Genomic DNA, 113,099 nt, shown 5'->3' with positions numbered 1-113,099 from the left:
GAAGTCGGCGACCGTGGCGAGCACACCGGAGGACAGCGGGCCCAGGGCCGAGGCGAGGGAGATGCTGAGCGCCCAGGTGGACACGGCCCTGGCCCGTTCCTTCTCACCGGGGGTGGCGGCCGCGATCACGGCGAGGGAGCTGGGGAAGAGCGCGGCGGCGCCGACGCCCGCCAGGGCCTGACCGATCCAGAGCATGCCGATGTTCTGCGCGGTGGCGTTGAGGAGTTCACCGAGCGCGAGAACCAGCCCGCCGAGCACCAGCAGGCGTTTGCGGCCGAAGAGGTCGCCCACCACCCCGAAATTCAGCTCGAGAATGGCGGTGGGGAGAATGAACGCCGAGGTGACCCAGGCGACCTGGGAACCCGAGGCGCCGAATGCGGCCTGGATTTCTCCGTTGATGGGCGAGGGAACCGTAATGCACAACTGTGCCGCGGCGACCGCCAGACAGCATGCTATGAGCGTTCCACGGTCGAGTCTTTTCACAGCGGACGTCAAGGACGTCGAATCCGTCATCGCGCGTTCCCTCACTCTGCGTTCTTCTCCATGAGTTCGATGAGATTTCCCTCGGGGTCACTGACCCAGGCCATACGGACGCCGGGTTCGGGCGACGGCCCGGGTTTTCTGACCTCGCCCGCTCCGCGCGCCACGAGGGCGTCGTAGACGGGGTCGAGTTCGGGGGTGGTGACCGCGAAGTGGCCGTATCCCTCGGTGAGGACGGCGGTCACCGGATCGGGGGCCCTGAGGCCCGGGGCGGATCCGGGGCGGGCGAGGAGTTCGAGGCGCCAGCCGTGCGGATGTTCCAGGACGACCCCGGCCAGGCCGGTGCCGTCGAGGCGGAACTCGAAGACGCTCTCCAGCCCGAAGGCGTCCCGGTACCAGGAGGTCTGGGCGGCGAGGTCGCGGACGTTGACGCCGACGTGGTCGAGCCGGGCGCGCATGCCGGGTCAGCCCGCCATCGCGCTGTCGCCGCCGTCCACCATGAGGTCGGCGCCGTTGACGAAGGCGGCCTCGTCGCTGCAGAGGAAGGCCGCGACGCGGGCGATGTCCTCCGGCTCGGCGATCCGGCCGACGGGGATCCTCGCCTCCAGCTGGGCCTTCGGCCCCTCGGGGTCGTCGAGGAAGGGCGCGGTGGCCGAGGTGCGGGTCATGCCGGGGGCGATGGTGTTGACCCGGATGCGGTGCGGGGCGCCGGCCGCGCAGAGGTGCTTGCTCATGGCCAGCACACCGCCCTTGGCGGCGCCGTGCGGCACCATCGGCAGGAACGGCGCGCCGCGTACGGCGGCCACCGAGGCGACGTTGAGGACGGCGCCGCCGCCCCGGGCGACCAGGTGCGGCCAGGCGGCGCGGGTGCACAGGTACGGGATGTCGAGTTCGTTGCGGAGGGTGAAGTACCAGTCCTCGACCGGCTGCGTGTCGAAGGGTCCGTTCCGCAGCGCGGAGGCGTTGTTGTAAAGAATGTCCATTCCGCCGTAGGCCGAGATTCCGGCCTCGATCCACTCTTTCGCACCCGCCTCGGTGGACAGGTCCACGGGGGCGTGGGAGCGCATGACTCCCCCGGCCTTCTCCACGAGCCGGACGGTTTCCGCCGCGCCGTCGGCGTCGATGTCGCAGCCGAATACGCTCGCTCCTTCCGCCGCGAACAGCAGCGCCGCCGCACGCCCTATTCCGGCTCCCGTGCCGCTGATGAAGGCGATTTTCCCCGCCAGTCGACCCATGATTGCCCAAGTCCCTTGTTCAGCCGCCCAAGTGCGGTGGTGGCAGCGTAGGGAGAGCCTTTCGCCGGAACAAGAAATGCGTCGGCCCGGGGGCATCGGGGGTTCGTATGGCTGGTATGCGGCGACGACGGACGCCAGGGTTCACCACCGGGTGCGCAGCACGTCCGCGGAGCCCTTCGGGTGGGTGAGGTTGCCGTTGCGCGGCCGCCGGGAAGTGGATCGGGCCGGCGCCGAGCCACTGCCCTGCTCTGCCGGGGCGCGGCGGGGCGGCGCGGGGCATGACGCGGTGAGGTGTGACGCGGTGCGGTCTGACGCGGTGCGGTGCGGGGAACAACCATCGCCATGGGCGCGTTGACCCCATCGGGACCGACCGGCGTGCTACAGTGCCGGTAGCACTTGTGTACGCCCCGTTTGCGGGCGCCGGTGCCATTTCCCTTCAGTTCACCGCGTCACCCGTCGTTTCCGACCGGTACAGCGGCTTTCCCGCACCACTTCGCCGACGGTTCTGTTCTGCCGTGGCCGAGGTGCTGTTCCCGCCACCCGAGGCGCGCCGTGCGCCCTCCCTTCGTGGCTGCTCCCCCCCATCTCCGCATGCCTCATGCCTTCCGTCCTCGAAAGGACCGACCACCATGACCACCACTCTCGAACACCCCCCTGTACAGCAGCAGCCTCCGGCCCGGGTCGCCGCCGGTGTCCTCGACATCGACGCGAGCGGGAAGGGGCAGTTGCGCCCCGCGGACTGCCTGCCCACGCCCGCCGACCTCCAGGTCCCGGCCGCGCTGATCCGCCGTCACGGCCTGCGCAAGGGAGACCTCGTGGAAGGGGTCCGCGGTACCCAGCGCGCCCTGACCGAGGTCGCCCGTGTCAACGGCCGTACGCCCGAGGAGCCGCGCGCTCGCCGGCACTTCCGCGACCTCACCCCCGTCCACCCCTACGAGCGGCTCCGCCTGGAACACCCGGCGGCCGGCCTCGCCGGACGGGTCACGGATCTCGTCGCGCCGATCGGCAAGGGCCAGCGCGGACTGATCGTCGCCCCGCCGAAGACGGGCAAGACCGTGCTGCTCCAGCAGATCGCCGCCGCCGTCGCCGGCAACCATCCCGGAGCGCGGCTGATGGTCGTCCTGCTCGACGAGCGGCCCGAGGAGGTCACCGACATGCGGCGCTCCGTGCGCGGCGAGGTGTACGCCTCGACGTTCGACCGGGCGCCCCGGCAGCACATCGCGCTGGCCGAACTCGTCATCGAGCGGGCCAAGCGACTTGTCGAGGCGGGTGAGGACGTCGTGATCCTCCTCGACTCACTGACCCGGCTGTGCCGGGCCCACAACAACGCGGCCGCCGCCGGGGGCCGCACCCTCAGCGGCGGTGTCGACGCGACCGCACTGATCGGCCCCAAGCGGTTCTTCGGCGCCGCACGGGCGGCCGAGGAGGGCGGCTCGCTCACCGTCCTCGCCACCGCCCTGGTCGAAACGGGCTCCCGCGCCGACGACTTCTACTTCGAGGAGCTGAAGAGCACCGGCAACATGGAACTCCGCCTCGACCGCGAACCGGCCTCCCGGCGGGTCTTCCCGGCCGTCGACATCAACGGCTCCGGCACCCGGCGCGAGGAACTCCTCTACTCCCCCGGCGAGTTGACCGCCGTGCGCGGTCTGCGCCGGGCCCTGCAGACCCGGGACGGCCAGGCCAACCTGGAGACGCTCCTGGAGCGGATGCGCGAGACCCCGGACAACACGTCCTTTCTGCGCCGCATCCAGCCGACGCTGCCCGCCGCGTAGGGCGGAGCGTGCGGCATCCGGGTGCACGCACACCCGTGTCCGGCACGGGCAGCGCGGGGAACGCCGGGTTCGTTCCTACGTTGTTCGTATGACGATCGGATTCTCTTCCCGGGCCGCTGCGACGGCCTGCGCGTTCTGTGTGGCGGGCGTCCTCGCCCTCGGCCCCGCCGCGGCCGCCGCCCCGGCCGGCGCGGACCCCGGAACGCCCGGTGGACCGGGTGGACCGGGTGGACCGGGTGGCCCCCGGGTGACCGCGCCGCGGCCGTCCGTGCTCTACCGCTCCGGGACGCAGGTCAGACCCCACCGTGGCGCCCCCGAGGTCCCCGACGTCTCGGCGCTGTCCTGGCTGGTCTCCGACGCGCGGACGGGTGAGGTGCTCGCCGCGTCGAACGCCCACCGCAGACTGCCGCCGGCCAGCACCCTCAAGACCCTGTTCGCCCTCACGGTCCTGCCTGCCCTGCCCGCCGAGATCCGGCACCGGGTGAGCGAGGAGGAACTCATGGGCATCGGACCGGGCAGCAGCCTCGTCGGGGTCGCCGAGGGGCACACGTACCGGGTCGCCGACCTGTGGCGCGGAGTGTTCCTCAACTCCGGCAACGACGCCGTGCACGTACTGGCGGCCCTCAACGGCGGCTGGCACGCCACGGCCACCGGGATGCAGGCCAAGGCGCGCTCCCTGGGCGCCCTGGACACCCACGTGGTGTCGCCCGACGGATACGACGCTCCGGGTCAGGTGTCCTCGGCGTACGACCTGGCGGTGTTCGGGCGGGCGGGGCTGCGCAACGCGGACTTCGCGCGGTACTGCGCCACGGTGGAGGCGAGCTTCCCCGGGGACGGGGACTGGTCGTACGGGATCGCCAACACCAACCGGCTGCTGACCGGGGCGGACGGTGTCGAGCCGTACCCGGGGCTGATCGGGATCAAGAACGGCTACACCAGCAACGCGGGCAACACCCTGGTCGTCGCCGCCCGCCAGGGCGGACGCACCCTCGTCGTGACGGTGATGAACCCTCAGGCGGGCGGCGGGTTCGAGGTCTACGAAGAGGCGCGCGAGCTGCTGGACTGGGGGTTCGCGGCCGCCGGGCGGGTCGATCCGGTGGGCTCGCTGGACGCGCTGCGGGCCCGCCCCCGTCCGCGGCCGGGCCCCGGGCCGGATGCGGAGTCCGAGCCGGTGCCGACCGGGACGCCGGCCCCGGCCGGAGCCGATGCCGATGCCGGAGCCGGAGCCGCGGCCGGAGGGACGGTCACCGTCGCCTTCGCCAGAGCTCCCGGCTGGTCGGAGGCGGCGCTGATCGCGGGAGCCGGCGCGCTGGGCGGGGCCGCCGTGGCGCTCGTGCTGCGACTCATCGGCCGCCGTCCTGCGGGGAGATGACCGACGGGCAGCCACACCAGCAGGCCGAGCGTGATCCAGGTGTAGATGTTGCTGCCGAGGAAGCCGTCGACGCCTGACGCGTCGTCGAACCACAGCCACACCACGCTGGTGCACAGCACCGCGTACAGGGCGCCGGCGACGCGTGGGCGCCCCGCGCGGATCAGCACCGCGAAGGACGGCAGCAGCCACACCAGGTGGTGCACCCACGTCACGGGGCTGACCAGACAGGCGGTGAGGCCGGTGAGGGCGAAGGCCGCCTGCCAGTCCCCCGCGGCGACCGCCCGCCGGGCCCGCCACGCCCACCAGCCCAGCGCCGCCAGGACCAGCACCGCCCAGACCGCCCGGCTCTCCACACCCAGCCGTGCCAGGACACCCTGGAGCGACTGGTTGGAGACGTAGTCGAGCCTGCCCACCCGGGTCGTGTCCCACAGGGCCCGCGTCCAGTAGAAGCGCGAGGCGTCCGGGGCGACCAGGGCCGCGAGGGCGGTGGCGGCCGCCGCCACGGCCGTGGCCACCGCGGCCGCCCGCCACCGGCGGGCGACCAGCAGCAGGCCGATGAACAGCGCGGGCGTGAGCTTGACGGCCGCCGCCAGGCCGATGCCCACCCCGGCCCACCGGGTCCGCCCGGACGCCAGCAGCCCGGCGTCGACGAGCACCAGGGCCAGCAGCAGCAGGTTGACCTGGCCGAAGCTGAAGGTGTCGCGCAGCGGTTCGAACAGCGCGAGAACGCACACGGCGAGACCGGCTCCGTACCAGCCGTACCGCCGCCACCGGGGTCCGACGCACATCCGCACGGCGAACGCCAGCGCCGCCAGGTTGAGCAGCAGGGCGGCCACGATCGCGGCGCGCAGCCCGACCAGTGCCATCGGCAGCATGACGACGGCCGCGAACGGCGGGTAGGTGAAGCCGTACGGAGTGCCCGGCACCCGATAGTCGTAGACCCGGCCGCCGCCGTGGATCCAGTGGTCGACGGTGCCGTAATAGACGCGCAGGTCGAACCAGTCGCGCAGCAGCGGCACCGTCGCGGTGAAGACGGTGACGGCGGTGGCGAGCGCGACGAGCAGCAGCAGACGGCCACGGTCCGTGCGGGGCGCTATCGCCCCTCGGATCTCACCGGGTCTCACGCCGTGCGCCCCAGGGCGGTCGGTGTCCGGTCCGCGAGGCGGGCCTGCCACAGGACGACCACGGCGAGCGCGCCGCCGGAGACGGCCAGGACCAGGCGGCCCGTGTCGGCGGGGTTCCCGTCGGGCAGGACGGCGAGGGCGAGAACGACCGCCACGGCGGCCGTCCGGTGGCGGGTCAGGGTGTCGGGGGCCGCCGCGGCGATGAGGAACAGACCCCACAGCGCGTACCAGGGGCGGATCGCCGGGCCGAACGCGGCCACGGTGGCGAGGCTCAGGCCGAGCGCGTACACCGGGCGCAGGCGCAGGCGCCACCAGATGGCGACGAGGGCGACGGCGGTGACCACGAGGCCCAGGGCGTGCCAGACGGGCACCGCCAGGGGCGCGAGGTCGCTGCCCAGGCCCTCCAGGAGCGCGCGGGTGGCACGGCCCAGCAGGCTGGTGAGCGCCCAGTTGTGCGCGGAGACGGGCGTGTCCAGGGCGGCTATCCAGCCGTAGCCGGTACCCGCGACGGCGGTCGCCGCGACCGTGGTGGCGGCCGTCGCGGCCCCCGTGCCCAGCAGGACCGGGACGGGGCGCCGGCCCGCGCGCAGGGACAGCACCACGATGGCGACGAGTCCCAGCGCGGCGGGCGCCTTGACCAGGGCGGCCAGCGTGACCAGGACGGCCCCGAGCACCGGGCGCCGGCCGAGCGCGGCCACCAGTCCGACACCGAGCAGGCCCAGCATGATCGCGTCGTTGTGGGCGCCGGCCACCAGATGCAGCAGCACCAGGGGGTTCAGCGCGCCGAGCCAGAGCGCGGCGGCCGGGTCGGCTCCGCTGTGCCGGGCGAGGCGGGGCAGGGCGGCCGTCATCAGCGCCACCCCCGCCAGCGCGACGCACCGCATGCCGAGCAGCCCGGCGGAGAGGGCGCCCCGGGTCAGTGCGGACAGGGCGGCTGCGACGGCGAGGAAGACCGGGCCGTACGGGGCTCCGGTGTTCCGCCACAACGGGGCTACCTCGTCGGCGAGCGGACCGCCGAGCCGGGCCGGACCGTGCGCGTACACGTCGAGGTGGGCGTCCACCATGGCGCCCTGGGCCAGATAGCTGTACACGTCCCGGCTGAACAGCGGCGGCGCGATCAGCAGCGGCGCCGCCCAGACGACGAGGACCAGGACGAGGGCGCGGGGGCTCGGTGGATCCGCGCCGCGCACCAGAGTGCCCAGCAGGATCCAGGCCGCGGTCAGCAGCACGAGCCCGAAGTACACGCCGACCAGGCCGAGCACGGCGTGCGCCGAGGACGGCGCCAGGATTTCCCGGGCGGGCAGCGCGCCGGCCGTCTCGCCGCCGAGCGCGAGACAGGCCGTGCCGGCCAGGCCCAGAACCTGGCAGCGACGGAGATCGACGGGGAAAGCCTTGGCCAGCACTCCGTCATGGTGTCGGCCCCGGGTGACCGCAGAGCGACATCGGGTCTGCCTGGCGGCGGCCTGCGCGTGACCGACGTGTGGGACGAGGGAGACGAGGGCCGTGGCGCCGGGCTCCGCGCGCGGGCGGTCGCCCGGGCCGAGCCGCGGGCTCAGAACACCGACAGGCCGGTCAGGGTCGTGAAGCGGTCCAGGGCGGCGACTCCCGCCACCGAGTTGCCCCGTTCGTCCAGACCCGGGCTCCACACGCACAGCGTGCAGCGGCCGGGTACGACGGCGATGATGCCGCCGCCCACGCCGCTCTTGCCGGGCAGGCCGACCCGGTAGGCGAAGTCGCCGGCCGCGTCGTAGGTGCCGCAGGTCAGCATCACCGCGTTGACCTGCTTGGCCTGGCTGCCGGTGAGCAGCCGGGTGCCGTCGGCGCGGACGCCGTGCCGGGCGAGGAATCCGGTGGCCAGGGCGAGGTCGGCGCAGGAGGCGGTGAGGGAGCACTGCCGGAAGTACTGGTCGAGGAGGACCGGCACCGGGTTGTCGATGTTGCCGTAGGACGCCATGAAGTGGGCGAGGGCGGCGTTGCGGTCGCCGTGCGCGGCCTCCGAGGCGGCGATCTCCTCGTCGAAGCCGAGCGTGGCGTTGCCGCTCTCCGCACGCAGGAAGCCGAGGAGTTCGGTCGCCGCGTCCCCCGTACGGGTCTGGAGCCGGTCGGTGACGACCAGCGCGCCCGCGTTGATGAAGGGGTTGCGCGGGATGCCGTTCTCGTACTCCAGCTGGACCAGGGAGTTGAAGGGGTTGCCCGAGGGTTCGCGGCCCACGTGCTCCCAGAGTTCGTCGCCCTCGCGGGCCAGGTCCAGGGCGAGGGTGAAGACCTTGGTGAGGGACTGCGTGGAGAACGGCACCCGCCAGTCCCCCACGCCGTACACCGTGCCGTCCGGCTCCGCGACGGCCATGCCGAAGCGGCGCGGGTCGCAGACCGCGAGCGCCGGGATGTAGTCGGCGGGGCGGCCCCGGCCCGGGGTGCGTTCCATCTCCTCGGCGATGCGGTCCAGGACCGGCTGGAAGGCACGGGACGGCGTCGTTGTCATGATCACTATTGTGCCTCCGTACCGGTCCTGGCGCGTCGTCGCAGGTGACGGATGTCAGACGAGGGGTGCTCCGCTGCCCGCCAGGACCTCGGGGCGCAGCAGGGCGGCGAGCCGCTCGGCGGGCAGCAGGCCCTTCTCCAGGACGAGTTCGGCGACGCCGCGGCCGGTGACGAGTGCCTCCTTGGCGATGTCGGTGGCCGCCGTGTACCCGATGTGCGGGTTGAGGGCGGTGACCAGGCCGATGGAGTTCTCGACGCTCGCGCGCAGCACCTCGGTGTTGGCGGTGATGCCGTCCACGCAGCGCTCGGCGAGGGTGAGGCAGGCGGCGCGCAGATGGGTGATGGACTCGGACAGGGAGTGCAGGATGATCGGCTCGAAGGCGTTGAGCTGGAGCTGTCCGGCCTCGGCGGCCATCGTGATGGTGACGTCGTTGCCGATCACCTCGAAGGCGACCTGGTTGACGACCTCGGGGATCACCGGGTTGACCTTGCCCGGCATGATGGACGAACCGGCCTGCACGGGCGGCAGGTTGATCTCGCCGAGGCCGGCGCGCGGCCCGGAGGACAGCAGCCGCAGATCGTTGCAGCTCTTGGAGAGCTTGACGGCGACGCGCTTGAGCACGCCGGACATCTGGACGAACGCGCCGCAGTCCTGGGTGGCTTCGACCAGGTTGGCCGCGGTGACCAGCGGCAGCCCGGTGATCTCGGCGAGGTGGCGGCGGGCGGCCTCGGCGTATCCGGCGGGGGCGTTGAGGCCGGTCCCGATGGCCGTGGCCCCCAGGTTGATCTCATGGATCAACTGGACGGCCTCGTCAAGACGGTTGCGGTCCTCGTCGATCATGACGGCATAGGCCGAGAACTCTTGACCGAGCGTCATCGGCACCGCGTCCTGCAACTGTGTACGGCCCATCTTGAGCACGTCACGGAACTCGACGGCCTTACGGGCGAACGCGTCCTGCAGTACGGACATCGCCTTGAGCAGTCCACGTACCGCGAAGACCGTCGCTATCTTGACGGCCGTCGGGTAGACGTCGTTGGTCGACTGCCCGAGGTTGACGTCCTCGTTGGGGTGCAGGTACCGGTACTCCCCCTTCGCGTGCCCCAGCAGCTCCAGCGCGCGGTTGGCGACGACCTCGTTGGCGTTCATGTTGGTCGAGGTGCCCGCGCCGCCCTGGACGACGTCGACGACGAACTGGTCGTGCAGCTTCCCCGCGCGGATCTCACGGCAGGCGGCGACGATGGCGGCCGTCTTGTCCGGCGCGAGCAGGCCGAGCTCCTCGTTGGCGAGGGCGGCGGCCTCCTTGACGGCGGCGAGGGCGTCGATGAGATGCGGGTAGGCGGAGATCGGCGTCCCGGTGATGGGGAAGTTCTCCGTGGCGCGCAGGGTGTGGACGCCCCAGTACGCGTCGGCCGGGACGTCCCGGTCTCCGAGCAGGTCGTGTTCGCTGCGGGTGACGGCGGCGGTCATGAGGGTGCGGCCTCTTTCCGAGGGTGAGGGTGCGGGTGCGGGTGCGGGTGAGCGGCGGGCGGCGCGGAGGGGGTGGGGGCGCCGGCTCGGGCGGTACGGGGTGACGTCCGCCCGAGCCGGTCGGGCACCGGTCCGGTGGTGACCGGACCGGCGGTTTCGGGGGCCGGGCGCGGGGGCCCGGCCGCGACGCGGGACCGCGCGCGGGGATCCGGCGGTGCGCCGGCGACCACTGGGCGGGGATCCTGCGACGCGCCGGTGACCACCGCGCACACTCGGTGGTCACCGGAGTCCGTCAGGCGCAGGCGCGCACGGTGACCGGGTCCAGCGCGCGGACCGGGCGGACGCAGCCGACCGGTACGCCGCCGCCGAGGAGGGGCTCGCCCGCGAACGCGGTGAGGAGGGCGGGATCCACCCCGGCCCGGACGAGGGCGGCCGCGGTGACCGGGACGCGGGCGCGGTTCGCGCCGTCGGAGATCTTGACGGCGACGGCCCGGCCGTCCGGGAGCGCGGCGACCTCGACGCCCTCGAAGCCGTCCTTCGCCAGCAGGCCGGGGACGGCGCGCATCAGAGCGGCGACGTCCCGGCCGGAGCCGGACGCCATCTCGGCGTGCTCGCGCATCGCGTCGGCCACCCGCGCCTCGGGGGTGCCGGGCGCCGAGGTGGTGACCCGGGCGGCGGCCCGGGCGAGGCCGTGCAGGGAGACCGAGAACAGGGGGGCGCCGCAGCCGTCGACGGTGACCGCTGCGATCCGCTGTCCGGTGAGGTCCTCGACGATCTCGGCGATCGCCTGCTGGAGCGGGTGCCGCGGGTCGAGATAGTCGTCCAGGGACCAGCCGTTGAGCGTGCACGTGTACAGCATGGCCGCGTGCTTGCCGGAGCAGTTCTGGGCCAGTCGGGAGGGCTCTCGGCCCTCCCGTGTCCACGCGTCGCGGACCGCCGGGTCGTAGGGCAGGTCGGGGACGTTGCGCAGGCCGTCCTCCGGGACGCCCGCCAGTTCGAGGATCCGCCGGGTCCCGGCGAGGTGGCGTTCCTCGCCGGAGTGGCTGGCGGCGGCGAGTGAGAGCAGCTCGCCGTCGAGGGGCAGTCCGGCCCGGACCATGGCGACGGCCTGGACGGGCTTGAGCGCCGAGCGCGGGTAGAAGGCGGCCTCGATGTCACCGAGCTGGAGCTCGATCTCACCGCCCGCGCCGAGGACGACGACGGAGCCGTAGTGGATGCCCTCGGTCACCCCGCCGCGGACGAGGTGGGCGACGGGCGTGTGGAGGGGTTCGCGGATCGCGGGGGCGTCGGCTAGGGAACTGCTGTACATCACTGCCTGCATCACTGGTGGGTGGTAGGCGGCCGGCGACGGGGTCACGCGTCGGCCTTGGACGAGGTACGGGCGAGGTTGCGGCGGATGGCGTACCACCCGGCGACCAAAGCCGCGACGATCAGCGGCAGGCACAGCACGGTGGTGCGTCCTGCGCCGCCGTCGGCGTACATGAGGACCAGGACCGAGGCGAGGAAGAACAGCGTCACGAGTTCGGTCCAGGGAGAGCCCGGCAGCCGGTAGCTCGGCCGGGTCAGCTCGCCCTTCTGGGTCTTCTGCCAGAAGAGCAGGTGACAGATCATGATCATGCCCCAGGTGGAGAGGATGCCGATCGCCGCGAAGTTCAGCACGATCTCGAAGGCGTCCGCCGGGACCACGAAGTTGAGGCCGACGCCCAGCACACAGATACCGCTGGTGAGCAGGATGCCGCCGTACGGGACCTGACTGCGGCTCATCACGCCGGTGAACTTCGGCGCGGAGCCGGACATCGCCATGGAGCGCAGGATGCGGCCGGTGGAGTACAGGCCGGAGTTGAGCGAGGACATGGCCGCGGTGAGGACGACGAGGTTCATCACCCCGCCCGCCGCGGGGATGCCGATGTTGGCGAGGACCGTCACGAAGGGGCTCTCGCCGGACGTGTACTTGTTCCACGGCAACAGCATCGACAGCAGGACCACCGAGCCGACGTAGAACAGACCCACGCGCCACATGATCGAGTTGATCGCCTTCGGCATGATCTTCTCGGGGTTCTCGGTCTCACCGGCGGCCACGCCGACCAGCTCGACCGAGGCGTAGGCGAAGACGACGCCCTGGATGATCAGCAGCATGGGCAGCAGGCCGCTCGGGAACACACCGCCGTTGTCGGCGATGAGGGACGGGCCGGGGGTGGCGCCGTCCACCGGGTGCTGGGTGACCAGCAGGTAGATGCCGATGCACATGAAGATCACCAGCGCGCTGACCTTGACGATGGCGAACCAGAACTAGAGTTCGCCGAAGATCTTCACCGAGATCAGGTTCACGGTGAGGACCACGGCCAGGGCGATGAGCGCGATCACCCACTGGGGTATGTCGGAGAACATGCCCCAGTAGTGGGTGTAGGTGGCCACCGCGGTGATGTCGGCGATGCCGGTGGTGGCCCAGTTCAGGAAGTACATCCAGCCGGCCGTGTACGCGCCCTTCTCGCCCATGAACTCGCGGGCGTAGGACACGAAGGCGCCGGACGACGGCCGGTACAGGACGAGTTCACCGAGGGCGCGCACCACGAGGAAGGCGAAGACTCCGCAGACCGCGTAGGCGATGAAGAGGGACGGGCCGGCGTCGGCGAGGCGGCCGCCGGCGCCGAGGAAGAGCCCGGTGCCGATGGCTCCGCCGATGGCGATCATGTTGACGTGGCGGGACTTCAGCGACTTGCTGTAGCCCTCGTCTCCGGCGTCGACGTGACGGGTCGAGGGGCGCGTCTCGTCTTTGAGGTGCTGGTCGCTCACGCCGCGGGTCCGCCTTCCAGGGGAGTGTCCGTGCGCGGGGCGCGCACGATGTCGGTGAGGGTCGTCTCGACGCGGTCGAGGTGGTGACTCATCGCCTCCACCGCGTCGGGCTCGGAACCGTCGATCAGCGCCTCGACGATCGCCCGGTGCTCGCGGTTGGACTGCTCGCGCCGTCCGCCCAGCTCGTTGAGGAAGGCCGACTGACGCGCCAGTGCGTCCCGGATCTCCTCGATGACCCGGCGGAACACCGGGTTCTGGGCGGCCTCGGCGACGGCCAGGTGGAAGAGGGTGTCCATCGCGACCCACGCGGTGGTGTCCGTCTCCCGCTCCATGCGGTCGAGCAGATGGGCCAGGTGGTCCAGGTTCTCCGGGGTGCGGCGCAGCGCCGCGTACCCGGCGACCGGGACCTCGACGTGCCGGCGCACCTCGAGCAGGTCACTGGCCGCGTAGTCGCCGAAGGTGGGGTCCTCCACGGTGTTCGCGATCACAAATGTGCCTTTGCCCGTCTTGGCGACGGTCAGGCCCATCGTCTGGAGGGCGCGCAGGGCTTCCCGCAGGACGGGCCGCGACACCTCGAGGGTGCGGCAGAGCTCCGCCTCGGAAGGGAGCTTGTCACCGATGCCGTATCGGCCGCGCTCGATGGCGCCGCGGAGGTGGGTGAGTACCGCTTCCATCGCGCTGATGCGCCGCGGTCCCTCCCCACCTGTCTGGCTGTCTGACAGGTTCACGGGAGTGATACTCCGGGTGCGCTGCCGCCGCTGTCAAGACGCGTCCTGAAACAGAAAATTCAGGGGGCGGGGAGCCTGAAAGGCACCTTCCCGCCCCCTGAGGGGATTCCGAGGGGATTCTGCGACCGGCCGCCGACCGACTGCCGACCGCCCGCCGACCGGCCGCCGGGCCGGCTGTCGACCGGCGACAAGGGCCCGGTCAGCTGTCGAGGACTCCGCCCGCCAGCAGCCCGAACAGTGCCACGCCGACGACGAGCCGGTAGATGACGAACGCGTTGAAGGAGTGCTTGGCGACGAACTTCAGCAGCCAGGCGATCGACGCGTAGGCGACCACGAAGGACACCGCCGTGCCGACGGCCAGGGGCGCCGCGCCGGCGCCCGTGCCCAGCGCGTCCTTCAGCTCGTAGATACCGGCGCCGGTCAGGGCGGGGATGCCGAGGAAGAACGACAGCCGGGTGGCGGCCACCCGGTCCAGGTCCAGCATGAGCGCGGTGGACATGGTGGCGCCGGAGCGGGAGAAGCCGGGGAAGAGCAGGGCGAGGATCTGGGAGCTGCCGACCAGCATCGCGTCCTTGAACGAGGTGTCGTCCTCGCCGCGTTTGTGGCGGCCCATCTGGTCGGCCGCCCACATCACGCCGCTGCCGACGATCAGCGAGCCGGCGACCACCCACAGCGAGGCCAGCGGCCCCTCGATGAGCGGCTTGGCGGCGAGGCCCACGACGACGATGGGGATCGTCGCGTAGATCACCCACCAGGCGAACTTGTAGTCGTGCTGGTGACGCTCCTCACGGTTGCGGAGCCCGCGGAACCAGGCCGAGACGATCCGCACGATGTCCTTGCGGAAGTACACGAGCACGGCGGCGATCGCCCCGACCTGGATGACGGCCGAGAACCCGACGACGGCGTCGTCGTCGACCGGGATGCCCATCAGGCCCTCGGTGATCTTCAGATGGCCGGTGGAGGAGACGGGGAGGAACTCGGTCACTCCCTCGACGGCTCCGAGGACGACGGCTTGGCCGACGGAGATGGCGCTCATGGAATCCAGTTCTGAGGAGACGAATCGGTCGACAGCGTTGTAGACGCTCCGGTGTCGTACACAGTCCTACCAGGCGCGGTACCGGCCGGACCGCCTATGACCACGCCCACTGGCCGGCCGCGACGCCGGCGAACGCGGCCCCGAGACCCACCACCACGCTCGCGACGGCGTTGGCGGCGGCGTAGAGGCCCGCGCCGGTCTCGGTCAGCCGCAGTGTCTCGTACGAGAACGTCGAGTACGTCGTCAGCGCTCCGCAGAATCCCGTCCCCAGGAACAACCGCAGGTCGGAACCGACGGCGGCGGCGCCGGTCAGGGTGCCCAGGATCAGGCAGCCGCTGATGTTGACGACGAAGGTGCCCCAGGGGAACAGCGAGTCGCGCCGGGCCTGCACCGCGCGGTCGGTCAGGTAGCGGAGCGGGGCGCCGATCATGCCGCCGACGACGACCACCAGCCAGTTCACAACGACTTCTTACCCTTCATGTCCGGATCGTCCTGGTTCCCGACCCGGCTCCCGTCCTGGTTCCCGGCCCGGCTTCTGCCTCGGCCGACGTACCGGATGACCTCGCAGGGATCGAGGGTGACCATGCCCTCCGTGACCAGCTCGTCGAGCTCGGGCAGGAAGGCCCGCACCCGCTCCTCGGTGTCCACCACGACGATCGCGACCGGCAGGTCCTCGCTGAGCGAGAGCAGCCGGGAGGTGTGGATCAGCGAGGAGGCGCCGAAGCCCTCGATGCCGCGGAAGACGCTGGCGCCCGCGAGACCGGCCGCGTGGGCACGGTGCACGATCTCCGTGTACAGCGGCTTGCGGTGCCAGGTGTCGTTCTCGCCGACGAACACGGTGAGTCGCAGGGCACTGCCGGTCAGTCTCGTCATCGCTGCCTCCACCGGAGAACGTGGCGGGTCGCCGTGGCCGCCAGCCAGACCACGAGGAGCGCCGCGCACAGGGTCGCGGCGAGATAGGCCAGGGCCGTGCCGGGACGGTCCTCGCCGAACAGCTGCCGGATGTCGACGGCGTACGTCGAGAAGGTGGTGAACCCGCCCAGCACACCGGTGCCGAAGAACGGCCGCACCAGCCGGTGGGTGGTCACCGCCTCGGTGACCACCACCAGGAAGACGCCGATCACCGCGCAGCCGACGACGTTCACCCAGAAGGTCGTCCAGGGGAATCCGCCGGTCTGCGTGGGCCACAGGAGGGAAGCCGCGTAGCGGGCGGCGGCCCCGATGCCGCCGCCGACGGCCACCACGGCGACCACCGGGAGCTGATTCGTCCCGGTGGCCCCGCGCGCTGCGCCGGTACGGAGGCTCCCGGCCTCCGGAGCTGTCATGTCGTACGTCTCCTGCCCCGGCCGGAGCATCCCGTCTCGTCGGAGTGATCACGACCGGGCATCAGCGTAACGCCGTCTCACTTGGTCAGGGGCGCCTCGCAGACCGCGATGCCCCGCTCCCAGAGGCTGCCCAGGACCAGTCGGCCGCCGGTCTCGCAGACGCTGGTGACCATGCGGAAGCCGGAGCGGCGGTGGGTGAGGTGGTGCACGATCCGGCCGTCGTCGTCGACCGCCAGCACCCCCGCCGTGCCCGACGGACGGTACGGCGCCTTCAGGGCGAGGCGGGCGGCGCGGCGGCGTACGGCGGGGCCCGCGCGATGCAGGAGGTCGAGCGGGGGGACGCTCGGGCCGGCCAGCGCCACCCAGACCGGGCCGTCGGGCGCGCCGCGCCACAGGTTGTCCGGGAACCCCGGCAGCCGCTCGACGAGGGGCTCGGCCAGGCCGGCCCGGGGGCCGGTGAGCTGGTAGCGGGTGAGGCGGCGGGCGCCGGTCTCGGCGACGATCAGGAAGGAGTCGTCGGCGCCGCGCGCGAGACCGTTGGCGAACTGGAGTCCCTCCAGGGCCACTTCGGCCTCGCGGGCGCCGGGTTCCAGCCGCAGCAGGCGGCCGGTGCCGGTGTGTTCGACGAGGTCGCCCATCCAGTCCCGTAAGGGGTGGACCCGACTGGACACGGTGAAGTAGACGGTGCCGTCGGGCAGCGCGACGACGTTGCTGCAGAAGCGCAGCCGCTCCCCCGCCGCCGACTCGGTCAGGACGCGGACGTTTCCGGTGCGGCCCTCGGGGTCGACGCGCAGCAGCGCGCCGTCGGCGCAGCACACCAACAGGTCGCCGTCCGGGAGGACTTCGAGGCCGAGCGGCCGGCCGCCGATCTCGGCGATGTGCTCGACACGAGCCGCGGGCGGGTCGTCCAGACCGTCGACACGCAGGATCCGCCCGTCCGACACCCCGGTCAGCACCCGCCCTCTGGCGTCGGCGACGACGTCTTCGGGGCCGTGCCCGGGGAGAGTGATGTACCTGAGGGGGACGAGAGGCGTCCGACGGTCCATATGGGCCGCCCTTCCTTGAGGAGGCGGCCATCCTCGCAGGCGGGCACGGCGGGGACAGGTCGTGGCCGTGGTCTTTTGCCGGGCCTTTCCGGAGGGTGGACCCTCCGTCCTCTGCCGCCCCTTCCCGAAGTCCCCTACCACCCCTTCTCGAACATCCGCGCCACTTCGGCGATGCGCATCTCGTCACGCCGGTAGTAGGTGCGGCGCCTGATGCGCTTGGCGCGCAGCAGACCGATGCCGGCGAGCAGGCTGAGGTGGGTGCCGGCCACCTGCCGGCGCACACCCAGTTTCGCCGCGACGACGTCCGCCGTGACGCCGTCCTCGACGAGGTCGCCGTGCCGCTGCGGCGGGAAGTGCCGGGCCGGCTCCTTCAGCCACTCCAGGATTTCCAGTCGCCTCTCACCCACGGGAGTCCTCAGCATCGTCGTCCCCTCCGTCCCTGCGGTCGCGCTCCCTCGGTACCGCGTCTCCCCACTGTTCCGCAGCCGGGGCCGCCGTGTCCCGCACTCCGCAAGCCTTGGCCGGGATCGAACACCCTTGCCACACAAGGGTGTTCGGACGAGTCGCCGGGGAGACGGGCAGGGGCCCGGCCGCGCGGTGCGGCCGGGCCCCTGCTTACGGAGAGGGAGGGCGGATCAGCGGTGGCTGAACCACGACATGGAGGACAGGGCCTTGTCGTCGTAGCCGAACAGGGCCTGGTTCTCCCAGCCGTTGCCGGAGCCGGCGTCGGTCGGATCCCAGCCGTTGCCGGTGACGGCGGTCCAGGTGGACTCCCAGTAGAAGACGCCGAGTCCACGGCCGTTCGGAACGGCCTCCACGATGCTCGCCACGTCGTTCATCCACCGGGTCTGGCCGGCGACGGTCGCCGGGTAGCCGGACACCAGCTCGCTCGAGAGGTCGATGATGTTCTCGGTCGAGTCCTCGCTGTCCAGCCGGAAGGGGTACGCCGTCTCGGCGACGTACACCGGCTTGGCGTAGCGGGAGGCGGCGTCGTCGAGGGTGGTCTGGAAGTCGGCGAGCGTGCCGTGCCAGTACCCGTAGTACGACAGGCCGATGACGTCGAACTTCACCCCGTTGGAGACGGCGCTGTCGAACCACCAGCGGGTGCCGGCCAGGTCACCGCCCTTGGCGAGGTGCAGCGCCACGGTCGTCCCGGAGTTGACCGCCTTGACGGCGTCGTAGCCGGAGTTGAGCAGTCCGGCGAGCTGCGACCAGTTGGCGGTGGAGCCCGTGGACCACAGCATGCCGCCGTTGATCTCGTTGCCGACCTGCACCATGTCCGCGGTGGTGCCCTGCGCCTTGAGGGCGTTGAGGACGTCGTAGGTGTGGTTGTAGACGTCCGTCTTCAGCTGGCTGTAGGAGTGCCCGGCCCACGCGGCGGGCACGGTCTGCGCCCCCGGGTCGGCCCAGGTGTCCGAGTAGTGGAAGTCCACCAGGAGCTTCGTGCCCTGCGCCTTGATGCGCTTGGCCGCCGCCAGGACCCGCGCCTTGTTGTTGTAGCCGTCGGCGGGGTTCACCCAGACCTTCAGGCGCGCGTAGTTCTGTCCGGCGTTCTTCAGGACGGCGAGCGCGTCCTGGGTGGTGCCGGAACTGTTCTTGTAGACGCCGCCGAGTGCCTCGCTCTTGATGAGCGACGACACGTCCGATCCCTTGATGGACAGGCCGGTGGAGCCCGACGTGAAGGTCAGGTCGTCGACGTTGATCCAGTTTCCGGCGTTGGCGTCGGAGTTGACGCTGATGGTGCACTGGTTGTTCGTCACCGCGATGGAGGTGACGATGCGGATCCAGCCGCTGGAGGAGACCGGGATGGCGGTGCGCTGCTCGGCGCTGCCGCAGTTCTTCAGCGCGAGGTACGCGGAGTTCTGGCCGCCGCCGGAGCGCACCCAGGCGGTGAGCTTGTAGGTGCCGTTGGTGAGCCCGGACAGGTACTGGTACGTCTCGACCTTGTAGGCGGAGGCCGAGTAGTGCGAGAGGCGGTAACTGCCCGCGTGGCCACCGGACTCGGTGAAGGAGGCGGCGGTCTGCCCGGCCGCCGAGTACGTGGACCAGCCGGACGGCGTCGCGGTGCCGGCGCCGTCGGTCTCGAAGCCGCCGTTGGTGAGCGTGGTGGCCGCCTGCGCGGTCTGCGCGGGCAGGACGGTGAGAGCGAGTCCTGCGGCGAGTGGCAGCAGCAGGGTTCTGAGCGTGCGTCTGGGATGGAACATCGTCGTCCGTCGTCCCTTCGACGTGATGGATGGGGTTCCCTCGTGGGGTGAGGGGCCCCCTCCGCCCGCGGCTCGCGGCTCCACGGGCGGAGGGGGAGTCGGCTCAGCCGTCGAGTCGCACGACCCGCACGGCTCCCGCCGGGACCGCGAGGCGGCCCGCGGCGCGTTCGCCCGTCAGCAGTTCGGTGCCGGGGGTGTCCAGCGGCACCTTGGCGTCGGTGGCGGTGTGGTTGATCGCGAAGAGGTAACTGCCCGTCTCGCCGGAGCGGCGCACGACCTCCACGTCGTACGGCAGGTCGGCGCGCGGGGCGATCGCCGCGTCTTCGGCGGCCCGGGCGAGCAGCGCGTCCAGGCCCTCGCGGCCGAGGCGGGTGGAGACGTACCAGGCGGTGCCCTCGCCGTGCCGGTGCCGGGTGACGGCGGGGTGGCCCGCGGTGAGGCCGTCGGCGTAGCTCCAGACGGTCTCGGCGCCGCGCGGCACCACGAACTCCGTCCACACGTCGCCGGTGAGCTCACCGCCGTCGGGGCCGGTGACGCGCACGCTCCCGCCCTGGAGCAGCGGCGAGAACTCCTCGACCGTCAGGCCCAGTACGTCCCTCAGCGCGCCGGGGTAGGCGCCCTCGTGGACGGCGTCGTGCTCGTCGACGATGCCGGAGAAGTACGACACGACCACGGTGCCGCCGTTCGCGACGTACTCCGTGAGGTTGTTCCCGGCCGCTTCCGTCATCAGGTACAGGGCGGGCACCACGACCAGCGGGTAGGGCGAGAGGTCGGCCTCGGGGTGGGCGAAGTCGACGGTGAGGTGGCGGTCGAAGAGGGCCTCGTAGAAGGCGTCGGCGCGCTCTCGCGGGTCGGCGTCCTCGCTGGGCCGCCAGCCGAGGTTCTGCGCCCACCAGGAGTGCCAGTCCCACAGGACCGCCACGTCGGCCTCGGTGCGGGTGCCGCGGATCGTGCCCAGCGAGTCGAGGGAGGCGCCGAGTTCGACGACCTCGCGCCACACGCGGGTGTCGGTGCCGCCGTGCGGGACCATCGCCGAGTGGAACTTCTCGGCGCCGCGCCGGGACTGCCGCCACTGGAAGAACATGGCGCCCTCGGAGCCGCGGGCCACGTGGCCGAGGGAGTTGCGGGCCATCTGGCCGGGGGCCTTGGCGGGGTTGCGGGGCTGCCAGTTGACGCCCGAGGTGGAGTGCTCCAGGAGGATCCAGGGGGCGCCGCCGGCGACGGAGCGGGTGAGGTCCGCGGCCATAGCCAGGTTGACGTGGGTGCGGCGGCCGTCGGTGATCAGGTAGTGGTCGTTGGTGACGATGTCGACCTCGCGGCCCCAGGCCCAGTAGTCGACGGAGTCGCACTGGCTGAGGGCGGTCATGAAGTTGGTCGTCACCGGGACGCCGGGCGCGAGGCGGTGCAGGATGTCGCGCTCCGCGCGGAAGTTCTCGCGCATGGTGGCGTCGGCGAACCGCTTGTAGTCCAGCGCCTGCCCCGGGTTTCCGACGGTCGGGGTGGCGCGCGGCGGGTTGACGTCCTCGAAGCTCGCGTAGCGCTGGCCCCAGAAGGCGGTGCCCCAGGCCTCGTTGACCGCGTCGACCGTGCCGTACGTCGTCTCCAGCCAGCGGCGGAAGTGGGCGGCGCAGGAGTCGCAGTAGCAGGCGGAGACGGGCACGCCGTACTCGTTGTGCACGTGCCACATCGCCAGCGCGGGGTGGTCGCCGTAGCGCTCGGCGAGGCGCGTGGTGATGTTCGCCGCGGCGGCGCGGTAGTCCGCGTTGCTGTGACAGATCGCGGCGCGGGAGCCGAACTCGTAGCGCGTGCCCTCGGGGGTCACGGGCAGCGCCTCGGGGTGCTCACGGTAGAACCAGACCGGCGGCGCGACGGTGGGGGTGCCCAGGTCGACGCGGATGCCGTTGTCGTGCAGCAGGTCGATGACGCGGTCCAGCCAGCCGAAGTCGTACGCGCCGGGCGAGGGCTCCAGCAGGGCCCAGGAGAAGATCCCGACGCTCACCATGGTGACGCCGGCCTCGCGCATCAGCCGGACGTCGTCCTGCCAGACGCTTTCCGGCCACTGCTCGGGGTTGTAGTCCCCACCGAAGGCGAGCCTGGTGAGGCCCTTGGGGTTGGTCTCCGGCATGGATGTCTCCCGTTTAATCGATCATTTGGGAACGTGCACACACATCGGCGGCGTTCTGAGCCCAACATAACCGCACAGCAACAACCATTGACAAGTGTCCGGGATGTTTCTCTACTGTGAACGCTCACAGACAGCATGGGAGCTTCTCGCGACGGGCGAGGAGCCCGCCCATGCGGTCGCATGGCAGGTTTTCGCACCGGGCGAGAACCCAGGTCAGGGGAGAGATCCATGCCCAACACGAAGCGCCGGCGGCTCGTTGTCAGAAGTGCGGCTGCCGCCCTCGCCGTCGCCCTCGGCGCCACCGCACTCACCGCCTGCGGCTCGTCCGACGAGGACAGCGCCGAGTCCGGTCCGGTCTCGCTCACGTACTGGACGTGGACGCCCGGCATGGACAAGGTCGTGGACCTGTGGAACAAGGGACAGGGCAAGAAGGACCAGATCACCGTCACGGTGAAGAAGCAGGCGTCCGGCGACACGCTGGTCACCAAGATCCTCACCGCGCACAAGGCCGGCAAGGCCCCCGACCTGGTCCAGGCCGAGTACCAGGCGCTGCCGACGCTGGTCAGCAATGACGCGCTGGCGGACATAGCGAAGAACGTCGGCGACGCGAAAGCCAAGTTCGCCGACGGTGTCTGGCAGCAGACGACGCTGGGCACGGACGCCGTGTACGCGGTGCCGCAGGACATCGGCCCGATGATGTTCTACTACCGCGCGGACCTCTTCAAGAAGTACGGCCTGACGGTCCCGACGACCTGGGAGCAGTTCGCGGCGACCGCCCGCGCGCTGAAGGAGAAGGCGCCGGACACGGACCTCACCACCTTCTCCGCCAACGACTCCGGCCTCTTCGCGGGCCTCGCCCAGCAGGCCGGCGCCAAGTGGTGGACCACCTCAGGCGACAAGTGGAACGTCGGCATCGACGACGCGGCCACCGAGAAGGTCGCCGACTTCTGGGGCGGCCTCGTCAAGGAGGGCGCCATCGACAACCAGCCGATGTACACGCCGGCCTGGAACAAGGCGCTCAACACCGGCAAGCAGATCGCCTGGGTCTCCGCGGTCTGGGCTCCGGGCACCCTGACCACCGCCGCGCCCGACACCAAGGGCAAGTGGGCCATGGCCCCGCTCCCCCAGTGGTCGAACAGCGACAACGTCACCGGCAGCTGGGGCGGATCCTCCACGGCCGTGACGACGGACTCGAAGCACAAGGAGGCCGCCGCCAAGTTCGCCGCCTGGCTGAACACCGACGGCGACGCCCTCAACGCCCTGGCCAAGGAGAGCGGCATCTACCCGGCCTCCACCTCCGCCCAGCTCAGCGGCGCCTTCACCACCCCGCCGGACTACTTCTCGAACCAGGCGGACTTCTACACCACGGCCGCCAAGATCGCCAAGACCACGGCGCCGTCGGCCTGGGGCCCGAACGTGAACGTCGCCTACACGACCTTCAAGGACGCGTTCGGCGCCGCCGCGAAGGACAAGTCGGACTTCTCCGCCGCCCTGGCCAAGATGCAGGCGGACACGGTCGCCGACCTCAAGAAGCAGGGCTTCGAGGTCTCCGAGTGACCATCGCACGCCGGAGGTCGTACGGGGTCAAGGGGGCCCCGTACGCCTTCCTCCTCCCCGCGACGATCCTCTTCGCCCTGTTCTTCGCGCTGCCCATCGGGTACGCGGTGTGGCTCAGCTTCCGCAAGGTGCACGTCTCCGGCCTCGGCCTGGGATCGGGTGCGCGCAAGGAGATCTGGGCCGGCTTCGAGAACTACACCGCCGCCTTCACCGACAGCGAGCTGCTCGACGGCGCGCTGCGCGTCCTCGGCTACGGCTGCATCGTCGTCCCGGTGATGCTGGGCCTGGCGCTGCTGTTCGCGCTGATGCTCGACTCCGAGAAGGTGCGGCTCGCCCCGTTCACCCGGCTCGCGATCTTCCTGCCGTACGCCATCCCCGGCGTCGTGGCGGCGCTGCTGTGGGGCTTCCTCTATCTGCCGGACGTCAGCCCGTTCTACTTCGTGCTGGAGAAGCTGGGCATGCCGCAGCCGGACCTGCTGGACGGCGGTCCGCTGTACCTCGCCCTGTCGAACATCGCGGTCTGGGGCGGCACCGGCTTCAACATGATCGTCATCTACACCTCGTTGCAGGCCATCCCGGTCGAGGTGTACGAGGCGGCGAAGCTGGACGGCGCCACCCCGGCGCAGATCGCGCTGCGGATCAAGATCCCGATGGTGGCGCCCTCGCTGGTGCTGACCTTCTTCTTCTCGATCATCGCCACGCTCCAGGTCTTCAACGAGCCGACCACCCTCAAGCCGCTCACCAACTCCGTGTCGACGACCTGGAGTCCGCTGATGAAGGTGTACCGGGACGCGTTCGGCACGGGCGACATCTACCAGGCGGCCGCGGAGGCCGTGATCATCGCTTTCGCCACGCTGGTGCTGTCCTTCGGCTTCCTGCGGGCCGCGAACCGTCGTAACAAGCAGGACGCCCGTCAAGGAGCAGCACGATGAGTTCTCTTGCCGTCCACAAGGCCCCCTCCGCGGCCGGCACCACCGGTGCGTCCCGGGGCCGTCCGCCGCTGCGCGGCAGGATCGCGCTGGTGCCGACGCTCACGCTGCTGCTCGGTGCGGTCTACTGCCTGCTCCCGGTGGCCTGGGTGGTGATCGCGTCCACCAAGTCCGGCAGTGAGCTGTTCTCGACGTTCACGTTCCTGCCGGGCAGCGGCTTCACCGACAACGTGCACGACCTCAACGCCTACCGCGACGGCATCTACTGGCAGTGGATGGCCAACTCCGCTCTGTACGCCGTTCTCGGCGCGCTGCTGTCGACATGTGTGTCGGCGTTCAGCGGCTACGCGCTGGCGACGTACCGCTTCCGGGGCCGCGAGACGCTGTTCAACGTGCTGCTGGCGGGCGTGCTGATGCCGCCGATCATCCTCGCCATCCCCCAGTACCTGCTGATGGCGAAGGTGGACCTCACGGACTCCTACTGGTCCGTGCTGCTGCCGCAGATCCTCTCCCCCTACGGGGTCTACCTCGCGCGCATCTACGCGGCCGCGGCCGTGCCGAGCGACGTGGTGGAGGCGGGCCGGATGGACGGGGCCGGCGAGTGGCGGATCTTCACCAGGGTCGCGCTGCCGATGATGGTGCCCGGCATGGTGACGGTGTTCCTGTTCCAGTTCGTGGCCATCTGGAACAACTTCCTGCTGCCGTACATCATGCTCAGCGACGACGAGAGGTTCCCGATCACGCTCGGCCTGTTCACGCTCCTCGAACAGGGCGCCAACACCCCGGCGCTGTACACGCTGGTGATCACCGGAGCGTTCCTGGCGGTGATCCCGCTGGTGGCGCTGTTCCTGGTCATTCAGCGGTTCTGGAGCCTGGATCTGCTGTCCGGAGCCGTAAAGTCATGACCATGAACAATGGTGCGGGGGGCCGCCGCAGACCGCCGACCATCCACGACGTGGCACGGGAGGCGGGAGTCTCACGAGGCACCGTCTCGCGCGTGCTCAACGGTGGACACTACGTGAGCCCCACCGCGGCCGAGGCGGTCAACGCCGCCATCCGCAGAACGGGCTACGTCGTGAACCGGCACGCCCGCTCCCTGATCACCGGCCGCTCCGACTCGGTGGGCTTCCTGCTGACCGAGCCCCAGGAGCGGTTCTTCGAGGACCCCAACTTCAACGTCCTGCTGCGCGGCTGCACGCAGGCGCTGGCAGCGCACGACATCCCCCTCCTGCTGATGCTGGCCGGGACCGAGGACGAGCGGCGGCGCATCACGCGGTACATCACCGCCGGGCATGTCGACGGGGTGCTGCTGGTCTCCAGCCACTCCGGGGACCCGATCGCCACGGAGCTGCGCGAGGCGGGCGTCCCGCTGGTCGCGTGCGGCAAGCCGATCGGGATCGGGTCCAAGGTGAGTTACGTGGCCGCCGACGACCGCGACGGCGCCCGGGACATGGTGCGCCATCTGCTGGCGCAGGGCCGCCGGCGGGTCGGCGTGGTCACCGGCCCGCTGGACACCCCCGGCGGTGTGGAGCGGCTCGCCGGCTACCGGGAGGTGCTCGCCGAGGCGGGCGTCGAGTACGACGAGCGGATCGTGGTCTCCGGTGACTACAGCCGGGCCAGCGGTGAGGCGGGCGCCGAGCGGCTGCTGGCGCAGGCACCGGACCTCGACGCGGTGTTCGTCGCGTCGGACCTGATGGCACAGGGCGTGCTGACGACCCTGCACCGGGCGGGCCGGCGGGTGCCCGAGGACGTCTCGGTCGGCGGCTTCGACGACTCCCCGGCGGCGACCGCGGCCAGTCCCTCGCTCACCACCATCCGTCAGCCCTGGGACCGGATCAGCAACGAGATGGTCCGGGTGCTGCTCGCCCAGATAGGGGGCGAGGACCCGGCGGCGGTGATCCTGCCGACGGAGCTGGTGAAGCGGGAGTCGACGTAGCGGACCGGGGCGGTGCGCGCCGAACCGGTCAGGATCGGAGAAGCCGTCCGGCGCTCCCCGGCCTAGCGTGAGTGGTGCGGGAACACGGACCCGTTCCCGCGCACCGCACCTCACCGAGGAGAACGCCATGACCGCCGGCCTGCAGACGATCATCTACCCCGTCAAGGATCTCGCCCGGGCGAAGGCCCTGTTCAGCGTGCTGCTGGAGGTCGAGCCCTACGCCGACGAGCCCTACTACGTCGGCTACAAGGCCGCCGGACAGGACGTCGGTCTCGACCCGAACGGACACGCCAAGGGCATGACCGGACCGGTTCCGTACTGGCATGTCACGGACCTGCGCGAGCGGCTCACGGCGCTGGTGGCCGCGGGGGCGGAGCTGCTTCAGGACGCGCAGGACGTCGGCGGCGGCAGGCTCGTCGCCTTCGTGAAGGACGCGGACGGCAACCTGGTGGGGCTGCTCCAGGATCCGGCCGCCTGAGGCGTCGGCGGAACCGCTTGCACCCGCACTAGTTGCACACTCAATGAATCGCCGTTTTGGTGTTACCGTGCGGGTATGGCAGCAAAGACGGCCGGGGCGGGCCTCGAGGAGCGGTGGCGGGACATCCTGTCGGTGCACGCGCGCACGATGTGCGAGATCGATCGGGCGCTGCACCCGCACGGCCTCGGAGCGAGCGACTTCGAAGTGCTCGACATCCTCGCCGCCGAAGCGCCCCGGGAGGGCGACCAGTGCCGGGTGCAGAACCTCGTCGGACGGGTGCACCTCAGCCAGAGCGCGCTGTCCCGCCTCATCGGCCGCCTGGAGAAGGAAGGCCTGGTGGAGCGGTCCGTCTGCGTGGAGGACCGGCGCGGGGTGTGGGTCGCCCTCACCCGCAAGGGCCGCGACCTGCACACCGAGGTGCTGCCGCTCCAGCGGGCGGTGCTCGGCCGGATGCTGGCCGAGTCCTAGACCTGCCCGGCTCCCCCGGCCTGCGGGGGAGCCCCGATCCGGGAAAGCGTCCGTGCGTCAGCGGGCCAGCAGGGTGCGCACCCCTTCCGACGTGAGCGTCAGCGGATGGTCGCCGGCCGCGTCGATCGAGAGGGACAGGTCGGTGGTCGGCCACTGCGCGGCGAGCGCGCCGAGGGGCACGAGCCGGTAGCGGGCGACCTCCGGGAGCAGGTCCGCCATCTCCGGTTCGGAGGTGAACACGGGCACCACGGGCGCGCCACCGGGCTGCTCGAGGACGGGCAGCGCGACCGTGGTCGGGTTGGTGATGTCCTCGTCCATGGCGTCGTCGGGCACGGGCACGAGGACGTCGCATTGCGCGAGCGTGTCCAGTGCGGCGGTGTCCTCGGTGTCCCTGGCCAGCGCGTCCAGCGCCAGCGCGGCGGGGTTGTCGATGCGGTCGTGCGCGGGTGTCTCCATGACGGTCTCCCCTGGTAGCGGCCGGTAGCGGCGGTCCGGCCACGCGTACCCGACCGGCAGACGCTCAATCCCCCGCGGGCAACTGGGGCGCGACCGCCGCGCGCACCGAGCCGCACGAGTCGATCACGCGGGGGCGGCGCCCCGCGACGAGGGAATCGGTCTCCGCGTTCCGGGAGGTGCCGGCCGCCGACCTGCCCGTCGACCGGGAGGACGCCCGACGCCGGCCGCCGCCCAGGGGCGGACCGACCGACACCTGGAACCCCGCCCCTGACAGGCGTCTCGCCCCGGGGTGCACAGCTGAGCGCGGGCCCGCTTGAATGATCGAACGACCACAGGGTTAGCATATGAGCGCCACCTAGCTCGAAAGATAGGCCCGTGACGCTCAACGACGATTCGTTCACCAACTGGAAGAACCGCGAGGAGATCGCGGAGTCGATGATCCCGATGATCGGGAAGCTGCACCGCGAGCGGGACGTGACCGTCCTGCTGCACAGCCGCTCCCTGGTGAACAAGTCGGTGGTCAGCATCCTCAAGACCCACCGGTTCGCCCGCCAGATCGCCGGCGAGGAGCTCTCGGTCACCGAGACGCTGCCGTTCCTCGATGCGCTCACCGCGCTCGACCTCGGCCCTTCGCAGATCGACATCGGCATGCTCGCCGCGACCTACCGGACCGACGACCGCGGTCTGTCGGTGGCGGAGTTCACCGCCGAGGCCGTCGCCGGCGCCACCGGCGCGAACAAGATCGACCGACGTGAGCCGCGCGACGTCGTCCTGTACGGCTTCGGCCGCATCGGCCGGCTCGTCGCCCGGCTGCTCATCGAGAAGTCCGGCTCCGGCAACGGCCTGCGACTGCGCGCCATCGTGGTGCGCGGCGGCGGCGAGCAGGATCTCGTCAAGCGCGCGTCCCTGCTGCGCCGCGACTCGGTGCACGGCCAGTTCCAGGGCACGATCACGGTCGACGAGGCCAACAACAAGATCATCGCCAATGGCAACGAGATCACGGTGATCTACGCCGACGACCCGAGCCAGGTCGACTACACGCAGTACGGCGTACGCAACGCCATCCTGATCGACAACACCGGCAAGTGGCGCGACCGCGAGGGCCTCTCCGGACACCTGCGGCCGGGCATCGACAAGGTCGTGCTGACCGCGCCCGGCAAGGGCGACGTGCCGAACATCGTCCACGGCGTCAACCACGACACGATCAAGCCGGACGAGCAGATCCTGTCCTGCGCGTCCTGCACCACCAACGCGATCGTCCCGCCGCTGAAGGCGATGGCCGACGAGTACGGCGTGCTGCGCGGCCACGTGGAGACCGTCCACTCGTTCACCAACGACCAGAACCTGCTGGACAATTACCACAAGGCCGACCGTCGCGGCCGTTCGGCGCCGCTGAACATGGTCATCACCGAGACCGGCGCCGCCTCGGCCGTCGCCAAGGCGCTGCCCGACCTCAAGGCGCCGATCACCGGCAGCTCGATCCGCGTGCCGGTGCCGGACGTCTCGATCGCGATCCTCAGCCTGCGGCTCGGCCGGGAGACCACCCGCGAGGAGGTCCTCGATCACCTCCGCGAGGTGTCCCTGACCTCGCCGCTCAAGCGCCAGATCGACTTCACCACGGCGCCGGACGCGGTCTCGATGGACTTCATCGGCTCGCGCCACGCCTCGATCATCGACGCCGGCGCCACCAAGGTCGACGGCGACAACGCCATCCTCTACCTCTGGTACGACAACGAGTTCGGCTACTCCTGCCAGGTCGTCCGCGTCGTCCAGCACGTCTCCGGGGTGGAGTACCCGACGTACCCGGCGACGGGCGTCTGAGACCGACGACCGGCAGAAGGAGTGGGGCGCCCTGGGCCGAGGGCGCCCCACTCCCGTATGTCAGGCCGACGTCTCCGGACGGTCGGCCTCGGCCCAGTGGGTGTGGAAGGCGCCGGGACGGTCGGTGCGCTGGTAGGTGTGGGCGCCGAAGTAGTCCCGCTGGCCCTGGAGAAGGGCGGCCGGCAGCCGCTCCGCGCGCAGGGTGTCGTAGTGGGCGAGCGCGGCCGAGAAGGCGGGCACGGGGATCCCACGACGGGCGGCGGAGGCCACCGTCTCCCGCCAGGGCACCTGCGCGTCCGTGATCTCCATGGCGAACTCCATCTCGCCGAGCAGGCTGACCAGGTCCGGGTCGGCGGCGTACGCGGCGCGGATGCGGTCGAGGAACGTGGCGCGGATGATGCAGCCGCCGCGCCAGATCCGGGCGACCGCGCCCAGGTCGATCTTCCAGCCGAACTCGCCGGCCGCGTCCTGGATCATCTTCCAGCCCTGGTCGTAGGCGATGACCTTCGAGGCGTACAGGGCGTGCTCGACCTGGGAGGTGAAGCGGGTGGCCTCGGTGCGGCTGAGCGGGGGCGTGGTGCCGCCGGGGAGTCCGGCGTAGGCGGCGCGCAGCGCGCTCTGGCCGGAGGCGGCGCGCGCGAAGGTGGCCTGCGCGATGGCCGTGACCGGGGAGCCCAGGTCCAGGGCGGTCTGCACGGTCCAGCGGCCGGTGCCCTTCTGACCGGCGGCGTCGGCGACGATGTCGACGAACGCCAGGCCGGTGGTGGCGTCGGTGTGGGCGAGGACCTCGGCGGTGATCTCGATGAGGTAGGAGCCGAGCCGGCCCTCGTTCCAGGTGCGGAAGATGTCGGCGATCTCCGCCGGGGTGTAGCCGGCGACCTGGCGCAGCAGGTCGTACGCCTCGGCGATGAGCTGCATGTCGGCGTACTCGATGCCGTTGTGCACCATCTTGACGAAGTGCCCGGCGCCGTCGGTGCCGATGTGCGTGGCGCAGGGCTCGCCGCCGACCTTCGCGCTGATGGACTCGAACATGGGGCCGAGGACGTCGTACGACTCGGTCGAGCCGCCGACCATGACGGCCGGCCCGTTCAGCGCGCCCTCCTCGCCGCCGGAGACGCCGGCGCCGACGAAGTGGAGACCGCGCTCGCGCAGGGACTCCTCGCGGCGGCGGGTGTCGGCGTAGTGGGCGTTGCCACCGTCGATGATCATGTCGCCGGGCTCGAGCAGCGGGGCGAACTCGTCGATGACCGCGTCGGTGACCGCGCCCGCCTGCACCATGATCATCAGTCGGCGGGGACGTTCGAGCGCGGCCACGAAGTCCGCGGCCGACTCGGCGGGGACGAACGCGCCCTCGTGGCCGAACTCCTCGACGAGCGCGCGGGTGCGGCCGGCGGAACGGTTGTGGACGGCGACGGTGTAACCGTTGCGGGCGAAGTTGCGCGCGAGGTTGCGGCCCATCACGCCGAGGCCGGTGACGCCGATGGCGGCGGTTGCGTTCACGAGGTACGTCCCTAGGATCGTTGGCGTGGTCGGAGGGACGGGCGGCCCCCCGGTACCCCCAGGTACGGACCGTCGGCCGGTTCTTCTCGATCCGTCACCGATTCCTTGTGACGATCGGCGATTCCGTGAGCCGGTCAGGCCCCGTCGGGCCACCTCGGACCACCCGAATCACCCGGACCGGGTGGACCGGCCGGACAGCCGGACCGGGTGGACCAGCCGGTCCGGGCGAAGTCGCCCGCCTCGCTAGCGGCGTCGCCAGGGCAGCGCCGCGGGGTCGGCCTCGGTGCTCTCGGCCCGGACCAGTGCCTCGCCGATGGCCTCGCCGATGTCCGCGAACTGGCGCACCTGCTCGGGTGTGAGGACGTCGAACACCGCTCGCCGTACGGCCTCCACGTGCCCCGGGGCGGCCTCCTCCAGCAGGGACCTGCCCTGGTCGGTGAGGAAGGCGAGCTGGCCCCGGCCGTCGGCGGGGTCCTCCCTGCGGTCCACGAGAGAGTCCTCGCGCAGCCGGTTGATCGCGTGGGTGAGCCGACTACGGGTGATCTTCAGGCGCTGCGCGAGCTCGGACATACCGAGAGTGCCTTCCGGGGCCGCGGAGAGGTAGGCCAGCACGCTGTAGTCGGCGTGTGTCATACCCGCGTCGCGTCGCAGCTGCCGGTTGAGGTGGTCGGCGAGCAGGGTGGAGAAGTCGATGTAGGCCAGCCAGGCTCGTCGTTCGTCGGCGTTGAGCCAGCGGGGCGTCGTGGACATGGGCACACCCTACGGGGTGGGCCCATGTCCGCCCGGAGAGCCGGAACGGCCCCCGGACCCCTCACGCCGGTGACGCTCGCCGGCGCGACCTCCCGCGCCCGGGCGCGGACCGGGCCGCCGACCGCGCCCGTCCGCGACACGATTCCCGGGAGAGCGACCGGCGAAGGCACGGGCCTCCTCCGCCGGTCGGCGGGAGCGGCCGGTCAGGTGGTGGCGCAGGCGCCGCCGTTGAGCGTGAACGCGGTCGGTGAGGTGTTGGTCGCGCCCTTGCTGCCGATGAAGCCGACGGTGACCGAACCGCCGGCCGGGACGGTGGACGTGTACGAGGCGGGGACGACACTCACCGAACCGCCGCTCTGGGTGGCGGTCCCGCCCCACATGTTGGTGACGGTCTGGCCGTCGGCGAAGGCGAAGGCGAGCTTCCAGCCGCTGATGGCGGTGGTGCCGGTGTTGCGCAGGGTGATATCGCCCTGGAAGCCGCCGGGCCACTCCCCCACGACGCGGTAGCCGACGGAGCAGGCCACGGCGGGCGCGCTGCCGGTGGTGACGTTCACCGAGGCGGAGCGGGTGGAGCGGTTCCCGGCGGCGTCGCGGGCGTAGACGGCGAAGGTGTACGCCGTGCTCGCGGTGAGGCCGGTCACCGTGGCGGAGTTGGTGGTCGAGGCGGCGACACCGGTCTCGGTGGTGCCGCTGATCCGTACGACGTCATAGCCGGCGACGCCGACGTTGTCCGTGGCGGCCGTCCAGGTGAGCGTCGCGGAGGTGGCCGTCACGGTGGCGGCGGTCGGGGTGCCCGGAGCGGTGGGGGCCTGGGTGTCTCCCGGGGTGCCGCCGCCGAAGATCGTGGCCTCCTCGGCGGTCTGGGCGATGCCGTTGACGCCGTTGAAGATGCGCTGACCCCATGAACTGAGCTGCGCGGGATCGAAGTTGAGCGTCAGGTCGAGGATCGGGTCGGTGTTCCCGCTCCAGGACCAGGCGAGGTAGCCCAGGTCGAGCTGCTGGGCGGTGGCCATCATGGTGTCCTCGTCGGGATCGCCCCACTGGTCGGCGGGGCCGCCGAACTCGCCGATGAGGATCGGGAGTCGGGCGCTGACGAAGGCGTTCAGATAGTCGGTGATCTCCGCCGCGGTGTCGAAGACGCTGTACATGTGGATCGAGAAGATCAGGTTGCCGGTGGGGTCGGCGGCGTACACGGACTGGGCGTTGGCGCGCATGACGCCCTGCCAGTCCTGACCCCAGTTGGGGGCGTCCACCATGATCGTGTGCTGGAATCCGGCGTTGCGCAGCTTCTTGATCGCGGCGATGGTCGGATCGGTCCAGCCCGCCGGATCGGTGTTGCCCCAGGGCTCGTTGCCGATGTTGACGATGATGTAGTTCTCCTGGCCGGCCAGCACGTCCTTCAGGCCGATCCAGTAGTCGGCCGCCTGGTCGAGCGTGCCTGCGGCGGTGTCCTCGCCGTACCCGGTGGTGTCGTGCACCTCCAGTACGCAGATGAGCCGGTTGGCCTTGCACTGCGCGACGACGGTCGCCACGTCCGACGCGCTGTTCGCGCTCCAGCGGTGGCCGTCGGCGAGGACGACGCGCACCGCGTTGGCGCCCATCGCCTTGATGTCGGCGAGGGACTGCTGCGTCCTGCCCGGATACCAGGTGTGGGCGTGGTTCACACCACGCATGACGAAGTCGTTCCCGTTGCTCTCGACCAGGCGGCCGTTACTGATGTGCAGGCCGGTGGCGAGGGCGTCGGGCGACCGGGTCTCGGCCTGGGCGGCGGCCGGGCAGAGGGCACCCACGAGGACCAGGCCGAGGAGGACCGCGAGCCTGGTCAGCAGCGCGCCCAGGGGGTGCGCTCGCGACGGGCTCGGGCCCGGGCCCGTCGTCATGTCCGTACTCGTTGCCGTGTCTCTTCTCGTGCTTCTCTTCGTGCTCCTTGTCGTGCTCGTTGTCGTGCTCCTTGTTGTTCTCACTGCGACTCCAGGAGTGAGGCCAAGAAACTCAGGCGGCAGAGGGGTGGGGGGCGTGGGGGATGGCGTGTGGGAGCGCTCCCATGAAGCCACTACGTCAAGTACACGTCAAGACCTCGCGCAGGGTCCCGCCGGATGCGGCGAGGCTCCCGAGCCTTGTGGGGAGAGCCGCCGGCGCATATCGTTTGACATCAAATGAGACCCGTGAAGGGAAGACCTGGCATGCCGGACCTCACCCACGACGAGTGGCTGCGCCGCGCCAAGACCCTCGAGCCGTCCGGCGCCCACCACATCGGCGGCGCCGCCGAGAGCGGGGGCGGATCCTCCTTCGCCGCCGTCTCGCCCCGGGACGGCCAGGTGCTGGCGCGGGTCGCCGACGGAGGCGCCGCCGAGGTCGACGCCGCCGTGGCCGCCGCTCGCCGCGCCTTCGACACCGGCCCCTGGCCGCGCCTCGCACCCGTCGAACGCGGCCGGACGCTGCTGCGGATCGCCGACCTGCTCGAGGAACGGCGTACGGAACTCGCGCTCACCGTCACTCTGGAGATGGGCAAGCCCGTCTCCGACGCGTACGGGATCGAGCTGCGGGCCCTCATCAACACCTTCCGCTGGTACGGGCAGTTGGCGGACAAGCTCACCGACGAGGCCCCGCACAGCGCCCCCGACGCGCTCGCCCTCGTCACGCGGGAGCCGGCCGGGGTCGTCGGCGCGGTGGTGCCCTGGAACTTCCCGCTCACGCTGGCCGGCTGGAAGGTCGCCCCGGCACTGGCGGCCGGCTGCACGGTCGTGCTCAAGCCGTCGGAGAACTCACCGTTGTCCGCCCTGCTGCTGGGCCGGATCGCGACCGAGGCCGGGCTGCCCGCGGGCGTGCTCAACGTGGTCAACGGCCAGGGACCGGTGGCCGGACGTGCCCTCGGGCTGCATCCCGACGTCGACGTCCTGGCCTTCACCGGGTCCACCGCCGTCGGGCGCCACTTCCTGCACTACGCCGCCGACTCCAACCTCAAGCGCGTCTGGCTCGAACTGGGCGGCAAGTCCCCCAACATCATCCTCCCCGACGCCCCCGACCTGGCGAAGGCCGCCGCCACCGCCGCCTGGGGCATCTTCTTCAACCAGGGCGAGATGTGCACCGCCCCCTCCCGGCTGCTGGTGCACTCCTCGATCGCCGAACGCGTCACCGAGGCGGTCGTGGCCCGGGCCCGGGAGCTGCGCGTCGGCGACCCCCTCGACCCGGCCACCGAGATGGGCGCGCTGGTCGGCGAGGCCCACCTCGACCGCGTACGGGACCACGTCGGCACCGGGCTGGCCGAGGGCGCCCGGCTCCGGGCCGGTGGCGAGCGGATCCTCGCCGACACGGGCGGCACCTATCTGGAACCGACGGTCTTCGACCGGGTGGAGCCGGGGATGCGGCTGGCCCGCGAGGAGATCTTCGGGCCCGTCCTGTCGGTGCTCGCCTTCGACGACGTCGACGAGGCCGTCCGTCTGGCCAACGCCACCGAGTACGGCCTCGCCGCCGGCCTGTGGACCTCCGACCTGTCCACCGCCCACCAGGTCTCGCGCGCGCTCAGGGCGGGCACGGTCTGGGTCAACTGCTACGAGGAGGGCGACCTGACCGTCCCGTTCGGGGGCATGAAGCAGTCCGGCAACGGCCGCGACAAGTCCGCCCACGCCCTCGAGAAGTACACCGAACTCAAGACCACGTGGATCCAGCTGTGACGACGCCCGTACGCCCGCTCATCGCCATCCCCGCCCGCTTCTCCGCCACCACCTCCGCGCTCCGGTACGCCGCCGAGGTCAACGCCCGCGCCCTGATCGAGGCCGTCTGGCGGGCCGGCGGGGAACCGGCGGGCATCCACCCGGCGGACTCCGACGTAGCCTCCCGCCTCACCCGCTTCGACGGCGTCCTGCTGCCGGGCGGCGGCGACCTCGCCCCGCACCGCTACGGCGCCGAGGACACCCACGGCAGCGTCTACGACGTCGACGACCTCCAGGACGCCTTCGACCTCGAACTCGCCCGGCGGGCCCTCGACTCGGGCCTGCCCCTGCTCGCGATCTGCCGGGGCCTCCAGGTCGTCGACGTCGCCCTCGGCGGCACGCTCGAACAGGACATGGGCGGCCCCGAACGGGCCCACCGGCACGTCGTGCACCCGGTGGAGGTACGGCCCGGCACGCTGCTGGAGCGGGCCACCGGCGCGCAGAAGGTGGAGGTCTCCTGCTACCACCACCAGCGGGTGAGCGACGTAGCGCCGGGGCTCACCGTCACCGCGCGAGCCGCCGACGGCACCGTGGAGGGACTCGAACTCCCCGGCGCGCGAGGGTGGTTCACCGCCGTCCAGTGGCACCCGGAGGACACCGCGCACGAGGATCCCGCGCAACAGGGACTCTTCGACGCGCTGGTCCGGGCCGCCCGCGACTTCCGCTGACGCGAGCGGCGCTCCCTCGGGGGCGGGGGTTCCCGAGGGAGCAGAAGCCTGCGGGTGGGCCGATCGGCTGCCCGCCCCGCCCCCGAACCCCGCCGAACGGAACCCGAGGCCGGACGCGGGTGGTTGACGGGGGCGGTTGACAGGAGCGGTTGACGGGGGCGGCCGGTCGGACGGGCGGGGGTCAGGCCTTCGGGCGGCGGCCGCTGCGGCGGGGGGCCGGGGCCGCGCCGTCGAGCAGGGCCGTACGGCGCTCCTCGCCCTTCTCCTCGACCTGGCGCACGACCCGGCGCAGCCCGTCGGCGACGCTCCGGCACTCGTCGTCGCTGAGCCGGCTCGCCACGAAGGCCTCCTCCTCGTTGAAGGCCGGGAACAGGCGCTTCATCAGCGCCTCCCCCTCGTCGGTGAGGCTGAGCAGGACCAGCCTGCCGTCGGCGGGGTGTCCGGCCCGGCGCAGCAGCCCCCGCCCCTCCAGCGTCCGTGACACGCCGGTGAGCGTGCCCTTGGAGATCCCGGCCTCCTCGGCGACGTGCCGGGTCTCCGACTCGCCCCACACCCACACCACCCAGAGCACGACGAACGCCGTCCACGTCAGGTCGGAGCCGCGCAGTACGGAGTTCTCCAGGTGCTGGCGCACCGCCGAGGCGGCGCGGTAGATGTTGGCGACGACGGCCATCTGCTCCCGCCGCAACGGGATGCCGCCGAGCTTGGCCTCGGCGAGCTTCTCGGCTTCGGCGATGGATCGCTGGCCGGGCATCGGCACACTCCTTCGGCCACGTGGTGCGTGGGTCGTCGTGTTGTTCGGACTCAAATTGTACGAAACGACAGGCCCACGGGGAGGGCGCCTCCTCAGGCGGTGAGTGCCGCGACGCGGCGCATCACCTCACGGCAGAACGCGCCGACGCCGGTCGGGTCGTCGATGAACTGGTTGGGCTTGACGCAGAACGTGGTGAAGCCCTGTTCCAGTTGTTCCGGGACGCAGGCGAGCGCCGCGCCGAGGTCCGCCGTGGAGCGGTCGTCGGGGAAGACCGCCCGGGTGCCGCCGATCATCTCCAGGTCGGCGATGTCCCGGCCGGCCGCGGTCATGGCCTCCGCGAGCGCCCGCAGCTCCCGCGGTGCCGGCCGCCCCAGCGGATGGAAGCCGTGGCCGTACCGTACGAGCCGTCGCAGGACGGGTCCGCCGAGGCGCTGACCGCCGAACCAGAGCCGTGGCCCGGTGGGGCGGAACGCCTTGGGCTCGAAGTGGACGTCCCGGAACGGGTAGTGCTCGCTCTCGTGCGAGATCGGCGACGCTCCCCAGGCCTTCGCCCAGACGTCGAGGTGTTCGTCGAGCAGCCGCCCGCGCTGTCCGAAGGGGACGCCCAGGGCGTCGTACTCGTCCCGGCTCCAGCTCACCGTCGGCTGCACCAGCAGCCGCCCTTCGCTGATCAGGTCCAGGGTGCCCAGTTCCCGCGCCATCAGCAGCGGGTGGCGCAGGGGCGCCAGGACCGCGGCGGCCGCCAGGCGCAGGCGCTCGGTGACGGAGGCGATCGCGGCGAGCAGGAGCAGCGAGTGGGGCCAGGGGGTGAACGGGTCCTGGTTGCCCGGCAGGGCGTAGTCGCGGGGGTTGCCCATGACGCCGTCGGCGGCGGCGTCCGGACCGAGCACGATGTGCTCGCTGACCATGACGGCGTCGAAGCCGGCGTCCTCGGCCTCGCGCGCCCACCGGATCGCCGCGGGCAGGTCGGCCCGGCCGCCGGTGAGCGTCCAGTTCTCGCTGAGGACGAGCAGCATGCGGGGTGCGGTACGCATGTCCGCGGTACGCATGTCCGCTGCGGTCATGTCCCCTGTGGTCATGTCCCCTGTGGTCATGTCCGTTGTGGTCATGTCTTCTCCTCCGGATCTCGTCTCACCTCTGGCCTCTGGCCTCTCGCCTCTCGCTCAGCGCTCGTGCACGATCCGGCCGTCGAACACCGTCAGGTCCACCTCCGCGTCCATGAGGGTGTGCGGGTCCTGGTCCAGCAGGGGGCGGTCCAGGACGCACAGGTCCGCGACCTTGCCGACCTCGACGGACCCCTTCCAGTCCTCGGCGAAGTCCTGTCGGGCCGGGTTGACCGTGTAGGAGCGCAGCGCCTGCGCCAGCGGTACGCACTGCTCGGGGCCGCTGCGCCGGCCGCTCGCCTTGGACTCCCGCAGCAGCATCGCGGTCACCCCCTGCCGCCAGTCGGGCTCGGTGATCGGCGCGTCGGAACTGGCGCACACGGACACCCCGGCCTCGACCGCCGACCGTACGGGCCACTGGTAGGCGGAGCGCTCGGGGCCGACGACCTCGTCCATCAGGTCGGAGACGGTCCACTTGATGGCCGGGTTCATGTTGACGCCGTAGCCGTGGGCGGCCAGCCTCGCGAGGCTGCGCGCGCCGACGAAGTCGCCGTGGATGACGTAGTGCCGGGCGTCGGGGCGCGGCACGGCGGTGTTCGCGGCGACGAAGGCGTCGACGACCTCGTCGATGGCCCGGTCGCCGGTGACGTGCACGCCGAGCTGGAAGCCCGCCTCATGGGCGACGCGGATCATCTCGCGCAGTTCGTCGCTGCGCAGGGCGGGCGTGTCGCCGTGCACGCACAGCGCTCCGTGGCCGCCGTCGGCGTACGGCTCGTTCATCCACGCCGTGCGGTTGGGCGGCACCCCGTCGGCGAAGATCTTGACGCCGATGGCGTTCAGGAGGCGTGGGTCCGCGGTCCGGGGGCGGCGCAGTTCGGCCAGTCCCCTGCGTACGTCGTCGGCCGAGCCGCCCATCGGGGCGGGCAGCAGCAGGACGCTGACCCGTGCTTCGAGTTCTCCGCTCGCGGCGAGTTCGGCGTAGGCCGTCCAGTTGTCGGTGCTCAGCCCGCCGAAGAGGGAGCCGGCGCCGCCGGGGCCCAGGCCGGGCTCGGTGTAGCTGGTGATGCCGCGGCTGTGGAGTTCGCGCACCACCCCCTGGATGGCCTGGCGGCGCTGAGCCATGGTGGGCGAGGGCAGAGCGGCGTTGACGAGTTCCTGGGCGGCCTCGCGCAGGATGCCGGTGGGCCGGCCGTCGGGGTCTGTGTCGATGACACCGCCCGGCGGGGGCACGCTGGCGGCGTCGACACCGCAGCGGCGCAGCGCGGCGCTGTTGACCCACACGAGGTGCGAGGAGAAGTGGGTCAGACAGACCGGGTTGTCGGGTGCGACCGCGTCCAGGTCCCGCCGGTGCGGGAAGCGCCCCGGGTCGGCCAGGGGCTCGGCCAGATAGCCGGTGTCCCAGCCCAGGCCGATGATCCAGTCGCCGGGCCGGGCCGCGCGGGCCGCCCGTCCGACGGTGTCGGCGATGTCGGCGATCGATCCGACCGCCGGATGGCCGACGTCGAGCGCGAAGGGCGGTTTGGTCATGCCGTACGCGGCTCCGTGGAGGTGGGAGTCGTTGATGCCGGGCAGCACGGTCCGGCCGTCGAGTTCGACGAGCCGGGTGCCCGGTCCGGCCAGGGCACGCATCTCCGCGTCGCTGCCGACGGCGACGATGTCCCGGCCGCGCACGGCCACGCCCTCGGTGACGGTGAAGTCGGCGTCGACGGTCAGGACCTGGCCGCCGGTCAGGACGAGGGAGGGGGCGCTGTCGTTCACGTGGGTCCTCTCGGGGCGGGGGCGGAGTGAGGGGGTGCGGGTCACCGGGTGGGCCGCGGGCCGAAGAAGGCGAGTGCCGCTCCCGCGACCAGGGCGGTGCCCTGGGCCATCTGCTGCCAGAACGTCGGCACGCTCAGCAGTGTCAGGCCGTTCTGGAGACAGCCGAGGAACAGCACGCCGAGCAGGACGCCGAAGACGGAACCGGAGCCGCCGGTGAGCGCCACGCCGCCGAGGAGGACGGCGGTGAGGACGGTCAGTTCGAATCCGGCCCCCGAGGTGCCGGCGACGACGCTGTCCAGCACCGACGCCTTGATCGCCCCGGCGAGCGCGGCGGCGGCCCCCGTGACGAGGAACAGCGCGAACGGCGTACGGCGGACGCCGATGCCGGAGAGGTAGGCGGCCTCCCGGTTGACGCCGATCGCGAAGACGTGCCGTCCGGCCGGGGTGAGCGCCAGGAACAAGGCGCCCGCCACGAGGACGAGCGCGGCGATGACGACCGGTGCGTCGATCCCGGCGATCCGCGAACCGCCGAGCCAGGCGAATCCGGAGCCGAAGCCGCTCAGCGGCAGCGGGAAGAGCTGCTGTGCGAAGCCGCGCACCGCCGTCAGCATGCCCAGCGTCACGATGAACGCGGACAGCCCCAGCCGGCAGCACAGGACGCCGTTCACGGCACCGACCGCCGCGCCCGCCGCCAGCGCGCCGAGGACGGCGACGAGCGGCGACTGGTGCTGCTGCCCGGCGAGCCAGCCGGCCACCAGCCCGCCGAGGGCGAGGGTGGAACCGACCGAGAGGTCGAGGTACCCGCTGATGACCAGCAGGGCCAGCGGCACGGCCACGATGGCGAGGGTGGCGGCGTCGGTGGCGATGCCGCGCAGGTTGCCCGCGTCCAGGAAGCTGCCGGTCGACATCTGGAAGCCCAGCACCATGACGGCGAGGACGAGGAGCAGCGGATGCCGCCGTACGGCGTTCAGCCCGCCGTCCGCCAGTGCGCGGGGCGTCGGCAGGAGACGGTCGGTGGACGCGGTGGTGGTGGACGCGGTGGTCATGCCGCTCCTTCCGGGCTCGGGGAGGTCGTGGGGTGTGCTTCGTGGACGGCCGAGAGCAGGGCGGCTTCGGTGATCCCGACGCCGGTCAGCTCGCCGACGACCCGGCCGGCGGAGACGATCAGGCAGCGGTGGGCGAGCGCGACGATCTCCTCGGGGTCGCCGGAGGCGAACAGCACGGCGGTGCCGCGCTGTTCGGCCAGCGAGGACACCACCTGGTAGATCTCCTGGCGGGCGCCCACGTCTACGCCCTGGGTGGGCTCGTCGAGGAGCAGGACGTCGACGTCGCGCGCCTCGTTGATCCATCTGCCCAGGACGAGCTTCTGCTGGTTCCCGCCCGAGAAGGCGGCGGCCGGCAGTCGTGGTCGGCCCGGGCGCAGTCCCACGGCGTCGGAGAGCGCGCCGAAGACGCGCCGTTCGGCGCGCAGCGCACGCACCCCGTGCCGGGCCAGCGTGCGTACCGACGGGAGCAGCGCGTTGTCCTGTGCGCTGAGCACCGGGAACACCGCCTGTCGGCGTCGGTCCCCCGGGACGAGGGCGAGGCCCGCGGCCAGCGCGTCCGAGGGGCTGGTGACGGTGACGGTCCGGTCGCCCACGCGGACGGTTCCGCCGGTCGCGGGGCGTCTGCCGAAGAGGGTTTCGAGGATGCGGGTGCGGCCCGCGCCGACGAGTCCGTACAGGCCGACGATCTCGCCCTCGGCGACGGCCAGGTCGACGGGGCCGAAGCGGGGCCCTTGCAGGGCGGTCACGGTGAGACGGGGGCGCTTGAGGGGTGGGCGCTGCATGTCGTCCGGCGGCGATACGGTCGTCCGTGGCCGGTCGCGCGGTTCCCCGTGCCGCCCGGGTCGCCTTCCCGGGCCGTGCTCGCGGGACGCCGCTCCGACGATCGCCTCCACCAGTTCGCTTCTCGTCCGTCCCGAGACCGTCGAGCGGTGGCTCACCCGGCCGTCCCTCAGTACCGTCACCGCGTCCGCCAGCCGCTCCACCTCGGCGAGCAGATGGGTGACGTACACGATGGCCAGCCCCTGGCCCCGCAGGTGTTCGACCCGCTCGGCGAGGGCGTCGCTCTCCCCCGCGGACAGCGCGGCGGTGGGTTCGTCCAGGACCAGCACCGAGGCACTGCGGCTGAGCGCCTTGGCGATCTCCACCAACTGCCGCTGAGCCATGGGGAGTTCACCGACCCGGTCGCGGGGTGAGCAGGTCGCCGTGACCCGCTCCAGCAGACCGGCCGCCACCTCTTCCTGGGCGCGCCTGTGGACCGTTCCGAACCGGGTCCACTCCTGGCCGAGGAAGATGTTCTCGGCCACCGTGAGGGAGTCGACGACGCTCGGCGTCTGGAAGATGATCGCCACACCGGCGGCGATCGACTCGCGCGGACTCAGCCTGGTGTACGTGGTCCCGGCCACCTCGATCGTGCCGGTGTCCGGCGGGAACGCGCCGCCGAGACACTTGATCAGGGTCGACTTGCCGGCGCCGTTGTGGCCGAGGAGCGCGTGCACCTGGCCCGCCGGGACGGTGAGGTCGACGCCGTCCAGCGCGCGGACGCCGCCGAAGGACTTGCCGAGGCCGCTGACGCGGAGCGTCGGTTCCGTCATGGTGAGCACCTAGGAGTTCTGGGCGAGCAGGTCGTCGATGCGCGCGGTGTCGCCGGGTCCGACGAGCGTGATCGGCACCTGGACGCCGGGGTTCGCCTTTCCCGCGGCGACCGCGAGGGGCACGTCGACGACGGCGTCGGCGATGTCCCGCGGTGCCAGGGCGGCCGACGCCCGGTAGAAGGTGCCCTGCTTGATCGCGAGGAGGGAGGGGGCCGCGCCGTCCTGGCCGCCGACGAAGGTCCTGGCGTCGGTGGTCTTGCGGCCCGTCTGCTGGAGCGCCTTGAACCCGCCGTACGCGGCGGCGTCCGTGACCCCGAGGATGATGTTGAGGTCGGGGTGCTCGGCCAGCAGGGCCCGGGACTTGGACAGCCCGGTGTCGGGGTCGATGGCCTGCTCCTGGGCGACCACGTCGACGCCGGGCGCGGCCTTGGTGAAGGCCTCGACCATGCCCTTCGTGCGCTCGCGGCCCAGCTGGATCGTGTTGTCCGTGAGGAACGCGATCTTGCCCTTGCCGCCGAGCTGCTCGTGGGCCCACCGGGCCGCCGCCTCCCCCAGGAGGGTGCCGCCCTCGCGGAAGCTGAACTGGATGTCCGCGCTCTGGTGTTCCAGCGATCCGCCGTACGTCACCCAGATCAGCCCCGCGTCCATGGCCGCCTCGGCGATCGACTCGGTGGCCTCGAAGACCATCGGGAAGGACACGATGGCCGGGATCTTCTGGGAGACCCAGGTCTTCAGATTGGTGGCCTGGGTGTCGGCGCTGCTCGCGTCGCTCGTGGTCAGCAGGGAGATGTCGTGCTTCCTGGCGGCGGCGGAGGACAGTTCGACCAGCGTCGAGTAGAGCGGGAGCTGGGTGAAGGGGTAGTCCAGGCCGATTCTGGTGAGGGTCCGCGCTCCCGTCGCCGAGGCGCCCGCGGCCCGCGCGGAGCTCGCGCCGTCGTCCGGTGCCGCGCAGCCGGCGGCGCCCAGCAGGGTGGCGGCGACGGTTCCCCCGGACAGGGCGAGGAACCGCCGGCGTGAGGCCTGGGAAGGGGACGGGAATCTGTTCATGCGGCGCTCTCCGAGGAAGGTGGCCCGGTCCTGGTGACATCGGGCGTCCGGCTGTGCCGAACAGGAAAGACCCGGGCGCCCCGGCCCGCCATCCGTACAAATACCGACCGTTCCGAGGGCCCGGGGGCGGCGGCGGACATCCGGTCACGAAATCGGTGCACGCCTTGTCCGGCGACCGGAAGGCCCATAACGTTAGGGACCAAACGACATTCCTGGTCGTGGGTTCCCGGAGGCCCGCATGATCAGCCACCAGCAGCTCGCGGCAGCCACCCGCATCGGCATGCTCACCCGCGAACACGACACCGCATCGGCCTGCACGCAGGCCCTGCACGAACTCGGCCACGCCCTCCCTCTTGACGCGGCGACCCTGTTGGCCATCGACCCGATCACCGGCACCCATGTGCAGATCGCGGGCGTCGGCTACCCGGCCGGGACGTCCGAGTCGCTCGCCGCCGAGTTCGCCGCGACCCCCTGGTACGCCAACGTGGTCCGGCGGACACTGCCCCAGTCCATCACCGAGGACGTCGAGGACATGGCGGCCGGCGGGCAGCGCTTCCGCAACGGCTGGTTCTACGCCGAGCGGGTCCGCCCCGCCGGATTCCGGGACGCGCTGACCGGCGCCCTGCGCCACCAGGGCCGCCTGGTCGGGCTGGTCAACCTGTCCGCCGAGGGGCCGGGCACCTACGACACGGAGGCACGCCTGCTGCTGGCCTCGATCCTGCCCGCCCTCGGCGCCCTCGCCGACCCGACGTCGCACAGCGGTGACGTCCACGACCTGCCGGCCGGAGCGGGCGCGAACCTGGTCACGGCCGGTGGCGTCATCGACCTCCCGGGCCGCGAGCCCGCCCCGGTGCTGACGGACCCCGCGTTCCGCCGCCTGGTCGGGGAGTTCACCGCTTCGGGCGGTCTGCGGCTGCGGGTGCTGTGGCCGGTGGGGCGCGACTGGCACCGCGTGGTGCTGCGCCGGTGCACGACGGGGTCACCGATGGCCCGGCAGTCGGTTCTGGTGACCGGGACTCCCACCGAGCTGCCGTACGGCCTGAGTCCACGCGAACTGGAGGTGCTCACCCGTGCCGCCCGCGGCCAGACCAATCAGGCCATCGCCCAGGCCCTGTTCCTGTCCCCCCGGACCGTGCACAGCCATGTCGAGCACCTGCTCCGCAAGACCGGCAGCGCCTCCCGCGCCGAAGCCACGGCACTCGCCCTGCGGGACGGCCTGCTGAGGCCCACGACCGAGGACCTGGAGCACTTCGTCGAGCGGCTCCCGGCCGCCTGAGGGCCGACCCTCGGGGTGCGCCGTGTCGCGGCCGCGCAGGACAGCCGCGCCCGCCTCGCGAAAGGGGTCCGCGTGACCGCCGGGCTCTCCGGACTCTCCGGGCTCTCCGGGCTCTCCGGGCTCTCCGGGCTCTCCGGGCTCTCCGGGCTCTCCGGGCTCTCCGGGCTCTCCGGGCTCTCCGGGCTCTCCGGGAGGTCACCCCCGTCACCGCGTGCACGGTTCCCGGAGGGCGTTGCGGCGGGCGTCACGAGGCGGCGCGGCGACCGCGTGCGGGCTTGCGTCCGCGTGCCGCGTCGTCCTGCTCCAACTGCTCCTCGACGGCCCGCTGCGCCCGTACGGTCGCCCCCGCGATCAGGACGGAGGCCAGTTCCCCGTCCCGCTCCTCGCAGGCCTGGAGCAGCCGCTCCTGGTCGTCGACGCTGTGCGCGAGACGTCCGGCCCGGGTCAGGCTCAGGTGCCGCAGCATCAGCGTCCGCAGGGCCAGCGAGTCCAGGATCTGTTTCAGCGTGGGGTTGCCGGCCATCTCGGTCATCCGCTCCTGGAGCAGCACGTGGCTCCAGAAGTACCCGTCCACGTCACCGTCGTCGGCCAGCTTCCGCATCCGTTCGACCCGGGTGCGCAGCTCGGCCAGTTCCTCGTCGTCGGCCCGTGCCACCAGCAGGCCCGCGAGCATCGACAGGAGATTCTTGCGCACCTGGTAGATGTCCCGGATGTCCTGCGGGGACGGCGCGGCCACCCTGGGCCGGCGACGCGCCTTCATCTCGACCAGACCCTCCTGCTCGAGGAGCATCAGCGCCTCGCGGACGGGCGTACGGCTGGTCGCGAACCGGCGCGACAGATCGACGCTGTTGAGGTCTTGGCCCGGCTCCAGCCGGCCCTCGATGATGCCCGCGCCGACCCATTCGGCGATCTGCGCGACCAGCGGTTCGCGCCGGTCCCGCAGCCGCAGGAGGCGCTCCAGCACGAGGTGCGTGTCCTGATCGGTCATGCGGCGCTTCTCCCTGCCTGTCCGGGCTCACAGCCGACGCAACGGTGTCGACACTATCCCACCCCTGGATGGCCTCCACCGAAGATCCCCTGCCTGCTGTCGACAGACAGGGCCAATACCGCAGTTCGGTCCAGAAGTGAACACAAGTGTCGGCAAAAAGGTCGACAGGAAGGACGCCGGAAGAGTTGACGAAAAAGTCGACGAAAAGTCGGCTTCCCGGCCCGGTGCCGGTGACCGAGTAGAGGTGCCGGTGTCCGGGGGCGGCGGCCTGTGCCCGAGTCCGTGGATCCACTTGGCGACGGAGTGGCGAGCGTGTGTGGGTATTGCATCGGCCGGACATCCGGTGACGGCCTATCAGCCTTTCGGTACTGATTCGGTCCACTGTCGCTCCTGAGGCGTCCTTGCGGGGATATCCGCGGTGGAGTAACTACGTGAACCATGAACCTGTTCACCCGCGGCGCATCCCCACGACGCCCGGCTCCCCCCACAGCTCCGCGACGCCCCGCCGGCTCGTCCTCCCGTCCGACCGCCGGCCTGCCCGATCCCGCCCTCTCGGCGCTGACCGGCGACTGGATGATCGACCCGGCGCACAGCCGTATCGGCTTCTCCGTCCGGCACGCCCTGGTGACCACCGTGCGCGGGGCTTTCACCGAGTACCAGAGCCGGCTCTACTTCGACGGCCGCGACCCGGCCCGTTCACGCGCCGAGATCGTGTTGTCCACGGCGAGCGTCGACACCGGCGTGGAGCAGCGCGACGCGCATCTGACCGGCCGTGACTTCCTGGACGCGGCGACCTATCCGCGGATGCGTTTCACCAGTACCGCCGTACAACTCGCGGGCCCCGACGTCTACCGCATGACCGGCGACCTCACCATCAAGCAGACCACCCGTCCGGTAGCCCTTGACCTCACCTACATAGGACATGTCACCGACCCGTTCGGCTATGAACGGGCCGGTTTCGACGGCACCACCACCATCGATCGTTCCGAATGGGGCCTGACGTACAACGCGCGTCTGGCCGAGGGCGGCGCCATGGTGAGCGAGAAGGTGCGTCTCCAGTTCGACATCGCTGCCATTCGCACCGCCTCCGGGGGCTGACCGGCGCGCCGTGCGGTCAGCGCAGGGCCCCCTTGGTGGCGTCGGCGATGAATCCGCGGGCGAAGAAGGTGAACACCAGCACCAGCGGGATGACCGACAGCAGCACGCCGGCCATGACCATGCTGTAGTCGGTGGAGTGTCCGGCGTACAGCTGGGCCAGTGCCACCTGGAGGGTCAGACGCTCCGGGTCCACCAGCATCACCAACGGCAGGATGTAGTCGTTCCAGGCGGCGATGAAGGTGTAGATGCCGAGGAACGCCAGGGCCGGGCGGACGCACGGCAGCACCACGTGCCAGTACAGCCGGAAGAACCCGGCGCCCTCGATGCGGGCGGCGTCCAGCAGTTCGTCGGGAACGCTGGTCGAGGTGTACTGGCGCATCCAGAAGATGCCGAAGGCGTTGGCGGCGGCGGGCACGACGAGCGCCTTGAGCGTGCCCAGCCAGCCCAGTTGGACCATGATCTCGTACTGCGGGATGATCGCCAGCTGGGTCGGCAGGATGTACATCGACAGCAGCAGGCCGAACAGGAACTTCTTGCCGGGGAAGTCGTACTTGGCGAAGGCGAAGGCGGCCAGCGAGTCGAAGAACAGCACCAGAACCGTCGTACAGACCGCGACGATCACCGTGTTGGACAGCGAACTGAAGAAGGCCATCTTGTCGAACAGGTGCTGGATGTTGGTCAGCAGGTGGTCGCCGAACCACAGCTTCGGCGGATAGCGGTAGATGTCCTGCGAGGTGTTCGTCGCCATGACGACGATCCAGTAGAACGGGAACACCGAGACGACGACGCCGGTCATCAGGATCAGATGGACGCTCAGCCCCCGGACGCGCTTGCCGGTCATACCGTTCACGGCCGTCGCTCCTTACGCTGCACCAGACGCCAGTTGACGGTGACGATGAGCAGGATCAGCAGGAAGAAGGCCCAGACGATCGCGGCCCCGTACCCGAAGTCGTTGTTGTCGAAGGCCTGGTGGTAGAAGTACAGCAAGGTGGTCAGACCCGCCTGGCCCGGTCCACCGGAGTTGGGATTGGTGGCCGCCTCGCTGCCGAACAGCACCTGCGGTTCGGTGAAGCTCTGCAGGCCGGTGACCGTGGAGATCACCACGGTGAACAGGATGATGGGCCGCAGCAGCGGAATCGTGAGGGAGCGGAAGATCCGCACCGGCCCGGCGCCGTCCATCCTGGCGGCCTCGTAGAGTTCCGAGGGGATCGCCTGCAGGCCGGCCAGGTAGATGATGGCGTTGTACCCGGTCCACTGCCAGGTCATCAGCGCCGAGATGACCAGCTTGATCGTCCACTCGTTGCTCATCCAGGGCACGGCCGACACGTGCAGGGACCGCAGAATCGCGTTGATCAGGCCGAAGTTGTTGCTGAAGATCGCTCCGAAGAAGATCGCGATGGCCACCAGCGAGGTGATGCTGGGAATGAACAGGGCGACCCGGTAGAAGGCCGTGAGCCGTTTGGTGGAGTTCACCAGCACCGCGAGCACCAGCGCCATGAAGAGCATCGGCACCGTCGATAGCACCCAGATGACCAGGGTGTTGCGCACGGACAGCCAGAACACCGGGTCGTCCCAGAGGAAGCGGAACTGCTGGAACCCGACGAAGTGCATGTCCCCGATGCCGTCCCACTTCTGGAAGGCCAGGAACACGGTGTACAGCACCGGGAAGAGCATGAAGACGGAGAAGATCAAGTAGTACGGCGAGACGGCCAGGTACTGCGGCCAGTACCTGGCGACCCGCCGGCGCGGTCCGCGCCGGGCCCCGGCGGACACCGGCCTGATCCGGGGGGCGCGCCGCCCCGGACCGGGGACACGGTCCGGAGCGTGCCGCCCGGTGGATCCGGTGTCGGTTCCGGAGGTCGGTCCGGTGGGCGCCGGGCCGGCTACCGGGCTTGACGGCATGTCACTTCACTCCCTGCCGCTGGGCGATCTGCTGTGCCTGGGCGACCGCGTCCTTCCAGGCTTCGTCGGGGTCCTTGCCCTTGGCCTCGATGCTGGTCAGTTCGCTGTAGAACGGCGCGGAGACCGCCGCGTCGGCCGGGGCCTCGTAGGCCGCGGGGATCTTCTCGGCCGCCGGGCCGAAGATCTCGATGGTCTTCTGACCGCCGAAGAAGGCGTCGCCGCCGGTCAGCGCCGGCAGCTTGTACGCGGCAGGCGCGGTCGGGAACAGGGCCGCGTCGGTGAAACCGCGGGCCTGGTTCTCCGGGCTGAGGATCCAGCTGATGATCTTGAAGGCCTCTTCGGGGTTGCCGCTGGTCGCGGGGACGGCCAGGAAGGACCCGCCGAGGTTGGACGGCCCGCCGGGCAGGCTCGCCACCCGCCACTTGCCCTTGGTGCCGGGTGCCGCGTTGCTGATGTCCAGCGCGTGCCAGGCGGCGCCGATCTCGGTGCCCAGGGTGCCGCCGCTGACGGCCGCGTTCCAGGTGTTGTCGTTGATCTTGGCGTCGATGCCGAGGGCGTAGGGCTTGACGGCGGTGGTCCAGGCGGCCCGGATGTGGTCCTGGTCGCCGATGAACCTGCCGTCCTCGTCGATGAACCGCTGGGTGCCCTGGCCGACGACCATGGTGAAGACCGAGCCGATGTTGTTGACGAGGAAGGTCTTCGGCACGGCCTTGTGCAGTTCGACGCCGGCCTTGAAGTAGTCTTCCCAGGTGGCGAGTTGGGCGGAGACCTCGGTCGGATCGGTGGGCAGGCCGGCCTGCGCGAAGAGGTCCTCGCGGTAGAAGGTGGCGCACGGGCCGATGTCGATCGGGAAGCCGATGAGCTTGCCGTCCTCGGTGGTGGCCTGCTTCAGCTTCCACGACAGGTACTGCGGGACCAGCTTGTCCGCGCCGACGGTCTTCAGGTCGACGAAGCGGTCCGCGTTGGGCAGGAAGGAGGCGATGTCCTCGCCCTTGATGCCGGTGATGTCCGGCGCGGACTGCGCGGCCCGCAGACCGGTGAGCAGCTTCGTCTTGAAGTCACCGCCGACCACGGAGGTCTTGAGGCTGATGTCGGAGAAGTGCTTCTTGGTGTCCGCGACGACCTTGTCACTCAGGCCCCCGGACCAGTACCAGAGGGTCAGGTTCTTGCTGTCCTTGGCGCCGCTCGATCCTGAGCCACCACCGCACGCTGCGGTGGCGCCGGCCGCGGCGGCCGTCAGTACGGCGGCCTGAAGGAACCGTCTGCGGGAAAGGTCCACGATCTTCTCCTGGGTTGCGGCGGGTTCGGCGGGCTCGATGCGTCCGGCATATCTGTCATGTCCGACAGGACCTGTGTGCGTCAGAGCCGCGCAGGGGACGCGGCGGGAGGCCGGGTGGCTGAAGAGCATCGGCGTGAGAGGGAACCCTTCAGCCACCCGGGGTGTGTGACCTGGTCCTCTCAGACGGTGCCGACGCGTCGTGACGGCGGAATATGCCGTTCATCCGCTTCGGCCGACCGGAGTGGGGTCCGGGCCTGGCTCCGAATTACGCAAGAGAGTGCACCCGGTGCGCGGCTTTGACAAGAGTCAAGCGCGAATCGAGACATCCATGCTCGACTTTGCTTGAGTTTGGCGCGTTGGCGCGTATGGTCTGCCGCATGCTCGCTGACCGAAGACATCAGCTGATCCTGCGCGCCCTGCGCGCGGACGGGCCCACCACGGTGGCCGTCCTGGCCGGGAGGGTCGGGGCGAGCCAGGCCACGATCCGGCGCGATCTCGCGCAACTGGAGGACGAGGGCCTGCTCAAGCGGGTCTACGGCGGTGCCGCCCCCGTCCTGGGCGAGGACGACCCGTTCGCCGACGTGGCCGGCGTCCGGGTCGAGGCGAAGGACGCCCTGGCCGCCTGGTGCGCGGACCTCGTCAGGGACGGCGAGACCCTGCTGCTCGACATCGGCACCACGGCCCACCGGGTGGCCCGCCATCTGCACGGCCGGTCCCTGACCGTGATCACCAGCAACCTGGCCGTCTACGAGGAACTCCAGGACGACAAGGCCGTTCAGCTGATCCTGCTGGGCGGCGTGGTCCGGCGCGACTACCGGTCGCTGGTGGGCTTCCTCACCGAGGACAACCTGCGCCAGGTGCACGCCGACCGGCTCTTCCTCGGCACCAGCGGAGTCCGCCCCGACGGGCAGGTGCTGGACACCACCGCCGTCGAGGTGCCCGTCAAGAGAGCCATGATCGCCGCCAGCGCCCAGGTGGTCCTGGTGGCGGACGCGGGCAAGTTCCCCGGCACCGGCATGGCCCGGGTGTGCGGCCCGGAGGATCTCGACATGGTGGTGACCAACGCGCCCGGGGACGAGAAGAGCTGCACCCGGCTGCGCGAGGCGGGAGTCGAGGTGGTCGAGGTAGGAGACTGACGAGCAGACCGACGAGCAGACCGACGATCCTGGCCGGCCGGGGCTTCCGGAACCCGCCGGCCCATCGGGCGGAGGACAGCTGCCCGGCCAGGAGACCCGCTGCCCGGCCACGCCACGGGACCGGCCCCGCCCGAATCGCCCCGAACACCAACTCCTCTATTCCGAAAGGACGTTGCGATAGTCTCCCGCTGACCGACATCAGTCGCGCACATCGCACATGTCACGTGAGAGACCGGAAATCCCCATGTCTGACCCCCATCACATCCGGTCGCACGCACTCGCCTACGCGGCGGCCGGCATGGAACCGCCTCCCCCTGCACCACTGCGGAAGAGCGACCCCGTGCGGGTCGGACCGTATCTGCTCGTGTCGGTGCTCGGCAGCGGCGGGATGGGCCGGGTCTATCTGGGCCGGAACACCGAGGGCGGGCCGGGGCCGGCCGCCGTCAAGGTGATCCGGCCCGAGTACGCGGAGGACCCGCGGTTCCGGAAGCGCTTCGCGCGGGAGGTCGACGCGCTGGGCAGCGTCCAGGGGGCGCACACCGTGCGGCTGATGGGCAGCGGCAGCGACGAGGACCTGCTGTGGGTGGCCACCGAGTACATACCGGGGCCCACGCTCGAGGACGCCGTCGAGAAACGCGGTCCGCTGGACGCGGCGGCGGCCTGGCGGCTGATGGCCGACCTGGGCCGGGCGGTCGAGGCCATGTGGCGGGCGGGGATCGTGCATCGCGACCTCAAGCCGTCCAACGTGATCCTGGCGGCCGACGGCGCCCGGGTCATCGACTTCGGCGTCGTCCAGGCCTCCGACGGCACCTCCATCACCACGACCGGCCAGAACGTGGGCACGATCGCCTTCATGTCCCCGGAACAGGTACGGGGCCAGGCGGTGACCGCCGCGTCCGACGTGTTCACGCTGGCCTCCACCCTGACGTACGCGGTCGCGGGCGAGGCTCCCTTCGGCGAGGGGACCGGCGTCGACGTGCTGCACCGGGTCGCGTTCGACCCGCCGCGCGAGGACGTCCTCGACAAGGTGGCGGCCGTCGACGCCGAGCTGGCCTCGTTCGTGCGCCGGTGTCTGGACAAGGACGCCGAGCTGAGACCGGCGCCGGACGTGGTGTTCAGGACAGCCATCGGACACCAGCTGTCGGCACCCGCCGACCCACGCCCGTCCGCCGCCGACCCGCGCCGGTCCCCGTCGTCTCCCGCCGGCACGGCGTTCCCCGCCGCCGGCGCGCGGCCCGGTTCCACCCCGGGCGGTGCGCCCGCCCCCGGTGATCCGCCCTCCGCCCCGCGCCGTGAACCGCCCAGCGCCCCGCCGGCGTCTGCCGCCGCCCCCGCCGTCCTCGCCGCCACCGCCGCGCGCGGTCGCCACCGTCGGAACATCGTCCTGGCCGCGGCGGTGGCCGCGCTGGTCACCGGCGGTCTCACCGTGGCGCTGCTGTACCCGGCCGACGCCCCCGCCTCCGCCGCACCGGGGCAGGCGTCCACCCCGGCCGTGACCGCACCCGCGGCATCCGCGCCCGGCGCCTCACCGAAGGCGACGTCCCCCGCCCCCGTCGCGACGGCGTCCGGGGCCGGCGGCTCGGCGGCGGCCACGCCTTCCGGGACGACGGCCACCCGGGACGCCCTGCCGCTGGATCTCCGGGCCGCCGAGTGTCTCGTGGAGATCGTCTCGGGCTCCAGCGGGAACTGCGTCGCCGCCCTTCAGCGCCTTCTGGCGGGCTACGGCCTGGACGTCACGACGGACGGTCGTTTCGGGGCGCGGACCCTCGCCGCGGTCAAGGTCTTCCAGACCGCGGCCGGCCTCACCGCCGACGGGAAGGTCGACCAGAAGACCAGGGCACTTCTGTACAGCAGCCCCGGCGGCGCCGTCCGCACCGGCACGGTCACGGTGACCGAGTCCGTCGACACCGTCGACGTGGCGAGGTGCCTCGACGCCGACACCGGCACCGCGAACAGCGAGGACCAGACGGTTCAGGTGTGGGAGTGCACGGGCGCCTCGCAGCAGGAGTGGGCGCTGTACCCGGTGCCGGGCCGGACCTCCCAGTACACCGTCGTCAACCAGGGCAATCACCGCTGTCTGGACGCCGACGCCGCGGGCGCCGGCCGGAACGGCCACGGCATCCACAGCAGCCGGTGCGACGGGCTGGCCGCGCAGCGGTGGCGGCTGGGCGCCTCCGCCGGGTCCGGTGTCCAGATGGTCAGCGTTCCGGACGGCTTCTGTCTGGACGCGGAGGCGACGAGCTCCGGTCAGGACGGTCAGCGGGTCCAGGCCTGGAGCTGCGCGGGCAACACCAACCAGGCGTGGACGTGGCGCTGACGGCACGGAGCGGGCGGCCGCTGCCCTGACCGTGCGTCCGGCCGACCCGGCAGGTGAGCGCGGCCGGCGCTTGAACGGGGCAGGCGCGTGAACGGGGCAGGCGCGTGAGCGTGCAGCGTGAGCGGTTGCGGGCGGGCCGCCGGCCCCGGGGTGTTCACCGTCCCCGGCGGGCGCCTGTCACCGCTCGATCCGTGGCACTGCGACTCGGTCGCCCGGCGTCCCGAGGACGGCCCGGCGGCCGAGAGCCTGCGCGGAGTCCGGTGCGGGCAGCGCCCGCAGGCGTGTCTCCACGCCGTCGAGCAGGCACCCCAGCCCGAAGGTGAACTCCTCGGTACCGGTGCGCGAGGTCAGCGCGTCGGCCAGGTCCACCAGGTGCGGGAACCGGTCGGTCGGCAGTGAGCGGTAGAAGTCGCGCAGTGCCGGGCTCTTCACGGCGCCGAGGCCTCCGGCGCGGAGGTCGTTCGTCGGCTCCTGAAGGGCCGAGGCGAACACCTGCTGGAGCAGGGCGGTGTAGACGTCGGCCGCCAGCGTCCGGTCGAACCCGTGCTCCCGCAGGGCGCCGAGGGCCAGCTCCCTGGCGCGGAGGGAGTTCGGGCCCACCGGGATCGCGGTGGCGAGCAGAGGGACGACGTTCGGGTGGGCGCTCAGCACCGCGTGCAGGGCGCGGGCGAACTCCTCGAGGGCCGCGCGCCACCCCGGGCCCGCCGCCGGCCGGAAGCGCGCCTCGCCCATCACCGCGTCGGCGACCAGCACCAGGACCTCGTCCTTGCCCGCGACGTTCCGGTAGAGCGTGGTCGTGCCCGTCCGGAGTTCGGCGGCCAGGTTCCGCATGCTCAGCGCGGCCAGCCCCTCGCGGTCGATCAGTTCGAGGGCGCCGGCCACGATGCGGGCCGGGGTGACGGGAGGGCGCTTCACCGGTTCCTCGCCGCTCCGGCGGGCCGCCCACCACGCCGGCGACCCGGGTGCGGTCGCCGCGCCCGGCTCTTCCTCGATCGTCTCGTCCACGCCTGTTCCTGTCACCGGAACACTGTATCCAGGCAAGGGAACAGGTGCCGCTCACGGGCTCCAGCGGTCCTCGAGGACCGTCCCGCATGTGCTTCTGCGTGCGGGGTACATCCAAAGAACTTGACCTTGAAGCAGGCCCGCCTCTAGGGTCCGGAAACACTGTTCCCGATCATGGGAACAGTGTTTCCGATCCCGGGGAGTGCCACATGGAGTTACGCGTCCGTCTCGCCAGACCATGGCTTCGGGTCCTGGCCGTCGCCGCACTGCTGTTACTGAGCACCGGCGTCGGGCCACCTCGCGTCGCCGCAGCCCTGCCGTCGGGCGCCGGTGCCGTCTGCTCCGACACGGCGTCGGTCGAACGGTCGTCCGCCACCGGGCAGGGTCGGCGCGAGGGGGTGCGGATACCCCGGGACGAGGCTCCGCACCGGGAGCGGGCCGAATGGTGGTACTACGTCGGGCACCTCCGGGGCGTGGACCCGCAGGGCCGAGCGCACTGCTACGGGTTCGAGCAGGTGGTGTTCCAGTTCCTCGACAAGGGACCCCAGCCCGTCTACATCGGGCACTTCGCCGTCAGCGACCTCACCAGGGGCACCTTCCAGTACGCGGGCACACCGGACTCGCACCCGCTCCCCGACACCACCGACGGGTTCACGCTCGACACCGGCGACTGGACGATGCGCGGCGGCGCCGGCCGGGCCACGCTGCACGCCGCCCTGCCGGAGTACGAGTTGGACCTCCAGCTGCGCAGCACCAGGCCGGTCGCGCTGCACGGCGACCGCGGCACCATCCCGTACGGCCCCCTGGGCACCTCGAAGTACTACTCGTGGACGTCCATGCAGGCCAGCGGGACGATCATCGACCACGGGGTCCCGGTGCAGGTCACCGGGTTGTCGTGGGGTGATCACCAATGGGGTGACAACGATTTCACGATCGGCGCCGGCTGGGACTGGTTCAGCGTCCACCTCACCGACGGCAAGCAGTACATGCTGTACTTCGTGCGCGACACCTCCGGGAAGATCGTCGAGACCGTCGGGACCCTGATCCGTCCGAACGGCCGGACCACGAACCTGAGCCGTTCGAAGCTGAGCACGACCGACACCGGCTCATGGACCAGTCCGGCCACGGGGATCACCTACGGCTCCGGGTGGGAGGTGACCGTGCCCGGCGGGCACCTGACCGTCACACCGAACCTGGTCGACCAGGAGCTGAACCTGCTGTCCACCGTGGGCGCCGTCTACTGGGAGGGCTCGGTCGGCGTGCGCGGCGAGATCGCCGGCTCACCGGTGACCGGTATCGGCTACACCGAGATCTACCCGCCCCGGCCGAGCTGACCGGAACCGGCCCCGGCCGGGAGAGCGGGCCGTCCCTCTCCCGGCCGTCCCGCCGGTCCGGCTCGACGGGACCCGCCCCGCGCCGGGCCGGGTCAGCCCGCTTCCGTCAGGGCCGCCCGCGCGGCGGCGAGGATCTCCTCGGAGAGGGGCGAGTCCTTGGTGGCCCGGGCCAGGACGAGCGCGCCGAGCATCGTGCACAGCCGGGCGATGCCGTCCTCGTCGTCGGTGGCGAGCCACCCGGCGAAGTCCCGCACCCCCTCGGTGTAGACGCGATGCGCCCCGTCGGCGCCGGGTTCGCGAGCCATGTCATGGGCGAGCGCGGCGGTGGGACAGCCGTCCGCCGCGTTGTCGCGGTGCTCGACGGACAGATAGGCGTCGATCAGCGCCCGCTGGGCGGCGGGGCCCTGCCCGGCGCCCTGTTCGAGGGCGGCATCGCGCCGCTCGGCGAGTTCGCCGAAGGCGTGGGCGGTGGCTTCGTCGATGAGCGCGTCCTTGGACGCGAACTGCTTGTAGAAGCCGCCGTGGGTCAGTCCGGACGCCTTCATCAGGTCGGCGACGCTGATGTGGGTGCCCTGCTCGCGAAACAGCCGGGAGGCGGTTCGCACGACCCGCTCACGGTTCTCCCGCGCCTGCGCCTGTGACACACGACCCATCGGGCCTCCTCAGTTGAATGTCGGTTGTCATCTATTCTATGCTCCTGTTTAGATTGCGGTTGTAATCTAAAGACGACCCCGCAGCCCGGGGTCCACAGCACCGGGAGCAGACATGGAACTCAAGGACGCCGTCGTAGTGATCACCGGCGCCAACCGCGGACTGGGGCGCGAGCTGGCCGGCCAGCTCCTGGCGCGTGGCGCGAAGGTGTACGCGGCCGCTCGCCGCCCGGAGAGCGTCGACCTGCCCGGCGCGACCCCGCTCCGCCTGGACATCACGGACGAGGAGTCCATCCTGGCGGCGGCCCGCGTGGCGTCCGACGCGACGCTGCTGGTGAACAACGCGGGCATCTCCACCGGCACCCAGCTCATCGCCGGCGGCCTGGACGGGGTGCGGCTGGAGATGGCGACGAACTTCTTCGGACCGCTCGCCGTGACCCGCGCCTTCGCCCCGGTCATCGAGCGCAACGGCGGCGGCGCCGTGCTCAACGTGCTGTCCGTGCTCTCCTGGCTGCACCCGGCCGGCCTCGGCTCCTACGCGGCGGCCAAGGCGGCCGCATGGGCGCTGACGAACGCGACCCGGGAGGAGCTGGCGCCCCGCGGCATCACCGTGTCCGCGCTGCACGTCGGCTACATGGACACCGACATGGCCGCCTCCGTTCCCGCCGAACAGAAGGCCGACCCCGTCGATGTCGCCGCCCAGGCGCTCGCCGGCCTCGAGAAGGGTCTCCCCGAGATCCTCGCCGACGAGACCACCCGGTACGTCAAGCAGCAGCTGGCCGCGGCGCCGAGCGTGGCATGAGGCGGTTTCGCCGGAGGCCCGGCTCCGCGCGGAGCCGGGTCACCCCTGGGGGCGAGGCACCGGGAAGAGCAGGCAGCTGCTGGTGGCGTGGGCGAGCAGACGGTCCGTCGCGTCGAACAACTGCGCCTGGGCGAGGGCGGTCTGACGGCCGCCGCTGACCACCGTGCCGACGGCCCGGACGGTGCCCGTGTCCGCGGTGATCCGCCGCAGGAACTTCACCGTCAGGTCGAGCGAGGTGTAGGCCATGCCCTGCGGGAGGGTGGACTGGACGGCGCAGCCCGCCGCCGAGTCGAGCAGGGTGGCGAAGATGCCGCCGTGGACGCTGCCGATCGGGTTGTAGTGCTCCTCACCGGGCGTCAGGGAGAAGACGGCCCTGCCGGGCTCCACCTCGTCCAGGGTGAAGTCGACGGTGCCGGCGACGGGCGGTGCCGGCAGCCGTCCCGCCTGAAGTTCGCGGAGGAAGTCGAGACCGGCCATACATCCGGCGGCGTCCGCCAGGATCGCCGGATCTTCCCATTGATACGTACGTGTTCGTCCCACGGTCGAGCGCCTCCATCTGACTTTTTCAGATGAAGCTAGCCTTCGCCTCACCTGACTGTCAATGACGAAGCCAGGGCCCTACGATGGCGGCATGAAGTGGCTTGAGGCGAGCACGGAGAACTGCCCCGTCCAGCGCACGCTCGACGTGGTCGGGGAGAAATGGACGCTGCTGATCCTGCGTGACGCCGTCAACGGAGTCCGGCGCTTCGACGACTTCCACCGCCATATCGGCCTGTCGGAGGCCGTCCTCAGCGACCGGCTCCGCAAACTGACCGCGGCCGGCATCCTGAGGACCGTCCCCTACCAGGAGCCGGGCAGCCGGCCGCGCAACGAGTACCGCCTGACCCGCAAGGGCTGGGACCTGTGGCCCGTCCTGATGGCACTGAGCCAGTGGGGCGAGGCGTACACCCTCGGCTCCGAGGGCCCCGTGCTGGACGTGCGCCACACCGACTGCGGCGCTCCGCTGCGCGTCGTCGTCGAGTGCTCCGCGGAGCACTCCGCCCTCACCCCCGGGGAGGTCACCGCCCGACCGGGACCGGGCGCCCGACCCCGGTCGTGAGCGTGACGTCGTACGCCTCCGGGTCGAACTCGGCCAGTCGGCGGCGCATCCGGCCCGTCGACCAGGGCCAGCTGAAGCTGTTGCGGCCGTTGTCGTCGAGGTAGTAGCTCGAGCAGCCGCCCGAGTTGTAGACGGTGGGCGGCAGAGCATGCTGCACCTCGGCGCCGAAGGCGGCCTGGACTTCGGCCCGGACGTCCATGGCGGCCCAGCCGGCCGAGCGGAAGTGCCGCACCGCGCCCGCCAGATACCCCAGTTGGGCTTCGAGGATCGTGAAGGCCGAGGAGTGCCCGGTGCCGAGATGCGGCCCCAGGAGAATGAACGCGTTGGGGAATCCGCTGACGGTGGTGCCCAGATAGGCGTCCGGACTGCCCTTCCAGTGCTCGTCCAGGCTGGCGCCGTCGGCGTCGAACACCCGCCGGGCGATGGGCATGTCCAGGATGTGGAACCCCGTGCCCAGGATGATCGTGTCGACGTCGGCGCTCGTGCCGTCCGCGCCGACGACCCGGTTGCCCCGGACGGCCTCGACCGCCGCGGCGTGGACGGTGACGTTGGGCCGGGTCAGCGCCGGGTAGTACGCGTTCGACAGCAACAGCCGTTTGCAGCCGAGCGTGTAGTCGGGTGTCAGCACCCGGCGCAGCCGTGGATCCTTCACCGCCGCCCTGAGGTGGAGGGTGCCCACCTTCTGCACCGCCCGCAGGAGCGCCGGATGCCGGAAACCGAGCCCCAGGGTCTCCATCGCCGCGTACTCGGCGTTCCGCAGGGCCCGTTGGGCGGCCGGAAACCGTCGCAGGATCCGGCGTTCGACCCCCGGCACCTGGTGGTCGGGCTTGGGAAGCACCCATTGCGCGGTCCGCTGGAACAGGTCCAGCCGGGCCACCCGCGGTTGGATGGCGGGCACGAACTGCACAGCCGACGCGCCACTGCCGACGACGGCCACGCGCGCGCCCGCCAGTTCGTGGTCGTGGCGCCAGCGCGAGGAGTGGAAGACCTCACCGGAGAAGTCCGCCAGTCCCGGGATGTCGGGAACCGACGGCTCGTGCCAGGGTCCCGCGGCCGAGACGAGGAAGCGGGCACGGTAGCGGTCGCGGCTGGTCTCGACGTGCCAGCGCGCCTCGGCCGCGTGCCACCGGGCGCGGACGACCTCGGTGCCGAAGCGGATGAGCGGGGTGATCCCGTACGCGGCCGCCGTACGGTGCAGATAGGCGCGGATCTCCGGCTGGGCGGCGAAGGCCCGTGTCCACCCGGGGTGGGGCGCGAAGGAGTAGGAGTACAGGGCGGAGGGGACGTCGCAGGCGCAGCCCGGGTAGGTGTTGTCCCGCCAGGTGCCGCCCAGTTCGTCCGCCTTCTCGACGAGGACGAGGTCGCGCAGGCCGGCCTCGCGCAGTGCGACCGCCGCTCCGATGCCGGACAGGCCGCTGCCGATGATGAGCGCCTCCACCTCGTGGGTCTCGCGGGTGACGGTCGCGGTGGTGCCGTCGGGTCGGGACATGTCAGGCTCCTGTACGCGGGCGGGGTGACGGCACGGGCTCTTCCAGGCGTTCACGGACCAGCGCCCGCGTCGTACGCAGAGAGGTCTCCAGCACGGCCGGGCGGCGGCGCGGGTCCATGAGGTTGCCGCCCATCGCGGCCAGGTCGGCGGCCGTGGGCTCGATGCGGACCACGCGGGTGCCCGCGGCGCTCAGCGCGGCGCACTCGGCGCTCAGGACGCGGGTCATGACGCGGCGCAGCAGCGCTTCGGCCCGGCCCAGTCCGGTGCGCCGCCCGGGTACGAGCGAGCTCATCGGCGCCACGACGTACACCTCGTCCAGCCCGCACGGCACCAGCAGGTCGGCCGAGGTCGGGGAGCTGATGCCGCCGTCCGCGTAGCGGCGGCCTCCGATGCGCACCGGCGGAAACCAGCCCGGGACCGCCCAGGACGCGCGGAGCGCGTCCCGCAGGGCGACCGGCGGGGTGTCGGGATGCCCGAAGGGGGTGCGCCGGCCCGTGTCGAAGTCGGTCGCCACCAGCCAGGTCGCGGGATGGGCCACCCACGTGCCGTCCGGTGCCAGGAGGTCGGCGGCGGCCGCCAGCCGGCCGGCGTCGCCCCGGCCCCGCGGCAACAGGCCGGACAGACCGGTCAGGGCGGGCAGGGCGCCGCCCAGGACCCGGCGGGCCAGCCGTGGTGATCCGAGGAGGGCCGCGGGTCGTGGCGGCAGGCCCCGGGGCGGTGTCGCGAAGTGGCGGGCCAGTTCCGGACGGGAGTCCTCGCTCGCGAGCTGTGCGGCCAGCAGCTCCCGCACCCCGATGCCGCTCCCCAGCATGGCGGCCACCTCGGCCCCGGCCGAGGTGCCCACCAGGACGTCCGCTTCGCGCGGATCCCATCGCAGGGCCTCCTGGAGCGAGTGCAGGGCGCCGGTCGTCCAGGCCGCGCCGAGTGTTCCGCCGCAGCCCAGCACCAGCCCTCGGGAAGGTGTCGCTCGCCTGTCGGTCGTGGTCATGCAGTCTCCGCCCCTTTGCGATACCGCCGAGATCCGGATACTAGCGGTATCTGAAATCGGCGAACAGGCCCCACGGGGATAGGATCCGAGAGCCTCAGAAGTTCGCGGGACAGCCGCACGGGACGGACAAGGGAACGACAAACATGGCCCGCCTCAGCCGCGTCGAGAGCCAGGAACGCACTCGTGAACGGCTCGTCACCACCGCGCGGGACCTCTTCCTGCGCAACGGCTACGCCGCCACCTCCCTCAGCGACGTCGCGGAAGCAGCCGGTTTCTCCAAGGGAGCCGTGTACTCGAACTTCCGCAACAAGGACTACCTGTGCCTCGCCGCCATCGACGACATCCGCGCCGAACAGCTGAGGCTGCTGACGGAGTCCGTCGTCGGCGACGACCGGTTCGACGTCCGTCTCGCGGCCTTCTCCGCCTGGGGCGAGGCGCACATCGGCGACGAGGCGTGGACCACGCTCGAGGTCGAGTTCCTCACCCGCGCCCGTCATGACGCCGAGCTCCGGCGTGAGATCACGGCGCGTGCCACAGCCGTCCGCGAAGTGCTGGCCCAGCTTCTCGAAGCGCTGGCCGAGGAACTGGGGACCGGCCTGGCCATGCCCGCCGACCAGGCCGCGATGACCCTGCTCAGCCTGGGCATCGGACTGGGCATCCAGCGGGTCGCCGACCCGTCCGTGCCCACCGCGGTGCTCACGGACACACTGCGTCTCGTACTGAACCTGAGGTCATGAAGCCATGAGGGCGTAAGAGCATGACGCGATGAGGTCATGAGGGCATGACGCCACGAGGGCATGAGGGCATGAGGGCATGACGCGATGAGGTCACGGCGCCCGGGCGCCCTCTCGGGGCGCCGGGCGCCCGACCGCTACCCGGATGTGCTGAGCCGGGACCGCCACAGGTCGCGCAGCAACGCGATCTCGGCCATGTGGTGGATGAATTCGAGGTTGGCCGACGCCAGCACGCCGACGTACGGGTAGTCGGAGTCGTTGCTGTACGGGTACCGCGAGAACCCGACCGTGTCGAGCTGCTCCTCGGTGACACCGGCGACGCCGTCCCGCCAGCGGTCGATCACCGCCCAGAAGCGCTCCAGGGTCAGGGCGGCGGACGGCGTGAAGTCGACCATCAGCTTCGGGTCCTGCCGCCGTTCACCGAAGGTCCACTCCCATGCGCCCGCGAACTCGAAGTGCAGGTGCCCCAGCCGCCACGCGATGGTCGTGATGGGCGTCGCGTCGGGCTCCGGGGCGCCGGTGCGGGCGAGGATCTGCTCGACCCGCTCGACGCTCACGCTCCAGTCCTCGGCGATCTTGGCGACGGTCATTCCGTCGGCGGCCTGCCGGGCGACCTCGCCGTACTCGTTCGCCGGGATGTCCGCGGCGCCCAGGTCGAGCACCCACTCGCCCGGTCCGAACGCCCTGGGCGTCGCCGCCTCGCCCCGGCGCCGGAGCGACCAGCAGCCGGGCGCCGGCTCCCACAGGTACTCCTCGTCGCCGAGCCCCGTCAGCCGCACCCGGGCCATCTCCCTGGCCTGGTCGAACTGGTCGAGCAGTGGACCCAGACGGCCGGGCCGCGCGCCCTCGGTCTCCATGCGTGGCTCCCCTCACGGTCGCGCCTCGTAACGCACAGCGCTCAGGCGGAAGTTAACGGCTCACCCCACGGGGCGCCACCGAATTCCCGGCCCCCGGGCCACCGGGGGGTGTAGCGGGCTACACCATGGGTTCGGGGGGCCGGTCCCTCGTGGCGGCGGGCGGACGACGGGATCGTGGTCGTCAGAGAACGCAAGAGACCCACGCACCCCGGCCCGAAGGAAACTCCCGTGAAGTCGCTGCTCGCCACCGTGAAGTCGTTCGTCGCCAACCTGCTGCTCTGGTCGTTCTTCGTGGGCGGCCTCGTCGCGAGCACCGCCTCCGGCGCCGTTCTCGACGGCACGCAGAAGAACGCGGCCACCTACGCCGGGATCGCCGTCTCGCTGCTGGCGGGGTCGCGCATCGCGAAGAAGCCGAAGATCAAGGCGTTCCTGTCGAAGTCGTCGACGCTGTGGTTCCTGTTCCTGTTCAACGGCGGCGTGGCCGCCTTCTGCTACCTGAGCATGGACGGCGTGAAGGGCGTGGCGACCGCCGTCGGTATGGGTCTGGTGTCGCTCGGCGCGGCCGGCGGCCTCGTCGGGAACCTCCGCAGGCCGACCGGGAACCACCGTGAGCCGGCCTCGACCCGGCCCGGGGCCTGATCCTCGGCGTCGTCCCGCACCGGCGCGACGCGCCCGGGGGCGCGCCTGGTCGCCGCGGGACCTCGTGGCCGGTTTCAATACAGCGACGTCACCCCCGGCACCCGTCGCCACCGGCTCCCGGAGAGGACGTCGCCCGCCGGGCCCGGAAGCCTCCGACGCCGACATCACTTCCGTCAGGTCGATGCTGTGGCGCCGGAACCCGGAGGAGCGTCAGTTTTTGACCATCTGAAGTCGCCAAAAGGTGACAGCGTCCCTTCCATGTCGGCCTAGTTTGAACACATCACCACCCGCGCAACCGCCGACAAGGAAGACAGCCATGAGCAACGCCAGGAACACGGTCCTGCAGGCCGCCACCGAACTGTTCGGCGACAAGGACCCCTCCGCCGTGGACCGCTGGGTCGCCGCCGACTACACGCAGCACAGCTCCCTCGCGGCCGACGGTCCGGAGGCGCTGCGTGGGCTGGTCGCCGGCCTCGGCGCCGACTTCCGCTACGAGGGCGCCCGGGTCATCGCCGACGGCGACCTGGTCGCCCTGCACGGCACGTACCACGGCTTCGGTCCCGAACCGCTCGTCGGCTTCGACGTCTTCCGGGTCGCCGACGGCAGGCTCGCCGAGCACTGGGACGCCCTGACCCCGTACGTCAAGGACACCGTGTCGGGCCGTTCCCAGACCGACGGTCCGGCCGAGAGCACCGACGCCGACCGGACCGACGCCAACCGCGCCCTGGTGACGGAGTTCGCGGAGAAGGTGCTCGTCGGGGCCGACTACTCGGTCCTGACCGACTACATCTCCACCGAGACGTACCACCAGCACAACACGGAGGCCGCCGACGGGCTGGACGGCTTCGGCGCGGCCGCCGCGCGGTGGGCCGAGCAGGGCAAGAACCTCGTCTACACCAAGGTCCACCGGATCCTCGCCGAGGGTGATCTCGTCCTGGTGCAGTCCGAGGGCGAGTTCGGGGTGCCGGTCGCCTACTACGACCTCTTCCGCGTCGCCGACGGAAGGATCGTCGAGCACTGGGACGTCATCGCCCCCGTACCGGCCGAACTCCCCCACGCCAACGGCCTGTTCTGACGGCGGCCCGCACCGACCGCCGGCACGGGCGCGCCGTCGCGCCCGTGTCGGCGCGCCCGTGCCGGCGGTCGGGCCTCCGCTGCCGCCGTCCCGGCCGAGCACGCCGCAGCCGCTGCCCTGGCGAGCACTCCCCCGCCGCCGTCCCGGCCCGAGCACTCCCCCGCCGCTGTCCCGCCCGTCGTTCCGCCGCCCCACCCGGAGCTCTTCCATGACCACTGCGCGACCGCGGTTCCGCCGCGACCCCGCCCGGACCGGCGCCGAGCCCGGTGTCCGGACCGAGGGCCACCCCTCGGCGCTGCCGCTGGCCGCCTATCGCAAGGCCGTCGCCCTGGACGAACCCTTCCGGCCGTCCGCGGCCCCCGCCCCGGCCGATCGGCTGGACGAGTACGTGCGCACGGCGCTGCGCCTGCTCGGCACCGACCGGGCCGTGTCACGAACGGGCCTGCGCGCCGGCTCTCCACCGGATCCCGGGCACGCCGACGCGGCCACCGCGCGCCGGCTCCTGCGTGCCGTACTGACCGTCCGTCCTCCCGGGCCCCTGCCCGAGGGCGCCGAGGAGGCCGTGGACCGGGTCCTCGGTGCGGAACGCCACCTGCGGCCTGTCGTCACGGCGCGCCGACTGCCCACGATCGCCGAGGAGTTCCCCGGCACGGCCTTCCCGGCGGCCCGGCACACCGCGCTCTGGCGGGGCGACATCACCACCCTCGTGGCGGACGCCGTCGTCAACGCCGCCAACAGCGCCCTGCTCGGCTGCTTCCGTCCCCTGCACGCCTGCATCGACAACGCCGTCCACCACGCAGCCGGGCCCCGGCTGCGCGACGACTGCCACACCCTCGTCACGTCGCAGGGCGTCCCCGAGCCGACCGGCACCGCCAAGATCACCCGCGGCTACCATCTCCCCGCCCGTCACGTCCTGCACACCGTCGGCCCGATCGTCGACGGCCGGCCTGGTCCCGGTGACGCCCGGGCACTGGCCTCGTCCTACCGCGCCTGTCTCGACCTGGCGGCCGAGGTCGGGACGATCCGCACCCTCGCCCTGTGCGCGGTGAGCACGGGCGTCTTCGGTTATCCCAAGGACGAGGCCGCCCTCGTGGCCCTGCGCACGGTCGCCGACTGGCTGGACGAGCACCCCGGCCGGTTGGACCGCGTCGTGTTCACCGTCTACGGGGACGCCGACGAGACCGCCTACCTTCGTGCCCTCACCCGAGGGACCCGGCCCGAGGACGCACCCCGGCAGAACGCCGAGCCCGACGGAAACTTGCCCCCTCAACCCTGATCCCTCACCCTGATCCCTCAGACCTGGCCCCTCAGCCCTGATCCCTGACCCTCACTCCGGCCCGGGATCCTCGGCGCGGCCGCGGACCACGTTGCGGAAGTCGATCGGGGACTGGCCGACGCGGTGCAGGAAGTACTTGCTGAACTGGGACGGGTTGGCGAAGCCCAGCTGGTCGGAGACCTGAGCCGCGGTCCGGTCGCTGTGCGCGAGCAGCCGCTTGGCCTCCAGGACGACCCGCCGGTCCACGAACTCCTTGGCGCTGAGCCCGGACACGGTCAGCGCAGCCCGGGAGAGTGTGCGCGCGGAGTAGCCGAGCATCCGGGCGTAGTCCTCCACTCGGCGGCTCCGCGTGAAGTGCCGCTCGACCGCGTCCCGGAACCGCAGGTATGTCTCGTCCGGCTCCGGCGCGGGGCTGCCGACCGGGACCGTGAGGTGGGCCAGCCGCAGCACGAGGACCGCCAGGAGATGGCGGAGGGCGGACAGATGGACGTCCAGAGGCAGGTGGCCGAGTGCGTCGAACTCGCGGCTCAGGTGCTCCACCGCCAGGTCCAGCGCCTCGGCGTCCTCGGCGACGGGGGTGCTGACCACGGGCGCGTGCGGGTCGTCGACGCGGGCCGCCGTCGCGGTGGGCGCGTCGAGGAAGTCCTGCCGGAAGAGGATCAGGGTGCCCTCGGCCCTGGTGAGATCACCCCACTGCTGCACCTGTCCGGGGCGCACCCACAGCCAGGAACCCGGCCGCAGGACATGACCGGCGAAATCCACCGTGTGCCGGAGCTCTCCCGACGTCAGGGCGAGCAGGTGGTGGAAGTCGGGGCGCTGCGGCTGGGCGAGGCTGCGCTCCGGTACGCGCCCCCGCAGGTCGGCCAGGGACATGACCTCGACGCCGGCGGGTGTCCCGGCCGGCGCGGCGAAGGGGACCTCGGGGATCTCACGCGAGGATCCCTGTCGGATTTTGGCCATCATCAGTCAGAAGTCTATCCCGATGACAGCCTCTTCTCCTCGTACGTTGGAGGCGTCCCGATGGGACGCGGCTCCCCGAGTGACCGAAAAAGGCAAGGCAATGAAGCAGGAAGGATCCCCGCAGCCGTGAGCACCACGAGCAACCCCCCGCTCTCCGCCCCCTCCGCCCTCTCCGCCCTCTCCGCGGTACAGGCGGTCGAGACGGTCGGCGCCTGGCTGGGAGAGGCGGACCGGATCCTGGTCGCGGCCGGCGCCGGTCTCAGCGCGGCCGCCGGCTACGACTACGGCGACGCCGAACGCTTCCGGCAGCTGCTTCCCGCGCTGCACCGGCTCGGCCTGCGCTCGCGCTACCTGCTGGGTGTGCCCCTGCCGAAGGACATGATGTGGGGCTACTGGGCCGTCCACATCGACGACATCCGCTACGGCCCCGGCCCGAACCCGCTCTACCGGCGGCTGCGGGAGCTGGTCGGCGACCGCGACCACTGGGTGATGACGTCCAACGTCGACGCCCTGTTCGTCCGCAACGGCTTCGCGGCGGACCGCGTCTTCACCCCTCAGGGCGATTACGGCCGTCTCCAGTGCACCGTGCCGTGCACGCGGGAGACCTGGTCCAGCAAGCCGTTCCTCGACACGGTCCTCGCGGCGTACGACCGGGAGAGCGGTCGCGTGCGCGACGAGGCGGCCCTGCCGAGCTGCCCCGACTGCGGCGCGGAGGTCTTCCCCAACGTCCGGGTCGGCCCCGAGTTCGTCGACGACGCCCATCTGCCCGCCGGCCGCCGCCTGGCCCGCTGGCTCGACCGGAACCCCCCGGACGGCAACCTCCTCGTCGTGGAGATCGGCGCCGGTTTCAACACCCCCGGCGTGATCCGGCGGCCCATGGAGGACCTGGTGCGCCACACGCCTCGGGCCCGACTCGTCCGGATCAATCCCGCCCACCCCGAGGTCCCCGCCGACCTCGCCGGACGCGCGCTGTCCGTCCCTCTGGGCGCGGACGCACTCCTGCACGGACTCGCCGTCTGACAGGCCGCGAACCCGGGACGTCTCCGACGCCGGAGATCCTTCGACGACGGTCTCGGCTCCTCCCGCACCCCCGTACGGGCATGATCGGTACGGTGGTGGCCCGAACGGCGGAAGAGGCGGCGCGGACTTGGACGAGCAGGCAGACATCAGGACGGCGAAGGATGCCGCCGGCCATGGACTCATCCTGGCGTTCGGACGGCTCCAGGGGGCGGCCAACCGACTGGAGTACATCCTCGGACGGGCGCTCGAGGAGGAGTGCGGCATCAGCCATCTGACGTTCGAGGTGCTGCTGATCCTCGGGCGGGCCGGCGAGCCCGGGCTCTCGATGCGGACCATCGCCCAGGAGCAGGTCCTCACCACGGGCGGGGCGACCCGGCTGGTGGACCGCATGGTGGCGGCGGGACTCGTGACGCGGGTGGAATCCGCCGCCGACCGCCGCGGAAAGCTGGTGCGGCTGACCCCGCTGGGGGAGGAGACGACGGTCCGGGCCTCCCTGATCCACGTGGAGAACATCGAGCGGTACTTCGTGCGCCCCCTGCCGGAGGCGGACCGTGAGCGGTTCGCGGAGGACCTCCGCATCCTCAGCCACACGGCGCGCGACCTCCTCCCCCGGCTGCCCTGACCCGCGCCCCGGCAGCGGTCGTGACCTGACGACGGGTGCCCTGTCGGCGCCGCTCGTGTCCGCGACGCGGCGAGCGGCCGACGAAGACGAACCGGGTCAGCGATCGGCCGGCTCGTACGCGAACCAGTCGAAGTGGACGGAGCCGCCGCCCGCGAACATGCCGATCACCCGGCCGGTGAAGCCGCCGGCGACCTCCGTGGAGAGGTACCGGCCGTCCAGGGAGGCCAGCCCGACGAAGGTGCCGTCCGGCTCCTCGATGCCGAGCGTGACGGTGTCCGGCCCGGTGCGGGCGTCGTTCACGGCGTGCACGGCGGCCACCTCGACGCGGAGGACCACAGGTCCGGGCGGCGCAGGCCGGGACGCGACCACCGTCTTCAGCGGCCCGATGCGGGCGCTCACCCGTACCTCACCGGACGAGGTCTCGATGTCGTAGTGATGCTGTTCGTCGAGGCGGACCGCGAGGCCCCCGCGACCGTCCGCCGCGTCGACGAGGGCCCGCACCCGGCATGAGCCGTGTTGCTGCCGCCGTCCGAGGAAGGTCGCGTCGGTCTCGTCGAGCGATCCGCCGCGGGCCCGCAGCGTGAGCCAGCCGGGCTTCTCCTTCGTCGTGCACACCTCCGGCGGCCGGTGCCGCAACGAGACCCAGAACGGGGCGAGTTCACTGAGCTCGAAGTCGTCCCGGGCCGGCACGGCGGCCGTCGGCCGCAACGGCCACGGGGGTGCGGGCATCGAGGTCGACAGTTCGCCGACGACCGGCCAGCCGTCCACCCAGTCGACCGGCACCAGGAACGTCTCCCGGCCCCGTACGTGCCACCCCGGGGTGCCGCCACCCGGCCGCACGCCGAGCAGCACCATCCACCACGAGTCGTCGGGTGCCTGCACCAGGTCCGCATGGCCGGTGTTCTGGACCGGGTGGTCGGTGCCCCGGTGGGTCAGGATCGGGTTGGCCGGGCACGGCTCGAACGGGCCCGTGGGTGTGCGCCCACGGGCGATCGAGACGCTGTGGCAGCGCTCGGTGCCGCCCTCGGCGATGAGCAGGTACCAGTAGTCGCCGATCCGGTAGAGATGGGGTGCTTCCGGCGCCTTGGCGCCGGGGCTGCCGGACCAGAGCCGGCGCTGCGGGCCGAGCGTCTCCCCGGTCCGGGGATCGATGCGGACCTGTCCGACCCCGGCGGTGGTGCACCAGCAGTTTCCGTCCTCGTCCCAGGCGAGGTCCGGGTCGATGCCGTGCACGCCGGGCAGCCGGACGGGATCGGACCAGGGGCCGGCCGGGTCGGTGGCCGTGAACAGCAGATTGCCGTCCCCACTCACGTTCGTGACGATCAGCCAGAAGCGGCCGTCGTGGTGGCGGAGGGTGGGAGCGTAGACACCGCCCGAGGACGGGGTGTCGAGCGGCAGGCGCAGCTGACTCGGCCGGTCGAGCGCGTTGCCGATCTGCGTCCAGTGCACCAGGTCCCGGCTGTGGAAGACGGGCACCCCGGGGAAGTACTCGAAGCTGGAGCAGGCCAGGTAGTAGTCCTCGCCGACCCGGCAGACGGACGGATCGGCATGGAAGCCCGGAATCACCGGGTTGTCGACGGTCTCGGGCTTCTCGGGCTTGCTCGACACCCTCATCGAGTCCTCTCACTGGTGTGCCGTGCCGGAGGCGCCGGCGGAGCTGGACGACCATGAACGAGTAGGCGCGGCGCACTGCCCGCTGTCAATTTCTCCGCCGGGTACCGAAAGTTTCCGTCGCCTCGACGCCGTCGACGGGTGGTCGGGCTGCTCGTCATCGGAGTCGCCGTGGCGTCCCGCCCTGTCTGCGCCGTGACGGCTGCCGACCGGGGCCGGGAGCCGTGGTGTCGAGAGGCGGCTCAGGCGTCCCGGTACAGATCCCGGATCTCGGGGAGTCGCCCGAAACCGGCCGACTCGTAGGTGGCGACGGCGCCGACGTTCGAGCTCGGGGTGCAGACGATCGCGCTCGACGAGCCGAGCTCCTGGAGTGCGGCCGCCGCGGCGACCGTGATCGCCCTGCCGTGGCCGCGGCCGCGATGTTCCCGGTGCACGCCCATCGGCTCCAGCAGTCCGGGCTTCCCCGGACCCGCCGACCACACCGTCACCGCCGCCACCGCGTCGCCCCGGGCGTCGTACGCGACCAGGCACCTGGCGTCGGCGTACGGCGATCCGGCCGCCATCGCGTGCCAGTGCTCGTCCGTGAACGTCGATCCGTCGAACGACGCCCGTTGTACGGCGGCCCGCGCCCGCGCCCGCGCCGGGCCGGTCACCTCGATCCGCACGCCGGGGTCCGCCACCGGCTGTGTGAGGTCACGGCGCAGCGGCGTCCACGGCTCGTCGGCGTTCCAGCCGTCCTCGAACAGCAGATCGTGCAGCAGTGCGCCCACCGGCGCCTCGACGGACGCCCTGCCCGCTGCCAGTACGCCGCGCTCCGGCGCGGTCACGTCGTCGAGGAGCTGCCGTGCCAGCTCCTCGTCCCGTCGGGCGTCCGGGGCGATCGTCAACCGCAACAGCCCGGGTCCGTCCAGCAGCCCGACGGCGAGGATCCGTCCGTCCCGGCTCCAGGTCCGGACCGCCTCGGCCGTCGCCTCCGCGCCGAACCGCCAGTACCAGCCGAGGTCCCCCGGATGCAGTTGCGTCGGTGTCCCGTCGTCCTGCCACGCGCGCAGCACGCCCACGGCCTCGTCCAGCCCGTCGACTCCCGGCTCGCCCAGCACCATCGCCACACCCCCGATCACACACCATCACGCCGGCCGGCCGCACGCCGGATTCCGGTCGGCCGGCGTTCGTGCCTCAGGGGCGGGGCCGGGCGGCGGTGTCGAGGTAGAAGGCGTCGATGCTCTGGACGGCCCGCTCGAACTCGTCCAGGTTGACGGGCTTGGTCACATAGGCGTTGGCGTGGCTGCTGTATGCGTCGGTCACGTCGCCGGGGGCGGTGGACGTCGTGAGGACGACCACGGGGATGGTCTGCAGGTCTTCGTCGTTCTTCAGGACCTTCAGCAGCTCACGGCCGTTCATGCGCGGCATGTTCAGGTCGAGGACGATGAGGTCGGGCCGCGGGTTGCCCGGGGTGCGCAGGTGTTCCAGCGCGGCGACTCCGTCGGTGACCTGGACCAGGTTGCGGGCTCCGCGCTCGGAGAGGGCTTCCTCGATGAGCATCGCGTCGGCGACGTCGTCCTCGACGAGCAGGACGTCGAACGGGCGGGCGGGGGTGGTCATCATCGGATGCTCCGTGGGTGTCTCGTCAGAGTGGTGATAGAGGCCCGGCCAGCGGCGCCGGGCGCCTTGACGGGTCATGCCGCAGGCGGCGCCGAGCTGCGGGTAGCCCGCTCCCGCGCGGGCGGCAGCCACGGCTGCTTCCCGCTGGAGCCGTTCAGCGGCCTGCTGGAGCTGATCCAGTACGTGGAGCAGGGCCAGAGCCTGTCCCGGGTCGTCCGGTGCCGGGTGCGGGGGGCCTTCCAGCAGCCGGTGGGCGAGGCGCTGGGCAAGGTTGCCGACCGCGGCGTCCGCGATGACGGCCGTCTCCTGCGGAGTTGTCCGCAGATCGAAGTTCTTGCCTGGCATACCTGGCACTCTATGGTCCGGGGGCAGGTCGCGACAACAAGCGTTGTCGCCGTCTAGAGTGTGCCGACCGTTGTCTTAGGGCAAATGTTCGCAGCGAGGAGTCCACAGAATGACCGGCAGTGAGAGACCACCGCGGACGCGGTGGCTTTCCACGTGGACGACCCGGCGTTGGCTTCGCGTGGGGGCGGCCGCTTCCATGGCGGTTCTGGCTCTCCTCGGTGTCACGGGAGCATGGGTCCTGGCACGGACCGAGTCGATCAGCAAGGACCTCGTGGACGTGCGGTCTCCCGCGCTGACCACGGCGATCCGGCTGGAATCGGCCCTGCTCGACCAGGAGACCGGAATCCGCGGCTACGGCATCACGGGCGCGACGGACTTCATCACCCCCTATCAGGAGGGCCTCGCCGAGCAGAAGACGAACACCGCGCAGCTCACCGAACTGCTGGCCGGCGACCGGGCCCGACTGGACGACCTGAAGGCCGTGCAGGACGCCGTGGCCACGTGGCAGGAGAGGATCGCGCGGCCGATCGCCGCCTCGCCGGCCGGCTCGCCCTCGCCGCTGGCCGCCGAACGGGCGGCGGAGGGCAAGAAGGCCTTCGACGAGGTACGCACCGCCCTGAGCGAACAGCAGGATCGGCTGCGTGCGGACCGCGGCCGGGCCAGGGACGACCTGATGTCCACGATGGCCCTGCGCAACGCGGTGTTCGGCGCCGCCGCGATCCTCGTCCTCGTCCTCACCGCTTTCGTCTTCGAAGGACTGCGCCGCGGTATCACCCGGCCGCTGGACCGGCTCGGCGCGGACGCCCGCACCATCGCCGACGGCGACTTCGACCACGCCATCACCCCGACCGGCCCCGCCGACCTGCGACGCCTCAGCGGTGAGATCGAGTTCATGCGCCGCCGTCTCGTACGCGAACTGGCCTTCAGCGAGGAGGCGCGTCAGCGTCTCGACGCGCAGGCCGCGGACCTTCAGCGTTCCAACGCGGAGCTGGAGCAGTTCGCCTACGTGGCCTCCCACGACCTCCAGGAGCCGCTGCGCAAGGTCTCCAGCTTCACCCAGCTCCTCCAGCGGCGTTACGGAGGGCAACTCGACGCCCGGGCCGACCAGTACATCGACTTCGCGGTCGACGGGGCGAACCGCATGCAGGTCCTCATCAACGACCTGCTCGACTTCTCCCGGGTCGGACGGATGCACAACACCCACCAGAGCGTCGACCTGGACACGGTGCTGGAGCGGACCCTGTCCGCGCTGAGCGTCGGCATCGAGGAAGCCGGAGCGGCGGTCACCCACGATCCGCTGCCGACCCTGGTCGCCGACCCCACCCAGATGGGCATGCTCTGGCAGAACCTGATCGGCAACGCCGTCAAGTTCCGCCGGCCCGGCGAAGCGCCGCGGATCCAGGTCACGGCGGCCCGGGAAGGCGAGCTGTGGCGGTTCACCGTCACCGACAACGGCATAGGCATCGCACCGGAATACGCCGACAAGGTCTTCGTGATCTTCCAACGGCTGCACACCAAGGACACCTACTCCGGCAGCGGCATCGGCCTCGCGATGTGCAAGAAGATCGTCGAGTTCCACGGCGGCACCATCAGCGTCGACACCGACTACCGGGACGGCACACGCATCGTCTTCACCCTCGCACCCGAGCCGCCGGCGAGCCCCGGCCCGTCCACCCTCCCCGAAGCCGACCGCTCCGGCACCGAGCAGACACGATGACCACAGCCATGACAGCCGGCCCCGACGCGGCGTCCGACGAGCCGACGTACCGCATCCTTCTGATCGAGGACGACAAGGGCGACGCCCTGCTCGTCGAGGAGCTCCTGCACGACACGGGGCTGCGGTTCGAACTGACGACCCGCACCACCCTCGCCGAGGCCCGCACCGCACTGACCGGCGCCCCGATCGACTGCGTCCTGCTCGACCTGCACCTGCCCGACGTGTCGGGCATCGACGCCGTCGCCGCCGTGCGGGGCCTGGCCCCGCACACCGCGGTCATCGTCCTGACCGGGCTGTCCGAGGCCCAGGCGGGCACCGACGCCATGGCCGCCGGAGCCCAGGACTACCTCGTCAAGGGCAAGGTCGAAGCGGACCTGCTGCTCCGGACGGTGCGCTACGCCGTCTACCGCAGCCAGACCGAGCGCGCGAGCGCCGAAGCCCAGGCCACCCGACTGCGGGCCGAGGAGAACGCCCGCCTGGAACGCGGCCTGCTGCCCCAGCCGATGCTCGACACGTCGACCGTGCGCGTGACCTCCCGCTATCTGCCCGGCGCCGCGATGGCGCTGCTGGGCGGGGACTTCCTCGACGTGGTGGAGGGAGACGACGGACTGCTGCACTCCGTGGTCGGCGACGTCAGCGGACACGGCCCCGACGCCGCCGCACTCGGCGTCTGTCTGCGCATCGCCTGGCGTTCCCTCGTGCTCGGCGGACACCGCGGCGAGGACCTGCTGCATCTGATGGAACGCATCCTGATCGCCGAACGCGGCAGCCAGCAGCTGTTCGCCACCTGCACCCTCCTCACCCTCGACCAGGACGCCGCCACCGCGACCCTCCACCTCGCCGGCCATCACGAGCCCCTCCTCACCACGGCCGAGGGAACCCGGGAGCTGGCCGCCGCGCACGGCATCGCCCTGGGCATCGTCCCCGGGCTGCGCAGCTGGCCCTCCACCGTCGTACCGCTCCCGGCCACAGGGGCCCTGACCCTCTACACCGACGGCCTCACCGAGGGCCACAACGGGGCGACGAGCGAACGGCTCGGCGTCGAGGGACTGCTCGCGCTGATCGGGAACCTGCCGTCGGCGGACCCGGCCACCCACGTCGACCTCCTCATCAAGGAGACCCACGAGCTGAACGCCGGACGGCACTCCGACGACCTCGCCGTGCTCCGCCTCGACTGGGGCAACCGCCCGGCCCACCCCTGAACTCAGCGGACCCGGTCGTGGACGAGGTCCGGAGTGCCGTGCTCGCCGGCGCTCCGGCGCTCCGGCGCTCCGGCCGACGAGCGTCCACCGCCCCGCGGGCAGGCCGTCGCCGAAGAGGCGCGGCCCGCCACCGAGGACGACCGGGAGTACGCGGCCCAAGGGCGCCTCGCGGACCGACTCGCGGCGGCGGCCATGACGGGCCGGTTCCCGGGCGACCGGGCGCTGTTCAGGACTCGGTACTGACCCTGTGAGCGGGAGCCCCCTTCGAGCGGGAGCGCTCAGCTCGGGGAGGACGGGGTGAGCACCACGAAGTCGGCGCCGGACTGATCGAGGCAGACGGCGAGCCGCCCGACGCCCTCCGCGTCCACCGGTCCCATCTGCACGCTGCCGCCGTTCCCGGCGACCGCGGCGACCGCGGCGTCGCAGTCGGCGACGGCGAACACCGGATGCCAGTACGCCCGCCCGCCGGCCAGGGCGAGGTCCTCCTCGTGGAGCTGCAGCAGGCCGCCCTGCATACGTTCCTCGGGAAGCCCGGCCGGGGTGATGAGGGTGTACGCGCCCCCGTCGCCCGGCATTTCCATGTCGCCGTACTGCCAGCCGAAGACCGCGCCGTAGAACTCCTTCGCGGCCGCGGCGTCGCTCGTGTACAGCTCGGTCCAGGACAGCGAACCGGGCACGTCGGCCAGCTCGAAGCCCGCGTTCTTCCCCGGCTGCCAGACCGCGAACTGGCCGCCCGACGGATCGGTGTACTGCGCCATCCGCCCCCACTCGCCGAGGTCTCTCGGGGGCACCCTGACCTCGCCGCCCGCGCCCTCCACGGCCTGGGTGGCGGCATCCGCGTCGGTGACGCAGTAATAGATCATCCAGGCCGAGCGAGCGCCTTCCTCGGACAGTTTGCCCAGGCCGGCGACGGTCTTGCCGTCTTTCTGGAACATCCCGCCCTCCATGTCCCCGCCCCCGTTCTCGCCTCCGCCCATGGGCTCGTAGTCCCAGCCGAGCACCGCGCCGTAGAACGCCGCGGCGGCCCGGACATCGGGCGCACCGAGGTCGAGCCAGCAGGGGGAGCCGGGAGAGAGGTCGGTCGTGATCACGGCTGTTCCCTTCGCAGGTCCTGGTTCATCTCAGCGTGACACCCGGCACTGACAATCGCGCGTCGGCCGCGTGGCCGGGCCGCGCGACCGGCTGGTGTGGGCGAGGCGCCCCCCGGTGTTATTCAATGAGGTGTGCGATCAGGGATCTCGGGGCCCCGTCGCACGGGTCCGAGTAACGACCCCGGCGCTGCGCCGGGGATTGCCGAGAGAGCCGCATGGACTCCACGCCCTCGTCCTCGTCCTCATCGCCGTTCGACCTGGTCAGCAGCGCCTTGGGGCGCTACATCCCGCGCGGCGGATCGGCAGCGGCCACCGGTCCCTCCCCCGCGCAGGGCGACCGCACCGCCCGCCGACGCGTACCCGACGAACCGGCAGCGGACCGGCACGATCAGATTCTCGGCGTGGTCAACCTGGACCGGGACCTGAGGATCACCCGCTGCAATCTGGACGCCGCCGTGTTCGCGGGTCTGGACGCCGTGACCGGGAGTCCTTTCGCCGATTTCCTGCCCCCCGGGGACGTACCGACGGTCACCCGGCGGTTGCGGCAGGTCCTGGAGATCGGTGAGGCGCACGTCGCCCGGATCCAGCGCCTGCGCCGCGGCGACGGGTCGGAGCTGGTGGTCTCGATGAGCATCCTGCCCGCCGCGGCGCCTTCGGAGGGCCTGACCGTCTCCCTGATCGCCATGGCCAGGCGACTGCACCTCTACGCCGCCGAGACCGCCATCGGCACCTCGCTGGACATCGGCGAGACCGCGCAGTCGCTGGCGGAGTCCCTGCTGGCCTGGGGGGACGTGGCCGCCATCGACCTCGACTTCGCCGTGTGGACGGGCGAGGGAGTCACCGAGCAGGCGCAGGGGCGCATCCGGCTGCGGCGGGCGGCCCTGGTGCCGGACCGGGTGTGGCCGGAGGGGTACGTGACTCCGGGCGACGACCTTCCGAGCGACGCGAGTCGGCTGCTGGCACAGGCGGTACGGCGCGACGACGCCCCGCAGGCCATCGTCGTACCGGACCGGGAGGCGGTCGAGCGGCTGCTCGGCAGTCCGCGAGTGATCCGCGCCCTGGTGCCCGGCGACCGGTCGGCGAGTGTGGCGTGCATACCGCTGGTCCTGGACAGTGTGCCGCCCGTCGTGCTGGGCGTGGCGGAGGTCTGGCGGCGGGCGGACTACCCCTTCCGCGACAGCGAGTTGTTCGACCTGCAGGAACTGGTGGCCAGGACCGCCCATCACGTCGACCTGGCCCGCCAGCACCAGCGCGAGCACACCCAGGTGCTGGCGTTGCAGCGCCGGCTGCTGCCCCGGACAGGCGGCCACACCCTCGACATCGCCAGCGTCTACCAACCCGCCACCCCCGACAGCGCGGGCGTCGGCGGCGACTGGGTGAACAGTTTTCCGCTGCCGGACGGCCGTACCGCACTGGTGGTCGGTGACGTCGTCGGGCACGGCCTGGGAGCCGCGGCGACCATGGGCCAGCTCAGCATGGAGGCCCGCGCACTGCTGTCCGCGGGGCTGGCCCCCGACGAGGTGCTGGAGCACCTGGACGAGACCGTGACGCTGCTGGACGACGCGGAGTCCGGGCTGGCGGCCGGCTACAGCGCCCTCGGCTCCACCTGCTGCATCGCCCTCTACGATCCGGTCAGCCACCACGTGACGCTCTCCAGCGCCGGCCACCTCCCCCCGGTCCTGGTGCTTCCGGACGGCCGGGCGGGTCCCCTCGCGGTCAGCCCGCACCCCGGCCTGGGCGCCGAGTTCGCGCTGCGGGAGCCGTTCGAGGTGTACACGTTCGCCGCGCCCCCGGGCTCGCTGCTCGCCCTCTACACCGACGGCCTGGTGGAGGATCCGGCCCTGTCGATCGACGAGGGGATCAGCAGGCTGTCGGGCGCCTTGTCCACGGTGCACCCCTGGGACGCCCTGCAGCAGGCCGCACGACACGTCGTCTCCGTGCTGGCGCCCGTGCGCCAGCGCGACGACGTGACCCTGCTGCTCGTGCGCATGATCGGCTACCGCAAGGAGGACACCGCGACCTGGCGGCTGCCCGCCCGCGACGACGCGCCCGCCCGTGCCCGCGCGCACGTCTCCGCGCTGCTGCGGCGGTGGGACACCAGGGACGACACCCGGGACGACGTACCGCTGCTGGTCAGCGAACTGGTCACGAACGCGGTGCGCTTCGCCGCCGGACCCATCACGGTACGGCTGATCAGGGCCGGTCACAGCCTGCTGTGCGAGGTGGGCGACACCGGCAACGGCAGGCCGCGTCTGAGCCGGGGCGGCCTCCTCGACGACGGCGGGCGCGGCCTGCACGTCGTACACCGGCTCACCACCCGGTGGGGGGTGCGGTGGACGGACCCCGGCAAGGTGGTCTGGGCGGAGGTCGCGAGGTGAAGCGGCGCGGAATGAGCGGCGCGAGGTGAAGCGGCTGCCGGGCCGGGCACGGCCCGCTCAGGCGGGTGACCGGGGGTGCGACCCGTGATGCGGGCGGCCCGTCTGACCGACCGGGTGGCGCGGGCCCGTACTACAGCCACTCCCCTTCGAGGGCGGTGGCGGTGAGGCCCGGCGCCGCCGCGTACAGCACGGCGCGGCTTCCCGACTTCTGCCCGGCGTCGTGCGCCCGCCTCATGATGTCGAAGACGGCGGCGCCGCCGCGGTTGCCGCTGGTGTAGCTGTCCCGGCTGTAGTCCAGCAGCCCCGACGGCCACGCGTCGGGCATCGTCTGCTCCATGTACTCCAGCACCCGGGTCCCGCCGGGGTGCGCGAGCAGCACGTCGGGGTGCCAGGAGTCGGGGGCGTCCTGGTAACGCAGGCGCAGCCACTCCCACATCGCGGTGACCGTCTCCTGCACGGCGCGCGGCCCGCGCCGGTCCATCACGAAGTGGGCGCCGTCCGCCCGTGTTTCCAGGCGGTGCAGGTCCTGGGTGCCGGGCAGGGTGTGGTGCCAGGCGGCGTCCAGGCGCAGCACCGACTCCGGCCTCGGACGGCCCGTGACCACCATGGCGACGGCGGTGTCCGCGAACAGCAACCGGACGATCAGGGACTCGAGGGTGTCGTCCGCGGGCTGGTAGGTCGTGCTCAGCGCCTCCGCGATCACGACCAGGACCACCCGGTCGGGGTCCGCGGCCACGAGATCCGCCGCCAGGGCGAGGGAGCGGGTCCCCGCGACGCAGGCCCACTGCGTGGCCGGCAGCAGCATCACGTCGTCGCGGAGCGGAAGCCTGTTGGTCAGGGCGATGTCCAGACCCGGCAGCGCCGGGGTGGTGGAGTGACTGGTGATCAGGCAGTCGACGTCCGCGGCGTCCAGACCGGCGATCTGCAGGGCCCCGCGCGCCGCACGCTCCCCATAGGACTGCACGGCCTCCCAGGCGGGGGCGGTGCGCTCCTGGACGGTCTGCGGCGCGGGTATCGCCTCGAGGGCGGCGATCACGCGGTCGACGTCCTGCTGGGTGAACCCGCCGCGCGCCAGCGCCTCTTGGGCGGGCCCGGTGCCGACAGCCCCCAGTCCGCCGCCGTCGCCGGGCGCGACGGCGGTCTCCAGCGGCAGCATCCACCCGCGGGTCTCTATGCCCGTGCTGGCCGCGATGCCGTCGATCCGCGGCGCCCACGCCGCGTGCGGGTGCCGGTCGCGCACCTCCGCCGCGATCTGGCTGGTCTCCACGGCGTGCTCACCGTGTATCACGGCGGGAGGACAGAGGTAAGCGGCCATGATGGGCACCTTTCCAGGGGAACGTGGAGGAACGTCACGAGGGCTGCGTCATGGGCCACTTAGGAACTTCGCGCCCATGCCGACGGGCTCCGCTTCGGGAGCCGCTGTCCCGATCGAGCATGGACGCTAAAGGGACATTTCCGCTGTGACCCACACAACTTGGGTGGCACCCAAAGGGCGTGATACGGCACACACATCGAGGGGATCGCACTACTGCGGCCCTCCGTCGACGACTTGGTAGGGTGCGCGCAGATTGCACGGCCCGGAAATTCTTGGCAGTACTCGAGGGAGAGGGGCCGGCCGGCGATGCAGGCGTCAGAAGTCCCGCGTGCGGTGGCAGCGGCGATGTCCACCGCATCGTCACTTGGCCTGACCGTCGACGACGCGATCGTTCTGCATGACTCGAACAAGCTCACTCTGCGTCTGCTGCCCTGTGACGTCCTGGCCCGGGTGGCACCGGTAGCGCATCAGGTCGCACGGTTCGAAGTCGATCTGGCCCAGCGGCTCGCCGAAGCCGGGTGCCCCGTGGCCGCTCTCGAGCCCCGAGTGGAGCCACGCGTCCACGAGCGTGACGGCTTCGCGGTCACGCTGTGGACCTACTACGAGCCCGTGCCACCCCGGCAGGTCCCACCGGCCGACTACGCCCACGCGCTCGGGCGGCTGCATGCCGGCATGCGCACACTCGATGTCCCGACGCCGCACTTCACGGATCGAGTCGAGCAGGCCCAGCAACTCGTCGCGAACCGCGACCGGACCCCGGCGCTCGCCGACGCGGACCGGGAGCTGCTCGGCGACACGTTGCGAGGCCTGGGACGAGCGATCGGCGAGCGCGCCGGCGCCGAGCAACTGCTGCACGGCGAGCCGCACCCGGGCAACGTGCTCACCACGAAGGGCGGGCTGCTGCTCATCGACCTCGAGACGTGCTGCCGCGGGCCCGTCGAATTCGACCTCGCCCACGCCCCGGAGGAAGTCGGCGAGCACTGCCCGGGCGTCGATCGAGACCTGCTGCGCGAGTGCCGGTTCCTCGTGCTGGCGATGATCACGGCGTGGCGCTGGGACCGAGACGACCAACTCCCCGACGGACGCCGCCTGGGCACGGAGTGGCTCGGCCAGATCCGGACAGCACTCGACCGCAACGACCTGAACATCCAAGGCTGACCGCATCCTTCAGGGGCACAGACCGTCTCCCCCACGGCCCAGCTCCAGGTCGCCGTGCGGGTCACCGGTGGTCCCGCCGCATATCGATCGCCGAGGATTCGGCCCTCGCCCTCTGCCGCCCGGACGATGACGGCCCCTCAGCACTCCACCGGGTACGTGGAGTTGCCGTGGTCGAGTCCCGCCGAAGGGCGATGGCCGTCGTGGCATCACCGGCTCGGGCCATGCCGTCCGCCTGCCTCGCCTGGAGGCCTCGACGCAGTTGGCTCTCCGCCGCGAACGCGTTGCAAGTGAAGTAACACCCAACCCTGATCGAGATGCATAAAGGATTCATATAAAGCCGCTATGCTTCAGGCATGAGTCGCCGAGACGCCGCGCACGGCGCTTCCGATGCCATCGGGTCAGCCCTCTACGGTCTGGCCACCAGGGCCGTGAGACGCCTTCCCCGCGACATGAGCCTGACGTCCGCCGCCACCTTGGCCACCCTGGACAAGACCGGCCCGCGACGGATCACCGAACTGGCGGTGACCGAGGGCGTCACACAGCCCGCGATGACCGTCCTGGTCCGGGTGTTGGAGGAATCCGGGCTGGTCGAGCGGAAGGGCGATCCGTCCGACAGGCGGGTCACGCTGGTGTGCCTGACCGAGGCCGGCGCGTCGTACGTCCGGACGCGGCGCCAGGCGGGCGTCGACGCGTACGCGCGGTTGATCGACGAACTCACCGGTGACGAGGTCGAGGCCTTGGCAGCAGCCCTCCCGGCGCTGCTGCATCTGGCGGAGCTCGAAAGCCACGCCCGAGAGGAGTCGGACCGGTGACCGCGGGCCAGGCTCACGACCGGCCCATGAGCACTGCCCAGATACGTGCCGAGGCACGTCTGCTGGTCCCCGCCCTGATGTTCATCGCCCTGGTCGTGGCGGCGGTCGCCAGTCTCGGGACACCGCTCATCACCAGCGTGGCGACCACGTTCCACGTCTCCCTCGACAGCGCGCAGTGGACGCTGACCATCGCCCTGCTCAGCGGCGCCGTCGCCACACCCGTCCTCGGCCGGCTCGGAGCAGGTCCGCACCGGCGGGCCACGGTTCTCGCCACGCTGGCGATCGTCGTCGTCGGCAGCGCGCTCACCGTGCTGCCGCTGCCGTTCACCTGGCTGCTCGTGGGCAGAGCGGCCCAAGGCGTCGGACTCGGTCTCACGGCGCTGATGATGGGCGTGGCCCGCGACCATCTCCCCGAGGAGCGCAGCGCGGCCACGATCGCCCTGATCTCAGTGGTCTCCATCATCGGAGCCGGCGTCGGCTACCCGCTGGCCGCGCTGCTCGCCGAGTTCGGCGGACTGCGGGCCGCCTACGGCCTCGGCCTGCTCGTCACCGCCATCGCCTTCGTGACCGCGTGGCGCTCCATGCCGGCGGCTCCCGAAGGCCGCTCCGCTCACGTGAACGTGGCCGGTGCGCTCGTCCTGGCGGGCGGACTGCTCCTCGTCCTGTTCCTGGCCGGCGAGAGGAACCTGTGGAGCCGACACCTCGCCGTGGCGGTGGCCCTTGCCGTCGCCGCCGCACTCCTGCTCTGCGCCTGGACCGTTTCCGAACTGCGGACCAAGACGCCCCTGGTCGACGTCCGGGCGGTACGGCACCCGGCGGTCGCCGGGGCGAACATCGCCATGTTCGTCGGCGGGAGCGGCATGTACCTCCTGCTCACGCTCATCACCCGCTACGCACAGACGCCGCACAGCGCCGGCTACGGCTTCGGACTGACCACCTTCGTGGCGGGGCTGGTCCTCATCCCGTTCTCCGTGCTGGGGTTCGTCGCCGGCAAGCTCACGCCGCGGGTCCGCGAACGGATCGACGGCCCCCTGCTCCTGGCCGGCAGCGCCGCCATCGTCGGCGGCGGGTTCGTCCTGTTCGCCACCGCCCGGTCCGACCTGGCCGAACTGCTCGCGGCCATGGGCGTACTGGGCTTCGGCGTCGGCAGCTTCTCGGCCGCCATGCCCGGCGTCATCCTGGCCGTCACCCCCAAGAGCGAGACGTCGAGCGCCATGAGCTTCAACTACGTCGTCCGCAGCGTCGGGTACTCCCTGGGCAGCGCCATCGGCGGCCTGGTCCTGGCCGCCGGCACCGCCACGGGCCGCCTCTTCCCGAACGAGGACGCCTACACGACCGCGGCGCTGGTCGGCGTCGCCGCGATGGCGATCACGACAGTGGTCAGCCTCATCCTCGCCCGCCGACGCTCACCCGGGACCGATCCGATCGCAGCCCCGGTCGGTGCGCCGGGCCCGGGCCGGTCGAGTCGACCCGGAAGCTGAGGATCGAAGCCGGCCGACTTCGACGCCGTCTCCGTCGGCTCGCTCATCCACTGCGCGCCGGCCTTGGATCCGAGCATGTTTCTGAGCATCAATTCCGAACACAGGAGGCACCGTGGTCAAGGGCTATTGGGTCAGCGCCTACCGCACCATTGCGGACCCCGAGAAACTGGCTGCCTACAACAGGCTGGCTGGTCCAGCCGTCGCGGCCGCGGGCGGGCGGCTGCTCGCCCGCGGCCGCCGGGTCGTCGCACACGACGCCGGAATCGCCGAGCGCACCGTCCTGATCGAGTTCGACAGCTTCGAGCAGGCGGTCGCCGCACATGCGAGTGCGGCCTACCAGGAGGCGCTGACCGCACTCGCTGACGGCGTCGAGCGCGACTTCCGCATCATCGAAGGCCTCGACTGACGATCGAGGCTGCGTCGGCGACGAACACGAAGCCGAGTGCGGGGATCACCTCCCGGCGGCGCGGCGGCACCGACCTCGGCCTCGACGTCGGCGGGGGTGCGTTCGACGCGGTTCCAGCGGCCGATGTGGGTCATCAGGGCAGTGCGGGGGCTCGGGTGAGGCGTTCTTCGAGGTAGTCGAAGAACGCCTCCGGCCAGGACCAGGTCGAACGGGCCGTGGTCGGCGACCAGGTGGGCGGCGGTGCGCAGGACGTTGCCCTGAACCGTCTGTCCACGAGCCGGGATGGTGGACGCACGCATAGCCGACCCTTGAACTATGTTGCCCCGCCACATGTGCCCCTGACCTGCGGATTCCTACGGTATGGCAACACGGAAACGTCCCCGCCAACCGCTTGGAAGTGGTGCCGATGTCCTCCCCCGCGACCGCTCCACCAGCCCCCGCCAGCCTCAAGCGCATCGTCGCCGCCAGTCTCATCGGCACCACCATCGAGTGGTACGACTTCTTCCTCTACGGCTCGGCCGCCGCCCTCGTCTTCAACAAGCTGTTCTTTCCCGGCTCCGACCCGCTCGTCGGCACGCTCCTGTCGTTCCTGACCTACGCCGTCGGTTTCGCCGCGCGGCCGCTCGGCGCGCTGGTCTTCGGGCACTACGGGGACCGACTCGGGCGCAAGAAGCTGCTGGTGCTGAGTCTGCTGCTGATGGGCGGTGCGACCTTCGCGATCGGGCTGCTGCCGACGCATGCGACCGTCGGGAGCGCCGCCCCGGTGCTGCTGACCGTGCTGCGGCTGGTCCAGGGTTTCGCGCTCGGCGGTGAGTGGGGCGGAGCCGTTCTGCTGGTGTCCGAGCACGGGGACGCGCGACGGCGCGGCTTCTGGGCCTCGTGGCCGCAGACGGGCGCGCCCGCGGGGCAGTTGCTCGCGACCGGCGTGCTGTCCCTGCTCACGGCCGTGCTCTCGGACGCCGCCTTCGCCTCCTGGGGCTGGCGGATCCCCTTCCTGCTCTCCGGGGTGCTGGTGGTCGTCGGTCTGTGGATTCGTCTGTCTGTCGATGAATCCCCCGTGTTCCAGCAAGCGTTGGCGCAGGCCGAGGCCCGCAAGGCGGTGCGGTCGGCGGAGAAGGAGGCGGAGCAGCTGCCGCTGGTGTCGGTGCTGCGCCACCACTGGCGTGACGTGCTCGTCGCGATGGGCGCGCGGATGGCGGAGAACATCTCCTACTACGTCATCACCGCGTTCATCCTCGTGTACGCGACCACCTCGGCCGGCGTCTCCAAGCAGACCGCGCTGAACGCCGTACTCATCGCGTCCGCCGTGCACTTCGCGGTGATCCCGGCCTGGGGCGCGCTGTCCGACCGGGTCGGGCGACGGCCGGTGTACCTGCTGGGCGCCGTCGGGATCGGGCTCTGGATGTTCCCGTTCTTCTCGCTCGTCGACACCGGCACCTTCGGCAGTCTCGTGCTCGCCGTGACGGTGGGTCTGGTCCTGCACGGGGCGATGTACGCGCCCCAGGCCGCCTTCTTCTCCGAGATGTTCGCCACCCGGATGCGGTACTCCGGCGCGTCGATCGGCGCGCAGTTCGCCTCCGTCGCGGCGGGCGCGCCGGCGCCGCTGATCGCCACCGCGCTGCTGGCCGACTACGACAGCTCCACGCCGATCGCCCTCTACGTGATCGCCGCGGCCCTGTTGACGGTCGTCGCCGTGGGGGTCGCCAAGGAGACCCGGCACCGCGATCTGGCCGACGGCGACCTGGCCGACGTCCACCCCGGCGCCGCCGCTGAGCACCCGCAGACCGCGGCCACGGACGCGCGCGCCGTCTGACTGCCGTGCTCGTGACCGCCGCACAGCCGCCTCCGTACGCCGTCCGCGCATACGGAGGTCGGTCAGTGCGGTGCCGGATGCGCCAACCGGCGCAGCCTCAAAGCGAGTTGGATCTCCAGTGCGCGGGCGGGGCTCTGCCAGTCGTCGCCCAGGAGGCGGCCGACGCGTTCGAGTCGCTGAGCCACCGTGTTGACGTGGACGTGGAGTTCGTCCTTGGTGCGGGCCGGGCTCGCGCCCGAGGCGAAGTACGCGTCCAGGGTGCGCAGCAGGTCGGTGCCGCGTCGTTCGTCGTAGGCGACGACACGGCCGATGGTGCGGTCCACGAAGCCCGCCAGGTCCCGTTCGCCGGCGAGCAGCAGCCCCAGGAAGCCGAAGTCCTCGGCGGCCGCCCCGTCGCCGGAACGGCCCAGCAGCCGCAGGGCGTCGAGGCAGCGGCGGCCCTCCGCGTACGCGGCGACCACCGTGTCCGGATCGGTGGCGAGGCCCCGCACCGGTGCGGAGGCGCCGACGGTGACCGCTTCGTGGACGGCGGTGCCCAGGTACAGCGCGGTACTGCGGGCCAACTCCGTCGCGGTGTCGCCGTGTTCGAGCGGCAGCAGCAGGACCGTGCCGCCGTCGCGAGCGGCGGCCAGACCGTGCCGGGTGGCGGCGAGGTGGGAGGCGGCGGACCACAGGCGGCGGCGCGCGGCCGCCTCCTGGTCGGCGTCGGGTGCGGCGGCGTCGAGGCGGGCCGCGAGCACGACGTGGGTCGCGTCGAGGTCGGCGTGCAGCCGGGCGGCGCGCTCACGCAGCAGGCGCGGGTCCCGGTCGCGGGCCTCGATCAGGTCGTCGAGGAGCTCGCCGCGCACCCGCTGTTCGGCCTCTGCGGCGGAGCGTCTGGCCAGCAGCAGCAGGGAGGTGACCATCGCGGCCCGCTCCAGAGTGCGCTGGTCGACCGGGTCCAGGTCCGGGTGGCCGCGGAGCACCAGGGCGCCGAGCAGTTCCCCGCCCGCCGCGACCGCCGCGATCCAGTCCTGCTGATGACGTACGGCATGGCCTTCCGTGCGGGAGGCCTCCACGGCGGCGGCCGGCGCGGTCTCCAGGAACTCCACGGTCCCGTCGAGCACTTGGGAGACCGCGGCGGCCACGTCGTGGACCCCGCCGCCGCGCAGGACCAGTTCGGCCAGCCGGTCGTGCACGTCGGAGGCGCGCTCGATGACCGCGCTGCGGTCCTGGATGATCTCGTTGGCGCGCTCCAGGCCGGCCAGGGCCGAGCGCGTCTCCGTGAGCAGGTTGGCGGTGTCGATGGCGGCCGCGGCGAGCGCGGCGAAGGATCCGAGCAGGGCGATCTGCTCCCGTTCGAAGACCCGGGCACGCCGGTCGGCGGCGAACAGCACACCGATGACATGCGGACCCAGCATCAGCGGAACCCCGAGGATCGCGACCAGTCCCTCGTCGCGTACGCCCGCGTCGATGGTCGTCGTGTGCCGGAAGCGGCCGTCGCGGAAGTAGTCGTCGGTGACGTAGGGACGGGCCGTCTGGGCGACCAGGCCGCCGAGCCCCTCCCCCATTCCGAGCCGCAGCTGCTGGAAGCGGGCGGCGACCGACCCCTCGGTGACCCTCATGTACGTGTCGCCCCTGGCCGGGTCGTGCAGGCTGAGGTAGGCGATGTCGGTGCCGAGCAGCGAGCGGGCCCGTTGCACGATCGCCTGGAGTACGGCGTCCACGTCGCGTGGGCCCGCGAGGTCGTGCGCCGTCTCGAAGAGGGCGGACAGCTCGGCCTCCCGTCGGCGTCTGCCCTCCAGCTCGGAGCGGACCCGCAGCGCGAGCAGCTTGGCGTGTTCGAGTGCCGCGATCCGCTCGCCGCACGCTCCCTCGGCGCGGGCGAGCAGCACGGGCCGGTCGTACGCCTCGGCGGCCGCGCCCCGGGCGAGCAGCTCGAGGAACGGCGCGTCGGCGTCGTACGTGGGACCGGGGGCTGCCATGGCGCCCTTCAGGTGATCGCGGGACATGCTCACAGGATTCCTCATCGCCGGGCCGCCCCGTCAGCCCTGTGGACAACTCCGCCGACGCCGGACGGCAGGGTGCTCGCGGTGCTCGCGGTGCGGTCGGTGCGCTCAGTGCGCGGTCCAGCCGCCGTCGAGGACCAGCGAGGTGCCCGTCATGAAGGACGCCTGCGGGCCGCACAGGTACGCGACGGCCTCGGCGACCTCCTCCGGCTCGATGAGCCGTTTGACGGCGCTGTCCCGCAGCAGTACGTCGGCCAGTACGCGTTCTTCGGGCACGCCGTGCGTTCGTGCCTGGTCGGCGAGCTGCCGCTGCACGAGCGGGGTGCGCACATAGGCGGGGTTGACACAGTTGGAGGTCACACCGTGGGGCGCGCCTTCGAGGGCGGCGGTCTTGGAGAGGCCCTCGAGTCCGTGTTTGGCGGCGACGTACGCCGATTTGTAGGCGGAGGCGCGCAGTCCGTGGACGGAGGACACGTTGACGATGCGGCCCCAGCCCTGCCCGTACATGTGGGGCAGGGCGCCGCGGATGAGCCGGAACGGCGCCTCCAGCATCACGGTGAGCACCGTGTGGAAGACGTCCGGCGGGAACTCCTCCAGCGGGGCCACCCGCTGGAGGCCGGCGTTGTTGACCAGGACGTCGGCCCCGGCTGCGGCGCGTTCGGCGGCGTCCAGGTCGGTGAGGTCCAGTACGTACGGTTCGACCGAGCCGGGCAGACCGGCCGCGCTCCCGGCGAGCCTCTCCAGTCCTGCCGCGTCCCGGTCGACGGCGCGGACCTCGGCCCCGGCGGCGGCCAGCCGCAGCGCGCAGGCCCGTCCGATGCCGCCGGCCGCGCCGGTGACGAGGGCGGTGCGGCCGCCGAGGTCGAGCGAGGGGGCGGCGGGACCGGGAGCGGCGGCCTGGGGCGAAGTCATGCGACGAGCCTAGGCAGAGCCGGGTCCTCGCCCCATGTGGTCACCACCCATAGTTCACACGGAAGGCGTGGTCTCGAACCATGTGGGTTCGTCGGTGAGCGCCTGCTTGATGCGGAACAGCTGGCGGTCCTGCATCGGCGGCAGGTCGTCCAGGGTGAACCAGCCGACCTCGACGGACTCGTCGTCGTTGACCCGTGCCTCGCCGCCCACGGCCCGGCAGCGGAACGTGACGTCCATGAACTGACACTCGTCGCCGTTCGGGAACTCCATCCGGCTCCCGGCGCGGATCAGGACGACGCGCTCGGGGACGCAGTGCACGCCCGCCTCCTCGTACACCTCCCGCACCGCGCAGTCCGCGGGCTGCTCGCCCGGGTCCGGGATGCCCGAGATCACGCACCACTGGTGGTTGTCGGCGCGCTGGCCGAGCAGCACCCGCCCCTCGTCGTCGAAGACGACGGCGCTGACGCCGGGGAGCCAGAGCAGCTGGTGGCCCGCGGTGGCCCGGATCTCGGTGATGAAGTCAGGAGTCGGCATACGGCGACCCTATCCGGGCCGCCCGTTCAGCCGGCGGTGCTCCGTCGGCCCCGCACGCCGGCGCCGATCGCCCATCCCAGGCCGCCCGCGGCGACGAGCACCAGGGCGATCTCGGGCAGGATGCCGAGCTTCGTCGCCGGCGTCTCGGAGGAGCGCAGGGGCACCTTCTGCACCAGGGAGTCCGCGACGAACATGCCGGTCTTCTGGGTGATCTTCCCGTCCGGCATGATGATCGCGCTGACGCCGCTGGTCACGGGCACCGTGACGGTACGGCTGTGCTCGACGGCGCGGACCCGCGACATGGCCAGCTGCTGGTAGGTCATCTCGCTGCGGTCGAAGGTGGCGTTGTTGCTGGGCACGGAGATCAGCTGGGCGCCGTGGGTGACCGTGTCGCGCACGGCCCAGTCGAAGGCCGCCTCGTAGCAGGTGGCGAGGCCGACCTCGGTGCCGTCCATGTCGAACACGCCGGGCTTGGTGCCCCGGCTGAAGTCCTGGCCGACCATCGAGGTCCAGTTCTCGTTGATGGCACCGATGAACGAGCGCAACGGGAGGTACTCGCCGAACGGCTGGACCTGCCGCTTGTCGTACGTCTGGGTGGGTCCCTCGACCGGGTCCCACAGGATCTGCTCGTTGTAGAGCTTGCCGTCCCGCTCGACCACGCCGCCGACCGAGATGGGGGCGTTGATCGCCTTGGCCGCCTTGTCGATGACGGCGGCGGCGTCGGCGTAGGCGAAGGGGTCGATGTCGGAGGAGTTCTCGGGCCACAGGACGAAGTCGGGCTGGGCGACCTTGCCCGCCTTGACCTCGGCGGCCAGGCGCTCCGTCTCACGCGCGTGGTAGTCGAGCACGGCGCGCCGCTGGGCGTTGAACTCCAGGCCGAGCCGGGGGACGTTGCCCTGGATGACGGCGACCGTCGCGGTGCCGTCCTCCGCCTTGTCGCTGACCAGCGAGCGGGCGGCCACCGCGCCGACGACCGGGACGGCCACGCTGAGCAGCGCCAGGGCGGCCGCCGACCGGCGGACCTCACCCGAGCGCCGCCGTTCCAGGACGAGGCGCACGACCTCGTACAGGCCGAAGCCGCACAGGACGACGGCGAAGCCGAGAACGGGGGTGCCGCCGACCGCGGCGAGCGGCAGGAAGACGCCGTCCGCCTGGCCGAAGGCGATCTTGCCCCAGGGGAAGCCGCGGAAGGGCACACGCGCGCGTGCCGCCTCGCCGGCGATCCAGAGCGCCGCCGCCCACAGCGGCCAGGCCGGCAGCTTCGACACGGCAGCGACGCCCACGCCGACCAGCGCGACGAAGACCGCCTCGATGACCACCAGGGCGAGCCAGGGCCCGGGACCGACCTCGACGCCGGTCCACACCAGGAGCGGCAGCAGGAAACCCAGCCCGAAGAGGTAGCCGAGACCGAGCGCGGCCTTCCAGCTGCGCCCGCGCAGCACCCAGCCGAGAACGGCGAAGGCAGGCAGCGCCAGCCACCACAGCGTGCGCGGCGGGAAACTGACGTAGAGCAGCACTCCGGAGAGCGCCGCTGCGGCGGCCGGGACGAGGCGCAGGAGCCGCGCGCCGCGCGAGGGCCGCGCGGCCTGGGGCTCCTGCTGGTCCGGCTGGCCCACGGAAGTTGCGGTGACGGTCACTCCGGGAGTGTACGGCGCGTGACCTTTTGGCCGACAGCGCAGTCCGAGGGACGGCCTCCGCTTACCGCACAACCCGACGCAACTCATCCACAAACCGACTGCCGGCCGTTACGGTGTGCCAGTGCCCCAGTCGCGCGCGGGCGACCGGGGTCCGTCACGGTTCAGGGCCGTCACGGTCGGGGGGCGACCGGGTTCGGGGGGACGGGTGGGTTCCACGGGTATGACGTCTGCGGCCGACGCGGACGCGGACGGGGAAAGACGAAACGTTTCTGACGCGGCGGGCGTGGCCGTGCTCGGGGCCTGTGCCATCTGGCCCCTGGTCACCGCCGCCGTGCACGGCGGCCGCCCCGAGGGTGTCCTGCTCGCGGTGCTCGCGGTGGCCGCGGGCTATGCGGCGGGGCGGATCCTCGGAGTGCTGCTGCCGGTCGCCGCGCCCTGTGCCGGGGCGCTGGCCGGGCTCGCCCTGTCGGTGGCCCGGCCCCGGCTCGCCCCGGGCCCCGAGACCGTCGCGCCGCTGGGCCACGCCGGTGCCACCGCCGCGGTACTGACCCTGTCGGCCGGTGCCGCGTGCTGCGCCGCCCGGGCGACGGCCGTGCCGGTGCTGCGGCTCGGACTGTGGCTGCTCGCCGGAGGCATCACGGTGGCCGGGTTCCTGCTGGGTTCGACCACGGCCGTGGTGACCTGCTGCGCGGTGCTGCTGTGCTCCCTGGCCGCCGGCCGGCCGCGCCACCGGGGGCCGGCTCTCGCGGCCCTGGCCGTGACCGCCGCCCTGGTGACGGGCCTGACCTGGGCGGTCGCCGGGAACGCGCTGTCCGGTGGCCCCGCCGACGCGCTGACGGACCGGCTGACTTCGCACCGGGTCGATCTGTGGCGCGACGCCCTGGGCATGGCGCACCGGGAGTCCGGTCTCGGCGTGGGCCCCGGGCGCTTCGGGGAGCTGAGCGGCACGGCGGCGCGGTCGGCGCTGTCCGACGGCAAGCCGCACTCGGCGCCGCTGCAGCTGGCGGCGGAGCAGGGTGTCGTCGGTGTGCTGCTGCTCGCCGCGGCCTTCTGCTGGGTGCTGTTCGCCCTGTGGCGTGCGCCGGGCCCCACTCCGGTCGTCCTGACCGCGGGGGCCGCGCTCACCGCTCTGGCCGCCGTCGCCGCGATCGGCAACGCGCTGAGCTTCACCACGGTGTCGGTCGGCGCGGGGCTGCTGGCAGGCCTGGCCACGGCCCGACCGCTCGCCGAGGAGGCCTCGCCGCCCGAGGCCCGCTCGGAGTCCGACCGGGACCTGCGCCACGGCGACCGCCCGGCCGCCTGACTCCGGCACGGACCCGGTACGAGGTCAGGGCGTGGTGCCCGGGGCGCCCGTCCGCAGCCGGGCCCTGATGGCGCGCACCGCCGACTCCGCGTCGTCCACGGTGATCGTGAAGGTGTGACCGTCCCAGAGCCGCAGCACCACGCCCTCGCCGCGGCGGACGACGACGGCCGTGCCCTTCTCGGGACGCCAGCGGTACCCCCAGCCGCCCCAGTGGCGCGGGGTGACGAGGGGGACGAAGTCGGCGCCGGCGACATGGGCCAGCGGGATGCGACGACGCGGGAGCCCGATGTGGCCGCAGCGCACTTCGAGCGACTCCTTGTCGAGCTTCAGGTCGACGTGGACGAAGGCGAGGGTGCCGAAGAGAACCAGCAACCCGGCGGCGATACAGCCGACGACGGACATGGCGAGCGGGGCGGTGCCGGACGTCCACGCGGATTCGACGGCGAGCTCGATGCCGAGCGCCATGCAGGCGGCGCCGACGAGCGCCAGCACCCACTGGAACCGGTTGGTGGCGCGCCCGGTCCAGACGTCGGGATGCGGGGCATCGGCATGCGGGACGTCGGGAAGCGGGATGCTCTCGTCGTGGGGGTGGTCCCTCATATTCATGAGGTTACTCAGGTTTCGCTGCGCCGGTAGCACGTTGCGCAGGGTGACTGCTCCGCCCGGGCGGCGAGCTGCCCCGAAGGGCCGGTTCCCGCCCTGCGGTCACCGGGCGGGGCTGACGGCCGCCTCCAGCAGTCGGCCTTCCGCGTAGGCCAGGGCGGGCGCCGGGAGAGTGCCCGGACGGCCGCTGAGGAGAACCGTCACGGTGCCGAGCGCCGCCGCCTCGGGTGCGGGGCTCGCGCCGATGCGGCGCAGTGCCTGCGCGGCCACGGCGCCGGCCGAGCCGTGCAGGACGAGCGGCGGCCGCCCGGGGCGCTGCAGGGCGGCACGGATGCGGTCGGCGACCAGTTCGTAATGGGTGCAGCCCAGGACGACGGTCGTTACTTCCTCCGGGGTGAGGGCGGCGGCCGCGGTGACCGCGGCGTCGATCGCCGCCTCGTCGGCGTGCTCGACCGCCTCCGCCAGTCCCCAGCAGGGCACTTCGGCGACCGTGACGCCGCCGGCGAAGTCCTGGATGAGGTTGCGCTGGTAGGGGCTGCCGGTGGTGGCGGGCGTGGCCCAGATCGCGAAGGGGCCGCCGCCGGCCGCGGCCGGCTTGATCGCCGGGACGGTGCCGATGACCGGGATGCCGGGTTCGAGGAGGGACCGCAGGGCGGGCAGGGCGTGCACGGTCGCCGTGTTGCAGCCGACGATGAGGGCCTCGGGCCGGTGTGCGGCGGCGGCCGCGGCGACGGCCACGGCGCGCTCGGTGAGGTCCTGCGGAGTGCGCGGTCCCCAGGGCATGCCGTCGGGGTCGAGGGAGAGCACGAGATCGGCGTCGGGGCGCAGACGCCGTACCGCGACGGTGGCCGCCAGCAGGCCGATTCCGGAGTCCATGAGCGCGATCTTCACCCGGCCACCATAGACGATGTGCCCTTGCGGCCCGGTGGCGTGGGGCAGACTGCGCGCGTGAGCGCCATCGTGTGGATCGCCGCCGTGAGCCTGGCCGCCTGGCTGTGGCTGCTGCTCTGTCAGGGCTTCTTCTGGCGTACGGATGTCAGGCTGCCGGCCCGGGAGGAGCCGCGGGAGTGGCCGTCCGTCTGCGTCGTCGTCCCCGCGCGCGACGAAGCGGCGGTGCTGCCCGCGAGCCTGCCCTCCCTGCTCGCGCAGGACTACCCGGGGCGGGCGGAGATCTTCCTCGTCGACGACGGCAGCTCCGACGGCACGGGAGAAGTGGCGGGCGCGCTCGCCCTGAGGCTCGGCGGGCTCCCGCTGACCGTGGACTCGCCGGGCGAACCTCCCGCGGGCTGGACCGGGAAGCTGTGGGCGGTGCGTCACGGCATCGGCCTGGCACGCGCGTGTGAGCCCGAGTACCTCCTCCTCACGGACGCCGACATCGCGCACGCGCCCGACAGTCTGCGGGAGCTGGTGGCGGCGGCGCGCACCGGAGGGTTCGACGTCGTCTCCCAGATGGCCCGGCTGCGGGTGGAGAGCCGGTGGGAGCGGCTGGTGGTGCCCGCCTTCGTCTACTTCTTCGCTCAGCTCTACCCCTTCCGGCGGATCGGCCGGCGTGGGGCGCGGACGGCGGCCGCGGCGGGCGGTTGCGTCCTGCTGCGCACCGACGCGGCCGAACGGGCGCGGATCCCGGACGCCATCCGGCATGCCGTCATCGACGACGTGGCGCTCGCGCGGGCCGTGAAGGGCGCGGGCGGCCACATCTGGCTGGGACTGGCCGACCGCGTGGACAGTGTGCGCCCGTACCCGAGGCTGCACGACCTGTGGCGGATGGTCTCGCGCAGCGCCTACGCGCAGCTGCGGCACAGTCCGCTCCTGCTGACCGGCACGGTGCTCGGCCTCGCGCTGGTGTACCTGGCGCCTCCGCTCGCCCTGTTCGGCGGGCTCGCCGCAGGCAGTGCGGCCACCGCGGTGTTCGGCGCTCTGGCGTGGCTGGTGATGGCGGGGACGTACGTCCCGATGCTGCGCCACTACCGTCAGCCGCTGTGGCTCGCTCCCCTGCTGCCGTTCACCGCGCTCCTCTATCTGCTGATGACGGTCGACTCCGCGGTCCAGCACTACCGGGGACGCGGCGCGGCCTGGAAGGGCCGCACCTACGCCCGTCCGGACGCCGTCGCCGACGAGGGCTGAGCCGTCGTACGGGGCCCCTGTGAACAGGGGTCCCGACCGCGGGGGCCGCTACTTGCGGCCCGGCGTCCAGTTCATGCCCCATCCATAGGTGTGGTCGACGGTCCGCTGCGGGCTCACCCCGCGCTCGGGCACCAGGTAGCGGGCCTCGCGCTGGACGACGAGGTCACCGCCGTTGTTGGTGATCAGGGCGAGCGCGCACACGGTCGAGGGGACGGTGCACTCGTCCAGGGAGAAGTCGATCGCGGCGCCGAACTGGGGTTGCAGTGTGACCGTGGCGTGCAGGTCGGCGAAGGAACGGGCGCCCTCGTAGATGGTCACGAAGACAAGGATGCGCCGGAAGTCGTTCTTGTGGTCGAGGTTCACGGTGAGGTTCTCACCGCTCGACACGGCACCGGTACGGTCGTCGCCGTCGAGGTGGATGTACGGCGGTTGGTGCAGGGCCCCGAAGGCGTTGCCGAGGGCCTGGACCACGCCCTTGCGGCCGTCGGCGAGCTCGAACAGGGCGCACAGGTCGAGGTCGAGGTCGTTGTGCATGGCGACCGCGCGGCCGCGCTTGCTGCCCCACCCGGAGAACTGCTTGCGCACCTCCCAGTTCAGGTTCACGCGCAGGGCTCCCGAGGTGCCGCCCTGCTTGCTCAGGGAGACCGAAGGGGCGGCCTTGGTCAGCGTCACCTTGGTCAGCCGGACGGGTGCGACGGGCGGTGCCGGGGGCGGCGGCGGGGCCTGGTGGACGGGCGGGGGCACCGTGGCCGGAAAGGCGGGCATGGTCGGCTGCTGCGACGGCGGGGGCGGCGGATCCCGGCGGACCGATGGGGCCGGGGCGGCCGCCTGCTGCGGCTCGTCCACGGCGATGCCGAAGTCGGTGGCCAGGCCTTCGAGGCCGCTGTCGTAGCCCTGTCCGACGGCCCGGAACTTCCAGGCGCCCTGGCGGCGGTAGAACTCCCCGAGCACGAAGGCCGTCTCCACCGTCGCGCCGGCGCTGTCGAACCGCGCCACGACGGTGCCCTGCGCCGCGTCCCGCACCTCGATGTAGAGGTCCGGCACCCGGCCGAACGAGCCGCCGTCCGACGAGGCCGCCAGGACGACGGTCTCGATCGCGGGCTCCACGCGCGCGAGGTCGACGAGAAGGCTGTCGGTCACCCGGCCGCCTGCTTCGCGCTTTCCCTCGTGGCGGACGGCTCCGGAGGAGTGGGCCGGCTGGTTGTAGAAGACGAAGTCCGCGTCGGAACGGACCTTTCCGCCCACCAGCAGCAGTGCCGACGCGTCCGCGTCCGGAACACCCGTTCCCGAGCGCCAGCCCAGTTCGACCCGCAGTGCCGTGGTCGGCACCGGAGCATTGGACCCCTTCGACATTGACATGTACGCCCCCATCGCGTGTCAGTGCACCGGGCCGCGCGCCTCGGCACCCTCGGGTTGTCTTTCCGGCCAACCTATTCCGCGGGACGGCGAACTCCCATCGGGAGCGCAGGATCAGCCCTGACCAACCGGCGGTAACCCGCTCGGAACTCGGCCTTTACACGATCGGAAGGACTCTCGCCGTCCTTTTTTCCCACGTTCGCTCGCATTGGGGGTCCGAGGTCACTGCGGGCACGGAAAACAACCCTCTTATCGGTCTCCCCAACCAGCACATCGTGGGCTTAACTTATGTGCCATGACCTCCCCCCGCTCCACCTATGGCGGCGGCTACTACGCCTCCTTCCCGGACACTCCGATCTACGACTCGCTCGTGGCCGAGCGGGGCACCCCGCAGATCGCCCCGATCCGGGTCCCCGCCGCGTACGACATGGGCGGCAGCAACCTGCCCGCGTTGCCGTCCGCGCTGCCCGCCCTCCCGGCGGGTCCCTCGCAGTCCTACGGCTCGCAGGCCTACGGCTACCCGCAGGCGCAGCAGCCCGCGCCGTTGCAGCAGGCTCCGGCGGCGTACATCCCGCCGCAGTCCGCGCCGCGCGGCTACCCCGGACCCCAGGCGCAGCAGCAGCCGCGTCCGGCGGGCCCCGGCACGGGCTACGACGCCATGCGCCCGGCCGCTCCCCGGCCCGCCGCTCCTCAGTACCAGGACCCGTACAACCAGCAGTACCGGGGCTACTGATCCCACGGGGTTGTCGGTGCCACCTGGCAGGATGACCCCATGGGGCATGTGGAGCTGCTGTCGATGCACGTCCATCCGGTCAAGGCGTTCCGGGGCCAGACACCCCGGGAGGCCGTCGTGGAGCCCTGGGGGCTGGCCGGAGACCGACGGTGGGCGCTGATCGACGACGGGGGAAAGGTCGTCACACAACGCCAGCAGCCGCGCCTCGCGCTCGCCGCCGCCGAGCTGCTGCCCGGCGGCGGTGTCCGACTGTCCGCGCCCGGTCTGGAGCCGCTGACCGTGCCGGTGCCCGAGCCGGTGGGCACGGTGTCGATGGAGATCTTCCGTGACAAGGTGGAGGGGGTCCTCGCCGACGACACCGCGCACGCCTGGTGCAGCGCCCACCTGGGCGCCGATGTGCGGCTGGTGCACATGGACGACCCCGCGACCCGCAGGCCCGTCGACCCCGGGTACGCGCGGCCCGGCGAGACCGTCACCTTCGCCGACGGATATCCGCTGCTGGCCACCACGACCGCTTCCCTCGACGCCCTCAACTCGCTGATCGCCCGGGGCGAGCACGCCGGGGAGGGGCCGCTGCCGATGAACCGTTTCCGGCCGAACCTTGTTCTGGCGGGCTCCGAACCGTGGGCGGAGGACGGCTGGTCGCGGCTCGCCGTCGGCGAGGTCGAGTTCCGGGTCGCGAAACCGTGCGGCCGATGCGTCGTGACCACCACCGACCAGGGCACCGGGACACGCGGCAGGGAACCCCTCCACACCCTGGGCCGGCATCGACGCCTCGGCGGCAAGCTGGTCTTCGGACAGAACCTGGTGCCACTCGGTCGCGGCACGATCAGAGTCGGTGATCCGGTGCGCGTCATCGCATAGTTCCGGCCCAGGTCGGAACCCGGGCGATCCGTGGGAACCCCCGCCCGGCTCCGGAGCGTTGACATCGGGTGAGAAGTTCATGAGAGGTCCCGGGCTCTGGTGATTTCGCTCTCTCTTTCCCCGGGCCCGCGCGTGAACGGCTCCAACGGGGGTTATCACGGAGCGGGAAGGGGGTGCGGGCGGTGCGAGCGATCGGCGGAATCTGGCGCTGGCGACACAATCCACTGCGCCGTAGGACGGATCTGGTCGAGGCGTGGGTGGCCTTGTCGGCTTTGCTGCTGATCCTCCTCGTCGCGCCCGTGGTGGGTTCCGTCGTCGGCGCCGTGGCGCAGGACGTCCTCCAGCGGTCGGTCCACGAGCAGCGGCAGTCCCGTCACGAGGTCACGGCCACCGTGGTGCGGAAGGCGGACGGTTCGCCGCTGGAGGTGGACCCGGAGACGGCCACCGGCCGGGAGGCGCGCACCCGGGTCGTCGCCGACTGGACGGCCCCGGACGGCACCGCGCAGCACGGCACGGTCCTGGCGGGTCTCAAGACCCCGCACCACGGCGACCACTTCGAGATATGGACGGACGGGCACGGCGCCCTGGTGGCCCGCCCGCTGGACTCCGCCACGGCGACGACGCACGCCGTGCTCGCCGGCTTCGGCGCGGCCCTGCTCACCGCGGGCGCCGTCGAGGCCGGTCGGCGGCTGATCGTCTGGCGCATGGTCCGTCGCCGCCATGCCCGTTGGGACCAGGCATGGGACCGGGCGGGCCCGGACTGGGGCCGCACCGGCACCGGCAGTTGACGGCCTTCCGTCTCTGGTCAACCCACCACCCGCGCGCACGCTACGGTGGTCCGGCCGAACCATTCGGCATCAACCCGCGTACCACGAGGTGGGGGCACAGCAACGCCATGGCACAGGGCACGGTCCAGGTGACGCACACCGGCACATCGAGGTGGCGGCGCCGCACGGGTGAGTACGCGTCGCTCGCCGCCGCCCTGGAGGCCGCGGCCGAGGGCGACGTCCTCACCATCGCTCCCGGAACCTACCGGGAGAACCTGGTCGTGGAGCGGTCGGTGACGCTGCGCGGCCCCGAGGGTTCCCCCGGTTCCGTGCGCCTCGCGCCCGTGGACGGGGTGCCGTTGACCGTGCGCGCCTCGGCGGTGGTACAGGACCTGCATGTGGAGGGCCAGGACGCGGCCGCGCCCGCGGTGCTCGTCGAGGACGGCACCCCGGAGCTGCTGGACCTGCGGATCGTCACGCGGTCCGCGGCGGGCATCGAGGTGCGGGGCAGTGCCCGCCCGACGGTCCGGCGGTGCACCGTCGACAACCCGGCGGGCATCGGCATCGCCGTGGTCGACGGCGGCGGCGGTGTCTTCGAGGAGTGCGAGGTCGTCGCGGCGGGGCAGGCCGGCGTCTCGGTGCGCGGCGGCGCCCACCCCCGGCTGGAGCGCTGCCGGGTGCACCACACGTCGGGCGCGGGTCTGAGCGCGACCGGCGACGGCTCGTCCCTGGAGGCGGTGGGCTGCGAGGTCTACGAGGTCAGGGGCAGCGGTGTCCAGATCACCGCCCGGGCCACCGCGCACCTCACCGACTGCGATGTGCACCGCACGACCTCCGACGGCGTCACGCTCGACACGGACGCCGTGCTCACCCTGGCGGACTGCCGTATCCACGACATCCCGGAGAACGCGGTCGACCTGCGCTCCCGCTCCGTACTGACGCTGACCCGCACGACGGTGCGTCAGTTCGGCCGCAACGGGCTGTCGGTGTGGGACCCGGGCACGCGCGTGGACGCCAACCAGTGCGAGATCTTCGACAGCACCGGCGACTATCCGGCCGTCTGGGTCAGCGACGGCGCCACCGCGGTCCTCGACTCCTGCCGGGTGCACGACGTGCCCGACGCCCTGTTCGTCCTCGACCGGGGCTCCCGCGCGGACGTCGTCGACAGCGACCTGTCCCAGGTGCGCAACACGGCCGTGTCGGTGAGCGACGGCGCGACGGCCCAGCTCGACGACTGCCGGATCCGGGACGCGGCGACCGGCGCGTGGTTCCGCGACCACGGCAGCGGCGGCACCCTCAACAACTGCACCGTGGACGGCACGCAGACCGGCGTGATCGTCACCAAGGGCGCCGACCCCACCGTCGAGCGCTGCACCGTCGACTCCCCCGCCGAGGCCGGGTTCTATGTGTCGGCCGGCGGCCGCGGCACCTTCCTGAACTGCCGGGTGACGAACAGCGGCGGCTATGGCTTCCACGTCATAGACGGCAGTCGTACGACGCTGCGCAAATGCCGTACGGAGCGCTGCGCGCGCGGCGGTTACGAGTTCGCCGACGCCGGGGCGGACGGCGGCTCGGGATCCGGTCCCGTGGTCGAGGACTGCACCAGCGACGAGAGCGCGGGCGTGCGGACGCCCGGAACCGCGGCGGCGCCGGAGACGGTGGTGCAGACGACCGCGCAGTCGCCGGGTCTGCTGGGCCTGATCCCCGAGCAGCGGGTCACCGCGCCGGAGCCGCAGCGGGCCGCCGGTGAGCCGGAGCCGTCGGTGCGGAGCTCGAAGGACGTGCTCGGCGAGCTGGACACGCTGGTGGGCCTGGAGAGCGTCAAGCGCGAGGTGCGGGCCCTCATCGACATGATCGAGGTGGGTCGGCGCCGTCAGCAGGCCGGCCTCAAGGCGGCGTCGGTCAAGCGCCATCTGGTCTTCACCGGCTCCCCCGGCACCGGCAAGACGACGGTCGCCCGCCTCTACGGCGAGATCCTCGCCGCCCTGGACGTGCTGGAGAAGGGGCATCTCGTCGAGGTGTCCCGCGTCGACCTGGTGGGCGAGCACATCGGCTCGACGGCGATCCGCACCCAGGAGGCCTTCCAACGGGCGCACGGCGGTGTGCTGTTCATCGACGAGGCGTACGCGCTGTCGCCGGAGGACGCGGGCCGCGACTTCGGCAAGGAGGCCATCGACACCCTGGTGAAGCTGATGGAGGACCAGCGGGACTCCGTGGTGGTGATCGTGGCGGGCTACACGGCGGAGATGGAGCGCTTCCTCTCGGTCAACCCCGGTGTGGCGTCCCGTTTCTCCCGGACCATCACCTTCGGTGACTACGGCCCGGACGAGCTGTTGCGGATCGTGGAGCAGCAGGCCGAGGAGCACGAGTACCGACTCGCTCCGGGCACCGCGGACGCCCTGCGCGCGTACTTCACGGAACTCCCCAAGGGACCCGCCTTCGGCAACGGGCGTACCGCGCGCCAGACATTCGAGGCGATGGTGGAGCGGCACGCCGGCCGGGTCGCCCAGGTGGCCGAGCCGAACAAGGACGACCTGACGCTGCTGTACGCGGAGGACCTGCCCGAGCTGTCCTGAGCGGATCCGCTCGGGTCTGCGCAGGTCCGCTCAGGTGCGCTGGACGGGCAGCTCCGGTCGCAGCCGTCCCAGCAGGTGCTCGCGCTCCTGTGCGAACGCCGGGTCGGCCTGGTAGTCGGAGTGGCCCAGGATGGGCGCGGGCAGCGGGTGTTCCGCGTCGCGGCCGTACGCCAGCGGGTCCGCGAGGGGCTCGCGGTCCACCTGGGGGCCGCAGTCGTCGCCGGCCAGCCGGACCGGGCCGCCGATGGGATCGGTGAGCCGGTACAGGTTGCGCCAGCAGGCGATGTCCTCGTGCAGGGCGGCGAGCGCGGCCGGACCGAAGTGGGCCGGGAACCAGCGCCCGTAGAGGCGCTCGATCGGGGAGCCGTAGGTGAGCAGGGCGACCCGTCTGCGGTCGGAGGGTTTCAGCTGCCAGGCCGCTGCGGCCGCGAGGACGCTGCCCTGGGAGTGACCGGAGATCACCAGACGTCCTCCCGTGGCGCGCGTCCAACTCGCCATCCGCCAGGTCAGGTCGGGGACCGCGCGCTCGGCGTAGCAGGGCGGGGCGAAGGGGTGCGCGGCGCGCGGCCAGAAGGTGCCGACGTCCCAGAGGATGCCGATCGTGCGCCGGGCGGAGGCGTCCTTGTAGGCCCGCCGGCCCCAGGTGACGAAGAGCACGAAGCCGAGGCCGATGAGCCAGGAGCCCAGCGCCTGTGCGGTCTGGGCGGCGCCCTGGACGAAGGACTGGGCGCCGTCCCCCGCGCGGACCGGGGTCTTCCCGGTGGCGAAGGCGCCGACGAGCGCGCCCGCGCCCAGGAGCAGGGTCGCGGTGGAGACCACGGCCACGAGGAGCGGGCCGCGGTCGGTGAGCGTGGCCATCGCGCGGGCGCGGGCGATGCGACGGGTGCGGGCCGGGTCACCGGGCCCGACCCCGTACTCGCGGCCCACCGCGTCCTGCTCGGCCCGGGTGAGCAGCCAGGTCTGCCGGCCGAGCAGTCCGCACAGCACCAGCAGGACGACGAGCAGCACGGGGATCGCGGACGCCTGCCAGGTCAGGAGCACGGGCGGTCCGTCGAGGAAGGTCCCGGTGCCGTCCAGCCAGTCCGACACCCGCTGCGACACACCACCGGACATCACCCCGCCGAGTGCGCAGGCCAGCATCGCGACAGCGGGCCCGCCGAGCCCGCGCAGGGCACAGCGCTCCTGCTGGACGAGCTGGACCCGCTCGACGGCAGTGGCACCGTCCGTGTCCGTGTTCGTGTTCGCGGACGCGGACGCGGACGCGGAGCGCTCGCGTGGGCAGTGGTGCAGGACGCGGGCGACGGCCGCGAGGGCGATCACCAGGACGCCCTGGGCGACGGCGAGGCCGCCGAAGGCCGCGTCGCCGGGGAGCCGGCCTGCGGAGTGCCAGCCGGGGCGCTCCCACCCGGCGTACACCAGGGTGAGGGCGAGCAGGACCAGGGCGGCGGACGGCAGCCGGTGGACGAGGTGCGCGTCGACGCGGCGGTCGAGGCGGTGCTCGCTGCGGCCCCGGCGGCAGACCACCCACACCGTGGCCAGCGCGCCCGCCACCAGGGACGCCTCCAGCAACCGGCCGAGCCCGTCGAGGAGGGCCGGGCCGCCGGGTCGGCGGTCCTGGCGCACGGCCGCCGTGCCGACCGCCGCGGCCACCGTCAGCAGTCCCGCCGCGGTGTGCGCCGCGCGGAGGCGGGCCACCAGACGGCGCCCGTACCAGAAGCCGGGCCGGCCGAGCGCGGTGTGATCGGGGCCGTTCTCGGGCTCGGCCGCGCGATCGAGGGGTTGCTGGGACTCGTACGCCCGCCAGGTGCGGTGGGACAGGTACCAGAGGAGGCCGACGAGGGCCGTCGGGACCAGGGCGGCGAGGGCGAGCCGGCGGCCCGGCGGGCTCCACCAGCCGCCGTCGGAGAGCGCCGGTGAGAGGAAGCCCAGCCAGGAGTGACGCTCGGCGCACGCGGTCGTGCCCGCGCACTGCCAGGCGGTCAGGTCGAGGGCGACCTCGCAGGCCGCGGCGACGAGCAGCACCGTCAGGCTCAGCGCCGCGAGCCGCACGAGCAGTCCGTACAGACGCACCGCGCGGACGCCCTCCCGTGCGGCGGGCCGCATCCAGTGGGCGAGGTTGACGACCATGAACGGCAGCAGCAGGAGCCACAGGGCGCGGGTGCCGTTGCCCGAGGTGAGGTTGGACCACACATAGGCCTCGGGAACCGGGGCGTCGCGGCCGCGGTCGTCGGCGGGGCCGGTGTCCGCGCCGACGTCGTCGGCGCGCCGGAACACGGCCGCCGTGTCGTCGCCGGTGATCCGCACGGTGCGAGGATCGTTGAGCATCTTCTCGGGCGTGGCGCCGCCCACGCCGTGGACCAGGAGTTCCAGGGCCGTTCTGTCCGCTGAGGTGCTGTCCGCTGAGGCACGTTCCACTGTTCGCACTTCCCCCGTGACACGCCTTCGACATGTGTCGTGCGGACATAAGGATCGCCACTTCAAGGGCTTGATACACCTCCCGTCACGGATCCTCCCCGGACCGGGCGGGGAACATCCGTGCCATGTATGAGTGGCATGCACGCGTCGGGGTGGTGGACCGGCTGTGAGCGAGCCGTGCGAGGATGGGACGCCCCCGCACCGGAATCGGCGAGAATGGCCTCGTCGGAGCAGGTGAGCGGGCGTGTCGGACGGGCTGAGGGAAAGGACCGGAGCGTACGTGAGTGAGAATCAGAACCTCCTCGCGGAGCAGCGCCGTGCCCTGATCCTTGACGAGGTGCGCCGCCGGGGCGGCGTACGGGTCAACGAGCTCACCCGCAAGCTCGGCGTGTCGGACATGACGGTGCGCCGCGATCTCGACGCGCTGGCGCGACAGGGCGTTCTGGAGAAGGTGCACGGCGGCGCGGTGCCGGTCGTGGAGGCCAGCACCCACGAGCCGGGCTTCGAGGCGAAGTCGGGCCTGGAGCTGACCGCCAAGGAGGACATCGCGAAGGCGGCGGCGGAACTCGTCGCCCCGGGCAGCGCGATCGCGTTGTCGGGCGGTACGACGACGTACGCGCTGGCGCATCATCTGGTGGACGTGCCCGATCTGACCGTGGTGACCAACTCCGTGCGCGTGGCCGACGTCTTCCACATGGCGCAGCGCACCTCGGGCCCCCGGCAGGGCGCGGCCACGGTCGTGCTGACCGGCGGGGTGCGCACGCCGTCCGACTCGCTGGTGGGGCCGGTCGCCGACCAGGCCATCGCGGCGCTCCACTTCGACGTGCTGTTCCTCGGTGTGCACGGGATATCGGCCGAGGCCGGTCTGTCGACGCCGAACCTCGCGGAGGCCGAGACCAACCGGCGTCTGGTGCAGTCGGCGCGCCGGGTGGTGGTGGTCGCGGACCACACCAAGTGGGGCGTGGTGGGCCTGAGTTCGTTCGCGGCGCTGGAGCAGGTCGACACGCTGGTGACGGACGCGGGGCTGCCGGAGGCGGCGCGCGTGGAGGTCTCCGAGCAGCTGCGGCGGCTGGTGGTCGCCGGCGAGCCCGGTGAGGGTACAGACATCTGAAGGGCCTGCGGCTAGGGTGACGCAGCCCGTTTCCTCGCCATGAGGAGGTTGCCGCGCATGGCTCACCGGTTGCGTCCCGAAGGGCTCGCCTTCGTCGAGACCGCTCCTGTACGGCTGGTCTTCGCCCGGGAGGTGTCCGCTCCCCCTGAGCGCGTCTTCCGCGCGCTCGCCGAGGACGTGTCCGGCTGGGCGGAGTGGTTCCCCGCCGTGACGTCCGTCCAGCCGCTGGACGACGGCGCGGGGCGGGACGTACGGCTCAGGGGCGGCACGCGTTTCCGGGAGACGGTGCTCGTGGCGAAGGAGCCCGAGGTGTACGCCTACCGCGTGGACGTGACCAACGCGCCGGGCGTCCGGGCGCTGGTCGAGGAGTGGCGGCTGTCGCCGGCCGGGGCGGGGACGCGGGTGCAGTGGACGTTCGCCGCCGACGGGAACGGCGCGTTCCGGGTGGCTCTGCGGCTGGCCCGGGCGGGTCTGGGGCGGTCGTTCCGGGGCGCGGTGACGAAGCTGGAACGCCGGCTCGCCCCGTAGAGGGCCCCGGCCCGGCCGCTCGGGCGGCGCGTACCGGACGTCAGGCCGTCCACACGCCCGTGGCCAGCAGCGACTCGATCACGGTGGTGTACGGGGCGATGTCCAGGCCCTGGTCGGCGAGCCAGGCGTCGGAGTAGTACTTGTCGAGGTACCGGTCGCCCGGGTCGCAGAGCAGGGTGACCACGCTGCCGCGCCGTCCGTCGGCCACCATCTCGGCGACGATCTTCAGCGCGCTCCACAGTCCGGTGCCCGTCGAGCCGCCCGCCTTGCGGCCGATGGCCCGTTCCAGGGCGCGCACGGCGGCGACGCTGGCCGCGTCCGGGACCTTCATCATCCGGTCGACGGCACCGGGCACGAAGCTGGGCTCCATGCGCGGCCGTCCGATGCCCTCGATGCGTGAGCCGCAGTCGCAGGTGACGTCCGGATCGCCGGTGGTCCAGCCCTCGAAGAAGCACGAGTTCTCCGGGTCGGCGACGCAGATGCGGGTGTCGCGCCGCGTGTAGTGGACGTACCGGGCGAGGGTCGCGGAGGTGCCGCCGGTGCCGGCCGTGGCCACGATCCAGGCGGGCTCCGGGAACCGCTCCCACTCCAGTTGGCGGAAGATGGATTCGGCGATGTTGTTGTTCCCGCGCCAGTCCGTGGCCCGTTCGGCGTAGGTGAACTGGTCCATGTAGTGGCCGCCGCTGTCCGCCGCGAGGCGGGCGGAGTCCTCGTACATCGTGCGGGAGTCGTCGACGAAGTGGCACCGGCCGCCGTGGAACTCGATCAGGCGGATCTTCTCGGCGCTCGTCGTGCGCGGCATGACCGCGATGAAGGGCACGCCGATCAGCTTGGCGAAGTACGCCTCGGAGACGGCCGTCGAGCCGCTGGACGCCTCGATCACCGGGCGGCCCGGCCGGATCCAGCCATTGCACAGGCCGTAGAGGAAGAGCGAGCGGGCGAGTCGGTGCTTGAGGCTGCCGGTGGGGTGGGTCGACTCGTCCTTGAGATACAGGTCGATGCCCCACTTCTCGGGGAGCGGGAAGCGCAGCAGATGGGTGTCGGCCGAGCGGTTGGCGTCCGCCTGGACCTTGCGGACGGCTTCTTTCAGCCAGTCACGGTAGGTGGTGTCGCTGCGGTCGACATCGAGGGTGGCGCCGGTTCTGCCGGTCTGGGGGGTGGTCACGGCGGGGCTCCTTCAGGCTTCGCGCCGACGGTGGTCCGCGCGGCCGACGCACCGATCATATGCACCCGTCACACGCTTCTCACCTGCATAAACACACCTTTGAGAGCCTCAAAGGCGGCCCTGGGGAGCGGCTTTGGGCGGGCGGGGGCGCATTCCCGCGAATGCTCCGGACGGGTGGCGCCGAGACGTCGTGCGCACTGGTGCTCGACGCCGGGCGCGGGCAGACTGCACCGGGTCGGGCGATGGTCCGGGCGGGGTGATGACGCCGGTCCGGACGCGGGTTCCGGACGGGGGCGCACACTGGATCGAGGACGAGTTCGATCACGACGCGGGCTGGATCACGACCCACGCGGGTGCACGGTTCGGCTCGCCCAGGCGCACAAGGGGGCGGGGAGGCATGGCGGAGCCGGAGTTCAAGGCCACGGGCGTGCGCATCGGCAAGAGGCTGCGTTCGCTCACCCGAGCCGGCCAGGTCCGGATCAGCGACGGCAGGCTGGAGCTGCTGACCAGCTACGGCAGCGAGATCGACAGCGCGCCCGTGCAGGCGGTCCGCGCCTCCAGGCCGTGGTTCGCGCCGGAGGACCGGGCGCTGGCCGACCTCAACGGCAAGCGGTATCTGCTGACTCTCGGCGACCACGACCCGGCGCCGGGCGAACCGGGGCCGCCTGCGGCGCGCCGCTTCATCGAGGCCGTGCGCAGGGCGGCGGGGCGCGGCGGCTGACCTCGCGTCGATGAGGCCGGACGGGTGGCCGGGCCGACGCGAGTTGCGGCATCGCGGCCCCTGCGCCACTCTGGTCTCACGTCACTCTGGGTTTACCGGCGATAACGCTGCGAACCAGCCCGCCGGCCACGACAGCAGGCGGCCGCCTTGCGCAGACGCTCTGCTCGATCCGAATCCCGTGTTCTTCCGGACCTAAGTCGGGGAGTCGCAGCCGTGATCACCAACCCGAACAGGCACTGCACGGTCGAGCTTCAGGCCCTGCCGTCGCGGATCGGCCAGGTCCGCAGAATCGTATCGGCGCAGTTGCGCTACTGGCATATGGATCCGCTCATAGACCGCGCCGCACTCGGTGTGACGGAGCTGTTGACCAACGTCCACCTGCACGCGCAGCCCGACAAGCTGTGCGTCGTGGAGATGGAGCTGCTGCTCGACCGGCTCACCGTCTCCGTGCGCGACCACGACCCGCGCCTGCCGGTCGTGGGGGTGGTCGACGAACACGCGCTCGCCACCTGTGGGCGCGGCCTGGCCATGGTGGCGGCGGTGAGCGAGAGCTGGGGCGCCCGGCCGGACGGCGAGTCCGGCAAGGTCGTGTGGTTCACGCTGCCGGCCCCGGTGGCCACGCGCGAGCTGTCGGCGCGTCCGCCGCGTCGTACGCCCCGGGAGCAGGCCCCGCCGCGGTTCACGGAGGTCGTCTCCGTCGACGATCTGCGGCCCGCACATGCCCCCGCCCGGTCGGCCGTCGTCGGCTGACCGGGCGGTGACGTCACCCTCGGGGCGCACGTCTTCCTCGAAACGCACGGCTCCCTCGGGGCGCACGGCTCCCTCGGGGCGTACGTCTCCTTGGGCCACGGGGCCTCGTCCCTGGGGTGTACGCCGTTCGGGCGTACGTCACTCCGTGGCGATGGCGCGCAGTACGTCCAGGCGTGCCGCGCGCCGGGCCGGGCGCAGGCCGGCGAGGGCTCCGGCGGCGACGCCCACCAGGGCCACCACCGCGAGTCGCGCGGGCGGCAGCGCGAAGGCGAAGGCGCTGTCGCTCGCCCCGTCGGAGGCCCGGACCAGCACCCAGCCGAGGAAGGCGCCGAGGGCCAGGCCGCCCGCCGTGCCGAACGCGGCGACCAGGACCGACTCCCAGCGCACCATGGCGCGCAGCTGGGACCGGGTCTGGCCGACGGCCCGGAGCAGACCGAGCTCGCGGGTGCGCTCGTGGATCGCCAGGGTCAGCGTGTTGGCGATGCCCAGCAGGGCGATGAGGACCGCGAGGGCGAGCAGGGCGTAGACCAGGGTGAGCATCATGTCGATGCCGCCCGCCGAGGACTGCGCGTACTCGTCGCGGGTCTGCACTTCGGGGTTGCCGTACCGGGCCGCGACCTTCTCCACGGCCGCCTTGCCCTCGGCCGTGCCCACGCCGTCCGCGAAGGAGACCGCGAGCAGCGTGTCGGCGTCCTGGGTGCGGTGCGGGGCCCAGGCCGCGCGGGTGATGACGTAGTCGCCGGCGAGTTCGGAGCGGCCGTAGACCGCGCGTACGGTGAACGTCTTCTCGTCGCCGTCGGTGAAGGCGAGCCGGGCGGTGTCTCCGGTGGTCAGATGCCGGCGGTCCGCCTCCTGCCGGGTGACGGCGATGCCGTCGGTCCCGAGCGCGCCCAGGTCGCCCCGGACGGCGCCGAGGTCGAAGGTGCGGCGCAGTGCGACCGGGTCGGTGACGGTCAACGCCCGCCCCTTCCCGTCGACTTCCGCGACGCCCCGGCCGAGTCCGACGGCCGTGTCCACCTCGGGGAGCTCGCCGAGGGCCGGGGCGAGCTTCGGGCTGAGTCCGCTGCCGCCCGCGCCGAAGGAGGGGGTGCTGACGGCGACGTCGCCCGCGAAGGAGCGGGAGACGGTCTGGTCCATGGTCGCCTTGAGGGAGGCCCCGAACACGGTGAAGAGGGAGACCACGGCGACGCCGATCATCAGGGCGCCGGCGGTGGCCGCCGTCCGCCTCGGGCTGCGCAGGGCGTTGCGACGGGCGAGGGCTCCGGTGACGCCCCGCAGCCGGTCCAGCGGACTGCCGAGAACGCGTACGGCCGTGCCGACGGCGACCGGGCCGAGGACGACGAAGGCGATCAGGGCCAGGACGGCTCCGCCGCCGGCCAGCCACACGGACGGGGCGGCCAGGACTCCGGCGAGGGTCGCCGCGACGGCGAGGGCGAGCAGGCCCGTGCCGGTGACGGCGCGCGGCCGGGAGGCGCCGGCCGCGTCCACGGCCGTCTCGCGCAGCGCGGCCAGCGGGGCGGTGCGGCCGGCGCGCACGGCGGGCAGCAGCGCCGAACCCAGGCAGACCAGGACGCCGACCACGAGGGGGAGGGCCAGCGACACGGCGCCGATCACCAGGTCGCCCTCGGGGAAGGGGAATCCGATGGCCGGGAACAGCGCCTGGAGACCGGCGGCGACACCGATGCCGCCCGCGAGTCCGGCGGCCGAAGCGGTCACGGCGACCGCGGCGGCCTCGACGAGCGTGGCCTCGGTGACCTGGCGGCGGGAGGCGCCCAGGGCCCGCAGCAGGGCGTTCTCCCGGGCGCGTTGGGCCACGACGATCGCGAAGGTGTTGTGGATGGAGAAGGTCGCGACCAGCAGGGCCACACCGGAGAACACCAGGAGGAACGTGGTGAAGACGGTCAGGAACCGGCTCGCGATCATGTCGGTGTTCTCCTGCGCGGCCGCCTGACCGGTGATGGCCTCGACGCCCCGGGGCAGCACGGGAGTCAGCCGGTCGACGAGCTCCGACTGGCTCACTCCCGGGTCGGCGCGCACGACGATGCCCGTCGCCCGGCCGGACCCGGCGGTGAGGTGCTTCTCGGCGTCGGCGCGGGTCATGCCGGTGAAGGTCACCTGGGCCATGCCGTCCTCGCCGCCGAAGGTCGCGAGTCCGACGATCGTCACGCGCACGGGGTCGGGGGTGCGCAGCGTGGTGGTGTCGCCGATCTTCAGGCCGCCCTGCTCGGCGGTGCCCCGGTTGACGACGACCTCGCCCGACCGGGCCGGTGCGCGGCCCTCCGCGAGCCGGTAGGGGTTGAGCTTCGCGTCGGTGATCCAGTTGCCGGCGAGGGTGGGCGGGCCCTGGCCGCCGATCGGCTCGCCGTCGCTCCCGACGAGTTGCCCCGCGCCCTGGATGTCGGGGGCGGCGGCCGCGACGCCGGGGACGGCCGCGACGGTGTCGGCCAGGTCCGCGGGGACGGGCTGTCGCACGCCCTGGCTCTCGCCGGGGGCGGTGATGGTGTCGGCGCCGCGCACGACGGCGTCGGTGCCCGCCGTCGCGTTGCCGAACATCGAGTCGAAGCCGGCCCGCAGGGTGTCCCCCATGACCAGCGTTCCGGCCAGGAAGGCCACGCCGAGGAAGACCGCGAGGAAGGTCCCGGCGAAGCGGCGCCGGTGGGCGCGCAGCGACGAGAGGCTGAGCCGCAGGGACGCGTTCACGACGGCACCTCGAAGGCTTTCATGCGGTCCAGGACGCGGTCGGCGGCCGGGGACTCCATCCGGTCGACGAGCCGTCCGTCGGCGAGGAAGACGACCTCGTCGGCGTGGGCGGCGGCGACCGGATCGTGGGTGACCATGACGACCGTGCGGCCGGTCCGGCGCACGGTGCGGGCGAGGAGCGCGAGCACCTCTCCCCCGCTGCGGGAGTCGAGGTTGCCGGTGGGCTCGTCGGCGAAGACGACGTCCGGGCGACCGGCGAACGCCCTTGCCACGGCGACGCGTTGCTGCTGGCCGCCGGAGAGCTCGGAGGGCCGGTGGTGGAGCCGGTCGCGCAGCCCGACGACGTCCACGAGGGCGTCGATCCACTCCGACTCGCCCCGCTCGCCCGCCAGGTCCAGCGGCAGCCGGATGTTCTCCTCGACGGTCAGGGTCGGCACCAGGTTGAACGCCTGGAAGACGAAACCGACCCGGTCCCGGCGCAGGAGGGTGAGGCGACGGTCGTCGAGGGTGCGCAGTGCGGTGTCGCCGATGTACGCGGTCCCCGAGGTGAGGGTGTCCAGGCCGGCGGCGCAGTGCATCAGCGTGGACTTGCCCGAGCCCGACGGGCCCATGATCGCGGTGAACCGTCCGGCCGGGAAGGCCACGCTCACCCCGTCCAGGGCCCGTACCGCGGTGTCGCCGACGCCGTACACCTTCACGGCGTCGACGACCCGCGCGGCGTCGCGGGTCACCGTGCCGGCGGTCGCGGTGCTCATGCCGCACCGCCCTTGCCCGTGCGGCCGAACTGCTCGTCCAGGACGGACAGCCGACGCCAGTACTCGTCCTCGTCGATCTCGCCGGAGGCGAAGCGACGGCCGAGGACGGCGAGGGGCGAGTCGCCGGTGGGCCGGGGGTCGCCGACCGCGCTCCACGGACCGCGGCGGCCGCGCCACCCCGTGCGGCGAACGAGCGTGACGACGCCTGCGACGGCGGCCGCCCAGATCAGCGGGAGGAACAGGATCCACGGGCCGGGTCCGCCGCCGTCCCAGTTCGCCAGAGTGTTCATCTCGGGTCATCTCCTCAGTGGGTCTGCGTGATGTCTCGAGAGTCCCGCCGGACGGGGGTCCGGGTCGTCGTACGGCCAGCGGCAGTGCGCGTACCCCGCCGGGAGTACGCGCGTGCGTCCCGGCTGCTCCTCGGGGGGTGCCGTCCGAGGCCTCGACTTCTGTACCTACTGGTATGTACAGTCGTCGCATGAGTACGTCGAGCACTTCGGAGCGACTGATCGAGTCCACCCGGGAGCTGCTCTGGGAGCGCGGTTACGTGGGGACCAGCCCCAAGGCGATCCTGGAGCGTGCGGGCGCCGGGCAGGGCAGCATGTACCACCACTTCAAGGGCAAGCCCGACCTCGCCCTGGCGGCGATCCGGCGCACGGCCGACGAGATGCGGGCCACCGCCGAGGGAGTGCTCGACGGGCCGGGCACACCGTACGAGCGCATCGCGGCGTACCTCACGCGCGAGCGGGACGTGCTGCGCGGCTGCCCCATCGGGCGGCTGACGATGGATCCGGAGGTGATCGCGAGCGACGAACTGCGCGAACCCGTGGACGACACGATCGACCGGATCCGTGAACGGATCGCGCACCTCGTCGAAGAGGGCAAGGAACAGGGGCAGTTCGCGCCCGAGCTGGACGGCGAGGCGATCGCCGCCACCGTCGTCGCGACCGTACAGGGCGGTTACGTCCTGGCCCGCGCGTCCGGTTCGCCGACCGCGTTCGACGCGGGTGTCCGCGGGCTGCTCTCGCTGCTCGCACCTCGTCCGGCCGGCTAGGAGGCCCGATGCACGCCATGCAGTACGAACTCACGCTGCCCGCCGACTACGACATGGGCGTCATCCACGCGCGCGTGTCCCGTGCCGGGCATCTGCTCGACGACTGGGAGGGCCTCGGCCTCAAGGCGTACCTGCTGCGCGAGCGCGGGGTGCACGGCTCGCCGGTCAACCAGTACGCGCCGTTCTACCTCTGGAACACCGTGGAGGGCATGAACACCTTCCTCTGGGGAGGCGGCTTCCAGAAACCGGTCGACGACTTCGGGCGTCCGACGGTCCGTCAGTGGACCGGCCTGGCGTACGAGGAGGGCGTCGCCGCCGATTCCCCCGCCCTGTTCGCCGTACGGCGCCGCGAGCCGGTGCCGGACGGGGTGGCGCTGTCCGAGCTGGCGCGGGGCGCGGCGGACGGGGCGGCGCGGCTGGCGCGGGAGGAGGGCGCGGTGCTCGCGGCTGCGGCGGTGGACACGAGCCGTTGGGAGAGCGTGCACTTCTCGCTCTGGGAGCACGACACGCCTGTCGCCGACGGCGACCTGTTCCGGGTGCTGCACCTGTCGGCACCGGGGCGGGCCGCCCTGCCCGGGGGCCGGCAGTGGTGAGGGCCGTCCGGACCGTGCTCGGGGACCTGCCGGCCGAGCGGCTCGGCGTGTGCGACGCGCACGACCACCTGTTCTTCGGCAGTCCCCGGCTGCCCGGTCAGGAGCTGAACAGCCGGTCCGCGGCGGGCGCCGAGCTCGCCGCGTTCCGCGCGCAGGGCGGTGACGCCGTCGTGCAGTGGACGCCGTACGGTCTCGGGCGGCGCGCGGCGGATCTGCCGCCGCTGTCCCGGGAGGCCGGGGTGCACGTGGTGGCCGCGACGGGTCTGCACCAGGACGTCCACTACGACGAGGCGACGCTCGACGGACTGCGGCACCGGCTCGCCGGGGTGTTCGTGGCCGAACTGACCGAGGGCATCGGGACGTCGGGGGTCCGCGCCGGGCTCGTCAAGGTCGCCGGCGGCTTCCACGCTCTCGACGCGCACACCCGCTGGGCCATGACCGCCGCGGCCGAGGCGCATCACGCGACGGACGCACCGATCGCCGTCCATCTGGAGCTGGGCACCGGCGCGCTCGACGTGATCGACCTGCTGTGCGGGGAGTTGGGCGTGCCCCCGCACCGCGTGATCCTCGGGCATCTCAACCGCGCGCCCGACGAGGTGGCGCACCGGCAGGCCGCCGAGGCGGGCTGCTGGCTCGCCTTCGACGGCCCGTCACGCGCCCACCACACCACGGACTGGCGGATGCCGGACGCCGTACGGGCTCTCGCCGACGCCGGTTTCGGCGACCGGCTGCTGCTCGGCGGCGACACCACGACGGCCGCGGCCCGTTCCGTCGACGGCGGCCCCGGGATGCCGTATCTGCTGCGCCGGGTACGGCCACGACTGGCGCTCGCCGTGGGTGAGGAGCTCGTGACGCGGATCCTGGCGGAGAACCCGGGGCGGGCCTTCGGCGTCGAGTGGCGCTGAACGCCGGGCCCGGCCGCCGGGACGCTCAGGTGGACGCCTGGTCGCTGTCCTTCAGGGCGCCCCAGCCGTGCCAGCGGTCGATCTCGATCCAGGCGCTGACGCGGGAGCGGACCCGGTCGGGGTACGGCTTGCCCGTGTAGTGGGTCGAGATGCGGTCGATGTCGGCAAGGCCCTCGTCCTCGTGCAGCTCGGTCACCCGCCCGATGAGGGTGACGTGCGTGTACCAGTCGTCGGTGTCGAGGACGGTGAGGGTCAGCCGCGGGTCGCGGCGCAGGTGCGCGAGGCGGACCCGGCCCTCGTCCAGGCTGATCAGGACGCGCCCGTCCTCCCAGACGTACCAGGTGGGGGTCGAGACGGGGGCTCCGTCGGAACGCAGGGTCGCCATCACACAGGGGTTGGGGCGGCCCAGGAGCTTGACGGCCTCGGGCGGAAGCGGGGGCTTGGACACGGAATCTCCTCACGGTTCAGGCGTTCTCGTCGGAGCTGAGGGCTTCTTTTCGAAGCTCGGGCCCTTCTTGTCGAAGCGCAGGCCTTCTCGTCGGAGCTGAGGGCTTCTTCTCGAAACGCAGGGTCTCTTGTCGGAGCTCAGGCCTTGTTGTCGAAGCTGGCGAAGTAGGCGGCGGCCATGTCCTCGTCGCCGTGGCCCTGTGCCGCGGCCCGCTCCAGACGCTCGGCACTCGCCGCCGCCACGTCCAGGCGGACGCCGTTCTCCCGGCCGGCCTCGACGATCAGACGCGCGTCCTTCGCCGCCGTCGTCACCGCGAAC

The 113,099-nt window shown here is 72.1% G+C and carries 103 protein-coding genes and 2 pseudogenes (2 of these 105 running past the window's edge); 46 read left to right on the top strand and 59 right to left on the bottom strand.

Features of this window, described 5'->3' with window-relative positions; translation table 11 throughout:
* The 3 genes in view from ABT070_RS07135 to ABT070_RS07125 are tightly spaced (at most 11 nt apart) and all read right to left on the bottom strand, a layout consistent with a single transcriptional unit that may run on beyond the window.
* A protein-coding gene (locus ABT070_RS07135) for an MFS transporter (RefSeq protein WP_351755829.1) crosses the window boundary here: on the bottom strand, positions 1 to 513 show its 5' end (the start). It extends 1,023 nt beyond the left edge of the window; only the first 513 of its 1,536 coding nucleotides appear in the window; its start codon is at positions 511 to 513; its stop codon lies off the left edge, out of view.
* A gap of 11 nt (positions 514 to 524) precedes the next feature.
* Positions 525 to 938: a VOC family protein gene (locus tag ABT070_RS07130; protein ID WP_351755827.1), complete on the bottom strand. Its 414-nt coding sequence runs from the start codon at positions 936 to 938 to the stop codon at positions 525 to 527.
* 6 nt (positions 939 to 944) lie between these two features.
* Positions 945 to 1,715 (bottom strand): SDR family NAD(P)-dependent oxidoreductase, encoded by a 771-nt coding sequence (locus ABT070_RS07125; RefSeq protein ID WP_351755824.1) that lies wholly within the window; start codon positions 1,713 to 1,715, stop codon positions 945 to 947.
* A gap of 629 nt (positions 1,716 to 2,344) precedes the next feature.
* Here ABT070_RS07125 and rho point away from each other — a divergent pair.
* Positions 2,345 to 3,487 carry a transcription termination factor Rho gene (gene rho, locus ABT070_RS07120; RefSeq protein WP_351755822.1) on the top strand — a complete coding sequence of 381 codons (1,143 nt, stop codon included), beginning with the start codon at positions 2,345 to 2,347 and terminating at the stop codon, positions 3,485 to 3,487.
* 88 nt (positions 3,488 to 3,575) lie between these two features.
* Positions 3,576 to 4,487: pseudogene (locus ABT070_RS07115) on the top strand (D-alanyl-D-alanine carboxypeptidase family protein); the annotation flags it as partial.
* A gap of 35 nt (positions 4,488 to 4,522) precedes the next feature.
* Here the strand turns inward: ABT070_RS07115 and ABT070_RS07110 are convergent.
* From ABT070_RS07110 to ABT070_RS07040, 15 genes and pseudogenes are all read right to left on the bottom strand, one after another.
* Positions 4,523 to 5,983 carry a glycosyltransferase 87 family protein gene (locus ABT070_RS07110; RefSeq protein ID WP_351755819.1) on the bottom strand — a complete coding sequence of 487 codons (1,461 nt, stop codon included), beginning with the start codon at positions 5,981 to 5,983 and terminating at the stop codon, positions 4,523 to 4,525.
* Positions 5,980 to 7,386: a polyprenol phosphomannose-dependent alpha 1,6 mannosyltransferase MptB gene (mptB, locus tag ABT070_RS07105; protein WP_351755817.1), complete on the bottom strand. Its 1,407-nt coding sequence runs from the start codon at positions 7,384 to 7,386 to the stop codon at positions 5,980 to 5,982. The genes ABT070_RS07110 and mptB overlap by 4 nt, the downstream gene beginning before the upstream one ends.
* 149 nt (positions 7,387 to 7,535) lie before the next feature.
* Positions 7,536 to 8,465 (bottom strand): glutaminase, encoded by a 930-nt coding sequence (locus ABT070_RS07100; RefSeq protein ID WP_351755814.1) that lies wholly within the window; start codon positions 8,463 to 8,465, stop codon positions 7,536 to 7,538.
* Positions 8,466 to 8,519: 54 nt separating this feature from the next.
* Positions 8,520 to 9,932 carry an aspartate ammonia-lyase gene (gene aspA / locus ABT070_RS07095; protein ID WP_351755811.1) on the bottom strand — a complete coding sequence of 471 codons (1,413 nt, stop codon included), beginning with the start codon at positions 9,930 to 9,932 and terminating at the stop codon, positions 8,520 to 8,522.
* Positions 9,933 to 10,224: 292 nt separating this feature from the next.
* Entirely contained in the window at positions 10,225 to 11,241 is a 1,017-nt protein-coding gene (locus tag ABT070_RS07090) for an asparaginase (protein WP_351756021.1), read from the bottom strand.
* Between the two features lie 44 nt (positions 11,242 to 11,285).
* Positions 11,286 to 12,725, bottom strand: a pseudogene (locus tag ABT070_RS07085) (amino acid permease).
* Positions 12,722 to 13,399, bottom strand: coding sequence for a FadR/GntR family transcriptional regulator (locus tag ABT070_RS07080; RefSeq protein ID WP_351756018.1), 678 nt, complete (start codon positions 13,397 to 13,399; stop codon positions 12,722 to 12,724). The pseudogene ABT070_RS07085 and the gene ABT070_RS07080 overlap by 4 nt, the downstream one beginning before the upstream one ends.
* 253 nt (positions 13,400 to 13,652) lie before the next feature.
* The gene (locus ABT070_RS07075; RefSeq protein ID WP_351755808.1) at positions 13,653 to 14,489 is read right to left on the bottom strand and encodes an undecaprenyl-diphosphate phosphatase; all 837 of its coding nucleotides are present in this window, start codon (positions 14,487 to 14,489) and stop codon (positions 13,653 to 13,655) included.
* 94 nt (positions 14,490 to 14,583) lie between these two features.
* Positions 14,584 to 14,949, bottom strand: coding sequence for a fluoride efflux transporter CrcB (gene crcB, locus ABT070_RS07070; protein WP_351755805.1), 366 nt, complete (start codon positions 14,947 to 14,949; stop codon positions 14,584 to 14,586).
* On the bottom strand, positions 14,946 to 15,362 hold the full coding sequence (locus tag ABT070_RS07065; protein WP_351755803.1) for a DUF190 domain-containing protein: 417 nt from the start codon (positions 15,360 to 15,362) through the stop codon (positions 14,946 to 14,948). Before ABT070_RS07065 ends, crcB (ABT070_RS07070) begins: the two co-directional genes overlap by 4 nt.
* Entirely contained in the window at positions 15,359 to 15,814 is a 456-nt protein-coding gene (gene crcB / locus ABT070_RS07060) for a fluoride efflux transporter CrcB (RefSeq protein ID WP_351755801.1), read from the bottom strand. Before crcB (ABT070_RS07060) ends, ABT070_RS07065 begins: the two co-directional genes overlap by 4 nt.
* A gap of 77 nt (positions 15,815 to 15,891) precedes the next feature.
* Positions 15,892 to 16,860: an SMP-30/gluconolactonase/LRE family protein gene (locus ABT070_RS07055; RefSeq protein ID WP_351755799.1), complete on the bottom strand. Its 969-nt coding sequence runs from the start codon at positions 16,858 to 16,860 to the stop codon at positions 15,892 to 15,894.
* A 134-nt stretch (positions 16,861 to 16,994) separates the two neighbouring features.
* Positions 16,995 to 17,282: an ArsR family transcriptional regulator gene (locus ABT070_RS07050; RefSeq protein ID WP_351755796.1), complete on the bottom strand. Its 288-nt coding sequence runs from the start codon at positions 17,280 to 17,282 to the stop codon at positions 16,995 to 16,997.
* 213 nt (positions 17,283 to 17,495) lie between these two features.
* Entirely contained in the window at positions 17,496 to 19,064 is a 1,569-nt protein-coding gene (locus tag ABT070_RS07045) for a glycoside hydrolase family 53 protein (protein WP_351755795.1), read from the bottom strand.
* A 103-nt stretch (positions 19,065 to 19,167) separates the two neighbouring features.
* Entirely contained in the window at positions 19,168 to 21,189 is a 2,022-nt protein-coding gene (locus tag ABT070_RS07040; RefSeq protein WP_351755793.1) for a beta-galactosidase, read from the bottom strand.
* A gap of 228 nt (positions 21,190 to 21,417) precedes the next feature.
* Between ABT070_RS07040 and ABT070_RS07035 the strand changes: the two genes are divergently transcribed.
* The 6 genes from ABT070_RS07035 to ABT070_RS07010 all read left to right on the top strand — a co-directional run bounded on the left by ABT070_RS07035 (position 21,418) and on the right by ABT070_RS07010 (position 26,557).
* A complete protein-coding gene (locus ABT070_RS07035) occupies positions 21,418 to 22,746 on the top strand; it encodes an extracellular solute-binding protein (protein WP_351755791.1) in 1,329 nt (442 codons plus the stop codon).
* Entirely contained in the window at positions 22,743 to 23,678 is a 936-nt protein-coding gene (locus ABT070_RS07030; RefSeq protein ID WP_351755790.1) for a carbohydrate ABC transporter permease, read from the top strand. Before ABT070_RS07035 ends, ABT070_RS07030 begins: the two co-directional genes overlap by 4 nt.
* Positions 23,675 to 24,580, top strand: a complete 906-nt coding sequence (locus ABT070_RS07025; RefSeq protein WP_351755788.1) for a carbohydrate ABC transporter permease — start codon at positions 23,675 to 23,677, stop codon at positions 24,578 to 24,580. The genes ABT070_RS07030 and ABT070_RS07025 overlap by 4 nt, the downstream gene beginning before the upstream one ends.
* A complete protein-coding gene (locus ABT070_RS07020; protein ID WP_351755785.1) occupies positions 24,577 to 25,611 on the top strand; it encodes a LacI family DNA-binding transcriptional regulator in 1,035 nt (344 codons plus the stop codon). Before ABT070_RS07025 ends, ABT070_RS07020 begins: the two co-directional genes overlap by 4 nt.
* A 127-nt stretch (positions 25,612 to 25,738) precedes the next feature.
* Complete coding sequence (locus ABT070_RS07015; protein ID WP_351755783.1) at positions 25,739 to 26,089, top strand: VOC family protein; 351 nt, start codon at positions 25,739 to 25,741, stop codon at positions 26,087 to 26,089.
* Between the two features lie 75 nt (positions 26,090 to 26,164).
* Positions 26,165 to 26,557: a MarR family winged helix-turn-helix transcriptional regulator gene (locus tag ABT070_RS07010; protein ID WP_351755780.1), complete on the top strand. Its 393-nt coding sequence runs from the start codon at positions 26,165 to 26,167 to the stop codon at positions 26,555 to 26,557.
* 57 nt (positions 26,558 to 26,614) lie between these two features.
* Here ABT070_RS07010 and ABT070_RS07005 read toward each other — a convergent pair whose 3' ends face one another.
* On the bottom strand, positions 26,615 to 27,013 hold the full coding sequence (locus ABT070_RS07005) for an SseB family protein (RefSeq protein WP_351755778.1): 399 nt from the start codon (positions 27,011 to 27,013) through the stop codon (positions 26,615 to 26,617).
* 375 nt (positions 27,014 to 27,388) lie between these two features.
* Between ABT070_RS07005 and ABT070_RS07000 the strand changes: the two genes are divergently transcribed.
* Positions 27,389 to 28,834 (top strand): glyceraldehyde-3-phosphate dehydrogenase, encoded by a 1,446-nt coding sequence (locus ABT070_RS07000; protein ID WP_351755776.1) that lies wholly within the window; start codon positions 27,389 to 27,391, stop codon positions 28,832 to 28,834.
* A gap of 60 nt (positions 28,835 to 28,894) precedes the next feature.
* On the opposite strand, the gene gnd is transcribed toward ABT070_RS07000, so the two are convergent.
* From gnd to ABT070_RS06985, 3 genes are all read right to left on the bottom strand, one after another.
* A complete protein-coding gene (gene gnd, locus ABT070_RS06995; RefSeq protein ID WP_351755774.1) occupies positions 28,895 to 30,334 on the bottom strand; it encodes an NADP-dependent phosphogluconate dehydrogenase in 1,440 nt (479 codons plus the stop codon).
* 243 nt (positions 30,335 to 30,577) lie between these two features.
* Positions 30,578 to 31,084 carry a MarR family winged helix-turn-helix transcriptional regulator gene (locus ABT070_RS06990; RefSeq protein ID WP_351755771.1) on the bottom strand — a complete coding sequence of 169 codons (507 nt, stop codon included), beginning with the start codon at positions 31,082 to 31,084 and terminating at the stop codon, positions 30,578 to 30,580.
* 203 nt (positions 31,085 to 31,287) lie between these two features.
* A complete protein-coding gene (locus tag ABT070_RS06985) occupies positions 31,288 to 32,964 on the bottom strand; it encodes a cellulase family glycosylhydrolase (protein ID WP_351755768.1) in 1,677 nt (558 codons plus the stop codon).
* 303 nt (positions 32,965 to 33,267) lie between these two features.
* Between ABT070_RS06985 and ABT070_RS06980 the strand changes: the two genes are divergently transcribed.
* Together ABT070_RS06980 and ABT070_RS06975 are read left to right on the top strand one after the other, a co-directional pair.
* Positions 33,268 to 34,758 carry an aldehyde dehydrogenase gene (locus tag ABT070_RS06980; protein WP_351755766.1) on the top strand — a complete coding sequence of 497 codons (1,491 nt, stop codon included), beginning with the start codon at positions 33,268 to 33,270 and terminating at the stop codon, positions 34,756 to 34,758.
* A complete protein-coding gene (locus ABT070_RS06975) occupies positions 34,755 to 35,465 on the top strand; it encodes a gamma-glutamyl-gamma-aminobutyrate hydrolase family protein (RefSeq protein ID WP_351755763.1) in 711 nt (236 codons plus the stop codon). Before ABT070_RS06980 ends, ABT070_RS06975 begins: the two co-directional genes overlap by 4 nt.
* 181 nt (positions 35,466 to 35,646) lie before the next feature.
* Here the strand turns inward: ABT070_RS06975 and ABT070_RS06970 are convergent, their stop codons facing one another.
* The 6 genes from ABT070_RS06970 to ABT070_RS06945 form a co-directional block, all read right to left on the bottom strand.
* Complete coding sequence (locus ABT070_RS06970) at positions 35,647 to 36,219, bottom strand: MarR family winged helix-turn-helix transcriptional regulator (RefSeq protein WP_020126034.1); 573 nt, start codon at positions 36,217 to 36,219, stop codon at positions 35,647 to 35,649.
* 92 nt (positions 36,220 to 36,311) lie between these two features.
* On the bottom strand, positions 36,312 to 37,253 hold the full coding sequence (locus ABT070_RS06965) for an LLM class flavin-dependent oxidoreductase (protein ID WP_351756015.1): 942 nt from the start codon (positions 37,251 to 37,253) through the stop codon (positions 36,312 to 36,314).
* A 129-nt stretch (positions 37,254 to 37,382) separates the two neighbouring features.
* Entirely contained in the window at positions 37,383 to 39,080 is a 1,698-nt protein-coding gene (locus ABT070_RS06960; RefSeq protein ID WP_351755759.1) for an amidohydrolase, read from the bottom strand.
* Positions 39,081 to 39,121: 41 nt separating this feature from the next.
* Entirely contained in the window at positions 39,122 to 40,126 is a 1,005-nt protein-coding gene (locus tag ABT070_RS06955; protein WP_351755756.1) for an ABC transporter permease, read from the bottom strand.
* A complete protein-coding gene (locus ABT070_RS06950) occupies positions 40,123 to 41,718 on the bottom strand; it encodes a sugar ABC transporter ATP-binding protein (RefSeq protein WP_351755753.1) in 1,596 nt (531 codons plus the stop codon). The genes ABT070_RS06955 and ABT070_RS06950 overlap by 4 nt, the downstream gene beginning before the upstream one ends.
* Before the next feature lie 9 nt (positions 41,719 to 41,727).
* A complete protein-coding gene (locus ABT070_RS06945; RefSeq protein ID WP_351755750.1) occupies positions 41,728 to 42,765 on the bottom strand; it encodes a sugar ABC transporter substrate-binding protein in 1,038 nt (345 codons plus the stop codon).
* A gap of 238 nt (positions 42,766 to 43,003) precedes the next feature.
* On the opposite strand from ABT070_RS06945, the gene ABT070_RS06940 reads away from it, so the two are divergent.
* Complete coding sequence (locus ABT070_RS06940; RefSeq protein WP_351755747.1) at positions 43,004 to 44,041, top strand: helix-turn-helix transcriptional regulator; 1,038 nt, start codon at positions 43,004 to 43,006, stop codon at positions 44,039 to 44,041.
* Between the two features lie 244 nt (positions 44,042 to 44,285).
* Here ABT070_RS06940 and ABT070_RS06935 read toward each other — a convergent pair whose 3' ends face one another.
* Positions 44,286 to 45,029: a GntR family transcriptional regulator gene (locus ABT070_RS06935; protein WP_351755744.1), complete on the bottom strand. Its 744-nt coding sequence runs from the start codon at positions 45,027 to 45,029 to the stop codon at positions 44,286 to 44,288.
* A 438-nt stretch (positions 45,030 to 45,467) separates the two neighbouring features.
* On the opposite strand from ABT070_RS06935, the gene ABT070_RS06930 reads away from it, so the two are divergent.
* The gene (locus ABT070_RS06930) at positions 45,468 to 46,127 is read left to right on the top strand and encodes a YceI family protein (protein WP_351755741.1); all 660 of its coding nucleotides are present in this window, start codon (positions 45,468 to 45,470) and stop codon (positions 46,125 to 46,127) included.
* A 16-nt stretch (positions 46,128 to 46,143) separates the two neighbouring features.
* Here the strand turns inward: ABT070_RS06930 and ABT070_RS06925 are convergent, their stop codons facing one another.
* The 3 genes from ABT070_RS06925 to ABT070_RS06915 form a co-directional block, all read right to left on the bottom strand.
* Positions 46,144 to 46,968, bottom strand: a complete 825-nt coding sequence (locus ABT070_RS06925) for a carbohydrate ABC transporter permease (RefSeq protein WP_351756012.1) — start codon at positions 46,966 to 46,968, stop codon at positions 46,144 to 46,146.
* A gap of 5 nt (positions 46,969 to 46,973) precedes the next feature.
* Positions 46,974 to 47,900: a carbohydrate ABC transporter permease gene (locus tag ABT070_RS06920; RefSeq protein WP_351755738.1), complete on the bottom strand. Its 927-nt coding sequence runs from the start codon at positions 47,898 to 47,900 to the stop codon at positions 46,974 to 46,976.
* A 130-nt stretch (positions 47,901 to 48,030) separates the two neighbouring features.
* Positions 48,031 to 49,308 (bottom strand): ABC transporter substrate-binding protein, encoded by a 1,278-nt coding sequence (locus ABT070_RS06915; protein ID WP_351755736.1) that lies wholly within the window; start codon positions 49,306 to 49,308, stop codon positions 48,031 to 48,033.
* A 377-nt stretch (positions 49,309 to 49,685) separates the two neighbouring features.
* Here ABT070_RS06915 and ABT070_RS06910 point away from each other — a divergent pair, with 377 nt between their 5' ends.
* Both ABT070_RS06910 and ABT070_RS06905 read left to right on the top strand, forming a co-directional pair.
* On the top strand, positions 49,686 to 50,444 hold the full coding sequence (locus ABT070_RS06910; RefSeq protein WP_351755734.1) for a DeoR/GlpR family DNA-binding transcription regulator: 759 nt from the start codon (positions 49,686 to 49,688) through the stop codon (positions 50,442 to 50,444).
* Between the two features lie 244 nt (positions 50,445 to 50,688).
* The gene (locus ABT070_RS06905) at positions 50,689 to 52,761 is read left to right on the top strand and encodes a protein kinase domain-containing protein (RefSeq protein ID WP_351755731.1); all 2,073 of its coding nucleotides are present in this window, start codon (positions 50,689 to 50,691) and stop codon (positions 52,759 to 52,761) included.
* Between the two features lie 177 nt (positions 52,762 to 52,938).
* On the opposite strand, the gene ABT070_RS06900 is transcribed toward ABT070_RS06905, so the two are convergent.
* Entirely contained in the window at positions 52,939 to 53,781 is an 843-nt protein-coding gene (locus ABT070_RS06900; RefSeq protein ID WP_351755728.1) for a TetR/AcrR family transcriptional regulator, read from the bottom strand.
* Positions 53,782 to 53,972: 191 nt separating this feature from the next.
* Between ABT070_RS06900 and ABT070_RS06895 the strand changes: the two genes are divergently transcribed.
* Positions 53,973 to 55,097 (top strand): lipocalin-like domain-containing protein, encoded by a 1,125-nt coding sequence (locus ABT070_RS06895; RefSeq protein WP_351755725.1) that lies wholly within the window; start codon positions 53,973 to 53,975, stop codon positions 55,095 to 55,097.
* A gap of 92 nt (positions 55,098 to 55,189) precedes the next feature.
* On the opposite strand, the gene ABT070_RS06890 is transcribed toward ABT070_RS06895, so the two are convergent.
* Positions 55,190 to 55,750, bottom strand: coding sequence for a TetR/AcrR family transcriptional regulator (locus ABT070_RS06890; RefSeq protein ID WP_351755722.1), 561 nt, complete (start codon positions 55,748 to 55,750; stop codon positions 55,190 to 55,192).
* A 112-nt stretch (positions 55,751 to 55,862) separates the two neighbouring features.
* Here ABT070_RS06890 and ABT070_RS06885 point away from each other — a divergent pair, with 112 nt between their 5' ends.
* Entirely contained in the window at positions 55,863 to 56,549 is a 687-nt protein-coding gene (locus ABT070_RS06885; RefSeq protein WP_351755719.1) for an SDR family oxidoreductase, read from the top strand.
* 39 nt (positions 56,550 to 56,588) lie between these two features.
* On the opposite strand, the gene ABT070_RS06880 is transcribed toward ABT070_RS06885, so the two are convergent.
* A complete protein-coding gene (locus ABT070_RS06880; protein WP_351755716.1) occupies positions 56,589 to 57,089 on the bottom strand; it encodes a PaaI family thioesterase in 501 nt (166 codons plus the stop codon).
* A gap of 91 nt (positions 57,090 to 57,180) precedes the next feature.
* Between ABT070_RS06880 and ABT070_RS06875 the strand changes: the two genes are divergently transcribed.
* Positions 57,181 to 57,648, top strand: a complete 468-nt coding sequence (locus tag ABT070_RS06875; protein WP_351755713.1) for a winged helix-turn-helix transcriptional regulator — start codon at positions 57,181 to 57,183, stop codon at positions 57,646 to 57,648.
* Here the strand turns inward: ABT070_RS06875 and ABT070_RS06870 are convergent.
* Both ABT070_RS06870 and ABT070_RS06865 read right to left on the bottom strand, forming a co-directional pair.
* The gene (locus ABT070_RS06870) at positions 57,608 to 59,137 is read right to left on the bottom strand and encodes a flavin-containing monooxygenase (RefSeq protein WP_351755710.1); all 1,530 of its coding nucleotides are present in this window, start codon (positions 59,135 to 59,137) and stop codon (positions 57,608 to 57,610) included. The genes ABT070_RS06875 and ABT070_RS06870 overlap by 41 nt on opposite strands.
* 1 nt (position 59,138) lies before the next feature.
* Positions 59,139 to 60,125: a patatin-like phospholipase family protein gene (locus ABT070_RS06865; RefSeq protein WP_351755707.1), complete on the bottom strand. Its 987-nt coding sequence runs from the start codon at positions 60,123 to 60,125 to the stop codon at positions 59,139 to 59,141.
* A gap of 143 nt (positions 60,126 to 60,268) precedes the next feature.
* On the opposite strand from ABT070_RS06865, the gene ABT070_RS06860 reads away from it, so the two are divergent.
* A complete protein-coding gene (locus ABT070_RS06860) occupies positions 60,269 to 60,862 on the top strand; it encodes a TetR/AcrR family transcriptional regulator (protein ID WP_351755704.1) in 594 nt (197 codons plus the stop codon).
* 134 nt (positions 60,863 to 60,996) lie between these two features.
* On the opposite strand, the gene ABT070_RS06855 is transcribed toward ABT070_RS06860, so the two are convergent.
* Complete coding sequence (locus tag ABT070_RS06855; protein WP_351755701.1) at positions 60,997 to 61,716, bottom strand: DinB family protein; 720 nt, start codon at positions 61,714 to 61,716, stop codon at positions 60,997 to 60,999.
* A 228-nt stretch (positions 61,717 to 61,944) separates the two neighbouring features.
* Between ABT070_RS06855 and ABT070_RS06850 the strand changes: the two genes are divergently transcribed.
* From ABT070_RS06850 to ABT070_RS06840, 3 genes are all read left to right on the top strand, one after another.
* The gene (locus ABT070_RS06850) at positions 61,945 to 62,355 is read left to right on the top strand and encodes a hypothetical protein (RefSeq protein ID WP_351755698.1); all 411 of its coding nucleotides are present in this window, start codon (positions 61,945 to 61,947) and stop codon (positions 62,353 to 62,355) included.
* A gap of 316 nt (positions 62,356 to 62,671) precedes the next feature.
* Entirely contained in the window at positions 62,672 to 63,430 is a 759-nt protein-coding gene (locus ABT070_RS06845) for a nuclear transport factor 2 family protein (RefSeq protein ID WP_351755695.1), read from the top strand.
* Between the two features lie 208 nt (positions 63,431 to 63,638).
* A complete protein-coding gene (locus tag ABT070_RS06840; protein WP_351755692.1) occupies positions 63,639 to 64,706 on the top strand; it encodes a macro domain-containing protein in 1,068 nt (355 codons plus the stop codon).
* Positions 64,707 to 64,757: 51 nt separating this feature from the next.
* On the opposite strand, the gene ABT070_RS06835 is transcribed toward ABT070_RS06840, so the two are convergent.
* Positions 64,758 to 65,669 (bottom strand): helix-turn-helix domain-containing protein, encoded by a 912-nt coding sequence (locus ABT070_RS06835; RefSeq protein WP_351755689.1) that lies wholly within the window; start codon positions 65,667 to 65,669, stop codon positions 64,758 to 64,760.
* A 123-nt stretch (positions 65,670 to 65,792) separates the two neighbouring features.
* On the opposite strand from ABT070_RS06835, the gene ABT070_RS06830 reads away from it, so the two are divergent.
* A complete protein-coding gene (locus ABT070_RS06830) occupies positions 65,793 to 66,686 on the top strand; it encodes an SIR2 family NAD-dependent protein deacylase (protein ID WP_351755686.1) in 894 nt (297 codons plus the stop codon).
* Positions 66,687 to 66,813: 127 nt separating this feature from the next.
* Positions 66,814 to 67,308: a MarR family winged helix-turn-helix transcriptional regulator gene (locus tag ABT070_RS06825; protein WP_351755683.1), complete on the top strand. Its 495-nt coding sequence runs from the start codon at positions 66,814 to 66,816 to the stop codon at positions 67,306 to 67,308.
* A gap of 96 nt (positions 67,309 to 67,404) precedes the next feature.
* On the opposite strand, the gene ABT070_RS06820 is transcribed toward ABT070_RS06825, so the two are convergent.
* From ABT070_RS06820 to ABT070_RS06810, 3 genes are all read right to left on the bottom strand, one after another.
* Positions 67,405 to 68,922 carry a glycoside hydrolase family 43 protein gene (locus ABT070_RS06820; protein ID WP_351755680.1) on the bottom strand — a complete coding sequence of 506 codons (1,518 nt, stop codon included), beginning with the start codon at positions 68,920 to 68,922 and terminating at the stop codon, positions 67,405 to 67,407.
* 239 nt (positions 68,923 to 69,161) lie between these two features.
* Positions 69,162 to 70,022 carry a GNAT family N-acetyltransferase gene (locus ABT070_RS06815; protein ID WP_351756010.1) on the bottom strand — a complete coding sequence of 287 codons (861 nt, stop codon included), beginning with the start codon at positions 70,020 to 70,022 and terminating at the stop codon, positions 69,162 to 69,164.
* A 73-nt stretch (positions 70,023 to 70,095) separates the two neighbouring features.
* Complete coding sequence (locus ABT070_RS06810; RefSeq protein WP_351755677.1) at positions 70,096 to 70,866, bottom strand: response regulator; 771 nt, start codon at positions 70,864 to 70,866, stop codon at positions 70,096 to 70,098.
* 109 nt (positions 70,867 to 70,975) lie between these two features.
* On the opposite strand from ABT070_RS06810, the gene ABT070_RS06805 reads away from it, so the two are divergent.
* Genes ABT070_RS06805 through ABT070_RS06795 form a run of 3 tightly spaced genes read left to right on the top strand, consistent with a single transcriptional unit; the run spans position 70,976 to position 74,028 of the window.
* Positions 70,976 to 72,583, top strand: a complete 1,608-nt coding sequence (locus ABT070_RS06805; protein ID WP_351755674.1) for a sensor histidine kinase — start codon at positions 70,976 to 70,978, stop codon at positions 72,581 to 72,583.
* The gene (locus ABT070_RS06800; RefSeq protein WP_351755671.1) at positions 72,580 to 73,785 is read left to right on the top strand and encodes a PP2C family protein-serine/threonine phosphatase; all 1,206 of its coding nucleotides are present in this window, start codon (positions 72,580 to 72,582) and stop codon (positions 73,783 to 73,785) included. The genes ABT070_RS06805 and ABT070_RS06800 overlap by 4 nt, the downstream gene beginning before the upstream one ends.
* Positions 73,786 to 73,818: 33 nt before the next feature.
* Positions 73,819 to 74,028, top strand: a complete 210-nt coding sequence (locus ABT070_RS06795) for a hypothetical protein (protein WP_351755668.1) — start codon at positions 73,819 to 73,821, stop codon at positions 74,026 to 74,028.
* A gap of 35 nt (positions 74,029 to 74,063) precedes the next feature.
* Here ABT070_RS06795 and ABT070_RS06790 read toward each other — a convergent pair whose 3' ends face one another.
* Positions 74,064 to 74,876: a VOC family protein gene (locus ABT070_RS06790; RefSeq protein WP_351755666.1), complete on the bottom strand. Its 813-nt coding sequence runs from the start codon at positions 74,874 to 74,876 to the stop codon at positions 74,064 to 74,066.
* A 215-nt stretch (positions 74,877 to 75,091) separates the two neighbouring features.
* On the opposite strand from ABT070_RS06790, the gene ABT070_RS06785 reads away from it, so the two are divergent.
* Entirely contained in the window at positions 75,092 to 77,254 is a 2,163-nt protein-coding gene (locus ABT070_RS06785; protein WP_351755664.1) for an ATP-binding SpoIIE family protein phosphatase, read from the top strand.
* 130 nt (positions 77,255 to 77,384) lie between these two features.
* Here ABT070_RS06785 and ABT070_RS06780 read toward each other — a convergent pair whose 3' ends face one another.
* Positions 77,385 to 78,569 carry a type III polyketide synthase gene (locus tag ABT070_RS06780; RefSeq protein WP_351755661.1) on the bottom strand — a complete coding sequence of 395 codons (1,185 nt, stop codon included), beginning with the start codon at positions 78,567 to 78,569 and terminating at the stop codon, positions 77,385 to 77,387.
* A gap of 306 nt (positions 78,570 to 78,875) precedes the next feature.
* On the opposite strand from ABT070_RS06780, the gene ABT070_RS06775 reads away from it, so the two are divergent.
* From ABT070_RS06775 to ABT070_RS06760, 4 genes are all read left to right on the top strand, one after another.
* Positions 78,876 to 79,727, top strand: a complete 852-nt coding sequence (locus ABT070_RS06775; protein ID WP_351755658.1) for a phosphotransferase enzyme family protein — start codon at positions 78,876 to 78,878, stop codon at positions 79,725 to 79,727.
* 353 nt (positions 79,728 to 80,080) lie between these two features.
* The gene (locus ABT070_RS06770; RefSeq protein WP_351755656.1) at positions 80,081 to 80,539 is read left to right on the top strand and encodes a MarR family winged helix-turn-helix transcriptional regulator; all 459 of its coding nucleotides are present in this window, start codon (positions 80,081 to 80,083) and stop codon (positions 80,537 to 80,539) included.
* 26 nt (positions 80,540 to 80,565) lie between these two features.
* Positions 80,566 to 82,020 carry an MFS transporter gene (locus tag ABT070_RS06765; RefSeq protein ID WP_351755653.1) on the top strand — a complete coding sequence of 485 codons (1,455 nt, stop codon included), beginning with the start codon at positions 80,566 to 80,568 and terminating at the stop codon, positions 82,018 to 82,020.
* Between the two features lie 112 nt (positions 82,021 to 82,132).
* Entirely contained in the window at positions 82,133 to 82,426 is a 294-nt protein-coding gene (locus ABT070_RS06760; protein ID WP_351755651.1) for a DUF1330 domain-containing protein, read from the top strand.
* Positions 82,427 to 82,559: 133 nt separating this feature from the next.
* Here ABT070_RS06760 and ABT070_RS06755 read toward each other — a convergent pair whose 3' ends face one another.
* Positions 82,560 to 82,700 (bottom strand): hypothetical protein, encoded by a 141-nt coding sequence (locus ABT070_RS06755; protein WP_351755649.1) that lies wholly within the window; start codon positions 82,698 to 82,700, stop codon positions 82,560 to 82,562.
* 132 nt (positions 82,701 to 82,832) lie between these two features.
* Here ABT070_RS06755 and ABT070_RS06750 point away from each other — a divergent pair, with 132 nt between their 5' ends.
* Positions 82,833 to 84,239, top strand: coding sequence for an MFS transporter (locus tag ABT070_RS06750; RefSeq protein WP_351755646.1), 1,407 nt, complete (start codon positions 82,833 to 82,835; stop codon positions 84,237 to 84,239).
* A gap of 62 nt (positions 84,240 to 84,301) precedes the next feature.
* On the opposite strand, the gene ABT070_RS06745 is transcribed toward ABT070_RS06750, so the two are convergent.
* The 4 genes from ABT070_RS06745 to lnt all read right to left on the bottom strand — a co-directional run bounded on the left by ABT070_RS06745 (position 84,302) and on the right by lnt (position 89,310).
* Positions 84,302 to 86,230, bottom strand: a complete 1,929-nt coding sequence (locus ABT070_RS06745) for a helix-turn-helix domain-containing protein (RefSeq protein WP_351755644.1) — start codon at positions 86,228 to 86,230, stop codon at positions 84,302 to 84,304.
* A gap of 105 nt (positions 86,231 to 86,335) precedes the next feature.
* Complete coding sequence (locus ABT070_RS06740) at positions 86,336 to 87,139, bottom strand: 3-hydroxybutyrate dehydrogenase (RefSeq protein WP_351755641.1); 804 nt, start codon at positions 87,137 to 87,139, stop codon at positions 86,336 to 86,338.
* 54 nt (positions 87,140 to 87,193) lie between these two features.
* On the bottom strand, positions 87,194 to 87,673 hold the full coding sequence (locus ABT070_RS06735) for an NUDIX hydrolase (RefSeq protein ID WP_351755639.1): 480 nt from the start codon (positions 87,671 to 87,673) through the stop codon (positions 87,194 to 87,196).
* A 26-nt stretch (positions 87,674 to 87,699) separates the two neighbouring features.
* Positions 87,700 to 89,310 carry an apolipoprotein N-acyltransferase gene (gene lnt, locus ABT070_RS06730; protein ID WP_351755636.1) on the bottom strand — a complete coding sequence of 537 codons (1,611 nt, stop codon included), beginning with the start codon at positions 89,308 to 89,310 and terminating at the stop codon, positions 87,700 to 87,702.
* Between the two features lie 220 nt (positions 89,311 to 89,530).
* Here lnt and ABT070_RS06725 point away from each other — a divergent pair, with 220 nt between their 5' ends.
* The gene (locus ABT070_RS06725) at positions 89,531 to 90,613 is read left to right on the top strand and encodes an O-antigen ligase family protein (RefSeq protein WP_351755634.1); all 1,083 of its coding nucleotides are present in this window, start codon (positions 89,531 to 89,533) and stop codon (positions 90,611 to 90,613) included.
* A gap of 24 nt (positions 90,614 to 90,637) precedes the next feature.
* Here ABT070_RS06725 and ABT070_RS06720 read toward each other — a convergent pair whose 3' ends face one another.
* Entirely contained in the window at positions 90,638 to 91,213 is a 576-nt protein-coding gene (locus tag ABT070_RS06720) for a hypothetical protein (RefSeq protein ID WP_351755632.1), read from the bottom strand.
* A 105-nt stretch (positions 91,214 to 91,318) separates the two neighbouring features.
* Positions 91,319 to 92,107, bottom strand: a complete 789-nt coding sequence (locus tag ABT070_RS06715) for a glutamate racemase (RefSeq protein ID WP_351755629.1) — start codon at positions 92,105 to 92,107, stop codon at positions 91,319 to 91,321.
* Between the two features lie 39 nt (positions 92,108 to 92,146).
* Here ABT070_RS06715 and ABT070_RS06710 point away from each other — a divergent pair, with 39 nt between their 5' ends.
* A complete protein-coding gene (locus tag ABT070_RS06710) occupies positions 92,147 to 93,340 on the top strand; it encodes a glycosyltransferase (RefSeq protein WP_351756007.1) in 1,194 nt (397 codons plus the stop codon).
* A 48-nt stretch (positions 93,341 to 93,388) separates the two neighbouring features.
* Here the strand turns inward: ABT070_RS06710 and ABT070_RS06705 are convergent, their stop codons facing one another.
* Positions 93,389 to 94,693, bottom strand: a complete 1,305-nt coding sequence (locus ABT070_RS06705) for a TerD family protein (protein WP_351756006.1) — start codon at positions 94,691 to 94,693, stop codon at positions 93,389 to 93,391.
* 298 nt (positions 94,694 to 94,991) lie between these two features.
* Here ABT070_RS06705 and ABT070_RS06700 point away from each other — a divergent pair, with 298 nt between their 5' ends.
* The 4 genes from ABT070_RS06700 to ABT070_RS06685 all read left to right on the top strand — a co-directional run bounded on the left by ABT070_RS06700 (position 94,992) and on the right by ABT070_RS06685 (position 99,636).
* Positions 94,992 to 95,429, top strand: a complete 438-nt coding sequence (locus tag ABT070_RS06700) for a DUF6643 family protein (RefSeq protein ID WP_351755626.1) — start codon at positions 94,992 to 94,994, stop codon at positions 95,427 to 95,429.
* Positions 95,430 to 95,468: 39 nt separating this feature from the next.
* Complete coding sequence (locus ABT070_RS06695; RefSeq protein ID WP_351755623.1) at positions 95,469 to 96,293, top strand: MOSC domain-containing protein; 825 nt, start codon at positions 95,469 to 95,471, stop codon at positions 96,291 to 96,293.
* Between the two features lie 182 nt (positions 96,294 to 96,475).
* Positions 96,476 to 97,081, top strand: a complete 606-nt coding sequence (locus tag ABT070_RS06690) for an Rv1733c family protein (RefSeq protein ID WP_351755621.1) — start codon at positions 96,476 to 96,478, stop codon at positions 97,079 to 97,081.
* Between the two features lie 107 nt (positions 97,082 to 97,188).
* A complete protein-coding gene (locus ABT070_RS06685) occupies positions 97,189 to 99,636 on the top strand; it encodes a right-handed parallel beta-helix repeat-containing protein (RefSeq protein WP_351755618.1) in 2,448 nt (815 codons plus the stop codon).
* A gap of 30 nt (positions 99,637 to 99,666) precedes the next feature.
* On the opposite strand, the gene ABT070_RS06680 is transcribed toward ABT070_RS06685, so the two are convergent.
* The gene (locus tag ABT070_RS06680; RefSeq protein WP_351755615.1) at positions 99,667 to 102,051 is read right to left on the bottom strand and encodes a hypothetical protein; all 2,385 of its coding nucleotides are present in this window, start codon (positions 102,049 to 102,051) and stop codon (positions 99,667 to 99,669) included.
* Between the two features lie 280 nt (positions 102,052 to 102,331).
* On the opposite strand from ABT070_RS06680, the gene ABT070_RS06675 reads away from it, so the two are divergent.
* Together ABT070_RS06675 and ABT070_RS06670 are read left to right on the top strand one after the other, a co-directional pair.
* Positions 102,332 to 103,162 carry a DeoR/GlpR family DNA-binding transcription regulator gene (locus ABT070_RS06675; protein ID WP_351755612.1) on the top strand — a complete coding sequence of 277 codons (831 nt, stop codon included), beginning with the start codon at positions 102,332 to 102,334 and terminating at the stop codon, positions 103,160 to 103,162.
* A 57-nt stretch (positions 103,163 to 103,219) separates the two neighbouring features.
* Positions 103,220 to 103,690: an SRPBCC family protein gene (locus ABT070_RS06670; RefSeq protein ID WP_351755610.1), complete on the top strand. Its 471-nt coding sequence runs from the start codon at positions 103,220 to 103,222 to the stop codon at positions 103,688 to 103,690.
* A 40-nt stretch (positions 103,691 to 103,730) separates the two neighbouring features.
* Here ABT070_RS06670 and cds1 read toward each other — a convergent pair whose 3' ends face one another.
* A complete protein-coding gene (gene cds1, locus ABT070_RS06665) occupies positions 103,731 to 104,855 on the bottom strand; it encodes an L-cysteine desulfhydrase Cds1 (RefSeq protein WP_351755607.1) in 1,125 nt (374 codons plus the stop codon).
* Positions 104,856 to 105,252: 397 nt separating this feature from the next.
* On the opposite strand from cds1, the gene ABT070_RS06660 reads away from it, so the two are divergent.
* Together ABT070_RS06660 and ABT070_RS06655 are read left to right on the top strand one after the other, a co-directional pair.
* Positions 105,253 to 105,576, top strand: coding sequence for a hypothetical protein (locus tag ABT070_RS06660; RefSeq protein WP_351755605.1), 324 nt, complete (start codon positions 105,253 to 105,255; stop codon positions 105,574 to 105,576).
* A 213-nt stretch (positions 105,577 to 105,789) separates the two neighbouring features.
* Positions 105,790 to 106,326 (top strand): ATP-binding protein, encoded by a 537-nt coding sequence (locus ABT070_RS06655; RefSeq protein WP_351755602.1) that lies wholly within the window; start codon positions 105,790 to 105,792, stop codon positions 106,324 to 106,326.
* A 138-nt stretch (positions 106,327 to 106,464) separates the two neighbouring features.
* On the opposite strand, the gene ABT070_RS06650 is transcribed toward ABT070_RS06655, so the two are convergent.
* Genes ABT070_RS06650 through ABT070_RS06640 form a run of 3 tightly spaced genes read right to left on the bottom strand, consistent with a single transcriptional unit; the run spans position 106,465 to position 110,071 of the window.
* Positions 106,465 to 109,026 (bottom strand): ABC transporter permease, encoded by a 2,562-nt coding sequence (locus ABT070_RS06650; protein ID WP_351755600.1) that lies wholly within the window; start codon positions 109,024 to 109,026, stop codon positions 106,465 to 106,467.
* Complete coding sequence (locus ABT070_RS06645; protein ID WP_351755597.1) at positions 109,023 to 109,781, bottom strand: ABC transporter ATP-binding protein; 759 nt, start codon at positions 109,779 to 109,781, stop codon at positions 109,023 to 109,025. The genes ABT070_RS06650 and ABT070_RS06645 overlap by 4 nt, the downstream gene beginning before the upstream one ends.
* The gene (locus tag ABT070_RS06640; protein ID WP_351755594.1) at positions 109,778 to 110,071 is read right to left on the bottom strand and encodes an SHOCT domain-containing protein; all 294 of its coding nucleotides are present in this window, start codon (positions 110,069 to 110,071) and stop codon (positions 109,778 to 109,780) included. Before ABT070_RS06640 ends, ABT070_RS06645 begins: the two co-directional genes overlap by 4 nt.
* A 188-nt stretch (positions 110,072 to 110,259) precedes the next feature.
* Between ABT070_RS06640 and ABT070_RS06635 the strand changes: the two genes are divergently transcribed.
* Genes ABT070_RS06635 through ABT070_RS06625 form a run of 3 tightly spaced genes read left to right on the top strand, consistent with a single transcriptional unit; the run spans position 110,260 to position 112,333 of the window.
* Entirely contained in the window at positions 110,260 to 110,835 is a 576-nt protein-coding gene (locus ABT070_RS06635; protein WP_351755592.1) for a TetR/AcrR family transcriptional regulator, read from the top strand.
* Positions 110,836 to 110,843: 8 nt separating this feature from the next.
* A complete protein-coding gene (locus ABT070_RS06630; RefSeq protein WP_351755590.1) occupies positions 110,844 to 111,428 on the top strand; it encodes a DUF4865 family protein in 585 nt (194 codons plus the stop codon).
* The gene (locus tag ABT070_RS06625; RefSeq protein WP_351756003.1) at positions 111,425 to 112,333 is read left to right on the top strand and encodes a phosphotriesterase family protein; all 909 of its coding nucleotides are present in this window, start codon (positions 111,425 to 111,427) and stop codon (positions 112,331 to 112,333) included. Before ABT070_RS06630 ends, ABT070_RS06625 begins: the two co-directional genes overlap by 4 nt.
* 25 nt (positions 112,334 to 112,358) lie before the next feature.
* Here the strand turns inward: ABT070_RS06625 and ABT070_RS06620 are convergent, their stop codons facing one another.
* Both ABT070_RS06620 and ABT070_RS06615 read right to left on the bottom strand, forming a co-directional pair.
* Entirely contained in the window at positions 112,359 to 112,781 is a 423-nt protein-coding gene (locus tag ABT070_RS06620; RefSeq protein WP_351755587.1) for a PPOX class F420-dependent oxidoreductase, read from the bottom strand.
* 137 nt (positions 112,782 to 112,918) lie between these two features.
* Positions 112,919 to 113,099: the final stretch of an NAD(P)-dependent oxidoreductase gene (locus tag ABT070_RS06615; RefSeq protein ID WP_351755584.1), read on the bottom strand. The gene runs 704 nt beyond the window's last position; the window shows 181 of its 885 coding nt (coding positions 705-885); the start codon falls outside the window, past its right edge; the stop codon is at positions 112,919 to 112,921.

Source organism: Streptomyces sp. NPDC002884 (assembly GCF_040295245.1).
Lineage (GTDB): Bacteria > Actinomycetota > Actinomycetes > Streptomycetales > Streptomycetaceae > Streptomyces.
This window is presented reverse-complemented; position numbering and strand designations above follow the sequence as displayed.

Coding starts and splice junctions, on each gene's coding strand:
- ABT070_RS07130 (WP_351755827.1), bottom strand. CDS start 938: ATGCGCGCCCGGCTCGACCACGTCGGCGTCAACGTCCGCGACCTCGCC.
- ABT070_RS07125 (WP_351755824.1), bottom strand. CDS start 1,715: ATGGGTCGACTGGCGGGGAAAATCGCCTTCATCAGCGGCACGGGAGCC.
- rho (WP_351755822.1), top strand. CDS start 2,345: ATGACCACCACTCTCGAACACCCCCCTGTACAGCAGCAGCCTCCGGCC.
- ABT070_RS07100 (WP_351755814.1), bottom strand. CDS start 8,465: ATGACAACGACGCCGTCCCGTGCCTTCCAGCCGGTCCTGGACCGCATC.
- aspA (WP_351755811.1), bottom strand. CDS start 9,932: ATGACCGCCGCCGTCACCCGCAGCGAACACGACCTGCTCGGAGACCGG.
- ABT070_RS07090 (WP_351756021.1), bottom strand. CDS start 11,241: ATGTACAGCAGTTCCCTAGCCGACGCCCCCGCGATCCGCGAACCCCTC.
- ABT070_RS07080 (WP_351756018.1), bottom strand. CDS start 13,399: ATGGAAGCGGTACTCACCCACCTCCGCGGCGCCATCGAGCGCGGCCGA.
- ABT070_RS07075 (WP_351755808.1), bottom strand. CDS start 14,489: ATGAGCGCCATCTCCGTCGGCCAAGCCGTCGTCCTCGGAGCCGTCGAG.
- ABT070_RS07065 (WP_351755803.1), bottom strand. CDS start 15,362: ATGACGAGACTGACCGGCAGTGCCCTGCGACTCACCGTGTTCGTCGGC.
- crcB (WP_351755801.1), bottom strand. CDS start 15,814: ATGACAGCTCCGGAGGCCGGGAGCCTCCGTACCGGCGCAGCGCGCGGG.
- ABT070_RS07055 (WP_351755799.1), bottom strand. CDS start 16,860: ATGGACCGTCGGACGCCTCTCGTCCCCCTCAGGTACATCACTCTCCCC.
- ABT070_RS07050 (WP_351755796.1), bottom strand. CDS start 17,282: ATGCTGAGGACTCCCGTGGGTGAGAGGCGACTGGAAATCCTGGAGTGG.
- ABT070_RS07045 (WP_351755795.1), bottom strand. CDS start 19,064: ATGTTCCATCCCAGACGCACGCTCAGAACCCTGCTGCTGCCACTCGCC.
- ABT070_RS07040 (WP_351755793.1), bottom strand. CDS start 21,189: ATGCCGGAGACCAACCCCAAGGGCCTCACCAGGCTCGCCTTCGGTGGG.
- ABT070_RS07035 (WP_351755791.1), top strand. CDS start 21,418: ATGCCCAACACGAAGCGCCGGCGGCTCGTTGTCAGAAGTGCGGCTGCC.
- ABT070_RS07025 (WP_351755788.1), top strand. CDS start 23,675: ATGAGTTCTCTTGCCGTCCACAAGGCCCCCTCCGCGGCCGGCACCACC.
- ABT070_RS07020 (WP_351755785.1), top strand. CDS start 24,577: ATGACCATGAACAATGGTGCGGGGGGCCGCCGCAGACCGCCGACCATC.
- ABT070_RS07015 (WP_351755783.1), top strand. CDS start 25,739: ATGACCGCCGGCCTGCAGACGATCATCTACCCCGTCAAGGATCTCGCC.
- ABT070_RS07010 (WP_351755780.1), top strand. CDS start 26,165: ATGGCAGCAAAGACGGCCGGGGCGGGCCTCGAGGAGCGGTGGCGGGAC.
- ABT070_RS07005 (WP_351755778.1), bottom strand. CDS start 27,013: ATGGAGACACCCGCGCACGACCGCATCGACAACCCCGCCGCGCTGGCG.
- ABT070_RS06990 (WP_351755771.1), bottom strand. CDS start 31,084: ATGTCCACGACGCCCCGCTGGCTCAACGCCGACGAACGACGAGCCTGG.
- ABT070_RS06985 (WP_351755768.1), bottom strand. CDS start 32,964: ATGACGACGGGCCCGGGCCCGAGCCCGTCGCGAGCGCACCCCCTGGGC.
- ABT070_RS06980 (WP_351755766.1), top strand. CDS start 33,268: ATGCCGGACCTCACCCACGACGAGTGGCTGCGCCGCGCCAAGACCCTC.
- ABT070_RS06970 (WP_020126034.1), bottom strand. CDS start 36,219: ATGCCCGGCCAGCGATCCATCGCCGAAGCCGAGAAGCTCGCCGAGGCC.
- ABT070_RS06965 (WP_351756015.1), bottom strand. CDS start 37,253: ATGCGTACCGCACCCCGCATGCTGCTCGTCCTCAGCGAGAACTGGACG.
- ABT070_RS06955 (WP_351755756.1), bottom strand. CDS start 40,126: ATGACCACCGCGTCCACCACCACCGCGTCCACCGACCGTCTCCTGCCG.
- ABT070_RS06950 (WP_351755753.1), bottom strand. CDS start 41,718: ATGACGGAACCGACGCTCCGCGTCAGCGGCCTCGGCAAGTCCTTCGGC.
- ABT070_RS06945 (WP_351755750.1), bottom strand. CDS start 42,765: ATGAACAGATTCCCGTCCCCTTCCCAGGCCTCACGCCGGCGGTTCCTC.
- ABT070_RS06940 (WP_351755747.1), top strand. CDS start 43,004: ATGATCAGCCACCAGCAGCTCGCGGCAGCCACCCGCATCGGCATGCTC.
- ABT070_RS06935 (WP_351755744.1), bottom strand. CDS start 45,029: ATGACCGATCAGGACACGCACCTCGTGCTGGAGCGCCTCCTGCGGCTG.
- ABT070_RS06930 (WP_351755741.1), top strand. CDS start 45,468: ATGAACCTGTTCACCCGCGGCGCATCCCCACGACGCCCGGCTCCCCCC.
- ABT070_RS06925 (WP_351756012.1), bottom strand. CDS start 46,968: ATGACCGGCAAGCGCGTCCGGGGGCTGAGCGTCCATCTGATCCTGATG.
- ABT070_RS06910 (WP_351755734.1), top strand. CDS start 49,686: ATGCTCGCTGACCGAAGACATCAGCTGATCCTGCGCGCCCTGCGCGCG.
- ABT070_RS06905 (WP_351755731.1), top strand. CDS start 50,689: ATGTCTGACCCCCATCACATCCGGTCGCACGCACTCGCCTACGCGGCG.
- ABT070_RS06895 (WP_351755725.1), top strand. CDS start 53,973: ATGGAGTTACGCGTCCGTCTCGCCAGACCATGGCTTCGGGTCCTGGCC.
- ABT070_RS06890 (WP_351755722.1), bottom strand. CDS start 55,750: ATGGGTCGTGTGTCACAGGCGCAGGCGCGGGAGAACCGTGAGCGGGTC.
- ABT070_RS06885 (WP_351755719.1), top strand. CDS start 55,863: ATGGAACTCAAGGACGCCGTCGTAGTGATCACCGGCGCCAACCGCGGA.
- ABT070_RS06875 (WP_351755713.1), top strand. CDS start 57,181: ATGAAGTGGCTTGAGGCGAGCACGGAGAACTGCCCCGTCCAGCGCACG.
- ABT070_RS06870 (WP_351755710.1), bottom strand. CDS start 59,137: ATGTCCCGACCCGACGGCACCACCGCGACCGTCACCCGCGAGACCCAC.
- ABT070_RS06865 (WP_351755707.1), bottom strand. CDS start 60,125: ATGACCACGACCGACAGGCGAGCGACACCTTCCCGAGGGCTGGTGCTG.
- ABT070_RS06860 (WP_351755704.1), top strand. CDS start 60,269: ATGGCCCGCCTCAGCCGCGTCGAGAGCCAGGAACGCACTCGTGAACGG.
- ABT070_RS06855 (WP_351755701.1), bottom strand. CDS start 61,716: ATGGAGACCGAGGGCGCGCGGCCCGGCCGTCTGGGTCCACTGCTCGAC.
- ABT070_RS06845 (WP_351755695.1), top strand. CDS start 62,672: ATGAGCAACGCCAGGAACACGGTCCTGCAGGCCGCCACCGAACTGTTC.
- ABT070_RS06840 (WP_351755692.1), top strand. CDS start 63,639: ATGACCACTGCGCGACCGCGGTTCCGCCGCGACCCCGCCCGGACCGGC.
- ABT070_RS06835 (WP_351755689.1), bottom strand. CDS start 65,669: ATGATGGCCAAAATCCGACAGGGATCCTCGCGTGAGATCCCCGAGGTC.
- ABT070_RS06820 (WP_351755680.1), bottom strand. CDS start 68,922: ATGAGGGTGTCGAGCAAGCCCGAGAAGCCCGAGACCGTCGACAACCCG.
- ABT070_RS06815 (WP_351756010.1), bottom strand. CDS start 70,022: ATGGTGCTGGGCGAGCCGGGAGTCGACGGGCTGGACGAGGCCGTGGGC.
- ABT070_RS06810 (WP_351755677.1), bottom strand. CDS start 70,866: ATGCCAGGCAAGAACTTCGATCTGCGGACAACTCCGCAGGAGACGGCC.
- ABT070_RS06805 (WP_351755674.1), top strand. CDS start 70,976: ATGACCGGCAGTGAGAGACCACCGCGGACGCGGTGGCTTTCCACGTGG.
- ABT070_RS06800 (WP_351755671.1), top strand. CDS start 72,580: ATGACCACAGCCATGACAGCCGGCCCCGACGCGGCGTCCGACGAGCCG.
- ABT070_RS06785 (WP_351755664.1), top strand. CDS start 75,092: ATGGACTCCACGCCCTCGTCCTCGTCCTCATCGCCGTTCGACCTGGTC.
- ABT070_RS06780 (WP_351755661.1), bottom strand. CDS start 78,569: ATGGCCGCTTACCTCTGTCCTCCCGCCGTGATACACGGTGAGCACGCC.
- ABT070_RS06775 (WP_351755658.1), top strand. CDS start 78,876: ATGCAGGCGTCAGAAGTCCCGCGTGCGGTGGCAGCGGCGATGTCCACC.
- ABT070_RS06770 (WP_351755656.1), top strand. CDS start 80,081: ATGAGTCGCCGAGACGCCGCGCACGGCGCTTCCGATGCCATCGGGTCA.
- ABT070_RS06765 (WP_351755653.1), top strand. CDS start 80,566: ATGAGCACTGCCCAGATACGTGCCGAGGCACGTCTGCTGGTCCCCGCC.
- ABT070_RS06750 (WP_351755646.1), top strand. CDS start 82,833: ATGTCCTCCCCCGCGACCGCTCCACCAGCCCCCGCCAGCCTCAAGCGC.
- ABT070_RS06745 (WP_351755644.1), bottom strand. CDS start 86,230: ATGTCCCGCGATCACCTGAAGGGCGCCATGGCAGCCCCCGGTCCCACG.
- ABT070_RS06740 (WP_351755641.1), bottom strand. CDS start 87,139: ATGACTTCGCCCCAGGCCGCCGCTCCCGGTCCCGCCGCCCCCTCGCTC.
- ABT070_RS06735 (WP_351755639.1), bottom strand. CDS start 87,673: ATGCCGACTCCTGACTTCATCACCGAGATCCGGGCCACCGCGGGCCAC.
- ABT070_RS06725 (WP_351755634.1), top strand. CDS start 89,531: ATGACGTCTGCGGCCGACGCGGACGCGGACGGGGAAAGACGAAACGTT.
- ABT070_RS06720 (WP_351755632.1), bottom strand. CDS start 91,213: ATGAGGGACCACCCCCACGACGAGAGCATCCCGCTTCCCGACGTCCCG.
- ABT070_RS06705 (WP_351756006.1), bottom strand. CDS start 94,693: ATGTCGAAGGGGTCCAATGCTCCGGTGCCGACCACGGCACTGCGGGTC.
- ABT070_RS06700 (WP_351755626.1), top strand. CDS start 94,992: ATGACCTCCCCCCGCTCCACCTATGGCGGCGGCTACTACGCCTCCTTC.
- ABT070_RS06695 (WP_351755623.1), top strand. CDS start 95,469: ATGGGGCATGTGGAGCTGCTGTCGATGCACGTCCATCCGGTCAAGGCG.
- ABT070_RS06685 (WP_351755618.1), top strand. CDS start 97,189: ATGGCACAGGGCACGGTCCAGGTGACGCACACCGGCACATCGAGGTGG.
- ABT070_RS06670 (WP_351755610.1), top strand. CDS start 103,220: ATGGCTCACCGGTTGCGTCCCGAAGGGCTCGCCTTCGTCGAGACCGCT.
- ABT070_RS06660 (WP_351755605.1), top strand. CDS start 105,253: ATGGCGGAGCCGGAGTTCAAGGCCACGGGCGTGCGCATCGGCAAGAGG.
- ABT070_RS06645 (WP_351755597.1), bottom strand. CDS start 109,781: ATGAGCACCGCGACCGCCGGCACGGTGACCCGCGACGCCGCGCGGGTC.
- ABT070_RS06640 (WP_351755594.1), bottom strand. CDS start 110,071: ATGAACACTCTGGCGAACTGGGACGGCGGCGGACCCGGCCCGTGGATC.
- ABT070_RS06635 (WP_351755592.1), top strand. CDS start 110,260: ATGAGTACGTCGAGCACTTCGGAGCGACTGATCGAGTCCACCCGGGAG.
- ABT070_RS06630 (WP_351755590.1), top strand. CDS start 110,844: ATGCACGCCATGCAGTACGAACTCACGCTGCCCGCCGACTACGACATG.